Genomic DNA, 113368 nt, shown 5'->3' with positions numbered 1-113368 from the left:
TCCCACGCGACGGTCTGGAGCGAGGCGCTCTCGGGCAAATCGTACCGCCTGCAATACTCCAAGAACTTCGAGGAGTACGACAGCCAGGTGACATTCGCCGGCTACCGCTTCTCCGAGAAAAACTTTCTGACCATGACCGAGTACCTGGACGCGCGCTATTACGGGCTCAATGGTGAGCGCGGCGGGCGGGGCGATTACCGTGACAGCGATGAGCCCTGGCAGCCGATCGGGGGCAGCAAGGCGCTGTATACCGTAACGCTCAACAAGCAGTTCCGTGACCTGGGCGCCACGGTCTATGCCAGTTACCACAAGCAGACCTACTGGGACCGGCCCGACACGCACCGCTGGAACCTGTCGTTGTCACGCTATTTCAATGTGGGCAGTGTCAAGAACATGAGCCTGTCCCTGAATATGTACCGCACCCGGGAGTACAGCTATCAGGACAACGGCCTGTCCGTGACCGTCAGCCTGCCGTTGGGGCGCACCGGCACCTTGTCGCTGGATGCGAACCGGGCAGCCGGCAGCAACGGTTTTGCCACGCGATACAGTGATCGCGTGGATGAGCGCAACAGCTACCAGCTCAGTGCCAGCGACACCTCGGCCAGCGGCTACCTGAGCCATATGGGGGATTACGCCGATGTCGACCTGAGCGCCAGCCGCCAGGAAGGCGGTTACAGCAGCCTCAGTGCCTCGGCCCGTGGCGGCGGCACCTTGACGGCCCAGGGAGGCGCCTTGCACCGCACCACGAGCACCGGCGGTACGCGCCTGATGATCGACACCGGTGGCGTGCCCGATGTACCGGTGCGCGGCTACGGTTCACCGACGCGCAGCAATGTCTTCGGCAAGGCGGTCATTTCCGACATCAGCAGCTACCAGCGCACGGCAGCCAGTGTCGATCTGGAGAGCCTGCCGGGCAATGTCGAAGCTACTCAATCCGTCACCCAACTGACGCTGACCGAAGGCGCTATCGGCTATCGCACGCTGGACGTGATTGCCGGTGAAAAAGCCATGGTGGTGTTGCGTCTGCCCGACGGCAGCGCGCCGCCCTTCGGCGCCACCGTGAAGAACCTCAAACAGCAAGACACCGGGATTGTGAACGACGGCGGCAACGTCTACTTGAGCGGCATTCGTGCCGGCGAGCGGATGGTGGTCAGTTGGGCCGGGCATGAGCGTTGCGAGCTCACGCTGCCGTCCACTCTGCCCGCGGACGGCTTGAGCGATGCCTTGCATCTGCACTGCCAGCGCGTCGCCACAGCACCGTCCTTGCCAGAGCCTGCCACGCTGAGCAGCCAGCAGCCCACCGAAACGGAGAACACATCCTCATGATGCCCGTCACACGCTTCACCCCTCAGGTTTTCACGTTGCTGGTTCTGGGTTGTATCCAGAGTGCCAACGCCGCGGTCGGCCTGGACCGCACCCGCGTGATTTTCGAAGGTGGCAAGGACGCCACCAGCGTGAACATCACCAACAACAATACCCGGTTGCCCTATCTGGCCCAGGGCTGGATCGAGGATGAGTCCGGCAAGAAAATCACCAGTCCCTTGATTGTGCTGCCGCCGGTTCAACGTCTGGAGGCCGGCAAGCAAAGCCAGGTGAAAGTGCAGGCGCTGCCGGCGGCCAAGTCGTTGCCCCAGGACCGGGAGACGGTCTACTACTTCAACTTGAGGGAGATTCCGCCGCGGAGTGATAAGTCCAACACCCTGCAGATTGCCCTGCAAACCCGCATCAAGCTGTTCTACCGGCCACAGGCGATCACGCCCAGTCAGCAGGATCTGGCCAACCCCTGGCAGGAGAAAATCACACTGACCCGGGAAGGCAGCCATTACCGGGTCAACAACCCCACGCCTTACTACGTGACGCTGGTGGACGCGCGCAGCAGCAAGGGCGGCAAGACCGTGCCGGGTTTCGTGCCGGTGATGGTGCCGCCCAAGGGCGCGCTGGCTTTGGGGGCTTCGGTCAAGGAACTCGGTACGGCGCCGGTGCTGGCCTACGTGAACGATTACGGTGGCCGTCCGCTGCTGGCGTTCACCTGTGCGGGCGACACCTGCACGGTCAGCGCGCAGGCCTTGTCGTCCAATGAGTAAGGGTTGCGGGAGAAGGTCATGAAGTCGCACTACGTGAAGGTCGTGGGTGGCCTGCTGTTGGCCCTGGCGGCGAGCGTGCAGGCCGAGGATGAAGAGGACATCGAAGGTCAGGTCGGCAAGTTGAATGTGCTGGGTTCCATGCATGAGTCCCCGTGCAGTCTGGAGATGGCTTCGCTGCATCAGACCGTTGACCTGGGCAGCGTGTCCACCAGCCAGTTGCAGCGCCCCGGTGACCAGGCCACCTCGAAGGCGTTTCAACTGCGCTTCACCGATTGCCTGCGCACCGCCGGCCGCGTCCGCAGCGAACGTTCGGGCAACCTGGTCTGGAGTGCCTACCAACCCGTGCTGTCGGTCGCGTTCAGCGCGCCGGCCGACGCCGATGACCCTCGACTGGTCAAGGTGCAGGGCATCACCGGAATGGGCCTGCGCCTGACCGATGCACTGGGACGGGATGTGCAACTGGGCGCGCGGGGCGAGCCGTTGTTTTTGCCCGTGGGGCGCAACACCCAGGTCTGGAAGGTCCAGCCCACGCGCACCGCCGCCCCCCTCACCAGCGGTGCATTCAGTGCCGTGGTGGATTTCAGGCTCAACTATGAGTAAGGGCAACACCATGTCTAAATCAACCGGCCTGCGGGCCATTCTGATCGCCGCAGGCGTCCTGTTGGGCGGCAGCCAGGCCGTGCAGGCTCAAACCAGCGTGACCATTCGCGCGGTGATCATCGCGCCGCCGCCCTGCGTCATCAACGGTGGCAGCACCCTGAATGTGCCGTTCGGCAATGACCTGCTGACATCCCGGGTGGACGGGGTCAATTACCGGCGTGGCGTGCCCTATACCGTCACCTGTGACTCGCCCTACAGCAACGCCTTGAAACTGGCGCTCCAGGGTACGGGCGCCGCGTTTGACAACCGGGTGCTCTCGACCCGCAAGGCGGACCTTGGGGTCAAGTTATTCGTCAACGGCGCCGACTGGCCACTCAATACGGCAGTGAATTTCACCTATCCCAATTTCCCCGTGGTGCAGGCCGTGCCGGTCAAGCGCGCGGGCAGCCGGCTGACCGGAGGCGCGTTCGACGCCACCGCGACCCTGGTGGTCGATTACCAATGAAGAGGACGGATCCATGACAGTCTTGCAGCCGCAAATGTGGCTCTTCGTGTGTGCGCTTGGCTTGAGTTGCGGCGTGTCGGCCAACCTGACGTTCAGCGGTACGCTGAATGAACCGCCACCCTGCACGATTGATGCGGGAAATGTGATCGAGGTCGATTTTGGCGATGTCGGCGTCAAGCGCGTCGATGGCGTGCGCTATCGCCGCAGCGTCGGTTACGCGATCAACTGTGGCGTCGACACCCTGCCGTGGGCGCTGAAGCTGAGCGTCAACGGCACGCCGGCGGCCTTTGACAACGCCGCAGTGCAGACCAGCGTGCCGGCCTTGGGCATTCGCGTGTTTCAGAATGACCAGCCGTTTTCACTGAATACGCCACTGGACATCAGCCTGTCGTCACCGCCGACGCTGGAAGTGGTCCCCGTTCAACAGCGCGGGGTCGTGTTGGCCCCCGCCAGCTTCAGCGCAGTGGCAACGCTGTTGGCTGAGTACCAGTAGGAGCCGAGTCGATGGGACATCTTATTCATGACGCCTGGCCGGTTTTCGTGGCGGCGCTGTTGCTGAGCTGTAGCTCGATCCTTGAGGTCCAGGCAGCGGACAACCTGAAGTTCAAAGGCAAGCTGGTGCGCGAAGCCTGCACGATCCGCCCGGGTGACGACGCCATCACGCTGGAGCTCTGGGACGTCACCAGCAAGCACCTCTATATCAACACGCGCTCCGTGGGCAAACCGTTCAAATTGCACCTGGAGGACTGTGACACCAGCATCGGCAATTCGGTGACCATCACCTTCGGCGGTGCTGAAAACCGCGAGCTGCCCGGCTTGCTCGCGCTGGACGGTGGAAGTGGGGCATCCGGTATCGGCGTGGGTATCGAGACCCCGGGCGATGAGCCGTTGCCCCTGAACGCCGTGAGCGACAAACAGCTACTGGTCGCTGGCAGCAACGTGATCGAGCTCAAGGCCTATGTAAAGGGCGAGCCGAGTGCCATTCGTGATCAAAGCATCGGGCATGGTGCGTACACGGCAACCTCGACCTTTACGCTGGACTATCCGTAGCCGTCTTGTTCGAGCCGAAACGGCTTCCTATCCAATCCACACTTTTCCGGGCGGTTTTCAGCGCCACTGTGTCCATGCGGCCTTTGCCCGCAGGGCGACGCCTGGGAGAGGAGCAACGAGAGATCAACATGAAACGACTGCGCGCAGCCTGTGTGCTTCTTGTCCTGACGGGGATCGCGTCGACCGCGCAAGCCGTCGATTGCCGTGTCAATGGCGGCCCCTGGCAAAATGGCAACCCCAACCTGTACGTCCCGGTTACCGTCACCCAGAGCGCAGATCGCACCCGGATCATGCTGGAAGGTGCACGGCTGGAATGTCGCTTTACCTACAGCGGCGGCCCGGCGTGGCATGAGGACTATTGGGTCAGCGGGAGTGCGGCGGGTACCGCCTGGACACCCGGCCCCAAGTTTGTCAGTGAGGGGACCGGTTTACGCATCAATGGGACGTTCCTGAATACCCCGGTGCCGTCGGGCAGAAACATCCTCACCGTGCCCAACAACGGAGTCTTTTACCCGGTCAATGTCACCCCCTACATTCTGGTGCGCAACTACCCGGCCAACCCCCTGGATATTCGCGTCGGGGATCACCTCGGCGTGCTGCGTCTCACCAGCTCGAACAACTATGACGGCACCCGACCGCAATTGACCGTCACCTACAGCGCTGCCAATAACTTCGTGGTCACCCCGTCGAGCTGCACCATCAACAATAACAACCCGATCGAGATCAACTTCGGCAACGTTCACCAGCGGTCCATCGGCAGCGATCCGCTGAGTACACCCATCGTGAGTAACCGCAGGCTCAGCTATTCCTGCCCGGACGGTGGGGTGAACACGCCGATCACCATCACCTACAAAGGCACACGTTCGTCGTTCGACTCGCGCCTGCTGATGATGACCAATGCCGATGTCGGCACTGCCCTTGTCAGGAACGGCGCGGCGGTGCCGGTCAATGGTTCGTTCCTGACCCGCATCACCAATAGCGTGGGTGCGGACGATGTGACGTTTTCGCTGGTGCGTCGAGCCGGTTCGCTGCCGGCGGCCGGGCCCGTCAGTGGCAGCGGGGTGCTGGTGATGGGCGTGCCGTGAGCGGTGCGTGAGAATGCGGTGTACCCAACGCGCCGCGTTCCCCTAGAATGCCGGTTCCACATCCTCTGGCGTTTGGGGCATTCATGCACATCTCTTCGGGTCGCTGGGTCTACGGTTTTCTGCTGACCCTGTTGACTGCGCTGCTCTGGGGCATCCTCCCGGTCAAACTCAAACAGGTGTTGCAGGTGATGGACCCGGTCACCGTGACCTGGTTTCGCCTGATCGTGGCCGGCAGTTGCCTGTTCGTGTACCTGGCCTTGGCCAGGCGCCTGCCCAGTCGCAAGGTGCTTGGCCCAAGGGGGGGCTGGCTGGTGGGGATGGCCGTGTGCGGGCTGGTGGGTAACTACGTGCTTTACCTGATCGGCCTGAAGATGCTCAGCCCCGGTACCGCGCAACTGGTGGTGCAGATGGGACCGATCTTCCTGATGATCGCCAGTGTGTTTGTGTTCAAGGAGCGTTTCAGCCTGGGGCAGGGGCTGGGCCTGGTGGTGCTGATCATCGGCTTCGGTCTGTTCTTCAACCAGCGGCTGGAAGAGTTGCTGACGTCCCTGGGCACCTACACCGCCGGCGTGCTGACCATTTTGCTTGCCACTACCATCTGGGTGTTCTACGCCCTCGGCCAGAAGCAATTGCTGACGGTGTGGAATTCGCTGCAAGTCATGATGGTGATCTACCTGTCGTGCGCCTTGCTGCTCACCCCCTGGGCCCATCCGCTGGAAGCGCTGGACCTGAGCCCGCTGCAAGGCTGGCTGTTGCTGGCCTGCTGCATGAATACCCTGGTGGCCTATGGTGCGTTTGCCGAAGCCTTGGCCCACTGGGAAGCCTCGCGGGTCAGTGCGACCCTGGCGCTCACCCCCCTGGTGACGTTTGTTGCGGTGGCCGTGGCGGCCTGGTTGTGGCCCGAGTATGTACAGGCCGAAGAGATCAACGCCCTGGGCTATGCCGGGGCGTTGGTGGTGGTGATGGGGTCCGCGAGCGTGGCCCTGGCGCCGTCGCTGATTGCCGGGCTCAAGGCCCGGCGGGTGCGGCTGGCTTCTTAAGCGCCGAGCATGTCTTGCGGGCGAACCCACTGGTCGAACTCGGCATCGGTGAGGTAGCCCAGGTCCAGCGCGGCTTTGCGCAGGGTCAGGCCCTCGGCATAGGCCTTCTTGGCGATCTCGGCGGATTTGTCATAGCCGATATGCGGGTTGAGCGCCGTGACCAGCATCAGCCCGCGCTCCAGATGCTCCGCCATTTGCACCGCGTCCGGCTCAAGCCCGGCCACGCAGTGTTCCTGGAAGTTGTTGCAACCGTCGGCCAGCAAACGGATGGATTCCAGCAGGTTGTGGATGATCACCGGTTTGTACACGTTCAACTGCAAGTGCCCCTGGCTGGCCGCGATGCCGATGGTCACGTCGTTGCCCAGCACCTGGCAGGCCAGCATCGACAAGGCCTCGCACTGGGTCGGGTTGACCTTGCCGGGCATGATCGAGCTGCCCGGTTCGTTGGCCGGCAACTTCACTTCCGCAAGCCCGGTGCGGGGGCCTGAGCCCAGCAAGCGCAGGTCGTTGGCGATTTTCATCAGCGCCACGGCCAGGGTTTTCAGCGCGCCGTGCAGGGACACCAGCGGTTCATGGCCCGAGAGCGCGGCAAATTTGTTCGGCGCCGTGACGAACGGCAAGCCCGACAACGCCGCCAGCTCAGAGGCAATCGCCTCGCCAAAACCATGGGGCGCATTGAGCCCGGTGCCGACCGCGGTACCGCCCTGGGCCAGCTCGCAGACGGCGGGCAGGGCGCTGCGCACGGCGCGCTCGGCGTAGTCGAGCTGGGCGATGAACGCCGAAAGTTCCTGGCCGAAGGTGATCGGCGTGGCGTCCATCATGTGGGTGCGCCCGGTCTTCACCAGCTTGATATGCCGCGCCGACACTTCCGCCAGGCCGCCCGAGAGGTTCTTGATGGCCGGCAGCAGTTGCTGGTTCACCGCCTGCACGGCGGCGATGCTCATGGCGGTGGGGAAGCAGTCGTTGGAGCTCTGGGAGCGATTGACGTGATCGTTGGGGTGCACCGGGCTTTTGCCACCACGTTTGTTGCCCGCCAACTCGTTGGCGCGGCCGGCGATCACTTCGTTGGCGTTCATGTTGCTCTGGGTGCCACTGCCGGTCTGCCAGACCACCAGCGGGAACTGGTCATCGTGTTGGCCGGCCAGCACTTCGTCGGCGGCCTGTTCGATCAGGCGGGCGATGTCGGCGGGCAGGTCGCCGTTGCGGTCGTTGACCCGGGCGGCGGCTTTCTTGATCAGGGCCAGGGCGTGCAGTACCGGCAGCGGCATGCGCTGCTCGCCGATGGCGAAGTTCACCAGTGAACGTTGGGTCTGAGCGCCCCAGTAAGCGTCATCCGGGACTTGAACGTCTCCCAGGCTGTCGGTTTCGATACGGCTCATCGGGCACACTCCTCAAGGTCTGTTTGCGCAGTTTAGGCCCTGATCGGCAGGGTGGGTTCCCTAAAAGACGTTTCATCGGTGAATCCAGGCCCGACAAGGCCCGGGGTTGAGCCACAAGGTTTTTTAGGCGCAGAATGGGCGCCCTTGGGGTCTTACCTCGCCTGCTAGAAAAGGAAACTCGATGACTCGTCTTCGTGCCATCTGTACCGCGGTTGCTCTGGTTTGCGCCAGCGGCCAGGTTCTTGCCGATACCGCCAGCCACAACGCCAGTGCCGAAGCCTTCCTTACCCTGGCCCACGCCGACAAGCTGGGTACCCCGGTGTACATGCAAGTGCAGCAAATGTTCGCCCAGCGTTTCGAACAGACCAAGGCGCCTGCCGCCAAGCAGTCCGTCCTGGACAGCTACCAGGCCAAGGCCAACGCCGCCCTGGACCAGGCCATCGGCTGGCCGAAGCTGAAACCGGACATGGTCAAGCTCTACACCGACAACTTCAGCGAATCCGAGCTCAAGGACCTGGTGGCGTTCTACCAGTCGCCGCTGGGCAAGAAAGTCCTGGAAAAAATGCCGCAACTCACCCAGCAGTCGGCCCAGATGACCCAGGCCAAGCTGGAAAGCGCGGTGCCGGTGGTGAACAAGCTGCTGGAAGACATGACCAACGAGCTGACGCCCAAGGCCGCTGCTCCGGCCAAGAAGAAGTAATCAGGAATGACCATGCAACAGCGTATCGAAACGGCCCTTGCCGCCCTGGGCACCGACCACTTGAGCGTGCTGGACGAAAGCCACATGCACAGTCGCGGGTTGCAGACCCACTTCAAGGCCGTGCTGGTCAGCCCGCAGTTCGAAGGGCTGAACCGCGTCAAGCGCCATCAGAAGGTCTACGCCACCCTGGGTGACCTGATGAGCGAGTTTCATGCGCTGGCGCTGCATACCTACACGCCTGATGAATGGGCAAAAATCGACGCAGCCCCGGCCTCGCCGACCTGCGCCGGCGGGCATGACTGATGACCGGGTGTTTCTGACACCGGGCATTTGTTAGAATCCGCAACGCGCCGCTTAGTCGGCGCGTTTTTTTTGCATCCGGTTCACCCTTTGCGAGGGTAGCCACCTGGAGAGAACACCCATGACTCAACCGATCGTCGTGGCGGCACTGTACAAGTTCGTTACCCTCGAAGATTACGTCGCCCTGCGCGAGCCATTGCTGCAGGCGATGGTCGACAACGACATCAAGGGCACCTTGCTGATCGCCGAAGAAGGCATCAACGGCACCGTTTCCGGCAGCCGCGAAGGCATCGATGGCCTGCTGGCCTGGTTGCGCAGTGACTCGCGCCTGGTCGATATCGATCACAAAGAGTCCTACTGCGACGAGCAGCCGTTCTACCGCACCAAGGTCAAGCTCAAGAAAGAGATCGTGACCCTGGGCGTCGAAGGCGTCGACCCGAACAAGAAAGTCGGTACCTACGTCGAGCCTCAGGACTGGAACGCGCTGATCAGCGACCCGGAAGTGCTGCTGATCGACACCCGCAACGACTACGAAGTGTCCATTGGTACCTTCGAAGGCGCGATCGACCCGAAAACCACCAGTTTTCGCGAATTTCCCGACTACATCAAAGCCAATTTCGACCCAGCCAGGCACAAGAAAGTCGCCATGTTCTGCACCGGCGGCATTCGTTGCGAGAAAGCCTCGAGCTACATGCTGGGTGAGGGTTTCGAAGAGGTCTACCACCTCAAGGGCGGCATCCTGAAGTACCTCGAAGAGGTGCCACAGGAAGAGACCAAGTGGCAGGGCGACTGCTTCGTGTTCGACAACCGTGTGACCGTTCGCCACGACCTGAGCGAAGGCGACTACGATCAGTGCCATGCCTGCCGTACGCCGGTGAGCGTTGAAGACCGCGCGTCCGAGCATTATGTGGCGGGCATCAGTTGTCCACATTGCTGGGATAAGCTGCCGGAGAAGACCCGCCGCAGCGCGATCGACCGGCAAAAACAGATCGAGCTGGCCAAGGCCCGCAACCTGCCGCACCCGATTGGCTACAACTACAAGCAATCACCTTCCGAGGCTTGAGCCCATGTCTGCCCGCCTGCTCTATGTGATGGACCCGATGTGTTCCTGGTGCTGGGGGTTTGCCCCGGTGGCCGAGGCGTTGGTGGAGCAGGCCCGGGCCGCCGGCGTGGAGTTGCACCTGGTGGTGGGTGGCTTGCGCACCGGCAGTGGCGCGGCGCTGGAGCCGGCGACGCGGCGCTATATTCTCGAGCACTGGCAGGCGGTCACGGACGCCACCGGCCAGCCGTTCAACCGCGAAGGGGCATTGCCCGACGGGTTTGTCTATGACACCGAGCCGGCGTGCCGCGCCATTGTGACCGCGCGCAGCCTGGCGCCGGACTGCGCCTGGAAACTGCTGGGGCTGATCCAGCGCGCGTTTTATGTCGAGGGGCGCGATGTGACCCACGCCAGCGTGTTGGTGGAACTGGCCGAACAGGCCGGTATCCCGCGCATCGAGTTCGCCGATCTGTTCGACCGTGCCGAGCAGCACGCGGCCACGGCGGCCGACTTCACCTGGGTGCAAGACCTGGGCATCGCCGGTTTCCCCACGTTGCTGGCCGAGCGCAAGGGTCAACTGGCCTTGCTCACCAACGGCTATCAGCCGCTGTCCGAGCTGTCGCCGTTGCTGGGCCGATGGCTGGAGCGAGCAACCTGTGCATGACCAGCCTGACACCCATGAGCCGTCCAAACGCACTGATCGCCTGACCTGGGCGGAAATTCGCCGCCTGGCCCTGCGGCACAAAAAGTCCCTGTGGATCGCCAACGGCGTTGCCGTGCTGGCGACCCTGTGCAGTGTGCCCATCCCCTTGCTGTTGCCTTTGCTGGTGGACGAAGTACTGCTGGGGCACGGGGACGCCGCGCTCAAGGTGATGAACCACGCGTTGCCCCTGGGGTGGCAGAAAGCCGCTGGTTACATTGGCCTGATGTTGCTGGTGACCCTGGCCCTGCGCTGTGCGGCGCTGGTGTTCAACGTGGTGCAGGCGCGGTTGTTCGCGGGCCTGGCCAAAGACATCGTGTACCGCCTGCGCGTGCGCCTGATCGAACGCCTCAAGCGCATTTCTCTCGGCGAATACGAAAGCCTGGGCGGCGGGACGGTCACCACCCACCTGGTCACCGACCTGGACACCCTGGACAAATTCGTCGGCGAAACCCTCAGCCGCTTTCTGGTGGCCATGCTGACGCTGGTGGGGACCTCGGCGATCCTGGTGTGGATGCATTGGCAACTGGCATTGCTGATCCTGCTGTTCAACCCGTTGGTGATCTACGCCACGGTGCAGTTGGGCAAGCGCGTCAAACACCTGAAAAAGCTGGAGAACGACAGCACCTCGCGGTTTACCCAGGCCCTGACCGAAACCCTGGATGCCATCCAGGAAGTGCGCGCCGGCAACCGCCAGGGTTTTTTCCTCGGGCGCCTGGGCCAGCGCGCTCAGGAAGTGCGGGATTACGCGATCAACTCCCAGTGGAAAAGCGATGCCTCAAGCCGGGCCAGCGGTTTGCTGTTCCAGTTCGGTATCGATATTTTCCGCGCGGCGGCGATGCTGACGGTGTTGTTTTCCGACCTGTCCATCGGCCAGATGCTCGCGGTGTTCAGCTACCTCTGGTTCATGATCAGCCCGGTGGAGCAGTTGCTGAACCTGCAATATGCCTACTACGCCGCCGGCGGCGCGCTGACGCGGATCAACGAGCTGCTGGCGCGGGCCGACGAGCCACAATACGCCGGTGGCGAGAACCCGTTTGCCGGGCGTGAAACCGTGGGTATCGAGGTGCGCGGCCTGGTTTTTGGCTATGGCGAAGATCGGGTGCTCGATCAGTTGAACCTGAGCATCGCCCCCGGTGAGAAGGTGGCAATCGTCGGCGCCAGCGGCGGCGGCAAAAGTACGTTGGTGCAGCTGCTGCTCGGGCTGTATACGCCCCAGGCCGGGACGATCCGCTTTGGCGGTGCCAGCCAGCAGGACATCGGCCTGGAGACCATTCGCGAAAACGTCGCGGTGGTGCTGCAACATCCGGCGCTGTTCAACGACACGGTACGGGCCAACCTGACCATGGGCCGCACGCGCAGTGATCAGGCCTGCTGGCAGGCACTGGAAATCGCGCAGCTGGATGCTACCGTCAAGGCACTGCCCATGGGGCTGGACAGTGTGGTGGGGCGTTCCGGGGTAAGGTTTTCCGGCGGCCAACGCCAGCGCCTGGCGATTGCGCGCATGGTGCTGGCCGAGCCGAAGGTGGTGATCCTCGACGAAGCCACCTCGGCGCTGGATGCCGCCACCGAGTACAACCTGCACCAGGCCCTGGCGCGGTTTCTGAGTGGCCGTACTACACTGATCATCGCCCACCGTTTGTCGGCGGTGAAGCAGGCGGACCGAGTATTGGTGTTTGACGGCGGTCACATTGCAGAGGATGGCGACCATCAGCAACTGATTGCCGATGGCGGGTTGTACGCCAAGTTGTATGGACACTTGCAACAAGTACGTTGATTTGGCCTAGGCTGAGCTATCGGAAGCGGATTTTCGCGTGCGTATCCAGCGGTGCATGTGCAAGGGACTTCATGAAGCAAAAGCGGACTCTCGGAACGCCTCGGCTGTTGGGCATTGTGTGGCCCTTTATCGCCGTCGTGCTGTTCCAGGCATTGTTGGGCTGCATCAGTCTCTACGTGCTTTCAGCGGTGCGCGGCTATGTGGCAGGCGAAAGTCTGTGGTCCAAGGGGCAGAAGGATGCCATCTATTACCTCACGCTCTACGCCGACAACCGCGACGAAGCCACGTACCTCAAGTATCAGCAAGCCATCGCCGTGCCCCAGGGCGGGCATGAACTGCGCATCGCTCTGGACCGCTCCACCCCCGACCTCAGCGCCGCACGCCTGGGCATTCTCAAGGGCGGCAACCACCCGGACGATGTCTCCAGCCTCATCTGGCTGTACCTCAACTTTCGTCATTTCAGTTACCTGGAAAAAGCCATCGAACTGTGGACGGTGGGTGATGGTTACCTCGTACAGTTGGATGATCTGGCCCGGGAGATGCACCAGTCGATCACCCGGGATCAGGTGAGTGCCAACGATGTGCGCCAATGGAAGGCCCATATCATTGCGATCAACGACGGCGTGACGCCGGCGGCCAAGGCTTTCAGCGATGCGCTGGGCGAAGGGTCACGGGTAATTCTGCGGCTGTTGCTGATCACCAACCTGGCCACGGCCCTGGGCCTGATCGTGCTGGCGCTGCTGCGCACCCACAAATTGCTGACCCAGCGCCATGCCTTTGCCGATGCCTTGCAGGAAGAAAAGGAGCGGGCGCAAATCACCCTGGAATCGATTGGCGACGGGGTGATCACCACCGACGTCGACGGTGCCATCACCTATATGAACCCGGCGGCGGAGGCGCTGACCCACTGGAATTCGGCCCAGGCCCAGGGCTTGCCCCTGGCGGCGCTGTTCAAGCTGCTGGACGACAATGCCCAGCCCGATGGCTTTACCTTGATCGAGCACATCGTCAAGGGGCAACTCAGTGGCGGCAGCGAGCATTCGAAACTGATCCAGCGCCTGGACGGCAGTACGGTCTCGGTCACCCTGGTGGGTGCGCCGATCCGCAGTGCCGGCAAGGTCAGCGGCGCGGTGCTGGTATTGCACGATATGACCCAGGAGCGCCAATACATCGCCAACCTGTCGTGGCAGGCGACCCACGATGCGTTGACCGGCCTGGCCAACCGTCGCGAGTTCGAGTTCCGCCTTGAGCAGGTGCTCAATCATGCCGCGCGTCAGGAAGGCGGGCGACACGCGCTGATGTTCCTCGACCTGGACCAGTTCAAGTTGGTGAATGACACCTGTGGTCATGCGGCGGGCGACGAGTTGCTGCGACATATCTGCGCGCTGCTGCAATCTGACCTGCGCGAAGGTGACACCCTGGCACGGCTGGGCGGTGACGAGTTCGGCATCCTGCTGGAGAACTGCCCGGCGCCGGTGGCGGAAAAAATCGCCGAAAGCCTGCGCCATACCGTGCAAAGCCTGCATTTCGTGTGGAAGGGCCGGCCGTTCATGACCACGGTCAGTATCGGCCTGGTGCATATCTCGCAGGCCCCGACCACCCTGGAAACCTCGCTGCGGGCTGCCGACATGGCTTGCTACATGGCCAAGGAAAAAGGCCGCAACCGCGTGCAGGTTTACCACGCTGATGACTCGGAGCTGTCTCTGCGCTTCGGCGAAATGGCCTGGGTGCAACGCCTGCACATGGCGCTGGAAGAGAACCGCTTCTGCCTGTACGCCCAGGAAATTTCACCCCTGGGCCATACCGACGGCGGCGACGGGCACATCGAGATTCTGTTGCGCCTGCATGACGAAGCCGGGCGAATCATCCTGCCCGACAGTTTTATCCCGGCTGCCGAGCGTTATGGCCTGATGACTTCGCTGGACCGTTGGGTGGTGGAAAACGTCTTCAAGATCATTAACCGTTGCATGACCGAGCGCCCGGGGCGCCCTATGGCCATGTGTGCGATTAATCTGTCAGGTATAACAATTGGCGATGATGACTTTCTCGGGTTCTTGCGTGAGAAATTTGAAACTTACACTGTTCCACCGGCGATGATCTGTTTTGAAATTACAGAAACCAGCGCTATTGCAAATTTGGGCAGTGCCATTCGTTTTATTAATGAACTCAAAGCGTTAGGTTGTCATTTTTCGCTGGATGACTTTTGTGCCGGAATGTCCTCATTCGCCTATCTCAAACATTTACCTGTAGACTTCCTGAAGATCGATGGAAGTTTCGTAAAGGATATGCTGGACGACCCGATTAACCGCGCGATGGTCGAAGTGATCAATCACATCGGCCATGTCATGGGTAAGCGCACAATTGCAGAGTTTGTTGAGACACCGCAGATCGAACAGGCGTTACTCGAAATTGGTGTGGATTACGCTCAGGGTTACCTGATTGAACGACCGCAATTGTTTACCTTTGATAGTTTGCAGTGTCGCCCCGTGCGGCCGCAGCCACTGTTATTCAAGGCGCCCGGCACATTCCGGTGAAACATTTACTGGTCTGTACAATCACACTAAAAAAGGAGCCCTACAGTGATCGACACATTCAACAGAACCGGCCCGCTTATGGAAGCCTCGAGTTACCCCGCCTGGGCGCAGCAATTGATCCAGGACTGTAGCGAGAGCAAGCGCCGAGTTGTCGAGCACGAACTGTACCAGCGCATGCGCGACAACGCGCTCAGCGCCAAGACCCTGCGTCACTACCTGATTGGTGGTTGGCCCGTGGTGGAACAGTTTGCCTTGTACATGGCACAGAACCTCACCAAGACCAAGTTTGCCCGCCATCCTGGGGAGGATATGGCGCGCCGGTGGCTGATGCGCAATATTCGTGTGGAACTCAACCACGCCGACTACTGGGTGAACTGGGCCGCTGCCCATGGCGTCAGCCTGGAAGACCTGCAGGCGCAGAACGTTCCGCCGGAGCTGCATGCCCTGAGCCACTGGTGCTGGCACACCAGCTCGGCGGATTCGCTGATCGTCGCTATCGCCGCCACCAACTACGCCATCGAGGGGGCCACTGGGGAGTGGTCCGCCGTGGTGTGTTCCACTGGCGTGTATGCGGCGGCCTTCCCCGAAGAGGAGCGCAAGCGTGCGATGAAGTGGCTGAAGATGCATGCCCAGTACGACGATGCCCACCCATGGGAAGCCCTGGAAATCATCTGCACCCTGGCCGGCATGAACCCGAGCAAGGCCTTGCAGACCGAGCTGCGCCAGGCGGTGTGCAAGAGCTACGACTACATGTACCTGTTCCTTGAAAGCTGCATGCGCCTTGAAAAAGAAAAAGCGCCGGTAGCCGTGCGTGAGCGCCAGGCACGGGTGGCCAGCGAGGCTTGATGTAATCTCCCTCTATGGCAAGGGGTTTTTGCTATAGAGGGGCTTGATGTGGCGAGCGGGTTCGTGGCAAGCCCGCTTGACACAACCGCCTTTACCTTCGGGGTTTACCCCGCCATCGCCAGCCGGTTACGCCCTTCGCGCTTGGCCACGTACAACGCACTGTCCGCACGGCGCAGCAGGCTCTCGGCCGACTCGGCGGCCAGCAAGGTCGAGCAGCCCAGGCTCACCGTCAATTCGATCCGTGTGCCGTCCGCCCAGTAATCCTTGGCCTGTGCCGCCTGGCGCAGACGTTCGCCGACCATCGCCGCCGCTTCCCGGCCGGTGTTGGACAGCAGGATCAGAAACTCTTCCCCGCCAAACCGAAACACCATGTCCACATTGCGCAACTGGCTTTTGATCGCACCGGCGACCGCACGCAGCACGTTATCGCCGGCGGCGTGACCGTGGGTGTCGTTGATGGTCTTGAAATGATCGATATCCAGCATCAGCAGGGACAGCGGACTCAGGTGCCGCCGTGCCATGTCGATTTCCCGTTGCAGGGTCTGGTCCATGGCGATGCGATTGCCGGTTTCGGTCAACGGGTCACGCAGGGCGCTGCGCGTGGCGGCGCGATAGAGCAGGGCATTGCGCATCGGGTAAAGCAGGGTCGCCAGCAGGGATTCCAACTGGCCGAGTTCTTCTTCCACCAGGCGTTGGTTACGGCGAAAGATCAGCTCACCCAGGTGCTCGCCTTCGTGGCTCAGGGTGTAGCTGACCGAGTGGTGGCCGCGATGGCCGAACTCCAGGCGTAAATCGCTGGCTTCATGGCGGTATTGCAAAGCATCCAGTGGCACCAGGCGCTGGATCTCGCGAAAGAACAACCCGAGGATTCGCTCCGGCTCCAGGCTGGTCTGCAATTGCAGGCCCAGTTGCTGGCGAAGCTGGGTCACATTCGTGGGGCGGCGGGGGAGGAGGGACGGCTGTCCGAAGCCCAGGCGTTGCAATTTGGCACTGTCGAAGTCAATTGCGTTGGTCTGGGTCGGTGTTTTCATAAGCTGACGGCCTCTAAGCACTTAACTGTCTTACAGGCTGGATGAGAGTGGCGAGTGCCAAGCGTCTTACTGTTCCGTCAGTTCCGTAAAACATTGGGAAACAGTTTAAACCCCTTTGCCAAAGGTTTATAACCCCTGGCCACCGCCGCACGTCTTGTCATCGCTTTACCTGCTTGAACAGGGTTAGAGCGAGATTCATGCCAAAAGATTTCAAACAAATAAAAAGTCTTATAAATCAAGCGACTGGTTTTATCGCTAAACCCAGTCGCTGAAGGCTGACGTCAGTTATTTGGCAAGTAAGACGGGTCTTACTGTTTTTGCGGGTCGAACTGCTTGTCGCGAATCAGCAACGCCGGGATCACTCCGCAGATGAAGTACGCGCCGCCCATCACCAAAAAGCCCATGCCGATCGAGCCGTGGGACGCGAGGAACCCGATGGCCGCCGGCGCCACTGCTGCACCGATACGGCCAATGTTGTAGGCACCGCCCACTGCCGAACCGCGAAACTTCGCTTCGAAGCTTTCGGTCATGTAAGTGGCGTTGACGCCATAGGGAATCCCATACAGGAAGCCGAACACCACCAGCATCCACAAGATGTTCTCGGGACTCTGGAACAGCACGATCACCGGCAGGAAGATCGCAGTGCCCAGGGCGCCGAATGCGAAGACGGCGCGACGGCCCAGGCGGTCCGCCGCCAGCCCTGCGAGGATCTTGCCGAAGATCATCGCCGCATAGGTGCCGACCATGTAGCTGGTCATCGACTTGAAGTTCATCCCCAGCTCGCTTTCAAGGTAGGACGGCATCCAGTTGTTCACGCCGTAGTAACCGAACTGCAGGAAGCCCGCCGTCAGGGCCCAGAGCAGGAACATGCGGCTGGCCTTCGGGTCGCTGAAGATCAGTTTGAACATGCCGTCGGGCTTTTTCTTCAGGGGCTGCGGGGCACCGTTGGCTTTCTCGCGTGCCCGTTCGGCCCGGGCGGTCAGCCAGGCCTGGGGTTCGGGAACCAGGCGTTGCATCAGTACGGCAAGGATCACCGGGATGATGGCCACGTAGAACAGCCAGCGCCAGCCGTGCTCGGGCAGGATCCAGCCGGCCAGCAGGGTGGCGACGATGTAACCCACCGACCAGCCGGCCTGCAGGGTACCCAGCACGGTGGTGCGGTAGCGGGTCGGCACGTATTCGGCCATCAGCGTATTGCACGCCACGTAGAGCGCGCCCAGGCCGAGGGAGGCGAAAAAGCGTGTGGCCGCAAACTGCCAATAGCTGTGGGTCAGGCCCAGCACGGCGGTACCGACGGAGAACAGCGTGATGCTCCACACCACGGTTTTCACACGGCCGAAGCGGTCGCAGGCCCAACCGCCGTAGATCCCCCCGATGGCCATGCCGGCCAGGGTGAAGCTGCCCAGGCTGCCGGCTTCGACGCTGCTCAGGCCGAACTCGGCCTTGAGGCTGCTGAGGCTATAGGACAACAGCATCAGGTCTGCGCCATCGATCAACAGGCCGAGGAAACAGAAAATGAAAACGACAATCCACAATTTGCTTTTTGCGGGCGACAACGCACCCGCCGATGCGGCGACTTCCATAGCGATACCTTTTTGTAGTTGTTGGGGCGCTGGGTAGGGGGGTTGCAATAGTTTTAGCGCTGCGCCGCACGAATCATGTTGCGGGCAATCACCAACTGCTGGATCTGTGTGGTGCCTTCATACAGGCGGAACAAGCGCACATCCCGGTAGAAGCGCTCGATGGCGTATTCGCTGATGTAGCCGGCGCCGCCGTGAATCTGTACGCAGCGGTCGGCAACGCGGCCGCACATTTCGGTGGCGAACATTTTCGAGCAAGAGGCTTCGGTGCCGATGTCCTGGCCTTCATCACGGCGGCGGGCGGCATCGAGCACCATGCAACGGGCGGCGTAGATTTCAGCCTTGCTGTCGGCGAGCATGGCCTGGATCAGCTGGAATTCGGCGATCGGCTGGCCGAACTGCTTGCGTTCGATGGCGTAGTTCAGGGCGTCGCTCAACATGCGTTCGGCGGCGCCGACGCTGACGGCGGCGATATGCAGGCGGCCTTTGTCGAGCACCTTCATGGCGGTCTTGAAACCCACGCCTTCGACGCCGCCGATCAACTGGCTGGCCGGCACGCGCACGTTGTCGAAGATCACATCGCTGGTGTGGGCGCCTTGCTGGCCCATCTTGTGGTCGCGTTTGCCCAGGGACAGGCCTGGCGTGTTGCGTTCGACGATAAACGCGCTGATTCCGCCGGAACCCTTGAGGGTGGCGTCGGTGCGCGCCATGACCGTGAAGATCCCGGCATGGGGCGCATTGGTGATGAAGCGCTTGGTGCCGTTGATCACGTAGTGGTCGCCGTCGCGCACGGCGGTGGTTTTCAGCGAGGCCGCATCGGAGCCGGAGTCCGGTTCGGTAAGGCAGAACGAGCTGAGCAATTCGCCACTGGCCAGCAGGGGCAGGTAGTGGGCTTTTTGCGCCTCGGTGCCATCCAGCAGAATGCCGATGGAGCCGATGCCATTGTTGGTGCCGAAGTAGGAGCGGAAGGCCGGGGAGGTGCGCCCCAGTTCAAAGGCGATGGTCACCTCTTCTTCCATGGTCAGCCCAAGGCCGCCATAGGCTTCGGGAAGGGTGAGGCCGAACAGGCCCATTTCCTTGAATTGGCTGACGATGTCCGCCGGGATTTCGTCGGTATCGGCGACTTCGTGTTCCCGCGGGATCAGCGCTTCGTTGACGAACTGCGCAATGGCGTCCACCAGGATGTGGAGCGTTTGTGCGTCTCGAATCATGTGCATTCCTCAGCGGCCCGCCCGGCGGGCCTGTTAGCGTCGATCTGCCGAGGCCATGCACCTGCCCGGTCAGCGGGTGGCGGCCTCGATGTTGTGAACCATGTGCTTGAGGCGCGGGCCGATGTCGTCTTCGAGTTTCTCCCGCGAGAGGTGAAAACTCGGTCCGCCACAGTTGAACGCCAGCAAGCCGTGTTGTGCGTGCCGCAGTGGTACGGCGATGGCGTTGACATCGCGGTGCCACTCACCGATCGACATGCAATAGCCGTAATCGGTGTAGTCCCGGAAGGCGCGTTCCAGCCCCTTGCGGATCGCCGGCCATTCCTCCAGATGACGCTGGCGGATATGGTCGAGGATGAAATCCCGCTCGTTTTCCGGCATCGCTGCCAGGCAGGCGCGGCCTGCTGAACTCAAGTGCAACGGCAACCGTGTACCGACCTGGCGGCGCATGGTCATGTTCGCCTCGCCCTGGACCACATCCAGGTACACCGCATCCAGACGGTCGCGGGTGGCCATTGCGACGGCGGCCTGGGCGTACCTGGCCATGGTCTCCATCAACGGATGAGCCACGGCGCGGATCGACAGGTTCGACAACATCGCGTAACCGAAGGCCATCACGCCCACATCCAACTGGTACCGGCCTGACTGCGGCAGGTGCTTGAGGTAACCCAGACGGGTCAGCGTGTGGGTCATGCGGGTGATCGTCGGTTTCGGCAGGCCGGTCTTGCGCGCCAGTTCCTGGTTGCCCAGCACGCTCTCGCTCGGCGTGAAACAGCGCAGCAGTTCCAGGCCACGGGACAAGGCGGTGACGAACTGGCGGTCCTTGTCTTCCTCCTCATCGTTATTCATCGGATCGATCATCACGTGCTCGAAGGCGGTGGTGTCGGCGGGCACTTCGGTGGTGTCCGGGCCCGGGTTTCGACGGCGCATGGTAATCCTCATTTTTTTATAAAATCAACAAAACAAAATAGTATTCCGCACTGCGAAACTAATCAACTTGTTGTTGCTTGATTCTTGGCTTGAATAAATCTCTTTAAAACAGCGAGTTATCCAGCGTTTCAGCAGGCTTTCTGGTTTTTACGTTTACACCCATGGGGCCGGTCCTTATGATTATCTTGAAATACGGAATGTTATTTCGCATAGCGAAACTAGCAATTCACCGACAAGAACAAGGCAGCAGGAGTGAATGTGACCAGCGTTGACCCATCCGTAGTGACCCTCGATGTCCAGGACAACGGCGTGGCCGTGGTCCGTATCCACCGGCCTGAAGTGAAAAACGCGCTGAATACCCAGGTACGTGAAGCCCTCGCCGAGCATTTCCGCGCATTGGCCCGCCGTCAGGATGTACGCGCCATCGTGTTGACCGGTGGCGAGCAGTTCTTCGTGGCCGGTGCGGATATCAAGGAGTTCGCCAGTGCGGGCGCCATCGATATGTACCGCCGTCACACCGAATACCTGTGGGAAGCCATCAGCCGCTGCCCCAAGCCGGTGATTGCCGCCGTCAATGGCTTCGCCCTCGGCGGAGGCTGCGAGCTGGCGATGCATTGCGACTTGATCGTGGCCGGCGAGTCGGCCCGCTTTGCCCAGCCGGAAGTAAAACTGGGCTTGATGCCCGGTGCAGGCGGCACCCAGCGTTTGATACGCGCCGTGGGTAAATTCCAGGCCATGCGCATCGCGCTGACCGGGTGCATGGTCAGCGCACCCGAAGCCTTGGCCATGGGAATGCTCAGTGAAATGGTCAGCGACGACCAGACATTGCCACGTGCCCTGGAACTGGCTGCGCAGATTGCCGCACTGCCGCCGCTGGCGGTGGAGCAGATCAAGGAAGTGATGCTGGGCGGGGCCGACCTGCCGCTGGACAGTGCGCTGATGCTCGAGCGCAAGGCCTTTCAGTTGCTGTTCGATTCCAGGGACCAGAAGGAGGGCGCTGCGGCGTTCTTCGAGAAACGCACGCCGCACTACCGGGGGGAATAAACATGACCGATACCCTAAATACGATGGGGCTGGTGGGCACGGGGGTGATGGGCGCGGGCATTGCGCAAATTGCCGCCCAGGCCGGTGTGGTGGTGCGCTTGTTCGACGCCCGCGACGGCGCTGCGCAAACCGCCCGGGACACCCTCGGCGGCACCTTTGCCAAGTTGGTGGGCAAGGGCAAGATCAACCAATCGGTGATGGACGCGGCGCTGGCCAACCTGCAGGTTGCCGAGGTCCTCGATGATTTGGGCGATTGCGATGTGATTGTCGAAGCCATCGTGGAAAACCTCGACGCCAAACGCAGCCTGTTGCAACAGCTGGAAGGCATCGTGAGCCCGGATTGCATTCTGGCGACCAATACCTCATCGCTGTCTGTCACCGCTATCGCCACCGGTTGCCGGCACCCTGAGCGCGTGGCCGGCCTGCACTTTTTCAACCCGGTACCGCTGATGCGCGTGGTGGAGGTGATCGACGGCCTGGCCACCGCGCCGGCGGTCGGTGATGCGTTATTGGCGCTGGTGGCGCGCATCGGCCATCGCGGTGTGCGGGCCAAGGACACGCCGGGTTTCATCGTCAACCACGCGGGCCGTGCCTATGGCACCGAAGCCCTGAAAATGCTCGAGGAGGGCATCGCCGAGCGGGGTGATATCGACCGCATCCTGCGCGACGGCGCCGGGTTTCGCATGGGGCCGTTCGAGTTGCTGGACCTTACCGGCCTTGACGTGTCCCACCCGGTAATGGAATCGATCTACAACCAGTTCTATCAGGACCCGCGCTACAGGCCGTCGACCCTGACCCGGCAGATGCTGGCGGGCGGGCGCCTCGGGCGCAAGACCGGGCAGGGCTTCTATCACTATGAAAACGGCCAGCTCATCAACGCGCCCCAACCCCAGGCCGTGCCCACGGTGCAACAACTGCCGCCGGTGTGGATCGCCACTGAAAACAGTGAAGATTACGAGCGCTTGAGTGCCCTGGTGATCGACCTGGGCGCCCACCTGGAACAGACCGCGCAACCGTCGCCCTCGGCGTTGTGCCTGTTGGCGCCTTATGGCCGCGATGCCACCAGCGCCTGCGTGCGTTTCGATACCGATCCCGCGCGCACCTTGTGCATCGACCTGCTGACCGACCTGTCACGCCACCGCACCTTGATGCAAACCCCGTTGACCTCGGCGACCCTGCGCGACGCGGCCCACGCCTTGTTGGCGGCAGACGGCGTGGGCGTCACGCTGATCGGCGACAGCGTGGGTTTCGTGGCCCAGCGTACGCTGGCGATGGTGGTCAACCTGGCCTGTGACATCGCCCAGCAGCGCATTGCCAGCGTCGAGGATATCGACCAGGCCGTGCAACTGGGCCTGGGTTATCCCAACGGGCCGTTGGCCTGGGGCGATGCCCTGGGCCCACGGCGCATTCTCACGATTTTGCAGCGCATGAGCGAACTCACCCACGACCCGCGTTATCGCCCCAGTCCCTGGTTGCGGCGGCGGGCGATGCTGGGGGTTTCCCTGCGCCATGAAGAGCCGGCAATCGGCTGATTTCCCAACCTCACAGGACAAGAACAATGGGTGCATTGACAGGTTTGCGGGTACTGGATTTAAGCCGTGTGTTGGCCGGTCCCTGGTGTGGCCAGGTGTTGGCCGACCTCGGCGCGGAAGTGGTCAAGATCGAGCGCCCTAAAAGCGGCGACGACACCCGTAGCTGGGGCCCTCCATGGATGAAGGCCGAGACCGGCGAATCGTCCGGCGAGGCTTCGTATTATCAGTCGACCAATCGCGGCAAATTATCCGTGGCCATCGACCTGGCCAGCCCCGAAGGCCAGGAATTGGTCCGCGCGCTGGCCGCCAGCTCGGATGTCTTGATCGAGAACTATAAAGCCGGCTCCCTGGCTCGCTACGGCCTGGACTACGCGACCCTGGCCGAGATCAATCCGCGTCTGGTGTATTGCTCCATCACCGGCTTCGGTCAGACTGGCCCGCGTGCCGAAGAGCCGGGTTACGACTTCATTATCCAGGGCATCGGCGGCCTGATGAGCATCACCGGCGAGCGCGATGATTTGCCGGGCGGCGGTCCGCAAAAAGTCGGCGTGGCGTTTTCCGACCTGATGACCGGCCTGTATTCCACCGTGGCGATCCAGGCTGCGCTGCTCAGCCGGGAGCGTACCGGCGTCGGTCAGCATATCGATATGGCGTTGCTGGATGTGCAGGTCGCGACCCTGGCCAACCAGAGCATGAACTATCTGGCCTCGGGCAAGGTGCCGCAGCGGTATGGCAATGCCCACGCCAACATCGTGCCTTACCAGGTGTTCCGCGCGGCCGACCGCGATTTCATCATCGCCTGCGGCAACGACAGTCAATTCATTGCGCTGTGCCAGAGCATCGGCCTGCCGCACTTGCCGGAAGACCCGCGCTTTCGGCGCAATGCCGACCGTGTGGCCCATCGCGAAGAAATCGTTGCGTTGCTGTCGGCGCACTTCCTGGAACGCAGTGCCGATGAATGGGTGGCATGCATTCACGCCTCGAAAGTGCCGGTGGGGGCAATCAACTCCATCGCTCAATCCCTGGAAGAGCCCCAGGTGATTGCGCGAAACCTGATGGTGAAAATCCCCCACCCGAAGAACCCGGATTTCGCCATGGTCGGCAGCCCGATCAAGATGTCCGGCACTCCGGTGGAATACGTGCGGCCCGCGCCCATGCTGGGGCAACACACCGACGCTATTCTCGGTGAGCGGTTGGGCTTGTCGCTGGAGCAACTGGCCCAACTCAAGGCGCGCGGGATCGTCGAGCAGCAGGGTTAGACCAGGGTACTGCGGTCGATCTGTTCGATGGCCGTGACCCCGGTAAGGGTCATGGCCACGCGCATTTCCTGGGCGAAGATCTCCAGCATGTTCTCCACACCGGCCTGGCCCTCGGCGGCCAGCGCGTAGACGGTCGCGCGTCCCAGCAGGCACGCCTTGGCACCGAGAGCGAGCATGCGCACCACGTCCAGCCCGGAACGGATGCCGGAGTCGACCAGCACCGTGAGGTCATCGCCCACCGCATCGGCAATCGGCGGCAAGGCTTTGGCGGTGGAGAGCACGCCGTCCAACTGGCGGCCGCCATGGTTGGAGACCACTATGCCGTCGGCGCCGAAACTCACGGCATCCTTGGCGTCCTGCGGATCGAGGATGCCTTTGATGATCATCGGGCCTTTCCAGAAGTCACGGATCCACTCCAGGTCTTTCCAACTGATGGACGGGTCGAAGTTGTTCGCCAACCAACCGACGTAATCCTCCAGGGTGGTGGCTTTGCCCAGGTACTTGGAGATGTTGCCCAGGTCATGGGGGCGACCGAGGATGCCGACGTTGAACGCCCAATCCGGCTTGGTGGTGGCTTGCAGGATGCGCCGCGACGCCGCAAAGGGGCCGGACATGCCCGAGTGTGCATCCCGGTAGCGCGCGCCGGGGGTGGGCATGTCGACGGTGAACACCAGCGTGGTCACGCCGGCGGCCTGCGCGCGCTCCAGGGCGTTGCGCATGAAGCCGCGATCCTTCAGCACGTAGAGCTGGAACCAGATCGATTGCGGGCTTTGCGACGCCACTTCTTCAATCGAACACACCGACACGGTCGACAGGCAGAACGGAATGCCCTTGGCCGCCGCCGCCTTGGCCGCCTGTACCTCACCACGCCGCGCATACATGCCGGTAAGGCCCACGGGACTGAGGATGATCGGCAGCGCCTGTTCCTGGCCGAACAGCGTGGTCTTCAGGCTGAGGCTGTCGACGTTGCGCAGGATGCGCTGGCGCAGGCTGATCTCCGAGAGGTCCGCGCTGTTGGCGCGCAAGGTGTGTTCGGCGTAGGCGCCGCCGTCGATGTAGTCGAACAGAAAACGCGGCAATTTGCGCCGGGCGGCTTCACGGTAGTCGGATGCGGACGAGATGATCATGAGCGTTGTCTCCACGGGTCAAGGTGGGCTCACGATAGGTAAAGTTGTGTCATGATAAAAACAACTTTTATCGCTACATCCAAGTCGTAAAAGGAATACGAATGAACCTGAGAACACTGCGTGCCTTTGTCGAAGTGGTGCGCCAGGGTGGTTTTTCCCAGGCGGCCGAGGTGGTCTCGCTCACCCAGTCCACGGTCAGCAAGGCGGTCAAGACCCTGGAAGACGAACTGGGCACGCCGTTGCTCAATCGTCTGGGCCATAAGAACGAACTTACCGCTGCCGGCGAAATTGCCTACCGTCGCGCACTGGTGCTGCTGGCCGAACGCACCGACCTGATTGCCGAGATCAACGACCTGCGTGGCCTCAAGCGCGGCCGGTTGCGCATCGGCCTGCCGCCGGTGGGGTGTGGCGTGTTGTTCGCGGCGATGTTCGCCACTTACCGCAGCCGCTATCCCGACATCGATATCGAACTCACCGAACACGGCAGCAAAAAACTGCGTGAATGCCTGGAAGCGGGGGAAGTCGACCTGGCGGCGCTGTTATTGCCGGTGGACGAAGGATTCGACTACCAGCCGGTGCGCAACGAACCGCTGATGGCGGTCTTGCCGGTGAGCCATCCGCTGGCGCGGCGCAAGCGCATCGATTTCCCCGGGTTGGCGGACACGCCGTTCATCTTGTTCGAGGCAGGCTTCGCGCTGAACGCCAAGATCCTCGCGGCCTGCGAACGCAAAGGCGTGACCCCGCGCGTGACGGCACGCAGCGGGCAGATCGACTTTATTGTCGACCTGGTATCGGCAGGGCTGGGCGTTGCGTTCTTGCCGCGCATGCTGGCGCACAAGCATCAGCACCCCGGCATTGCCTTGATCCCCCTGGACGAACCCCACACCGACTGGCACATCGCCCTGGCCTGGCGCGCCAGCGCCCACCTGCCACCCGCCGCCCGCGCCTGGCTGGATTTGGCCAAGGAAATGGCCAGCCCGCCGCAGGGGTAGGGACCGACCATCCGGATAATCCACCGAACGTTCAGGTTGCGCTTGACTTGTCCTTTTTAATCAGTAACATACGGCGCATTCCGCGATAGCTCAGTTGGTAGAGCAAATGACTGTTAATCATTGGGTCCCTGGTTCGAGTCCAGGTCGTGGAGCCAGATAGCGACATAAAGAGAAGCCTGCAGCGATGCAGGCTTTTTTTTGCCTTGGATTTTTCCAGGGGGATCTAAGGGCGCAGCGCAACGCCAACAATCTGCTGGGCTCGGTGATCAGTATTGCTGGGGCCGTAGCGGCCAAGGAGATTGGCAACACCAACCTGGTCGACGGCAGCCTTACCAAAATTGCTGCGCATGCGCTGTTGGGTGGGTTGAAGTCGATGGCCATGGGGGGAGACTTCCAGACCGGTGCCTTGGCTGGCGGCGCCAATGAAGCATTGGTGCAATACCTCGCGAAGCTGGCACTGCCAGACAACTACAACCCGAATCTGCCGGGTAATCAGCAGGCGCAGGTCAACCTGTTGGCGATGTCACAGCTAATGGGCGTATTGGCTGCCGTGGTGACAGGAGGCGATCCGGAAATTGCAGCGAACATCGCCGCAAACGCCACGCAGTACAACTACCTGAGCCATTCGGATTTGGAGCGGGCGTCCAAGGAGCTTTTAGGCTGCGGTAACGACACAAAATGTGCAGAAGATGGTTACACGAAATACCACGATCTGAGCGCGAAGCAGACGGTTGAGGCCTTTGTCGCCTGTGCGGATGACATAAACGCCTGTGCACGCATCTCGAAACTGGTCAACGATGCGGAGGTGGACTCGGCCAGATTCAAGGACATGGCCGCCAGTGCACCTCCTGCCGTTGCGAACATGCTTAATAGGCTGATTGCCGAAAATTATGGCTTTCAGAATGACTTGGCAGGCGTTACATCGGGTACAGTTACCGAGCTTTTGGCCTCCAAGTTTGGTATGTCTCCTGAGCGTGCTGCAGCGCTTGTCGTTGCAGTCAGATTGGGCGTTGCGGCGTTTAATGCGGCAAAAGGTGGTGGTACTACAGTTGACAGGAGTGGGCCAACTGTTGCACCGCCCTCAAACCGGGTTCCCCTGCGTCGCAAGCAGATGGTGATTTTGGCTACTTAAATCAACCTGGACCAAGTAAATCACCGGCCTTTTTTGATGCTCAAGCTTCAGCTAAGGGTTTTATTAATAATGGTAGGATTAACGCCGCAGACTTACAGAAATTGGTTCCGCCTGGCACGGCAGATCTATTCAAACCTTCAGCTACTATCACCGACGGTAGCAAGTTCCAGTACACATTGAATGGCCAGCGGGTCGAGATAAAGTGGCATGCTCCGGATGCGAACGCTGCCATAAATCATGTAGGTTCGAACTCGGGAGCTGGATGGACCGCGCAAATAAAAATAGGAAATAAATTGCTGGGTCAAGACGGCGTGCTTTACCGGAGGCCTTCGAATATAACGCATATACCCGTGGATTTCTAAGCATGAAAAATTTTGAATATTATGCGTCGCTGCCAGATTCCATGACCAAGGAGGGACTTGAAATGGCGTTTGCAGAATTGTTGAATGAGTTCGAACCTGAAAAAAACGGCGGCGAGGAGCTTATAAAGTCATTGGTGCAATTGAGTGAGCGACAGTGGCATACCTATAGTTTGTTAGACGATAGTCTCAGAGAGCGAATTGAACATTGCTTGTTGTCTTTATGGAATGGTCATGATCTGGAGCAGGCTGAAGAGGTTATTAGCATTATGGCGAGCTTAGGGCTTGAAGCGATCAATACTTTCCTGGCCTCTCGCTCGCCTAAAGACGTGTCACCGGAGGTGTTTAACGAGATATCACTCGCGTTATCCGAGTTTGGTGGCTCTGTATCAGACCCGTATATTGGTATGCGCTAATTAGCGGCGACATAGATGCGAATAATTGCCTGCCTTCCTAAGGATCATCAATGTTGAAATTCCTGATGCCCGTTATTGTTCTTTCATTCCTGACGGGCTGTACAAACCACTTAGCTATCAATCAAGAGGCCGTCAGCTCGTCCACTACGCCTATTGCACATTCATTCGAGCAAGCCATCCAGTTGGCTAGTGCAACGCCGTTGCCGGTTGATCGTGGTCTATTTCCAAAACGCTGGGAGATCGGCGCAACGGACCCTCGACTCGAGGTGGGTCAGGCGCCCGGTAACTACCGGGTGTTCGACTTCACTCTGCGCAAAGGCCAAACCTACGTCATCAACGTCATTTCGATGTGCAATAACATGTGTTTCGGGTTTTCGAAAACAATATTGAAGCCGCGCGTGGCGGTGGTTGATGGGCAGGGTAGTGTGGTTGCAGACCACCTCGCCGGGCGTAATCCGTTGGTGATCGAATGGTCCGGCGTTGCTCCGGCCGACGGCAGGTATTTTCTGATTGTGGCTGCGGATAATCAGTCGCCAGGCGCGACGGTATTGACCGTGAACGCCCCCGTACCTGGATATACCGGAATGGCAGTGCCGGTGGGTATGGCGAGTGCCCCGTTCGGCAAGGTCATAGCCTATGTGGAGTTTCCTGATGGCTGAGATTTTTTAAAGTAACGCCGCAATCGTCGTTTCAGCCTTAGACCCCGGCGCGTTTTATCTCCCACAACGAAGCCTCAGACCCGAAACGAGGCTACGAGCCGCGATAGTCGAGAAAACTGAAGCCCCGGTTCATTGCAAGCAGCGAGGGTGGAGTTCAAACACTCAACGGATTGTGCGTTCAATGTGTTGATTGCGACGATGTCTTCGTTGAGTAACTCGATCACTGATCGTTGCTGTTCGATAGCCGGTAGGCGACAGCCACGCGTAGTTGCTGTCGTACCTGAAAGCGGTGGCTAGGGTTGAATGAGCGCTCTGGTTTGCCTGGCGATTGCAAGGCACGAGGTCAGGCCCGGGGATTCGATGCCGAAGAGGTTGATCAACCCGGGGATGCCATGCTCCTGTTCACTGCTGATGAGGAAGTCGCGGGCCGGCTCGCCGGGTGCCGAGATTTTTGGGCGAATACCACTGTACCCCGGCTGCAAGCTGTTATCCGGCAGCCCGGGCCAGTAGCTGCGAATGGCTGAGTAGAAACTGTCCGCGCGGCCGGGGAGTACGTCATAACGCTCGGTTTCGACCCATTCGGTATCTGGACCGAAACGGGCTTGCCCACCCAGGTCCACCGTCATGTGTACACCGAGGCCGGCAGCTTCGGGCGCGGGATAGATGAGATGGGTGAAAGGCACGCGTTTGGAGCAACTGAAGTAACTGCCTTTGCACAGGTAGTCCTGAGGCACTGTTTGTTGCGGCAAGCCTTCCATACGCCTCGCCAAAGCCGGTGCCTGCAACCCGGCGGCATTGATCAGCAAGCGGCAGGACAGGGACATCGGCGCTGCGCCTCCAACATGCAAAAGGAAACCTGCGGCGGTCACTTCCGCACTGAGTAGCGGCGAGAAAAACGCGATGCTGGTTCCGGCTGCTTCGGCATCTCCCTGCAGTGCCAACATCAGTGCATGCGAGTCCACGATGCCGGTTGAGGGCGAATACAACGCGGCGACGCACTCAAGCTCCGGCTCAAGAGCCAGTGCCTGCTCGCGATTCAGCAGTTGCAAATCATCTACGCCATTGGCCAGCCCACGCTCGAGCAAAGCCTCAAGCTGACGAATTTGTTCTGCGTCTTTGGCGACGATCAGTTTTCCGGTCCTGCGTGTACTGACACCGTGGCTTTCGCAGTAGGCATACAGCGCATGCTTGCCCTCCACACACAATCGGGCTTTGAGGCTTCCCGGCGGGTAGTAGATACCCGCGTGGATGACTTCGGAGTTGCGCGAGCTTGTGCCGATACCAATGGCTTCCCCGGCTTCAATGACCAGCACCTCATGACCTGCCAGCGCCATTTCGCGTGCGACGGCAAGGCCGACCACTCCCGCACCTACGACAACGCATTCGATATCGACACTCACTGTTGCGACTCCTTTCAGTCGTTAGATGCCGCCGAGGCAGAGGTATTTGATTTCCAGGTAGTCTTCGATGCCGTACTTGGAGCCTTCACGCCCCAGCCCCGACGACTTCACGCCACCGAACGGTGCCGTTTCCGTAGAGATGATCCCGGTATTGATTCCGATAATGCCGTACTCAAGCGCTTCGGCCACACGGAACACGCGGGAAAGGTCCCGGGCGAAGAAATACGCGGCCAGACCAAACTCGGTATCGTTGGCTTGCGCAATCACATCCGCCTCGTCGCTGAAGCGGAACAACGGCGCCAATGGACCAAAGGTTTCTTCGCGGGCGACCAGGGCGTCCTTGGGGACATCCACCAGGATGGTCGGTTCGAAGTAAGTCCCGCCGAGCGCATGAGGTTGGCCACCCGTAATGACGCGCGCGCCTTTACTGAGGGCGTCGGCGATGTGCTCCTGAACTTTGAGCACGGCGTTCTCGTCGATCAGCGGCCCCGTGGTGATGCCTTCGTCAAGGCCATTGCCCAGACGCAGTGCGGCGACGGCTGCCTGCAATTTATCGGCGAATTCGTCGTAGACGCTGTCATGGATGTACAGGCGGTTGGCACAGACGCATGTCTGCCCGGCGTTGCGGTATTTGGAGGTCAGGGCACCGGCGACCGCTGCATCCAGGTCGGCGTCTGCGAACACGATAAAAGGTGAGTTGCCGCCGAGCTCAAGCGATACTTTTTTGATGTCTTTCGCGCATTCGGCCATCAATTGGCGGCCGATTTCCGTCGAGCCGGTGAACGACAGTTTGCGGATGGTCGGGTTACTGGTCAGTTCCGCGCCGATCTGCGCAGCGGAGCCGGTGACCACGCTGAGAACGCCTTCAGGAATACCGGCACGCGCAGCGAGTTCTGCCAGCGCAAGGGCTGAAAACGGCGTCTGGCTGGCCGGTTTGATCACCATGGTACAACCGGCAGCCAAGGCCGGCCCGACCTTGCGGGTAATCATCGCGCAGGGGAAGTTCCACGGTGTAATGGCCGCGGTCACTCCGATGGGTTGCTTGATGACCAGCAAGCGTTTGTCTGGCTGATGACCGGGAATGATGTCTCCGTAAACGCGCTTGCCCTCTTCGGCGAACCATTCGATGAAAGACGCCGCGTAGGCGATTTCTCCTTTCGCTTCAGCCAGCGGTTTGCCCTGTTCAAGCGTCATCAAGCGGGCGAGATCATCCTGGTTCGCCATGATCAACTCGAACCAGCGACGTAATACAGTCGAACGGTCCTTGGCCGTCAAGGCACGCCAGGCCGGCAAGGCTTTCTCGGCCGCCTCGATGGCACGCCGGGTTTCGTCGGCCCCCATTTTAGGCACGCTTCCCAGGATCTCGCCCGTTGCCGGGTTATTGACCTTGATGGTTTGCCCGTTGTCCGCTTCGCTCCAGACGCCGGCGATATAGGCTTGTTGGCGGAACAGACGGCTATCTCGCAAATTCATACAGAACTCCAGTTGATGAAGAGGGGAGGACGATGGCGGACGATTCAGACGTGCTGACCGCCGTTGACTTCGATTTCGGCACCATTGATGTAGGAAGCACCGTTGGTGCAGAGGAAATAAATGAGCGACGCCACTTCCTCGGGCTTGCCGAGTCGATGCATTGGAATATCGCGTTCGACGATGACTTCGGTGCCAGGGGAAAGAATGGATGTTTCAATCTCACCCGGCGCTATCGCATTGACCCTGATGCCATGCTGGCCATAGTCATAAGCCATTTCCCGAGTCAGGGCTGACAAGGCGGCTTTCGACGTCGCGTAAGCCACGCCTGCGAAGGGGTGCACCCTGGAACCGGCAATGGAGGTGACATTGATGATGGTGCCTTGCGCCGCTTTCAGTTCCGCAAACAGACCGCGGGCAAGCAATACGGTAGAGAACAGATTGACGTTGAACACCTGCATCCACGTCGCATAGTCGGTTTCCAGCACACCCAGTCGGCCGCCAGACGGTCCTTTCGGGCTGATACCCGCGTTATCGACAAGGGCGTGAAGTTTGCCGTCACCGAGCTTTTCCTTGATCAGTTCGATACCGGCTTCGAGGCTTCCAATATCTTCCAGGTCAAGGTGAACGTGATTTTCCTGACCGTCTGCCCACGGGCATTCAGCGCCCCAACTTTGGCGAGAGGCGGTGAATACCCGCCAGCCCGCCGCGTTGAAGTATTTGACGGTGGCATGCCCGATGCCTCGACTGGCACCCGTCAGCAGCAGCGTTTTTTTCTCGCTCATCAACAGACCCTCGATACGCAATAGTTTTGATGCTTGATGCATCATGTTTTTAAAAGCTGACGCTGTCAATTTATTCTTCTGCCTGCCGCGTCGTTCTGATGCATCCCTCCCGTTGGGTCCTCGAATGCCTCTCTTGTTCGCTGAGCGTGAGGAGGCTGGCACATATTATGCTGTGATTTTGAAGTATAAAACATGATGCATCATGATCGAAGGTGTGATTAAAATGAAACCGCGCAAACCCGAGCTCCAACTTCAAAACAACAAAAAAGCAGGTGAAGCCATGAAGACTGCCTCCCCTTATGTCCGCTTCCGAGGCGTGCAGAAGAGCTACGACGGCGAACAGTTGGTGGTAAAAAAACTCGACCTGGACATCCAGCGCGGTGAATTCCTCACGTTGCTTGGCCCCTCGGGGTCGGGAAAAACCACAAGCCTGATGATGCTGGCAGGTTTTGAAACGCCGACAGAGGGCGAGATTCTGCTCGACGGCCAACCACTGCACACGGTGGCGCCGCACAAGCGCGGGATTGGAATGGTTTTCCAGAATTACGCGCTATTCCCCCACATGACCGTTGCACGGAACCTGGCGTTTCCGCTGAAGGTGAGGCGCCTTGGCAACGCCGATATCGAACTGAAGGTCAAGCGTGCACTCGACATGGTCCAGCTAGGCCATTTGGCCGAACGCTATCCGGCCCAGCTTTCCGGTGGACAACAACAGCGGATCGCCCTGGCCCGTGCGTTGGTGTTCGAACCCAGCCTGGTGCTGATGGACGAACCTCTGGGCGCTCTGGACAAACAGTTGCGTGAGCAGATGCAGCTGGAGATCCGTCGTCTGCATCGACAGTTGGGTTTGACGGTGGTGTTCGTCACCCATGATCAGGCAGAGGCATTGACGCTGTCCGATCGGGTTGCGGTGTTCAACGATGGCGTCATCCAGCAAATCGATACGCCGAAAGCGCTGTACGAGCACCCCGGCAATTCTTTCGTCGCGCATTTCATCGGCGAAAACAACGCGCTGCCTGGCACCATCATTTCCGTCTCCGGAACGCAGTGCCGGGTTCGCCTGGCCGACGGCTCAGAAGTGGGCGCCCGCTCTGCTACGGGCTTGCCAGTGGGCGCCGCGACGTCGATCTCCATTCGGCCAGAGCGTGTGGGCCTCGACAAAACGTCTTCCAATAGCCTCCCCGGGCGCATCGAGGAACTGATTTATCTGGGCGATCACGTTCGGGTCAGGCTTAACGTCGCGGGCCAAAACGCATTCACCGCCAAAATCCCCATCGCCGAAATGCAGGACGATTGGTCTACCGGTATTTCGATCCCTGTCAGTTGGTTCAGTCACGACGCAAGTGCGCTTGATCCGTTGGTCGTTCATTAAAACATTGCCCAAAAACACTGCAGAGGAGCGTTTCCATGTTCAAGAAAATAGCAGCATTGGCACTGATGACAGGCGTTATGAGCCAGGTACAGGCTCAGCAACTGACAGTGGTGTCCTTCGGTGGGCTCAACAAGCAGGCCCAGGAGAAGGCGTTCTATCAGCCTTTTTCCAAAGCCAGCAAGACCGACATCGAAGCTGGCGAGTTCAATGGCGAAATGGCCAAGATCAAAGCCATGGTTGAAACCGGCCAGGTCGGTTGGGATGTCGTCGAAGTCGAGAGCCCTGAGTTGGTGCGCGGTTGCAGCGAAGGGCTCTTCGAACCGCTGGATTGGTCCAAAGTGGGTGACAAAAAACAGTTCGTGGATTCGGCGGTCAACGAGTGCGGCGCCGGGATTTTCATCTGGTCTACGGTGTTGGCCTACGATTCGAAAAAACTGGCAAAGGCCCCCACCGGTTGGGCGGACTTCTGGGACGTGAAAACTTACCCGGGAAAGCGTGCCTTGCGCAAAAGCGCGAAGTTCACGCTGGAAATCGCCCTGCTTGCCGATGGCGTCTCACCCGGCCAGCTCTACAACGTTTTGGGTACCCCGGAAGGGGTGGACCGCGCATTCAAGAAGCTGGACCAGATCAAGTCCAGCATTCAGTGGTGGGAGGCCGGTGCGCAGCCGATGCAATGGTTGGTTTCGGGTGATGTGGTGATGACGTCCGCCTACAACGGGCGAGTGACGGCTGCACAGAAAGAAGGCCATCCTTTCTCGATCGTGTGGAATGGCAGCCTCTACGATCTGGACAGTTGGGCCATCGTCAAGGGTTCGAAAAACAAGGCGTTGGCCGAGCAGTTTATTGCCTTCGCCAGCCGCCCTGAAAATCAGAAAGTGTTTGCCGAGACCATTCCCTATGGCCCTACAAACACGTCAGCCATCGCGCAGATTGATCCAAAGGTACGCCCTGATTTGCCAACGGCGCCGGAGAACCTCAAAGGTGCTCGCGGTGTGGACACGGAGTTCTGGATCGAGCACGGCGAAGAGTTGGAGCAACGATTCAACGCCTGGGCGGCGAATTAACCCGTATCTACCGGCTTCAGTTTTCCTGAAGCCGGTTCAGTCATATCTCTGGAGACCAGCATGTCAGAAGTCAGCCTGACGGCTATCGATCACTCAACTGAAAAGGCCTCCTCGCTCAAGCAGCGCTTGCTGCTTGCAGAAGGTGCGTACCGCAAGCGTTCAATGCTATTGATCGCCCCCTTGCTGCTGTTTCTACTGATCAGCTTCGTTTTTCCCATTGGCAATATTCTCTGGAGGAGCCTGGACAATCCGGAAGTCGGCAACGCACTGCCGAACACACTTGAGGCATTGCAAAACTGGGATGGAAAGGAGCGGCCGGAAGAAAAAGTCTATGTGGCCTTGGTCAATGATTTATCCGTCGCCAAAAACCAGGGGCAGATTCCGGGCTTGATCAAGCGATTGGGTTATGAGGATGGTCGCTTCCGGACACTGCTCTCATTGACGGTGCGCAAGCTGCCCGATCCCGGTGTTGAATCGGTGAGTCGCGTGTTGATTTCCCAATCGACGATGTGGGCGGCTCCCAGCACATGGCGCAGTATTCAACGGGCAGGGCGCCCGGTAACGGCCCTCTACTTGCTGGCGGCATTTGATCGTCAGGTCGACGCTGAAACCGGCGCTATCGTTGAGCTGCCCAAAGGGCAGGCGCTTTACCTGTCCGTGCTGCTGCGCACCTTGTGGATGGCCGGAATCGTCACGCTGCTTTGTGTGTTGTTGGGTTATCCGGTGGCGTATTGGCTGGCCAGACAGCCGAGCGGCCGCGCCAACCTGTTGCTGATCATGGTGCTGCTGCCGTTCTGGACCTCGTTGCTGGTACGAACTGCGGGCTGGATCGTGCTGTTGCAGAATGGTGGGTTGATCAACAATTCGCTGATCGGCCTCGGTTTGATTGAGCAACCCTTACAACTGGTATTCAACCGGGTCGGTGTTTACATCTCGATGACCCACATTCTGTTGCCGTTCGTCATTTTGCCGCTTTACGCGGTCATGAAAGGCATCTCGCCCAACTATGTCCGTGCTGCGATTTCACTGGGTGCGCATCCGTTCAGAGCGTTCTGGACGGTCTACGTGCCACAGACCTTTGCGGGGGTGACTGCCGGTGCGTTACTGGTGTTCATCATGGCCATCGGTTACTACATCACGCCTGCATTGCTGGGTGGTCCGGGCGATCAGATGCTCAGCTATTTCGTGGCCTTCTACACCAATACCACGATCAACTGGGGCATGGCGGCAGCCCTGGGCAGCCAGTTGCTGGTCATCGTTCTGTTGCTCTATTGGGTGTATTCACGCGTCACCCGTCCAGCCAACCCCGCCCAACGTGCATGAGGTGTTTAATGAACCATCATTCCACATGGATTGAGCGCCTCTGGGCGCCGGTCTTCAGCGTATTCAGTTTGGGCATGCTGATTTTTCTGGTGGTGCCGATCCTTGTGATCGTGCCCCTGTCATTCAATGAAGGCTCCTTCCTCAGCTATCCGTTGAGCGGGGTTTCTTTGCGCTGGTATCAGGAGTTTCTTGGCTCACAGGAGTGGATGCGCGCATTGCGCAACAGCCTGGTCATCGCGCCGGCGGCGACATTGCTGGCGACCGCGCTGGGAACACTGGCGGCGGTCGGGCTTTCGCGTGGGGAGTTTCGTGGCAAGGGATTGATCATGGCGATTTTAATATCGCCGATGATTGCGCCTGTGGTGATCATCGCAGTGGCACTGTATTTCTTTTTTGCCCGCCTGAATTTACTCAACAGTTACCTGGGATTGGTGCTGGCACATGCCGCGCTGGGTGTTCCGTTTGTGGTGATAACGGTTGTAGCGACGTTGCAGGGTTACGATCGCAACTTCTCACGCGCGGCCGCAAGCCTGGGCGCACCGCCGTTCATGACGTTTCGCAAGGTGATGCTGCCGCTGATCGCCCCCGGCGTGATCAGCGGCGCCTTGTTCGCATTCGCCACGTCCTTCGATGAGGTGGTGGTCACGCTGTTCCTGGCCAGCCCCGCACAACGCACCTTGCCGATGCAGATGTTCGGTGGGATTCGCGAGAACCTCAACCCGACGATTGCCGCCGCAGCGACCTTGATGGTGGCGGCTTCCGCAGTGCTTCTGCTGTTAATGGAGTGGTTGCGTCGACGCAATGAACGCCTGCGCACCAGTAGCGTTCTCTGACCCAATCAAGCAAGCGGACGATTCCGGCGTCGACCTTGCCGACGCCAAAATGTCGATGAACCCGTTCGGCGAAATCGCGGTGGCTTCCACCGCCCCACCAACAAGCCCTGAACCAAAGGGTCCGGTCTAACCGGTCCGCCTACAAAAAAGCCCGACCTGGTGGTCGGGCTTTTTAGCTTCTGTGTTAACCCTTGACCCATCGGCTAGTGTCATCCAGGGCCATCCCAAAGCGGTCCAGGAGCGACTGTACTTCGACTTCCGAAATGATAAGGGGAGGGCAGAAGGCAATCGCATCGCCCATGTTTCGGGTGATCATGCCGTGTTCCTGTGCGCGTCCAGCGAGGAAGCGGCCAAGCGTCCCGGTTGCCTCAAGAGGCGCCTTGGTGGCGCGATCGGCAACCAACTCGACGGCGGCAATCAAACCTGCGCCACGCACTTCACCCACTAACGGATGATCACTGAACTGCTGCAACCCGCGACGCAGCACTTCGCCCATGTGCGCTGCGCGGGCGACCAGGTCTTCTTCATCAATGATTTTCAGGTTTTCCAATGCAACCGCCGCCGCGACCGGGTGACCGCCGCCGGTAAAGCCATGACCCAGCGCGCCGAAGCTTTTGGTCTGATCGGCAATGCCTTCGTAAATCCGCTCATTGATCAGGATGGCTGAAATGGGTTGGTAGGACGAAGACAGCTGTTTGGACAAAATCATGATGTCCGGCTCAATGCCGTAGGTCTGGCTGCCGAACATCTGCCCGGTACGGCCAAAGCCGCAAATCACCTCGTCCGCAACAATCAGAATGTCGTGCTTGCGACACACCTTCTGGATCTTTTCCCAGTAAGTACGTGGCGGCACAATCACACCGCCCGCGCCCATCAGAGGCTCGCCGACAAAGGCGGCAATGGTATGTGCGCCTTCATGCACGATCAAAGCATCGAGTTCGGCGGCCAGGCGATCAGCAAATTGCTCTTCGGTTTCGCCCGGCAATGCGTTGCGATAATGATGCGGGTTGCCTGCATGCAGAAAACCGGGCAGTGGCACATCGAAGCCTCGTTGGTTGGCTGGCAGCCCAGTGAGGCTGGCGCTGGCCAATGTGATCCCGTGATAACCACCGATTCGGCTGATGAATTTTTTTCGAGCGGTCTTGCCTTGGGCATTGTTGAGGTACCAGACCAGCTTGATAACCGTGTCGTTGGCCTCGGACCCCGAGTTGGTGAAAAACACCTTGCTCATTGGCACAGGGGCCATGCTGATGAGTTTCTCCGCCAGCTGAATGCTGGGCGAATGAGATTTGTGCCCGAACAGGTGATAGAACGGCAACGTCGACATCTGCTTTTCGGCGGCGGCAACCAGACGTTTATTGCTGAACCCCAACGCCGCGCTCCACAGGCCCGCCATGGCTTCGATGTAAGGCTTGCCGTCTTCGTCAAAAACGAACACCCCTTCACCCCTTTCTATGATCAGAGGTCCGGCCTCCTGGTGGGCCCTGGCATTGGTGTAGGGGTGCAGGTGGTGGCGGATGTCTTTCTGGGCTAACTCAGAGCGTGTCTTGTTCATGGTCTTCTCGTGGGTTGGGGGGAATGACACATGAATCTTAATGCATGATGCATCATGTTGTGTAGCTGGTTTTTTTCTTGTAAAACCGCGATGATGCAGCCTGCTGTGGCCAGGATCTCCAAAACCTGCCCAATAGAGCCTTCCCTCACTCGGATCTGATATGAGCTATCCAATTGGCGAAATAAAACACGCGTATTTAGGCACCAGCGTTTATTCATCGCTGCGCGAAGCCTTGGTCAGCGGCAAGCTCAAGCCAGACGACAAACTTCGGATTCGGGATTTGGCCACCCAGTTGGGCACAAGCGTCACGCCTGTTCGCGACGCCATTTTGCAACTCGCCAAAGAGCAGGCGCTGGTCATGCGGACCCCAAAAGACATCCGGGTGCCCTCGTTGACTCGCAAGCAATACCTGGAAATTCGCTCGGTGCGCCTGGCCCTGGAGGGGCTTGCCGCGGAGTCGGCTGCGCAAATCGTCACGGATGAAGACTTGCAGCGGATCGAAGACAACATCCGCGCGAACCTTGATGCAATCCACAGGGAAGACATGGCCGAGGCCCTGAAGCTCAACCAGAGCTTTCATTTCTTTTTTGCTGAAATCGCTCAAATGCCGCTGTTGCGCGGGTTCCTCGACAGCCTGTGGATGCGCACCGGCCCGTTACTCGCACTCGCTTATGACCACTTCTCGGAGCGTGTCGCCATCGAGCATCACTGGGAAGTCTTGAATGCGTTGAAGAATCGAGACGGTGCTGCCGCCAGGCAGGCCATCTGCACGGACATCCTTGATGGCAACGAGATGATGCTTGAGTTTATCGACTCGCAAGCTTGATCCGCTGGAGCATGTTCTTGAGGCCAGCCTATCGAGCGCTGCTGAGCCTCCCGGGTGCGCCGGACTGAACGTTGACGAGAACCACTGACATCCCGACGCTATCCCGGTCGCCCAGGATGCGCTTGATCTGAGGCGCCTTGGCGCCAACTCGGCTCCACCCCCCGAACAACCTCACCCACCCAATCGACAAAAGCGCGAACGGTGGGTGAAAGATGACGGTTCTTGGGATAAATGACCGACAGCGGCACAGACGGCGCATGAAACTGCGTGAGGACCGGCACCAGTCTTCCGCTCAGCAAATGGTCGCGCACCATGTAGCTGCCCGGGCGTATCAGGCCTAGGCCAGGTTCGACGAGGGCGACGTCGACTACCTGGTGGTGGTCGACGCGCAACGTACCTTGCTGGGCAATCGCCAGTCACTCATCCAGGCCAACGGCGAACGGGCCCGCGCGACGGTTGAGTTGGTGCGGGCGTTGGGGGGCGGGTGGGAGGTGCCTGCGCTCTAAACGGTCACAGCGCGAGCGGCGCCGCCCGCCACCCCTCCAGCGTCCGCCACAACTTGCGCATGGTCGGGTTTTGATTGGCGATCGCGCAATACGAGCGAATCTCCAGGCGGGTGCTCCATTCTTCGCCCCCGGCGCGCACCAGCAGGCCGCGCTCCAGTTCATCCACCACGGCGCTTTGCGGTAGCCATGCCACGCCGTAGCCCTCGATGGCCATGCGCATCAGCAGCATGGCCATGTCGGCTTCGTAGCAGCGCTCCAGCAGGGCGGGGGCGGGGCCGTTCTTGATCACGATTTCGGCCACGCGCCCCAAAAAAGTGGTGGCGGTGTAGGCCAGGTGCGGCACCGGTTTGGCCGCGCTGCCGGGCAGGCGATAGAGGGGGCGGCCGCGTTTGTCCGGTGCGCACAGCGGGATGAATGCGTCGTGCCCCAAGGCCAGGCTGCCGAAGCGTTCCGGGTCGAGCAGGATCGGCGCCAGCGGGTGGTGGTAGACGATCATCAGGTCGCAGCTGCCTTCTTCGAGGGCGATCACGGCGTCATGAATGTTGGCGGCCACTACCCGCGCATTGAACTGTTCGGTCTGGCGCTGGAACTGCGCGAGCCATTTGGGCAGGAAGGTCATCGACAGGCTGTGGCCGGCGGTCACCTGGATCGAGCGCCCTGGCATGCGCTCGACTTCGCGCAGGCTGGCGCGCAAGCGCAGCAGGCCGGCGAGGGCGTCGCGGCTTTCGTTGCAGAAGGCGGTGCCGGCAGCAGTGAGTTGCACCGGGTAAGTGCCACGGTCCACCAGTTCGACGCCGACCCATTCTTCCAGCGAGCGAATGCGCCGTGACAACGCCGATTGGGTCACGCAGCGCACCTCGGCGGCGCGGGAGAAGTTCTTCCACTCGGCAATCGCCAAGAGGTCGTCCAGCCATTTGATCTGCATGCCTGTTCTCCAGCCTGTGAGCCCTGAGTGTATGTCGCCGCCGCCAGGCCCGGCGCGGGTTTTTGCAAACTATTCCAAAAGCGCATGGGGTTAGCCGGATTACTCATCATGGCATTCGCGGGCCGTCCCTAGAATTTGTGGCACACAACAAAAACCAGCTGAGGGCCGCACCTGTGAAGAAGAACAAACTCCCCCGTCGCATTGCAGCCGGCATCGCCCTGGGCGTGCTGGTGGGTTGGGCGTGTCACCAGTTTGCAGGTAGCGAGCAGGGCGCCAGGGAGCTGGCCGGGTATTTTTCGATGGTCACCGATATCTTCCTGCGCATGATCAAGATGATCATCGCGCCGCTGGTGTTCGCCACCCTGGTGGGCGGTATCGCGAGCATGGGCAGCTCGCGCTCGGTGGGACGCATCGGCCTGCGTGCGATGCTGTGGTTCGTCACCGCATCGCTGGTGTCGCTGATGCTCGGCATGGCGCTGGTCAACCTGTTTCAGCCGGGTGCCGGGCTGAACATGCAAGTGGTGCAGCACGCCACGGCGGTGCCGGTGAACACCGGCGATTTCAGTCTCAAGGCGTTTATCAGCCATGTGTTCCCGCGCAGCATCGCCGAAGCGATGGCCAATAACGAGATCCTGCAAATCGTGGTGTTCTCACTGTTTTTCGGCTTTGCCCTGGCCGGGGTGAAGCGCGCCGGTTACACGCGCATCACTGACACCGTGGACGAACTGGCCAAGGTGATGTTCAAGATCACCGACTACGTGATGGCCTTCGCGCCCATCGGCGTGTTCGCGGCGATTGCATCGGCGATCACCACCAATGGTCTGGGCCTGCTGGCCGACTACGCCAAGCTGATCGCCGAGTTCTACCTGGGCATCGCCTTGCTGTGGGGGCTGTTGTTCGCCGCCGGTTACCTGTTCCTCGGACGTTCGGTATTCACCTTGGGCAAGCTGATTCGCGAACCGATCCTGCTGGCGTTTTCCACCGCCAGCAGCGAGTCGGCCTACCCGAAAACCATGGAAGCCCTGGAGAAGTTCGGCGCGCCCAAGCGGGTCTCCAGTTTCGTGCTGCCGCTGGGGTATTCCTTCAACCTCGACGGCTCGATGATGTACCAGGCGTTCGCCATCCTGTTTATCGCCCAGGCTTACAACATCGACCTGAGCTTTACCCAGCAACTGCTGATTCTGCTGACGCTGATGATCACCAGCAAAGGCATGGCCGGCGTGGCGCGGGCCTCGGTCGTGGTGGTGGCGGCGACGCTGCCGATGTTCAATCTGCCGGAAGCGGGACTGCTGCTGATCATCGGCATCGACCAGTTCCTGGACATGGCGCGCACCGCCACCAACGTGGTGGGCAACAGCATCGCCACGGCGGTGGTGGCCAAATCCGAGGCCGAGGACGAACCCGCCGACCTGCCGCAAGGGGTGCGCACATGAGCCGCACTTCCCGACTGGGCATCGTCGGCGGGCTGGGTTCCCTGGCCGGTGGCGATCTGTTCTACAAACTGGTCAAGTCCCGCGCGGTGCTGGAAGACCAGGGGCGCTACCACTTCCTGTTCGAACAGCACCCGTTCAAGGACGTGTTGCTGCCCCTGGACCGCAACGCCAGCATGACTTCGCGCAAGTTCTATGTGTTCCAGGTGTGCAAGACCTTCGAAAACAGCGGCGTGGATGCCGTACTGCTGCCGTGTTTCGCCAGCCACACCTTTCGCGAGGAGATTCAGCAGGAACTGGGCATTCCGGTACTCGACATGATGCAGGCGCTGGTCAGCCACATCCGCGAGCATGTTGCGCCGGGCACATCCCTGGGCATCGTTGCCTCGGACTTCGTCCGCCACTGTGGGTTGTTCGAAGACAGCCTTGGGCAGGATTTCGAGCTGGTGTACCCGGACGCCGACGCCCAGGCCGCGCTGATGGAAGCCATGTATGGCGTCAACGGCATCAAGGACGGGCACCTGGAAGGCGTGCCGCTGGAGGCGGTATATCAGGCATGCCTGTCGTTGCAGGCCCAAGGCGCCACGTTGATCGTGCCGGGCATGACCGAGTTGTCACTGGTCTGCGTCGACCTGCAACGCCGGGGCGTCGGCGTGCTGGACATCAACCAGATCTATGCCGACTTCGCCACCCACGCCGACGGCCCGTCCCGGCGCCCGCCGTTCAAACTGGGCATCGTCGGCGGTGTAGGCCCGGCGGCCACCGTGGACTTCATGGGCAAAGTGGTCGCCCACACCCCGGCGGGCAAGGACCAGGACCATATCAAGATGGTGGTCGAGCAGAACCCGCAGATCCCTGATCGCACCGCCAATTTGCTGCACGACGACACCGACCCGACGCTGGCGCTGTACGCCACCTGCAAACGCCTGGAAAGCGCCGGCGCCCAGGCCATCGCAATTCCGTGCAACACCGCCCATGCGTTCGTCGAGCGGATCCAGACGCACCTGCGCGTGCCCATCGTCAACATGCTCAGCGAAACCGTGGAGTGGATCGTCCAGACCTACGGCAGCGGCCAGGCGGTCGGCTTGCTGGCCACTTCAGGAACCGTGCAAAGCCAGGTCTACCACCAGGCAGCGCGACGCTCGGGCCTGCAGATCATCACCCCGGGGCGGGATTACCAGGCCATGGTGATGGACGCGATCTACGGCGAACGCGGCATCAAGGCCGGCTTCACCGAAGGCCTGTGCCGCGAGCAATTGCTGCTGGCGGCCGAACACCTGTGCGAACTGGGCGCACGGGTGCTGATCCTGGGGTGTACCGAGTTGCCGCTGGTGCTGGCGCACAGTGAGGCGTACTCGATCAATGGCTATCAGGTAGCGCTGGTCGATCCCACCACGATTCTGGCGCGGCGGTGTGTGGGGTTGGCGCGGGGGAGTTTGGAGGGGGGAGCAGATTTTGCCGCTGGTCGATAAGCCAATGATTAACAGTCATTTGCTTCAACTGGCCAAACTCATCCAGATAAGCGATGTACTGTGCCAAATCGATTTCTCCGTCCATGAGAAACACAAAAGCCCGCTCGATTTCTCGTAGCGGGCCTCGGAAGGTGGGCACATGGTTACCCATATGCGTTGGGAAGGAATCTAGCGAAGAAAGCCTGCCAATGCCAGCTGCATTCAGAGAATCAGGTAGATCCTACAGGTCATCAGGAAACTGCTCAGCCAACCCCGCCTTCTCCAACACCTTGTCAATCCAAGTCTGCCGCACCGCTCCGCTGGCGATCTCGGCCTTGACCGCTTCTTCGTGCTCGGCATGTTGCGCGGCGCGGCGCAGGACTTCGGCGGCGTCGGCCTGGGAGAAGGCCACCAGGCCGTCTTCATCGCCCACCACCAGGTCGCCGGGGTGGATCAGCATGCCGCCGATGGACACCGGCACGTTCACTTCGCCGGGGCCGCTTTTGTAGGGGCCGGTGTGCACCACGGCGCGGGCGTAGCAGGGCGTGTGTTCAAAGCTGGCCACGTCACGAATCGCGCCGTCCACCACAAACCCCACGCAGCCGCGTTGCTGGGCGTAGAGCTTGACCAGTTCGCCGATCACCGCGTTGTTGGTGTCGCCCTGGCCGTCCACCACCAGCACGTGGCCGGGTTGCAGCAGGGTCATGGCTTTGTAGATCAGCAGATTGTCGCCGGGGCGGGTCTTCACGGTGATTGCGGTGCCCACCAGCTTGCCGGTGCGGTTGTAGCGCGTCAGGCCACGGGCGCCGATGTGTCGGCCGAGGTTGTCGCTGATATGCGGCGTGACCACGTGGGCGAACGCGTCCACCAGTTCGGCGGGCGCCAGCGGCGCGTTGGGCAGGATGCGGGAACCGGGCAGGGCCATGGAACATCTCCAGAGTTCGGGTAGCGAGGGCGATGGCCGGATCTTAGGCGCGATGAATGCGCAGTTTTAGCGATATTTTATGATGTGTTAGCATCGCTTTTTGTCATGAGTGGCCGCCGTGATCACCTTCAAGCAAATCGACGCGTTGTTCTGGATCGCCGAATTGGGCAGCTTCGAAGCGGCGGCCAACAAGCTGAATATGTCCCAGTCGGCTATTTCCAAGCGCATCCAGGAGCTGGAAGACACCTTCGAGGTGGAGATCTTCGACCGCAGCAAACGCAACGCCCGGCTCACCGAGAAGGGCGCCGAACTGCTCGACCATGCCAAGGACCTGCTCAAGCGCCGCGACCAATTGCTCGAACGGGTCAGCGCCCGGGAAGTGCTGGTGCGCAGGTTTCGCCTGGGCGTCACCGAACTGACTGCCCTGACCTGGTTGCCGGCGCTGGTGGACGCGTTGCGCCAGGCGTACCCCAAGGTGCAGATCGAACCCTCGGTGGAACTGAGCAGCGAGCTGTTTCGCAAGCTGGAAAATGATCAACTGGACCTGGTGATCGCGCCGGAGGTCTATCACGACCCGCGCTTTCTCGGCACCCCGTTGCACAGTGTGGAAAACGCCTGGATCTGCGCCCCCGGGCTGATCGCCGACGCCGACCCGGTCAGCCTGGAGACGCTGGCCCGCTACACCGTGCTGACCCAGGGCGCGCAGTCGGGCACCGGCCTGATCTACGAGCGCTGGCTGGCGGCGAACAACGTGCAACTGCCGCGCACGCTCACCAGCCACAACCTGTTGGTGCAGGTGGGCTTGGCGCTGTCGGGGATTGGCGTGAGTTACCTGCCCAAGGCCTGCCTGTCGCACTTGATCGAGCAGGGCGCGTTGCGTGCGCTGGTCACGGAGCCGGCATTGCCCAGCGTGCGCTATGTGGCGGTGCACCGCGCCGACCGCCAGTTCGGCCTGAACCAGGACGTGGTGCGCATGGCGCAGGCGCATTGTGATTTTTCCCGGTTGCTGTTCTAGGCGCTGTACCCAAAGCCTTGATACTCGGTGCTGCTGCATTGAAAACAGCCCCTAGAACTCGTCATCCCCCTGTGCGGCCTGCCGAGCCAGCGTAGCGAGCGTTTCGATCAACTCGCTGCGCCCATGCTTGAGGAACGCCAACTGGTAGTTGACGGGCGCCGGTGGCACCTCCAGCGCCACTTCCTGGAATTCGCCGCGCTCGATCTCGTCCACGAACAGGCTTCGCGGCAAGCAACTGATGCCCACCCCGGCGCGAATCAGCGCGAGCAAGGCAAACAGGCTGTTGCTGCCGTACACATGATTGAACTCCAGGCCCTGCTCGGCGAACAGTTGTTCGCAGCGCTGGGTGATGCCCGAGTCACGGCCCTGCACGATGATCGGCCACAACGCCAACTCCTTGAGCGACAGGGTGGTGCCCGCCGGAAACAGCCGGGGCGGCGCGAGCCAGGTAAACGCGATGGACTGCAACGGGATCGCGGCCATGGCGGCGGTCACGTAGTCCTGCGGGATCACCACCAGGTCGAGGTCGCCATCCAGCAGCTTGCGTTGCAGGCGCGCGGAGAGGTCCACGTCCGGGTGCAGTTCGATGTCCGGCAGGCGAGCCTTGGCGCGGGCGACGAAGTGGGTGAACCACGTGATGGTCACCAGCTCGGTCAGGCCCATGCGCACGGTGCGTCGGGCCTGGTGGGTGGCGCCGCGCAGGGCCTCCAGCTTGGCCAGGCTGTCGATCAAGCCTTCGCTGGCTTCCAGCAATTCTTCACCCTTGGCGCTCAGCCGGGCTTTCTGGCCGTGGGCTTCGAACAGCGGCAGGCACGCTTGTTTTTCCAGTTCCTGCAAGCGCTTGGTGGCCGCCGACTGGGTGATGAACAGGCGCGTGGCGGCGCGTTGCAGGGTGCCGAGTTTTTGCGTCCAGTAGAACGCTTCGATCTGTTTGACGTTGATCATGCCGGCCGTCCGTAGGTGTGTTGCAGGTCGCACTGCTCGACCATCAGCTCCACCACATGCCGATGGAACGGGCTGTAGCTGTCGGCCCGCGCCAACGCCACGTAAGGCGTGGAGGGCAGTTGCGGCTCGACCCTGAGTTTCACTAGCTGCCCGCTGGCCAAGTACGGTGCGGCGGTGGCGTCGGGCAGGTAGGTCACGCCCAGGCCAGACACCGTCAGGCCGATCAGCGCCGCCAGGCTGCTGCACGGGATGTACGCGTTGGGGCTGGCTTGATGGGTGGCCAGCCAGTGATCCACCAGCACGCCGGCGCCCGACAGCTTGCCCTGGGTCAGCAACGTGTGGCGGCTCAGGTCGGCCAGTGCCAGCGGCTGCCGGTGATCGAGCAGGCCGGGTGCGCAGAACCAGCTGTTATGGACCTCATCCAGCGCCACGCGGATCAGGCCGTTGGTGCTGAACGCGTCGGGCACCACGATCACATCGACCTGGCCAGCCATCAACAGCCCATGCAGGCGCACGCTGAGGTCGACTTCCGGCTCGATGCGCACCTTGGGGTAGTGGCTGGCAATTGACTGGATCAGGCGCGGCAGCCAGGTCAGGGCGCTCAGTTCAGTAAGGCCGATGCGCAGTTTGCGGCTCAGTACCTCGGGGCTGATCAGGCAGCTGTTGACGATGTCGCGCTGGAGCAGTACGGCGCGTGCCTGGGCCACCACCGGAGCGGCGAGGGGCGAGACTCGCGCGCCACGGCCAGTGCGATCGAACAGTGCAAAGCCCAGCCAGTGTTCCAGCTCCTGGATCTGCTGGGAGATGGCTGACTGCACTTGACCCAGGCGATTGGCGGCGCCGTCGAAGGTGCCGTGATCGACCACGGCGACCAGCGCTTCCAGTTGTTTGAAGGTGGGCACAGGCGATATTCCATCTGGTTTTGGAATGTTTTTAGTTCATGGAATATCGCTATGTCTACTGGAATTTCATCGGCACTATCCCGCTCACGGCCTCCTGCGGTGAGGTTTCTGCCTGGCGGGGCCGTCCATAATTCCAAGAAAACCGGTGAACCCATGAAAGCCGATTCCAAACCCGCCAGCCATTTTCGCTGGGTGGTCGCAGCGCTGTTTTTTCTCGCCTACATGGTGGCCGGCGCCGACCGCGCCAACATCGGCGTGGTGGTGCCGTTCATCAAGCAGGAATACCACCTGAGCAACACCGATATCGGCGCCCTGGCCAGTCTGTTCTACCTGACCTACGCCCTGGTGCAGATCCCTGCCGGCTACCTGTTCGGGCGTTTCGGCATTCGCAAATTGCTGACCGGATCGCTGGTGCTCACCTCCCTGGCCACCTTGCTCATCGGCTTTACCAGCAGCGTGCTGCAACTCAAATTCGCGCGGGCCTTGCTGGGTGCGGCGGAAGGGCCGATCAACATCGGCATCGTCTCGGTCATCAACCGCTGGTTCCCGGCGAGCGAGAAGGGCCTGGCCACGGGTATCTTCATGTCGGCGGCCAAGTTCGCGCCGGCCATCGTGCCGCCGCTGTGCGCCTATATCGTGCACCTGTATGGCTGGCGTGAGGTGTTCTACCTCTTCGCAGTGCCGGGGTTCTTCGTGGCGCTGCTGTGGTGGTGGCTGGTGAAGGACGACCCGGCCGACAGCCGCCATTGCTCGCCCAGCGAGTTGCAGCATATCCAGGGCGCCGATGCCCATGGCCATTCACTGATCCAGCCCGGGGTACGCATTCCGGCGTGGTTCGACCGGCTGATCCGCACCCGTCAGATGCCCTTGCTGGCCGACAACCAGAGCATCCTCGCCTCGTGGAACGTGTGGGCCTGCGCCATGGGGTACTTCCTGATGGTGGGCATCACGTATTCGATCATGACCTGGATCCCCACCTACCTGATTACCGTCAAGCAGTACCCCGTATTGAAGATGGGCATGGTCGCCGCAGCCCCGTGGGTCGGCGCGATCATCGGCAACCTGCTGGGCGGCTGGCTGTCGGACCGAGTGTTCGACCGCCGACGCAAACCGGCGATGCTGATCAGTTCGCTGGCCACGGTGCTGATGATGGTGGTGCTGCTCAATGCGCCGAACGATCCGTTGTTGCTGTCGGTGGTGTTCCTGCTGGCGGGCATTTTGCTGAACATCGGCTATTCCACGTTCCTGGTGTACCCCATGGGCCTGGCGACCAAGGACCGCGTGCCGTTCGCCGCGTCCATCGTCAACACCGGCGGCTCCCTGGGCGGCGCCTTCGCGCCGTTCGTGGTCGGGCTGCTGCTGGACAGTTTCAACTGGGACGCAGTGTTCGGCTTTCTGGGGGTGTGCTCGCTGATCACCTTCGCCATCTTGCTCACCATGGTCGAGCCGCGTCCTTCGACCCCAGCCAACCCTCAACCCTAGGAGCCCGGATGAACGCGTTCTCACCTGTCATGCAAGTCTGCCGCCTGGATTTCTGGATCAGTCCAGTATTCGACGAGCTGATCCACGGTAATCCCCAGCTGGCCTTGCAGGTATTGCCGCGCCAGGGCGACGACGCTCACACCCTGGCCGCGCTGAGCCAGGCCCATGCCTACCATGTGTCGGCGGCCAAGGATGAATTGCCCGCACAGTGGTACGTCAACCCGGCGCTGATCGAGCAGTGCCCACGCCTGCTCTGTGTGTCTTCAGGCGGTGCGGGTTTCGACACCGTGGATGTGGCCGCGTGCAGCCGCGCGGGGATTGTCGTGGTGAACCAGGCCGGGGCCAATGCCCATTCGGTGGCCGAACACACCTTTGGCCTGCTGCTGGCGGTGGTCAAGCGCATCGTCGAGTCCGACCGGAAGTTGCGCCATGCCACCGGGTTCAGCCGCGAAGACCTGATGGGCGAAGAAATCCACGGCCGCACCCTTGGCCTGGTCGGGCTGGGGGAGATCGGGCGTCGCGTGGCGCGTATCGCCGCCGGCTTCGGCCTGGAGGTATTGGCCTACGATCCTTACCTGCGTTCCGAACAGATACTGGCTCAGGGCGCCACGCCGGTGACCTTGCCGGAATTGTTGCGGCGTAGTGATTTCGTCTCACTGCACTGTCCATTGAACGCGAGCACCCGGCACTTGATGGGCGCCGAGCAGTTTGCGGCGATGAAAGCGGGGGCGGTGTTCCTGTCGACGGCCCGGGGCGGAATTCACGACGAGGAGGCCTTGTACCACGCCTTGAGTCGTGGCCATCTGAGTGGCGCCGGGCTGGACGTATGGGCCTGCGAGCCGCCAGCGCAGCAGGCACCGTTGTTGACCTTGCCCAATCTGGTCGCGACTTTTCATACCGCCGGGGTAACCCACGGTGGTCGGCGTAACGTGGCGCGTTCGTCGGCGGCGCAGATTGCCGCGATCCTGTGCGGCGAGCGTCCACCGCATCTGCTCAACCCCGAGGCCTGGGACTTGATGGTCGAACGCATGCGCAGCATGACAGGGGTGTGACAGTCATATTTTTAAAGTATCCAAACACCGTTATTTAGATATTTTTCATAGGTGGGCAGCGCTGGTAGTCTCTTAAAAAAACAAGAGAAGTGTCTGGTCATGTTCATACGCCTGCCCACCTCCATGAAACCTGCCAAAACGTTCGCCACCGTCTTGGGGTCCCTTGCCCTGATGGGCGCGCTGACCAGTTGTGCCAAGGTCGACGTGCACGGCGACGCCGCCGACAAGCACGAAGACGAAGCTCGCCAGGTGCTGCGCCTGGGCCACGATGCCGGGGCGTATCCGTTCCTGGTCTACGCCAACGCCGATCTCTACAACCCGCCCCGTACCCTCGAACGCGCGGTGATCATCGTGCACGGCGTGCAACGCGACGCCGACCAGTACTTCAAGACCGGTCGCACGTTGCTCGGCAACGCCCACCTTAAAAGCGCCACCACCTTGTTGCTGGCCCCCAACTTCCTCACCCCTCAGGATTCCGGCGTCAGCAATGACATGCCGCTGTGGCGCCGTGACAAATGGATGCATGGCATCGAATCCCAGTTCGGCCACAAGGGTATCCCGGCGTTCCAGGTGCTGGACGATGTGGTCAGCTACCTCTCCGACCGCCAGCGCTACCCGGCGCTGAAGGAAATCGTGATGGTCAGCCACTCGGCGGGCGCGCAGTTGATGCAGCGCTATGCGGTCATGAATGACCTCGACGGCGGCCTCAAGGCCCACGGGCTGAGCATTCGGTATGTGATCGCCAGTCCGTCGAGCTACGTGTATTTCGAAGAGAACCGCCTGCAGGACGGCGTGTTCAAGCCGGTGGTCACGGTGATGTGCCCCAGTTACAGCCGCTACCGCTATGGCGTCGACGGTGCGCCGGCGTACTTGCTCAACCAGCACTTGAACGACCGTCAGTTGTTTTCCCGCTATGCCATGCGGGACGTGACCTACCTGGTCGGTGCCCAGGACAACAATCCCACCAGCCGCGTGCTCGACACTTCCTGCGGGGCCAATTACCAGGGCGCGACACGCCTGGAGCGCCAGCTCAACTATGTGAGTTACGAGCGCTTTCTGTCGACCCAATGGCAAATCCCCATGAGCCATCCCCAACACACCCTCCCGGGCATCGGCCATAACGCGGCACGACTGCTCGGGGACAAGAACGTTGCACGGATGCTCTTCCCCTAAGTTTCGATAGCGCTACTCGCCCAACACTGCGTCTCGATAAAAACAATAAGAGAACTGTATGAGCATTCACTTTCCCTCCACCCGGGCGCCGCGCGCCTGGGGGCCAGGCGCGTTGACGCTGCTGGCCACCGCCCTGATCGCTGCCCATGCCCAGGCCGATACCTTGCCGTCGTCCGGCACGCTGTTCGACAACAGCCGCTCGGTGTTGCGCCCCACGGACAACGTGCAGCCGGCACCGCCCGGCAGCGTGCGCATCGAAAGCCCCAGCGATGAACCCGTGGCCAAGCCCAGCGGCTCGACCCTGCAATTGCAGGTCAAGCGCTTCGTGGTCAAAGGCAATCGCGAGCTGGGCGACACCCCGATCCAGTCGGCCCTGCAACCTTATGTGGGCAAGACCCTCGGCCTGGACGGCCTGCGCGAAGCCGCGGCGCAAGTCACCGCGTTGTACCGCGCGCGGGGTTATCTGGTGGCTCGGGCCTATCTGCCGGCCCAGGACATTCAGAACGGTCAGGTCACCGTTGCGGTGTCCGAAGGCATCATCGGTCAGGTCAGTGCCGTGCCGGATTCCAACGTGCGCCTGCGTCCCGGCGTGCAGCAGCAATTCGTCAACGCCTTGCCGTCGGGCACGATCATCCGCGAGCAGGATCTGGAGCGCGTGCTGCTGCGCCTGTCGGACATCACCGGGGTGTCGGTGCACGCCATCCTGCGGCCGTCCAAACAGCCCGGCGCCGCCGACATCGTGCTCAAGCTCAGTGAAATGACGGCCTGGACCGCCTGTGCCGCCATCGACAACTACGGCAACTATTACACCGGTTCCAACCGCCTCACCTCCAACATCAGCCTCAACGATGCGCTGGGGTTCGGTGAAAGCTTTACCGCCACTTCGCAGAACTCGTTCGAGGGCCTGGACATCAAGGGCGTTGGCTACCAGCAACCGCTGGGCGCCACCGGTATCTCCGTGGGCGCCAACTATGCCGAGCTCGATTACAGCATCGGCAAGAACCTCAAGGGCCTGGATGCCAGCGGCACCGCCGAGGTGTCCTCGGTATTCATCAACAGTGCGCTGCTGCGCTCGCGGGACAGCAACATCAGCCTCAACCTGGCCGAGGACCACCGGCGTTTCGAAGACTCGGCCGGCGGTTTCACCGTGAATAAATCGGCGGTGTTCCGCAGCGCCACGCTGTACGGCAACTGGCGCGATGACTGGCAGGGCAGCAACGCCTGGAGCCTGTCGTACGGCATCGGCGACCTGGACAAGAAAACCCCCGCCGATGCCGCGCTGGACGCACTGACCGCCGACGCGGCCGGGCGCTACAAGAAAGCCAACGCCAGTTTCAGCCGCCTGCAATACCTGGGCGGCGGCTTCTCGTTGTTCGGGTCGTTGACCGGGCAATGGGCCGACAAGAACCTCGACTCCTCGGAAAAACTCAGCCTCGGCGGCCCCAATGGGGTACGTGCCTACCCGGTGGGCGAAGTGGCCGGTGACGAAGGCGTGCTGGGCCGCCTGGAACTGCGCAAGTACCTGGGACGTTTCTCCGGGGCGATTGCCGAAGGCACGCTGTTCGCCGATGCGGGCAAGGTCACGGTCAACAAGAATCCCTGGGACAACAGCGAAAACACCCTCACGCGCTATGGCTATGGCGTGGGCCTGAATCTCTACCACCGTGACCTGGTGATGAACGCCAGCCTGGCGTTTTCCCCGGGCGAGAACCCGACCAGCGACGACCGCGCCGCCAAGCGCCTGTGGTTCTCGATCTCCGGTTCGCCCCAGGCGTTTGCCGGGTTGGCCAGCGACCTGGGTTCCAAGGGCGAAGACTTCGAAGTGCCCGAAACCGACACGGTGATCTACGGTTCGGTGGGCATCGTGCCCGAGTATGTCGACCGGCATGGCGCCACCCCGGCGTCACCCGCCGATCAAAGCCGCCTGGCCACCCCGAGCGGGCGCAACATGGCGAGCTTCTGGCGGGCCCGTGACAACGTCTCCGCCATCGGCGTGCACGGCGGTTACCCGTTGGCCGATGACTGGAAACTGCTGTGGCAGCTGGAATACGGCATCTCCATGAACTACACCGATGGCAAGGACGATTCGGTGGTCAAGTCCGCGTCCCCCAGCACCAAGCTGCGCAACACGGGTGCGGCGTTCAACCACGGTGACTACGGCACGCTGCTGTACGGCGTGTGGGACATGCCCATGAAAGAGGCCACCACACCGCTGGACCCGTTCAACGGCAAGACCAGCGCCGCGTACTTCAACATCATTGGTTCACCGGGCTTCAGCGCCGGCTTGTCCACCAACGTCAACGGCCCGCAAAGCTACAACGACACGGCGGTCAACGGCGATGCCGCGTTCAACCGGCGCCAGGCCGGCGTGGTGGAATACTGGACGCCGGAATGGAACGGCCTGCAACTCAAGCTGGCCTATTCGAACAACGGCATGAGCGCCGCCAGTGATGTGGACAAGGGCTACGTCTACGGCAGCAGCCTGGTCTACAACAATGGCGGCTTCATGGCGGTGTTCGCCACCGAGCGGCATATCAACTACTTCGGCATTGCCGACCTGGGCCGCAACGCGCGTGGCCTGGGCAGCAGCACCCACGTCACCGCCGGCACTTCGTCCGATGACTTCAGCCTGCGCTACGGCCTGGCCTATGATTTTGGCGCGACCAAGCTGTCGGTGATCGCCGATGACCTGTCGTACTCGGAGGACGGCGTGATCAACAACAGCACGACCACCAGCGACCTGTCCAAGTACCGGCGCCGCGCCTACCTGCTGGGCGCCTCCCACAAGATCGGCGCGCTGACCCTGAAGGCGTCGTACGGCAAGGCGTTGCCGGGCAAGTGCGAAATGATCCGCGCCACCGAAGTCGACTGTGACACCCACGGCATGGGTGCCACCCAGTACGCCGTCGGCGCCAACTACAAGCTCACGCGCAACATTGACCTGTTCACCCAGTATGTCCTGTTGAAAAACCAGTCCCTGGCCAACTACAACTTCGCCCTGACCGGCGTGTTTGCGGCCTCCGGCTATTCGCCGGGCGCGGGTACCACCATCAGTGCCATCGGCACTGGCATCAACTATTCGTTCTGAGGAGCAGGCCATGAGCAAACCCCAATCCAAGCCCGCCTTGCCTGTGCTCAAACCCTTGAGTTTTGCTGTGCTCTGCGCCCTGTACGGCCTCGCGCCCATGCCCGCGCAGGCCCTGGACAGCAACGCGTTGCCCACCAACGGCCAGGTGATCGCCGGCAGCGGCACCATCAGCAGCAACGGCAATGTGTTGACCGTGAACCAGGGCAGCGATCGCCTGATCGCCACCTGGGACACGTTCAATATCGGCAGCGGCGCCCAGGTGAATTTCCTGCAACCCGGCGCTTCGTCGGTGGCCCTCAACCGGGTGACCGGCAGCGACGGCTCGCAGATCCTCGGGCACTTGAACGCCAATGGTCAGGTGTTCCTGATCAACCCCCAGGGCGTGTTGTTCGGCGCAGGTTCCATGGTGGATGTGGGCGGGCTGGTGGCCAGTTCGCTGAACATTTCCAACAGTGATTTCATGGCCGGCAAGAACGTGTTCGCCGGGCAGGGCGGCGGTGCGGTGGTCAACCAGGGCACGATCAGCGCGCGGGACGGCGGCAGTGTCGCGTTGCTCGGCGGCCAGGTACGCAACGAAGGCACGGTGGTCGCACGGTTGGGTTCGGTGGTGCTCGGCGGCGGTGAAAAAATCACCCTCGATTTCACCGGCGACGGCCTGATCAATGTCGAGGTCAACGACCCGGCCATCGGCGCCAGCGTGATCAACCGTGGACTGCTCAGTGCCAATGGCGGCGCGGTGACCATGACCGCCCGCGACTCCCAGGCCATGCTCAGCAACGTGGTGAACAACGAAGGCGTGATCGAGGCCCGCAGCCTGCAACAGCGCAATGGCCGCATCATCCTTGATGGCGGCGACAGCGGCGTGGTGGTCAACAGCGGCGTGCTGGATGTGTCGGGCAAGCACAGCGGCGAGCGCGGCGGCAACGTCACCATGACCGGGCAGTACGTCGGCCTGTTCGACAGTGGCCGCATCGATGCCGACGGCGACTTGGGCGGTGGCACGGTGTTGATGGGCGGCGATTACCAGGGCCGCGGCAACCTGCACCAGGCCGACAGCACGTTCATGGGCAGCGATGCACGCATCAGCGCGAATGCCCTGAGCAGCGGCGACGGCGGCAAGGTCATCCTCTGGTCCAAAGACAGCACGCAGTTCTATGGCGGCATCAGCGTGCGCGGTGCCGGCGCCCAGGGCCGTGGCGGCCTGGTGGAAACCTCCGGGCATGCGCTGGATGTGGCGGGTATCGTCGATCTCGGCGCGGTGTCGGGGCAGGGCGGTTCCTGGTTGATCGACCCGTTCAATATCAACATCACCAACACCGCCAGCACCGGCACGTCCACCAGTTCGCCGTTCACGCCGAACGCCGGTGCCAGTTCCAACCTGAGTTCGGCGACGCTCAATGCGTCGTTGTCCGAAGGCGCGAATATCCTGGTGACCACCTCGTCGGGCGCCGGCACCTCTGGGGATATCAACGTGCTGTCCAACGTCAAGGGCGTGGGCAACGCGACCCTGACCTTGCAGGCGCACCGCAATATCGTGATGACCAACACCAGCATCAGCAATGGCACCGGCAAGACGCTGAACGTGTCGCTGGTGTCCAACTTCAACAACAGCGGCAACGGTTCCGTGGCCCTGAGCAACGCGAGCATCAGCACCAACGGCGGCAACCTGACCATCAGCGGCGCGGTGAATCCGGCGACCTCCTGGGCCAGCACCAACGTCAGCAATGGTGTGGGCATCTCGATGACCAACAACACGCGCATCAGCACCAGCGGCGGCGATATCACCTTGCGGGGCGCGACCTCGGCGAGCCTGGCCGCCGGGTCCACGGCCACGGCGATCAACATCAGCAACAGCACTTTGAATGCCGGCGGTGGCAACATCAGCATCACCGCCGTGCAGGCGAGTACCACCGGCACCGGCGATGCCTTCGTCCTCACCGGCGGCAGCAACCTGCTTACGACGGGCGTGGGCTCCATCACCGTGGACAGCACCAACCTGGGCAGCGGCAACGGCACGCGGATCTTCAGCACCAGCAACACCATCGCCGCCAGCGGCAGTGGCAATGTCACCTTGCGCGGCAGTGCGGTGTCGGGCAGCGGCGTGCTGGTGTGTTCGACCGCCGCCACTTCGGCGCAAACCCTGAGCGTGGGCAGCGGCACCCTTACCGTGCAGGGCACCGCCAATTCGGGACGGGGCGTGTTCCTCGCGGCGTCCACCACGGGCGCGGTCACCCTGAATGCGGGGGCCGGTGGCGATATGGTCATCGACGGTCGCAGCGCCGGTGACTCCGGCACGGTGGTCAACTCCACCGGTACCGCGTCGGTGATCAACCTCACCACCCAGGACGGCAACTTGTCGCTGAGCGGCACCTCGGGGCCGGCGTCGAGCGCGCCGGGCCTGGCCATTCGCAGTGGTGCGTCGGGGGCGGGCAACGGTGTGAATATCCTGTCCGGCAGCGGCGATATTCGCTTGCAGGGCACGGCCCAGGGTTCCGGCGCGGGGTTGTCGTTCAACGCCACCAACGCCCGGGGATTCAACAACGTGATGACCGGCGGCAGCGGCAACCTGACCGTCACCGCCCGCAGCGGCAGCGGTGCGGCGTTGAGTTTCGACAACGGCACCAACACCCTGCAAGTGGCCGACGGCACACTGCGCCTGGACCTGGACACGCCTTCCGGCAATTTCATCAACCAGAGCAACGGCACTGCCGCGATCACCGCCACGGGCAGCGGCGCGGTGTTGATCGACCGGGGTGGGCTGATCCACAGCAGCCTGCTCGATAGCGCCTCCGAGCCGACACGCCAATACCATCAGAGCCAGATGGTCGGGGATACCTGGCGCCAGCCGTTGCTGGGCGACTACCACCTCACGCCGCTGGGCAGCACCCTCGATCAAGTGAGTATCGACGTCGCCCAGGGAGCGGCGCGATGAGTGAGCCGGTGTTTTCCCTCGAAGCGTTCGAGTACCTGTGCTACACCCGCAACCACGAGGGCGGCGCTCGAGAGTTGTTACGCCTGTTGCAGCTGATCGACCGCAATTACGGCAAATTGTCCGAACAGTTTTCCTTGAGCGTGTCGCCGGCGATCACCCCGGGCGAGCTGGAAAGTCACGTGTTGACCCGTGTGACCTGCGCGATCACCGCGTTGTTTTCCGACCCGGGTTTCAGCATCAGTCCCGGCGGGTTCGGCCAGTTGATCAACCTGCAACGCTGGTTGTCCTCGCTGTTCGCCGCCAGTGCGTTCATCAACTGCGACCACATTTTGCGCTCGCTCAACCTGCTTGGCGCGGACGGCAGCGGCTACCGCCTTGCCGAACAGGACCTGGTGAAATTCTGCCTGCTGTACTCGCCCGAATCCCAGCTGCCGCTGGACGTGGACCTGCTGTGGGAACAGAACCCGACCCTGGCGGCGGCGCTGTTCATGGCGCTGATGTCGCCGCGTTTTCTCGGCACACCCGCTGCGCACTCCAAGCGCGAAACCTTGCTGGCGTGGCTGCCCGGACGCCTGGAACAACTGGACAGCCTGGACGCGCTGCCGCTGAACGTGCTGCACGACGTGTACATGCATTGCAGCTATGCCGATCTGCCGGAGCGGCACCGTATCAAGGCGTCGATCAATACGCTGATCGAACGCAAGCTGGCCAGTGTGGGCATCCAGAGCGTGCCGCCGACGGTGGTGCCGGCACGCGCCGCCGGGCAAAAGCCGTTGATGCTGGTGTTGCTGGAATGGTTTTCCGGCGGGCATTCGATCTATCGCACCCACTCGCTGACGTTGCAGGCGGCGCGGCGGGACTTTCAGGTGGTGGCGGTGGGTTACGGCGCCAATGTGGATGCCCTGGGCCGTGAAGTGTTCGATGAGTTCATCGAGCTGGCCGAGCCCGACGACCTGTTCGCCAGCCTGCGCCAGCTCACCGCGCTGGCGAGTGCGCGGCGCCCCGAGGTGTTCTACATGCCCAGCGTCGGCATGTTTCAGATCACGATGTTTGCCAGCAACCTGCGCTTTGCACCGTTGCAGGTGGCCGCGCTGGGGCACCCGGCGACGACGGCCTCACGGCATATCGATTGCGTCAGCGTCGAAGAGGATTTTGTCGGCGACCCCGACTGCTTTTCCGAACGTCTGTTGCAGTTGCCGGCCAATGGTCAGCCTTACCGGCCCTCGGCGATTCCCGTCGAGTTGCCCCGGTTGAGCCGCGAAGACGGCCCTTGGGTCAATGTCGCGGTGGCTGCCACCACCATGAAACTCAACCCCACCTTTTTGCGTGCCTGCCAGGCGATTGCCGTGCGGACGTTGCACCGCCACGGCAAGCGCGTGCGGTTTCACTTTTTGGTAGGGCAGGCCCAGGGGCTCTTGTTTCCGCAATTGGTGCGCCTGGTCGAACGCTACGTGGGCGATGCGACGGTATATCCCCATCAGCCGTATGCCGATTACATGGCCACGCTGAACCGCTGCGACCTGTTCCTCAGCCCGTTTCCGTTCGGCAACACCAACGGCATCATCGACGCTTTCACCGTGGGGCTGCCGGGTGTGTGCAAGACCGGCCCGCAGGTGTTCGAGCACATCGACGAAGGACTGTTCCGCCGCGTTGGCCTGCCGGACTGGACCATCGCCCGCACCCATGAGCAGTACGTGGAGGCGGCGGTGCGCCTGGCCGGCGACTATGCCGCGCGCAGCGGCTTGTACCGCCACCTGGAAACCCGCGATCCGCTGCACGTGTTGTTCAGCGGTACACCCGAGGCCTTGAGCGAAGCGCTGCTGGCGGAACTGGCGGTGATGCAACGCTGTATTTGAGCGCCGAGTACTGATAAACAAGGGGGCATTCCCTGTGTGTCGATACGCGGTGTCATCCCATGAAGCGCCATTTTGAAGATTTGCAGCTGGGCAGCATCGAGTTGTTCTGCCTGGCCGCCGAAGCCAGCAGTTTCACCGCCGCTGCCCAGACCGCCGGGGTGACGCCGGCAGCGGTGAGCCGCAGCGTCTCGCGCCTGGAAGAGCGCTTGGGTTCGCGTCTGTTTGTGCGCACTACCCGCAGCATCCGCCTGACCGACAGCGGCAGGACATTTTTCGAACAATGCCGTCAGGCGCTGACCCAACTGGTGGAGGCCCAACAGGAGGTGATGGGCGCCCAATCGGTACCGTCCGGCCTGCTGCGCATCAGTATTCCCACCACCTACGCGCACTATCGGCTGTTACCGCTGCTGCCCAGGTTCCGCGCGCTGTACCCGCAAGTCAGCGTGGATATCCATATCAGCAACCGCAATATCGACTTCGTCGCCGAAGGCTACGACTTGGCCATCCGCGTGCGCGCCCAGCCGGATTCCTCGCTGATCGCGCGCCTGCTGGAAGACGCCGAACTGGTGGTGGTCGCCACGCCGGCCTACCTGCAACGCGCCGGCATACCGCAGAGCCTGGACGACTTGGCTGCCCATGAATGCATCCAGTACGAATTGCCCAGCAATGGCCGGCGTATTCCCTGGCTGTTCCAGGTGGACGGCCAGGCGCGGGAGTTTGCCGGGGAGGCGGGGTACAGTTGTGCCGACGACGTGTTGGGTGGCGTGACCCTGGCCAGGCACGGTGCGGGCTTGTTCCAGACCTACAAGTTCATTGTCGAGCAGGAATTGGCCGATGGCAGCCTGGTGCCGGTGTTGCAGCCATTTGGCGGGCGTTCGCGGCCGTTTACCCTGTTATATCCCCACGGGCGTTATGTGCCGCATCGGGTGCGGGCGTTCGTGGATTTCCTGATGGCGTGCCGGGACGAGTGGGCGGCGTGAGCGACGCGGCAAGATCCCACGTCAGCAAGAGCTGGCTGATCGCGCCATCGATCACGGCGTAAGGCAAGTGGTCCCGTGCCAGGATCGAAACCCCTTGCAGGAAACTGTCGAACACCGCTGCCAGGGTTTCTGCGTGGGTGTGCGTCGGCAGTTGACCGGTATGCACGGCGCGTTCGATGCAGGCGACGATCCCGGCCCGGGTGCGTAGCCGCGACTGGGTCAAGGCATCCGCTACCCGCGCATTTTCCGGGCTGGGTGCGCTCATCACGCCGAGCGCCACCATGCAGCCTTTGGGGTGGCCGTCTTCGCATTGCATGCGCGCCGACTGGCGCAACGCGGTTTCGACGGCCTGGCGCGGCAACAGGGTTTCGTCCCACAGGCATTCGGTGACCTGGGCGTAGGTCGCGAGATAACGCTGCACGCATTCGTCGAACAGTGCCTCTTTGGAACCGAACGCTGCGTAAAAGCTCGGCGCGGAGATCCCGCCACCCAGTCCGGCCTTGAGTTGGGCGAGGGACGTGGCGTCGTAGCCGTGTTGCCAGAACAGGTGCATGGCTTGTTCAACGGCTTGTTCACGGTCGAATCTGCGAGGGCGGCCCATTTGTGCCATGGGAAGGACTCCGGTGGGGAAACGAGATAGATACTAGTCGATACATAAGTCGTTGACAACGCGGTGCGGCGACCTGCAACATTTGTATCGATCAGTATTTAAGTCCCTTCAAGGAGCCTCCCGTGACCCCTTCACTCAGTTTGTCCGCTGCTTCCGACCGCCTGCCCATCGGCGCTTTGCTCGCCCTGGCCATGACCGGTTTCATCTGCATCGTCACCGAAACCCTGCCGGCCGGCCTGTTGCCGTTGATCAGCGCCGGTCTCGATATTTCGCCGTCGATGGCCGGGCAGATGGTCACCGCTTATGCATTGGGGTCGGTGCTGGCGGTGATCCCCATGACCATCGCCACCCGGGGCTGGCGTCGGCGCAATGTGCTGTTGCTGACCATCGTCGGGTTTCTGCTGTTCAACTCGACCACGGCGCTGTCGTCCCATTACGGCGTGACCCTGGTGGCGCGCTTTTTCGCCGGCGTGGCGGCAGGGCTGGCCTGGAGCCTGCTGGCCGGTTATGCCCGGCGCATGGTCGCGCCCCATCAGCAGGGCAAGGCCCTGGCGCTGGCGATGGTCGGTACGCCGATTGCGCTGTCGCTGGGGGTGCCGCTGGGTACCTGGCTGGGCGGGCTGGTGGGCTGGCGCACGACGTTCGGCCTGATGTCAGCACTGACCCTGCTGCTGGTGGTGTGGGTGCTGGTGAAAGTCCCGGACTACCCGCCCCAGGCGGCGCACCAGCGTTTGTCCCTGGGCAAGGTGTTGACCACGCCGGGCGTGCGTCCGGTGCTGGCGGTGGTGATCAGCTGGATGCTGGCGCACAACATTCTGTACACCTATATCGCACCGTTCGTGGCACCGGCCGGGTTGGGCGACCGTGTGGATGCGGTGCTGCTGGTATTCGGCGTGGCGGCGTTGGCCGGGATCTGGCTGACCGCCCGGCTGGTCGAGCCGATGTTGCGCAACACGGTATTGGCGAGCCTGGTGGCCTTTGCCGCGATCAGCGTGGCGTTCGGTCTGCTGGGTGAGGTGCCCCAGGTGGTCTACCTCGGTGTGGCGGTGTGGGGCTTGAGCTTCGGTGGCGCGGCGACATTGCTGCAAACCGCATTGGCCGACGCGGCGGGCGAGGGCGCGGATGTGGCGCTGTCGTTGAATGTGGTGGCGTGGAACAGTGCGATTGCCGGCAGCGGTGTGGTGGGTGGTGTGCTGTTGCAGACCTGGGGTGTCGCTGCGTTTCCGTGGGCGATGGTGCTGCTGATCGGCGTGTCGTTCGTGATCGCCTGGAGCGCCCATGCCCATGGTTTCAAACCCGGCGCGCGGGCGGCGGGAAAACCTACGGCAGTCGGGCACTAATCTGACGAGTGACGGTCAATAATTCCCGCAATATCATTCACTTGGCTCCGTCAGCCGGAGCCTGCCGTCACTCTTTTCCTTCGAAGAATTCCTGCATGTACCTACGCAAAATCGCAGTCGGGCTGTCGGCCCTTGTGTTGCTCTCGGCCGGGGCCAGTGCCCGCAGCTTGCCGGACCTGTATTCCAGCCAGGAAAAACAACTGTCGTTCGACAGCTGCGCCGACCTGTTCCCGGGCGCCCGGCCTATCAACACGGCGACGGTCCCGGCCACCCTGAAGCCTTTGGCGTTGTGTTCTGACCACTTTGCCGTGCTCTATTCGCAAACCAGCAAGACCCCACTGGTGGTGGTCGAGCGGTTGAACGCCGCGCAGTTGCGTGACGCCAAGGGCGAGGAACGCACCAACCAGTTCTATCCGGACCCGCGCATTCCCAAGGCGGGCCGTGCAGAGCTGAGCGATTACCGCGGCCAGCACCCGGCCATGGACCGTGGCCATCAATCGCCGGCGGCCGACGCGCCGAATGCCAATGCCATGGCACAGTCGTTTGCGCTGTCGAACATGGTGCCGCAGGACCCCACCAACAATCGCAAGATCTGGAGCAAGGTCGAGGCGGACGTGCGCAAGTTCGCGGTCCGTGCCGGCGGCGATGTGTATGTGTTCACCGGCCCGCTGTTCGACCCGGGCTACGGCACCATTGGCGACAACAAGGTCTGGGTGCCGACCCGCCTGTTCAAGCTGGTCTACGATGCTTCGTCCAAACGCGCCTGGGCCTATGTGCTGCCCAACGCTGAAACCCGCATCGAAAAACCGATGGACTACGACACCTTCGTGAAGACCACCGGGCTCAAGCTGCTGGGCAATCTGCCGGTGTCGGGGTCGGTGGGACGGAGCTGATCGAGCGGCTCGCCCGCCAGCAAACCCTTGTCATGGGGTTTATACTCGCGTCCCTCTTCATGCAACCGAGATACCCCATGAGCACCTCCCTTCCTCTTGCCCCCGCGCGCAAGCCCGTCGCGCCGCTGGCGGCCTTTATCATTCTGGTGCTGGGCGCCCTGTTCCTGCAGAACAGCGTGGGTCCGCAACAGGTGTTGCTGCTGGTGGTCGGCGCAGCGCTGGGGCTGACGCTGTACCACGCGGCCTTCGGCTTCACTTCGGCCTGGCGGGTATTTATCAATGAGCGGCGGGGCGCCGGCCTGCGCGCGCAGATGGTGATGCTGGCGGTGGCGGTGCTGTTGTTTTTCCCGGCGCTGGGCGCAGGCACTCTGTTCGGGCAACCGGTGGTCGGGTTGGTGGCGCCCGCCGGCGTGTCGGTGGTGTTCGGCGCGTTTATCTTCGGCATCGGCATGCAACTGGGCGGCGGCTGTGCGTCGGGTACGCTGTTCACCGTCGGCGGCGGTAACGCGCGCATGCTGGTGACGCTGTTCTTCTTTATCTGCGGTTCGCTGATCGCCACCCATCACGTGGACTGGTGGTTTGCGCTGCCATCGTTCCCGGCGGTGTCCATCGTCAAGAGTTTCGGCGTGGGGCCCGCTCTGGGCCTGAGCCTGGTGGCCTTCGCGATCATCGCCCTGGTGACCGTGCACCTGGAAAAGGCCCGGCATGGCCAACTTGAAGCGGGCGTGACCAGCGAGCACACCGGGCTGCGCCGTTTTCTGCGCGGGCCCTGGCCGTTGGTGTGGGGCGCGGTGGGTCTGGCACTGCTGAACTACGCCACCCTGGCCCTGGCCGGACGGCCATGGGGCATCACCTCCGCGTTCGCGCTGTGGGGCGCCAAAGTGGCGAGCGGGTTGGGGGTGGATGTGGCCAGCTGGGCGTTCTGGCAAATGCCGGCGAATGCCAAGGCGCTGGCTGCGCCGGTGTGGCAAGACATCACCAGCGTGATGGACGTGGGCATCATTCTCGGTGCGTTGCTGGCCGCCGGCCTGGCCGGGCGTTTTGCACCGAGTCTGAAGATCCCCGCGCGCTCGCTGGTGGCTGCCGTGATCGGTGGCCTGCTGCTGGGTTACGGTTCGCGTCTGGCCTACGGCTGCAACATCGGTGCGTATTTCAGTGGCATCGCCTCGGGCAGCCTGCACGGTTGGGTGTGGCTGGTGGCGGCGTTCATCGGCAACAGCGTAGGTGTGCGCCTGCGACCGTTCTTCTTCGCGGGCGAGAAACCGCAGGTCGCACTGAGCGGTTGCTGAGTACGTGCCTGACCCTCGCCTGCGGCCAGTGCAGGCGAGGGCGGCGGGCCTGTCAGGCTTCGTCGACCACCGGGTTGACCAGTGTGCCGATGCCCTCGATGGACACTTCGACCACATCACCCGCCTTCAGGTACACCGGGGGCGTCTTGCCCAGAATGACCCCGGCCGGCGTGCCGCTGACGATTACGTCGCCGGCTTCCAGTGTCAGCGCCTCGCTGAGCGTCGAAATAATGGTCGCCACGTCGAACAGCATGTCGCGCGTGTTGGCCGATTGCACCACCTGGCCATTGACGCGGGTCTCCAGCAGCAACCCCTTGCCTCCCGGCGGCAACTCATCCGCCGTCACCAGATGCGGGCCGAAGGCGCCGGTGTCATCGAAGTTCTTGCCAACCGTCCACTGCGGCGTGAGGAACTGGTATTCACGCACCGAACCTTCGTTGAACAGCGCATACCCGGCAACATGGTCCAGCGCATCTTCTTTGCGTATGTAGCGACCGCCCCGCTTGAGCACCACCGCCATTTCACCTTCGTAGTCGAGGGTGTCGGACGCGCGTGGGCGAACCAGCGGTCGGTTGTGCGCCGTCAGGCTGGAGCTCCAGCGGGGGAATACCGTGGGGTAGCTGGGCTGTTCGTACTTCGCCTCTTTGGTGTGATCGGCGTAGTTCAGGCCCACGCAGATGATCTTGGGCGGGCGCGCCATCAGTGGCAGGTAAGCGTCCTCGGCGATCTCCACCAGCGCGCCGTTGGCCTCGGCGCCGTGGGTTTGCAGGTCGACGCCGCGTGCCAGCAGCGATTCAAGCGATTCATTGCCCAGAACCCGCACGCCGTCGGCGGTGACGACACCCAGGGTAGGCTGGCCTTGATGGAGGAAGCGAACGTAGCGCATGGCGATTTCTCTCGTTGGGTAGAAGAGGTGAGGCGGTGTGGAGCCAAAGCTAAAACGCAAAAAATATATGGTCAACTAAAAAATATATATTTTTTCAAATTCAATAGATTTTCCAGTCTGTGTATGATTCGTCCACGCTTGTGTAAAAAGGACTCGACCGTGATCGACGGACCCTCTGCCGAACCCGCTGAAAAACGCACGATGGCTTCCCAGCTCGAAGCCCGTGTTCGCCAGGACATCATCAATGGCCAACTGGCCCCGGGTGCGCGCCTGCGGCTCAAGGAGTTGGCCGAGCGCTATGAGGTCGGTGTGATTCCCCTGCGCGAAGCGCTGTCGCGCCTCGCCACCAGCGGTTTTGTCGCGGCGGCGGATCAGAAGGGGTTCAGCGTCGGGCGAATTTCCGCAGCGGAAATTGCCGACATCACGGCGGTCCGCCTGCATGTGGAGTGCAAAGCATTGGCCGATTCGATCCGTCAGGGCGATGTGGAGTGGGAAAGCCGTGTGCTGGCCGCGCACCACCGGCTCGATCGCCTGGCCATGGTCGAAGGCCCTGACCGCATGCTTACACCGGAATGGGAAAGTGCCCACGAGGTGTTTCACCAGGCGCTGATTTCCAGTTGCCCGTCGCCCACGCTCCTGCGCCTGTGTGCAGCCTTGCGCGACCAAACCGCACGCTATCGATTCCTGTCGTTGCACTACGAAGACAGCACCACGCGCAATGTCCCCCATGAACACCGGCAGTTGATGGACGCCGCCCTGGCCAAGGACATCGATACCGCCTGCGCGCTGCTGACCCGGCATTACCAGACCACCACCGAGTCGGTGCTCAAGCATGCGCTGCTGGTCCAGGCCTGACCCATAGGGGATCCGGATGATTCGAGAACTCAGAACCTTCGTCTGCGCCGCGCGACGGGGCACTTTTGCTGCCGCCGGGCAGCAAGTGGGCTTGACGCAATCGGCGGTCAGCTCGCAGATCAAGCACTTGGAAGAGGCGCTGGGGGTGAAGTTGTTCGACCGCACCGGCCGCTCCGCCACGCTCAATTCGGCAGGGCAGCGCGCGGTGCCGCTGGCGGAGGAGATCCTCGATATTTTCTCGCGCATGGGCGCGCCCGACAGCGCCAACGACTTCCACGGGTCGCTGCGCATCGGCGCCATCGGCAGCGTGCAGACCGGCATCCTGCCGAGCGCCCTGGTGGCGCTCAAACGCCAGGCCCCGTCGATCGAGGTGAGCCTGGTGCCCGGGGTGTCGCTCAACCTGCTCAGCCAGATCGATGCGGGTGAGCTGGACCTGGCGATCCTGATCAACCCGCCGTTCAACCTGCCCAAGGACCTCAACCTCGAAGTGATCGCCCGTGAGCCGTTTGTGCTGATCACCGCGAAGGACGTGGCGGGCGATGACCCCTTGCAGATCCTGCGCGAGCAGCCGTTCGTGCGTTACGACCGTGTTTCGTTCGGCGGGCGTCAGGTCACGCAGTTTCTCAAGGCGCACAAGCTCCAGCCGCGGCAGGCGCTGGAACTCGACGAACTGGACGCCATCGTCAAGATGGTGCGCAGCGGCCTTGGGGTGTCCCTGGTGCCCCTGGCGGGATTGTGGCTGGAACACGGCAGCGACGTGCGCGTGGTGCACCTGGACAAACTCACGTTTTTTCGCGAAATCGTGCTGCTGACCAAGTACAGCCAGCGCCATTCGCCGCTCTTCGCGCTGTTTCGCGGCTGCCTGGTCGGGGCGCTGAAGGCGGCGGAGTAAACCGCGAGCATCGAAAAAATCGACGCTCAGGGCGCAGGATATGCGCTTTATCCGCCGATGTTTCTGGTGAAGAATCAGGCTCTAATCATCAGAAACCGCAGGTAAACCGCCGTGAGCCTTTCGCCCTTTCACCTCGCAATTCCCGTGTATGACCTCGCCGCCGCTCGCCACTTCTATGGTGACGTGTTCGGCCTCTCGGAAGGCCGCTCCAGTGCACAGTGGGTCGACTTCGACTTTTACGGCCACCAGTTGGTGATCCACGAACACCCCAAGACCGACTCCCAGGCATCGGTGCATTCCAACCCGGTGGACGGCCATGCTGTGCCGGTGCCGCATTTCGGTGTCATCTTGCAGTGGGCGCAATGGGAAGCCTTGGCGGACCGTCTGCGCGCCCGCCAGACGCGCTTCGTGATCGAACCCTACATTCGCTTCCAGGGCCAGGTCGGCGAGCAGGCCACCATGTTCCTGTTCGACCCCTGCGGCAACGCCCTGGAATTCAAGGCGTTCAAGGACATGAGCCAGCTGTTCGCCAAATAAGCCTGGCCCTGCAACACGGATGTCCGAATACGTCCTGAAGCGGTCCGGCACCTGCCTGTTGCCCAACTGGCAGGATGCCTAGCATGGCTTGCATCACTCACCGTCATGCAAGCCAGAAAGGACCCATCATGAGCCGCAAAGCCCTTCTCGTCATCGATGCCCAGCATTCGTTTCGCCATTCCACCTATTGGTCCGAAACTGACCTGCCCGAGTACCTGGAAAAACAACAGGCCCTTATCGACGGGTGTGTTCAACAAGGCATTGCGGTGGTACAAGTTTTCCACGTGGAAGACCAGGGGCACTTTTCGATGGCATCGGGCAACGTCAGGGCATTGAGCGAATTGTCGATCAACCCCGACCTGATCATTTACAAGCATCATCACAGCGCCTTCGCCGGTACGCCGCTGGCTGCACGACTGAGGGAGATGGGCGTGGCGTCGCTGATCATCAGCGGCATCCGCACCGAACAGTGCTGTGAAACCACCACGCGGCAGGCTTTCGACAGCGGCTTCAATGTGGACTTTGTCAGCGAGGCGACCCTGACCTTTCCGATGACCCATGCACGTACGGGGCGTCTTCACACCCCGGCGGAAATCCGCGAACGTACCGAACTGGTGCTGGAAGGGCGTTTTGCGCGCATCGTCACCGTCGCCCAGGCCTTGGAGAACTGAAGGGTGAAACGTCCGGTGCTGTTCGTGCTGTTGCCGGAAGTGCTGATGCTGGACCTGGCCGGCCCCGCCGAAGTGCTGCGCCTGGCCACGCAGGTCGAGGACCCGGCTGCCGTCGAGTTCGACTTGCAGTACGTCAGCCCGGTGGCCTCGTTGCAGACCTCCATCGGTCTGCCGCTGAACGGCCTGGCGCCGCTGCCGTCATCATTGGCGCCGGGCACGCTGGTGGTGCTGGTGGGGTCCACGACGCAAATGCCCAGCGCGCGACGGCGGGCGTTCGATGCCGCCAACGATACGCTGGTGCAATGGCTGCAAAAGGTATTCGAGCCCTCGGGCGAGCGGCTGCTGTGCATTTGCGCGGCGGCCTTGAGCGCCGCCCGCGCCGGGTTGCTGGATGACCGTCTGTGCACCACGCATCACGCGCTGTGCGCGACCTTGCAAGCCACGGCGCCCCGCGCCCGGGTGCTGGAAAATCGCCTGTACGTCACGGACGGCCCGGTCAGTTGCAGCGCTGGCGTCACGGCGGGCATCGACCTGATGCTGCACCTGGTCGCCGAACTGTGCGGGCCACGGCTGGCCAGTGCGGTGGCGCGGGATATGGTGGTGTATATGCGGCGCAGCGGCGCCGACCCGCAACTGTCGCCGTGGATGACAGGGCGCAATCACTTGCACCCGGCGGTGCACCGCGTGCAGGACGCTGTCGCCGCGGCGCCTTGTGAGCCCTGGACCGTCACGCGCATGGCCGGTCTTGCGTTTACCAGCAGCCGGCATCTGGCGCGGCTGTTCCATGAACATGTCGGCACCAGCCCGCTCGACTACCTGCACCGGCTGCGCTTGAGCGTGGCCCGGGATTTGTTGGCGGCGTCATCGCTGGACATCGAGAGTGTGGCCGAGCGTTCAGGTTTCGGCTCGGCACGTCATTTGCGGCGGGTATGGGGCAAGTACGAAACGGGGACGCCTTCGGCAGTGCGCCTGAGCGTTTAGAGGGTGGTATCAGGGGCTGTGGCGGGGGCCTGTTCGGCTTGCTCCGCCAGCTTCAAGCGATCCGCCTTGCTGATGTATTTGTCCTTTTTCTGCGGGGCCAGTTTGGCGTTGGCCTTCTTGGCATGGGCCTTGAGCAACTGATTGATCTTTTTGCGGCGGTTCATGGGGGCTACCCGGCTGGTTGGTGGACGCATGATACCAGCTTGAAGGAGCCCGTTTCAGGGGTGCTTGGCAGCCGTCAGGAACCCGGTGATCAGCGCGATCGTCTGTTGCTGGATCACCGCCCGTGGCCGGGCGCTTTCACCGTCCGCGCAAATCATGCCATCGCCCGGCGAGCTCTCTTCGATCAACGCCACCGCACCGGGCTTGCACACGGCCATGAAGCTGAAATGGCTGGCATCGTTGATTTCGACGTATTGCGTGGAGGCTTTGGGCAACCGCCGGGCCAGGTCGGCGGACTCCAGTGCTGCCGGCAGATCCTCCGACGGTGCACCTGCGGCGATCACCAATACCGGCACCGCAATTGCCGCCAGGCTGGCGTCGGTCATGCCGCGCGACAGGCCCAGGTCCAGTGAGACCACGGCGGTGACGCGCGGGTCGCGCAGGTCGGCGGCCAGTTTGGCCTTGCCGGCGGGGGTGCCGGCAGGGTTCATCTGCTGGTACCCCCGGCAACCGGACAACGTCGGGTGCGCGCTGCAGTCCTTGGCGAACAGGTCGGGGTCGAAACGGGCCCCTGCGCTTTCCAGCACGGTCCAGCCGCCGAGGGAGTGCCCTGCCAGAGCGACGCGGTGTCTGTCGACTTCACCAAAGGGCTTCGACGCAGCGAGCACCGCATCGATGGCGCAGCTCAGGTCTTTGGGACGTTGCCAGAGCTGGGCTGCCGCCTGTGGGCTGCGGTCGCGGCTGGTGGTGCCCGGATGGTTGACCGCCGCCACGATGTAGCCCTGATGCGCCAAGGCACTGGCCAGCCACACCTGATTGCCCCAATTGCCGCCGTAGCCATGGGACAGCACCACCAGCGGGTGGGCGCCACTGGCCGGTGGCGCGTTGGGCACCGCCGGGGCGCCGACGAACACCACGGTGTCTCCGATCAGCTCGGGCACGGCGGAAGTGGCGGCGGGGTACCACACGCTCAATTCCAGTGGACGGACGTTTTGTGGGTCGGGCAGGGGGGCGGTCTGGAAGCCGATGGGCGTGTCGGTGGCGAAAGCGGGGGTAGCCAGGCTAGCGAACAGCAGTGCGGCGAGGGTTTTTTTCACGTTTATCGTCCTTGATGTGAGCGGCGCATCATGCCTTTAAATTCGAGGGATGAATAGCCGCGCGAGGACGCACCCGGGCCGTTGGTGCGGGTGCTTATGGCGCCGCGTATTCCTCATAGTTCAGGCTGATGCCATCGTCCTTGGGGTAGCTGACATACACCACCACCGTGTCGCTGCTCACCACCAGGGCGAAGGGCCATTTACCGTTGGCCTTGCGCATCTGCTCATACAGCGGCAGGAAAAATTCCTTGGTCTGACCGCGTGGGTCGTAGGGGGCTTCTCCGTGGAAGATCGGATAGCGACCGCCGTTGCACAACTCGATGCGGTCGAGCTGGAAGCCCTTTTTCTCCAGCAGCGTGCGAGTGGGATGCTGCCAGGTAGCGAGGTCGACGTCGTGGCAATCGTGAGCGGTGTCGCGGTACAGCGTTGTGTCTTGCAGGGCCGGGTAGGCGCAGGCCAGGCCCGGTAACAGCAGCAAAAACAGGGGCAGGAGGCGCGGCATGGCAGGCGGTCCAGAGGCAGAGGAGGCTGGATTCTAGACCGTTTTCGGGCTGGTTTGATTGGATTGGGTGATCAATGCTTCACGTTTTCGCCACGCCCACCCGCCACTGCGCCGGCGGCAACAGCCCGTTGACCAGGTAGTTGCCCACGATCCGCGACTTGTACACGCGCGGGTTGTGGTTCGCCAGGGTGCGCGCGTTGCGCCAGAGCCGGTCCAGCGCCTTGTTGCTGGCGGTGGCGCTGGCGCCCAGGGCGTCGAACAGCGCGGTGGTGGCGGCGAGGGTGGCGTCCACCACCGGGTTCACCGCCAGGCACACTTCGAGTTCGGCCAGCGCCACCTGTGGATCATCGTCGCGCAGCGGTTGCCCATGGGCGATCACGTATTGCGCCGTGTGTTCCAGGCGCTGCGCCGCTTGCTGGGCGATGGCCTGGGCGGCGTAGGCCTGGCTGGCGACTTCACCGATGACTTGCAGCAGTTGCACATCGTGGGCGGCGGTGTCGGCGTTGCCGGTGGTGAAGGTGCGGGCGCGCTGGCTGAGTTCTTCGGCGCCGCTCAGTGCCGCGCGGCGGGCGATGCCGGCGAGGGTGCTGAGGTGGTAGAGCTGGAAGAACGATTGCCCATGGCCAAAGCGCTGCTGGGTGGGTCGCACGTCGTCGTCCACCGGGGCGTTATCGAAGATGCAGGTGCCGCTGGCGGTGAGGCGTTGGCCGAAGCCATTCCAGTCATCGACGATCTGCACGCCGGGGGCCTTGAGGTCGACCACGACCGTGTAGATCGTGCCGTCTTCGCCCGTAGCGATGGTGTTGATCAGGTCACTGTAAAGCGCACCGGTGGTGTAGAACTTTCTGCCGCTGATGCGCAAGGTGCCCTCGGCGTCGCGGTGCAGGCGGGTTTCGAAATCGCCTCGGGTCTGGTTGCCCACCTCGGTGCTGCCGGGGGAGAGCAGGGCACCCTGGCCGAGTCGGTCCAGCCAGCGGGCGCGCCAGTCGAGGTCCTTGGCGCTGAGCACGTCTTCACAAAAACCGAAGTGCCCGCGCAGGGCCTGGGTGATGTTGGAGTCGGCGGCCGACAGCTCGGTGAGCAGGGCGAACAGCTCGACCAGCGTTGCGTCCTGGCCGCCGTAACGCTGCGGCAGGCGCCAGCGCGGCAGGCCCAGGGCGTTCAGTTGCCGGATCACTTCGGCCAGGCTGGCGCGTGTCTGATCCGCCTCGGCGGCTTGTGCGAGTATCTGCGCAAACAGTGGTCGAAACGGCGCAGCCAGTTGTTCGTAGCGGGCAGTGGGCGGGGCGCCCCAGATATTCAACGCGGGAATCGACATGCAATGGACCTTGCAGAAAAGGGTTCAGGTGCTGGGGTCCAGTGGTCTGGTGACGTCACCCTAACGCAGTGCCCGCCAAGTTTTTAATACGAAAAATAGCTAGCGACCTGTGGGACTGTTCTATCGATAGTGCGCAACAGTATTAAACCCCGACCTGTTATTGCGATAGCTTCTACGGCGAACGACCAGACTGCACGCCCACGGATGGTTGAACCTGACCTTCAACCCTGTGGGATTTTTTATGCTCAACCGTCGAACACTGCTGTGCTTGCTGGGCCTTGCTTCCTTGACTCTGTCGGGCCCTTCCGCCCTGGCTGCAGAAACTCCCACGCTCACGGTGGGGGACCAGTTCTTCTCCAACCGCATCGTGCTGGAGCTCTCCGGCGAACTCAAAGACCTGCCGTACAAGATCGACTTCAAGCGTTTCAATACCGGCTCGCCGGTGGCTGCTGCCGTGGCCAGCGGTGCGCTGGACGTGGGCATCGTCGGCGATACCCCGGTGATCAGCCTGGCCGCCAACGGTGCGCCGGTGAAAGTGGTGGCCAGTACCCAGACCAGCCTGAATGGCGTGGGCATCGTGGCGCGCAAGGGTATCCACTCGGTGGCCGACCTCAAAGGCAAGACGGTTGCGATCTGGAACGGTTCGTGGAGCCAGCAACTGGCGTACAAGGCACTGGATGAGGCCGGCATCCCGCGCAACAGCGTGCACTTCAAATACCTGTTGCCGGCCGAGGCCAGCCTGGCGCTGACCCAGGGCGATATCGACGCCTTCGGCACCTGGGAACCCTACGTGTCGTTGCAGGAAAAAGAAGGCAGCACCCTGATCCGCAATGCCAAAGGCTTGATGAGCGCGCCGACCTACATCGTCGCGTACGAACCGGCCCTGGCGCAGAAAGGCGCGATCATCAAAGACTTCGTCGCGCGCCTGACCCGCGCTCGGGAGTGGAGCAACAACCACGTCGATGAGTACGCCGAAGCCTGGTCCAAGGCCAACCAATCCGCCCCGGAAATTGCCAAAGTGTGGTTCAAGCGCGACGCGATCAAGGTGCTGCCGATCTCGCCGACAATCGTCAGCGAAGCCCAGGCCACGGCGGACTTTTTGGTGGATGCGCAGATGCTCAAGCAGCGGTACGACGTGGCACCGTTGTTTGATCGGGCGCTTTGAGCACTGGAATGAACAAAAGGGAAACACGCGTTAATAGATCGGTCGGCTACCTGTGTTGAGGCTGCGCTAGGGTTTTTTTCTTCCGGGCCTTTTCGAAGGAAAAAATCCAATGGTATTGTCGAGAGGTAGCCAGTAGGCTACAAACGAATCTGTGACTAATTTGATAGGCAGGACGCCTGAATTTGATACGTGGCTCGACGGCATGAAGGATGTCTGCGGGAAAACAGCCGTGCTTTTTCGGCTGGATCGAGCCGAAGAAAACAATTTTGGAGATTGCCGGCCGGTAGGCGACGGTCTGAGTGAAATGCGTGTTTTTGTCGGACCCGGCTACAGAATCTATTTTGTGCGTACGGGTGTTTCTGCCTACTTGATGCTGTGGGGCAGTGACAAAACCGACCAGAAGAGAGGAATCACACGGGCAAAAGAGATCCTCAATGCCCTGAGAGGTCAATGAAATGAGTGAGTCGAAATTCAATCCCGAGGACATGCCGATCCTCGCCCTTGATACGTCTGGCACAAGTGTCTACGAAGCTTCACGCTTCCTCGACAGTCCGGAGATCATCAGTGCTTACCTTGCGCAGAGCATGAAGTCCCAGGACCCGCAGGTACTGATGAAGGCGCTTGCCGAGGTTGCCAAGGCCCAGGGCGTGAACAAAGTGGCCGAGGCGGCGGGCGTCAATCGGGAAAGTCTTTATAAAACCCTGAAGGGTGGTTCAAAAACCCGCTATGAGACTGTACAGAAACTGATGCTGGCTTTGGGGGTGGAGCTGACGGTGCAACCGCTCAAGCGACCACAATCGACAAAGTAACCAAGCCGAATGGGTGAGCTGGCTTGTCGGGCCGCCGCATCGCTGCGAAGACTGTGGCACTGCTAAAACAGATGCCACCTGACCCACCGCTTTCGCAGCCTCGCCGGGGCTCGACACAGGTGATTGGCTGTGGTTGGAAAAACGCTGCCAGCAGGGCCATCGCGCCGATCACTTACTCACCAACAATAGAGCTCCAATGTGGGAGCTGGCTTGCCTGCGAAGACGGCAGCATGGCCAACACAGATGCCACCTGACCCACCGCTTTCGCAGCCTCGCCGGGGCTCGACAGCTCCCGCATTTGATCAACAGCGTTGTCGAAGACGCTAGCGCACCAGGCAAGGCTGTTTGTTGTTGAAGCGCCACCCAGGAATCAGGAACTGCATCGCGACGCTGTCATCCCGCGCACCCAGGCCCATGCCTTTGTACAGTTCGTGAGCCTTGGCCACGGCGTCCATGTCGATGTCCACGCCGAGGCCCGGCTTGCTCGGCACCTTCACGTAGCCTCCTTCGATTTTCAGCGGCTCCCGGGTCAGGCGCTGGCCGTCCTGCCAGATCCAGTGGGTGTCGATGGCGGTGATATCGCCCGGCGCGGCGGCCGCCACCTGGGTGAACATCGCTAGGGATATATCGAAGTGGTTGTTGGAGTGCGAGCCCCAGGTCAGGCCCCAGTCGTTGCACATCTGCGCCACGCGCACCGAACCTTGCATCGTCCAGAAATGCGGGTCGGCCAAGGGGATATCCACGGATTGCAACTGGATCGCGTGACCCATTTCGCGCCAGTCGGTGGCGATCATATTGGTCGCCGTTTTGAGGCCGGTGGCCCGACGGAATTCAGCCATGACTTCGCGGCCCGAATAGCCGTTCTCCGCACCGCAAGGGTCTTCGGCGTAGGCCAGCACGCGGTGTTGATCACGGCACAGGCGGATGGCTTCCTTGAGCGACCAGGCGCCGTTCGGGTCAAGGGTGATGCGCGCCTCGGGGAAGCGTTCGGCCAGGGCGGTGACGGCTTCGATTTCTGCGTCGCCACTCAACACGCCGCCCTTGAGTTTGAAGTCGTTGAAGCCGTATCTGGCCTGGGCGGCCTCAGCCAGGCGCACTACCGCTTCGCTGGTCAGGGCTGTTTCGTGGCGCAGACGGAACCAGTCGTCCTCGGCATCGGCTTCGTTGCGGTAAGCCAGGTCGGTGGCAGTGCGGTCGCCCACATAGAACAGATAACCGAGCATTTTCACCGCGTCGCGCTGCTGCCCTTCGCCGAGCAGGGCTGCCACCGGGACTTCGAGGAATTGCCCCAGCAGGTCGAGCAGCGCGGCTTCCATCGCGGTCACCGCATGGATGGTGATGCGCAGATCGAAAGTTTGCAGGCCGCGACCGGCGGCGTCCCGTGAGGCAAAGGTCGTGCGCATCTGGTTGAGGATGCGCTGGTACTGGCCGATGGGTTGGCCGATCACCAGGCCACGGGCGTCTTCGAGGGTTTCGCGGATGCGCTCGCCGCCGGGCACTTCGCCCACGCCGGTGTGGCCGCTGCTGTCCTTGAGAATGACGATATTGCGCGTGAAGCAGGGGCCGTGGGCACCGCTCAGGTTCAGCAGCATGCTGTCGTGGCCGGCCACCGGAATGACCTGGAAGTGAGTGATAACGGGAGTGGTCATGGCAGGTTCCTAAATAGGCTCAAAGGGGTTTGCTGATGGCTGCGTCGGTCGGTACGGCGCTGGGCGGCGCCAACACGGCAGAGGGAGACGTCTTGGCGAAGAACACCAGGATCGCGGCGAGAATCGAAGTACCGGCCAGACCGTAAAGCCCGCCCTGGATCGAACCGGTGGTCTGCTCCAGAAAGCCGAAGGTGGTCGGCGCGACGAAGCCGCCCAGGTTGCCGATGGAATTGATCAGCGCGATCACCGCTGCGGCGATGCGCACATCCAGGTAGCCCTGGGGAATCGGCCAGAACAGTGACGAGGCCGACTTGAAACCGATGGCCGCAAAGCAGATCGCGACAAACGCGAAGATCGGCCCACCGGTGGTGGACATGAACATGCCGGCGGCGGCAATCAGCAGTGCGGCGGCGACCCAGGCCTGCTGGAACTTGAACTTGCCTGACAGCGAGGCGAAGGCGTACATGGCGATGATCGAAATCAGCCAGGGGATCGAGTTGAAGAACCCGACCTGCACATCGCTGAGCTCGCCCATCTTCTTGATGATGCTCGGCAGCCAGAAGGTCGCGGCGTAGATCGTCAGCTGGATGCAGAAGTACAGCACGCAAAACAGCAGAATCTGGCGGTCCTTGAGCAGCTTGCCCAGGCTCGGCTTGACGGTGTTCAGGGCTTCGCGGTCGCGTTGTTCCTGGTCGATGGCGGCCACCAGCGCGTCCTGTTCTTCGCGGGTCATCCAGTGGGCGTCGTGGGGTTTGGAGTCCAGCCAGAACCACACGAAGAAGCCCAGCGCGACCGAGGCCAGCCCCTCGATGGCGAACATCCATTGCCAGCCGTGGAACCCGAACCCTTCGATCTGCAACAGTGCCCCCGACAACGGGCCGGAAATCAGCGAGGCCACGGCCGAGCCGCTGAGGAAGATGGCGATGGCCTTGCCGCGTTCGACGCCAGGCAGCCAGCGGGTGAAGTAATAGATCACGCCGGGAAAGAAACCGGCTTCGGCCACGCCCAGCAGGAAGCGCAGGATGTAGAACTGGGTTTCGTTCTGGATGAACGCCATCAACGTGGCGACGATGCCCCAGGTGAACATGATGCGGGTCAGCCAGATACGTGCGCCGACCTTTTGCAGCAGCATGTTGGAGGGCACTTCGAACAGGGCATACCCGATGAAGAACAGCCCGGCACCCAGGCCATAGGCGGCGGCACCGATACCCAGGTCGTGCTCCATGTGCGTACGCACGAAGCCGATGTTGACCCGGTCGATGTAGTTGAGGATGAACATGATCACGAACAGTGGGAGCACATGGCTCTTCACTTTGCTCACGGCGTGCGCGAGGACCGAATCACTGTGCGAGGCGACAGATGCATGGCTTGAAGTGTTCACAATCGAAAAACTCCCCCTGATTATTTTTATGCGGGTGGTGTGTGTCTTGTTGATAGACATCATACAAGTTGTTTTTTGAGCTTCGCAATCTGTAGCGGTGTGTTTTTGTTCTTCTAAGGCGGGTTATGAATGGGGTGTTTTGGTTATTTGTCCAGTTTTGTTGGGTTTGTAGCGGTTAAATGCGCCATGGCAGGTGTGAAGTACTCAGGGGGGAAGGGGTTGCAGCCGCTCGTCGGTCAATCGGATTTCAGATTGGTTGTCATACAAGTTGGCGGCCTTTTACATCAACCTCCCGCCGATTCCCGATGGGGTGTTAAGCTCCCGCCAGCCAACCCCGTGGACCCGTCACGATGCCCGTCGATCACACACCCTTCGTCCGTAAACGTTCCAGCAACCTGGCCCAGGGCGTACTCGAGACGCTGACCCAGCGCATCTTGCTGGGGCAACTCAAGCCTGGTGAAAAGCTGCCGTCGGAATCCACCATCGTGCTGGAGCATGGCGTGAGCCGTACGGTGGTGCGTGAAGCGCTGTCCAAGCTGCAGGCCTCGGGGCTGGTGGAGACGCGTCACGGCATCGGCACCTTTGTGCTGGCGCCGCAGGCCCAGCAGGGCTTGCGCCTGCATGTGGACACGGTCGCCAGCGTGCGCAACATGCTCGAATTGCGCCTGGGCCTTGAGGTGCAGGCGGTTGCGCTGGCCGCCTTGCGCCGCAGCGATGAGCAACTGGCGCAGATGCGCGAAGCGCTGGACGATTACCAGGCCTCGCTGGCGAACAACGACAACTGTGTGGAGGAGGACAAACGCTTTCACCAGTTGATCGCCGAGGCCACCGGCAACACGTTCTTCACCGAGATCATGCTGCACCTGGGCAATGCCATGATCCCGCGCACCCAGGTCAAGGGAGCCGAACGCGGCGGCGCCGACTTCGCCAAACTGGGGCAACTGGCGAACCTGGAACATGAAGCGATCTTCAACGCGATCAAACGCCAGGACCCTGACGCGGCGCGTGCGGCGATGGTGCTGCACTTGACCAACAGCCGGGACCGGTTCTCGGGAGAATAAGGTTGTGGGTGACCCTGCTGGCGAAGCCCACTCTTGGATGCGATAAGGAAACACCGTTGAACGAACACACTTTGTCCATGCGTCTGGAGCGCGTCGCCGCGCATGTACCGGTGGGCGCGCGGCTGGCCGATATCGGGTCGGACCACGCCTATCTGCCGGTGGCGCTGATGCGTCGCGGCGCGATTGCGGCGGCGGTGGCGGGAGAGGTGGCGCGTACGCCTTTTCACGCGGCCCGGCGCACCGTGCACGACAATGCTCTGGATCAACACATTACCGTGCGCTTGGCCGATGGTCTGGCGGCCATCGAACCGGGCGACGGCATCACCGCCATCAGCCTGTGCGGCATGGGCGGCGAGACCATTCGCGATATTCTCGACAGTGGCGCGGCCCACCTGAGTGGCGCGGAACGCCTGATCCTGCAACCCAATGGCGGCGAACAACCGCTGCGCCAATGGCTGATGGACAACGGCTACCGCATCCTGGAAGAAGAGTTGCTGCGGGAAAACCGCTTCTATTATGAAATCATCGTCGCCGAACGTTCGGGGCCGGTGAGCTACAGCGCCGAAGAACTCTACTTTGGCCCGCTGCAACTACAGGCCCGCACGCCGGAATTCCTGGCCAAGTGGCAACGCCTGCTGCGCCTGGCACACAAAACCCTGGCCGGCCTTGAACAGGCCCGGCAGGCGGTGCCGGATCAGCGGCGCGAGGTTCTTGCACGTCAGGTGCAATGGATGACAGAACTGCTGAAGTGAGCGGGCCTGCGGCTTTTCCTTTTCGAGCCCCGGATATGCTCCAATAGCCGCACTTTCTCGCTCGCCCAGGAATTCCCCATGGCAGACGCCACCGACCACGCTTTCTACGACCGTGCAGACGCTCACATCGAACTGTCGAACGAACAACTTGCAGCCCACGAAAACCTCGGCCAGGTCAGCGCCTCGATGACCTTCGGCGCCACACGGTTCAGCGCCTGGGCCAGTGCGCGCAGTTTCAAGTCCGGCGCCGAAATGGCCGATGCGCGGGAAGCGCTGCTCAAGTATTTCTGCGATCAGTACCGGCTCATGCTGGAAGACAATCTGGACGATCACATCAATAATTTCAGCCGGTATCGGCAGGGCCAATAGGCGGCCACGGCAGGGCGGGTTGGCATGGCTCGCTCCCTCGGCGTCCCCATCGGTTACAGGCCCGCCCGCAGTGCTGAGTGCTTTTGCCCCAATTTCGTGCACGCAGTGTGCGGGCATGTGCGCCACACCGCCTGTTCTCGTCCCTCATCTGAACGGCCCGTATCTTGCTTGAGCCAGCGTAATCAATGACATGGCATTTTGCCGTCAGTCATTACAAGGTTTCGCTCACCGCCTGCGTTGTGTGGGTGGTTTTGGGGAGTGGTCGGACATGCACAGTCTCTTGTCACCCGGTATTCGCCTGCTTGGACGCTTCGGTTTCGCGCGCAAGTTTCAGGTGCTGTTTTTCCTGTTCATGCTGCCGCTGGCCGGTAGCCTGTGGATGATCGGCCAGGACTATCGCGACAAACTTTCGGTGATTTCCAACGAACAGTCCGGCGTGCGCCAATTGCTGGCGTTGGATGCGCTGGACGGCCAGCTCACGGCCCAGCGCAACCTGGCGGCCCGCTGGAAGGCGCTGGACATCCTGCATGCGCCCACACCGGCGGCCAAGGCGGCGATGGACAAGGTAGACGCCAACAGCCCAATCATCGGGCAAAACCTGCAAGCCCTGGGCGAGGCACTGAAAAACCACCACGCCAGCGCCGATACCTTGACGCGCTTCGAAGCGTTGCAGGCGACCGTCAAGGGCATGGACTCCCAGTCGCTGCGCACGGTGGGTTGGTGGCCGGATGGCTACGATCGCTTCACTTCGGCGCTGACCGCGATGCAAACCTTGCGTGAACAGATTGCCCTGGATGCCGGCCTGATCCTCGATCCATGGCTGGAAACCTACCTGCTGATGCAGATTTCCACCCAGCACACGCCGGACCTGATCGAGCGGATCGGGCGTATGGCCAGTGTGGGCGAGTCGTCCATCGCGTCGGGGCAGTTCACCTTGCAGAGCCGTTTGCAGATGCGCGACCTGCGTGGCCGCATTGGCGATGCGCGGGATCAATTGGTCAAGGCCGCCGCTTCGCTCAAGGCCAAGCAATACCCCGGCATGGAGCCATGGACCGCGCAGTACGACAACAGCCTTCAAGTGCTGGATAACGAACTCAAGGTGCTCGACGACGGCGTGTTCGGCGGCACCATCAAGCTCGACACCGCCGGCTTCGACCGCAGTGTCGATGCCATGCTCGACAGCCTGGGTGCATTGCGCAACCAGTCGCTGACTTCGCTGGATGCGCGCCTGGGCTATTACCGCGACCGTTCGTTGCAGCAATTCGTGCCGGTGGCGGCCACCTTCAGCCTGTTGGCGTTGGCGGCGTTGTACCTGTTCATGTGCCTGCAAGCTTCGATTCGCCGCAGTGCCAGCGGCATTACCACCCTGGCCGAGTCGTTGCGCGACGGCAACCTGTGCGTGGAAGTGGCGGTGGAGGGGCGTGACGAACTGGCGGCGATCAGCACGGCCCTGAACGTCGCGGTGGTACAACTGCGCACCAGCCTGCTGGGGGTCAATCACGAGACCGAGCAATTGGGCTCGGCCGTGCTCACGCTCAACTCCCAGTCGGGCAGCACCCTGACCGAAGTGGAAGACCAGCAGCAACAGATCAGCCAGATCGCCGCTGCCGCCACCCAATTGGCGGCCACCTCCATGGGCGTCGCGAAGAGTTGCGAGCAGGCTTCGGGCAGTGCCCAGCACACCCGGCGGATTGCCGAAGACAGCAGTCGCGACAGCCAGCGCACCACGGCGAGTATCCAGCAACTCAACCAGCGTCTGACCGACACCGCCGACGCGCTGGAACAGGTGAACCAGCAGGGGCAGCAGATTCAGTCGGTGGTCGACACCATTCGCGGCATTGCCGAGCAAACCAACCTGCTGGCGCTGAACGCTGCCATCGAAGCCGCGCGTGCTGGCGAGCAGGGGCGTGGTTTTGCGGTGGTGGCCGATGAAGTGCGCAGCCTGTCGCAACGCACCCAGGCGTCGACCGCGCAGATCGCCGGCACCGTCGACAGCCTGCGCGCCACGGTGAGCCAGGCGGTCAACCTGATGGGCGCGGCGTGCGAACAGGCCCTGACCGATGCGCAGTCCGTCACCGGCCTCGGCACCCGCCTCGGCGAAATCGCCGGCGCCGTGCAGAACGTCACCGACACCCTGGCGCAGATCGCCACCGCCGTGGAAGAACAAGCCGCGACGGCGGACGAAGTCAGCGGCAACATCCAGCAAGTGGACCAGGCCGCCGGCCGCCTGCTCGACGGCGCCCGCGCGGTGAACCGCGCCGCCGACACCCTGAGCCAGGGCAGCCGCGCACTGAGCGACAACACCGCACGGTTCCGGTTGGGTTGAGCGCAGCCGCCCCAACGGGAACACTGCGGTGTATCAGATAGACCGGGGTAGTCGAATTCAGGGCCGCTTCGCGCCCCAGCGCGGGCGGTACGACGATTCGGCAAGCCCGCTCACCACAAAGAGGCCAGCCCAACCCGGTCATCTTGTTTTGGTGAACCTTCGGCAACTACAGGGCTCACTTGTTAAGCCGTCCTGTTCCCTGGCCGAAAGGAATCCGCATGACTTCAACCCCGCCGCTGCACGGTCCCGTCACACGCGAACTCAGCCTGCGGGCGGTCGTCACCGGTACGGTGCTCGGCATTCTGTTGACGCCTTCCAATGTGTACGCCGGGCTGAAGATCGGCTGGTCGTTCAACATGTCGATCATTGCTTTGTTGATCGGCTACGCACTCTGGCAAGGTCTGGCCAGGCGCTCCTCCGAGCAGGTGCCGTGGACGCTGCACGAAAGCAATATCAACCAGACCGTCGCCTCGGCGGCGGCGTCGATCATTTCCGGTGGGCTGGTGGCGCCGATCCCGGCTTATACCCTGCTGACGGGCAATCAGCTGGACGCCTTGCCGATGATCGCGTGGGTGTTCTCGGTGAGCTTTCTGGGGATCTGGATCGCCTGGTACCTGCGCCCGTCGCTGCTCAATGACAAGGCGCTGAAATTTCCCGAGGGCATGGCCACCCTGGAAACCCTGTTGCACATCTACAACCATGGCCGCGAAGCCGCGACGCGCTTGAAGGTGTTGCTGGGTGCGGCGCTGTTGTCCGGGTTGGTGAAGTGGCTGGACACTTTTATCTGGGCCATTCCACGCTGGTCGCCGAACGCACAGTGGGAGCGCCTGACGTTTACCGCCGACCCTTCGCTGTTGCTGGTGGGCTTCGGTGGGATCATCGGCATTCGGGTCGGCCTGACACTGTTGCTCGGTGCGGTACTCGCCTGGGGTGGGCTGGGGCCCTGGTTGTTGGCGCAGCAGCTGGTGACACTGCCTGCCGGCAGCAGTGGCCCGCAATTCGCCGCCTTGGTGGAATGGTTGCTGTGGCCGGGCGTGAGCCTGATGGTGTGTTCGACCCTGGCTTCGCTGGCGATTCGGTTGAGCCAGCTATACCGTTCAACCCAGTCCAGTGGCAGCTCGCCCTGGACCCTCCCCAAGCCCGGACCCGCTGCCGGTTTTGTGCTGTCGATCGGCCTGGTGGTTGGCCTGCAAGCGTTGTTGTTCGGCATCAACCTGTGGATGGCCTTGCTCACCATTCCGCTGGCAATCTGCCTCGCCGCCGTGGCTGCCCGGGTGGTGGGCGCCACGGGCATCCCGCCCATTGGTGCCATCGGGCAACTGTCCCAACTGAGCTTTGGCATCGTGGCCCCGGGGCAGGTGCCGATCAACCTGATGAGCGCCAACACCGCCGGCGGTTCGGCCGGGCAATGCACCGACCTGATGAACGACTTCAAGGTGGGCAAGGCGATTGGTGCGACGCCGCGCAAGCAGGTGATCGCGCAAATCCTCGGGATTTTCATCGGCAGTATCGTCGGCGTGTTCGCCTACCTCGCGCTGATCCCCGACCCGCAATCCATGCTGCTGACCGAGGAGTGGCCGGCGCCCGCCGTCGCCACCTGGAAGGCCGTGGCCCAGACCCTCAGTCATGGTCTGGATTCGCTCTCGTCCAGCATCCGTTGGGCCATCGCCATTGCCGGCCTGGTGGGGGTGTTGCTGGGTAGTCTGGACAGCACGCTGTCCGCCCGGCATGCCCGCTTCCTGCCCAGCGCCGCCGCATTGGGCCTGGCCTTTGTGTTGCCGGCGTCGGTGTCGTTGATGATGGCCCTGGGCGCCGTGTTCACCTGGCTGGTGAGCTGCCGCTGGGCGAGCCTCACCGAGCGTTTTGCGATCACCGCCGCCGCCGGGTTGATCGCCGGGGAAAGCATCACCGGCGTCGGGGCGTCGCTGTGGGCGATGGTGGGCTGAGGGCTTCAGGGAAACGCTTTGGCAATGAAGGCTTCCAGCGATGCCTCCTCCAGGATCTCGATGGAGAGGTGCCCGAAACGCTTGGGCAGCCAGATGATGCGCGAGCCCGATGGCGACTGCAGGTTCTCGCGGGTCAGCGGCACGCCGCTTTCATTTTCTGGCTGCACGCCTTCGGCGATCAGTTCGTCGTACGCCACCTCGATGTCCGGGGTGGTGTAGCAGTGGCGGTAGATCATGCCTTCGCCATGGCTGTCCAGCAGGGTTCTGAGGTTGCCGGCGATCGGCTGGACCAGCATGAAGCGCTCCTTGCCCATCAGCACCACGGCATAACGCACGTGAAAACCGTCGCGATCCCACACGAAGGTTTCGGAGATTCTGGCCTTGAAGATGCGCGCGTAATACGCGCAGGCGTCATCGAGGTTTTCGACCAGGATGTCGACGTGACTGAATTTCAGTTCCATGGGGACACTCTCAAGCTAAGGCGCGGCTCACCGTTATCCTTGGCTGGGGGAGGGAATGCAATACCGTTAAGCATCCGGACAGGTGTTTTACAACTGTTAACGGATTTGCGCAGGCTGGTCGCTATAGGCTGCGGGTTGTCCCTGCCGCCTTCTTGAGTGAGCCTGCCGCCATGCACCTGCATCCTGTTGTCGTCTCTGTGTTTGCGTTTGCCTTGGGGCTGCCGTGCCTGGCCCAAGCCGCAACACCCCTCCGACATGTCGCCATCTACCGGGGGCCGGCGGGCTGCGAGGACTGTTCCGAAAACGTGGCGAACGCGCTGCGCCGTTTGCACCCTGACTACCAGATCGATTTCGTCGGCGCAGACGAAGCGGTCGACATCACCCCACAAACCCTGGCCCGCTATGACCTCTACGTGCAACCCGGTGGCGGTCAGGACATTCCCGCTGCCCTCGACAGCCTGGGCGACGCGCGCATTGACGCCATCCGTGGGTATATCGCCCACGGCGGTCGCTACCTGGGGTTGTGCATGGGCGCCTACCTGGCGGACAACGACAACCTCGGTCTGATCCCCTACGACCTCGACGCCGAAGCCGGGCGTCCTGGTTTTGAAGTGTCCGGCATTGCCGATGCGGCCGTGCAGGTGACCTGGGACGGCAAGCCCGACCACGTCTTCTTCCAGGACGGCCCGTACTTCCCGAAAGCCAGCGCCGCCAAGCCTTACACGGTCATTGCCACCTACCGCAACGGAGACGTGGCGGCAGCGCGGTACACCTATGAAAAGGGCGTGGTGGTGCTGAGCGGCCCGCACCCGGAAGCCGGGCGCGAGTGGTTCGAGAATGCCGATATCCCGTTAAGCAAAATGCCTCGGGGGGATTTGTTCGGCTCGTTGATACGCAGTGTCGAGGCCGCACAACCCTAGTGCGGCGGGCTTGGACGCGCGCCAACGAAAACCCTGGCAGAGCCGACCGGTTTGCACCGTGTGCGGGTCAGCGCACCACATCCAGCGCTGTGATCTCATTCACATAGTGCGTCTGGCTCGACGTCGACTCCAGGGTCAGCGCCACACCCAGGTCTTCGATAAACACCCGCGAGGACCGGTAGTCGCCCTGTTCGCACGCGAGCTGGATCGCATCGCCTGTCAGCGACGCAAACACCTGACGGGCCGGAATGCGTTCGCCCACCGTGCAGGTCAGGGTCGTTTCGGTGGGTGTGTCGGTGGGCTTGGCCGGCACATACGCCATGTGCAGGCGCGCGCTCAGCGTCTGGCCCGGTGCCCAGGTGGTGGGCACCTTCAGCTCGGCTTCGCGGGTTTGCAGGACCTGGCCATCACCGATGCCGTTCATTTTCGATTTGAGCTGGACCAGGTCCGCGAGCATCAGGCGATCGACGTTGAAGGCGCTGCCATAGGCTTCATTCTTCACCAGCAAACCTCCTTCGGTCTTGAACGTGACCGTGATCGGCGCGTCCTTGCCATCGCCACTCTTGGACAGGTAGGTGTAGCTCAACGTCTTGAAGCGGGGCTGCAAGAGCGGCGCGTCAAGGCGCTGCAGCACGCTGGCCGGCACGGGCACCTCGCCGATGCTGGTTTCGGGCACGGTGCGCGGGTAATCGACCGGTGCAATATCCGGCCGCAATTGCGCCAGGATCCCGGCGTTGACGCCGCCCTGCACCGAACAACTGACCCGCGATTGCGTGCCTTGCTTGCCCTCCGGCTCCACGATCAGCACGCGCTCCACGTTACGCAGGCCAGGCGCCTTGCCTGGCATGGGTTTGATCGACTGCCAGCCGTTGCCCACCTTGAGCTCGCTGCGGGTGTATTGCCCGATGCCTTTTTGCAGTGCGCCGGGCTGGTCCATGAGCGGCGCGAGGCGCTGGGCGACCTCGTCGATGCCGCCGTCCACGATAAAGCCCCAGTAGTAAAACAATCCCAGGGCGCCAAGATCAGTCACCTCGTCGGTGTAGGACAACAGCTTCAACCCGGCAATGGACGGCGCGCTGACCGGCACGATATCGGCCTTGCGGTCGGCGCGGTTTTTCACGGCGATCCAGGTGAAGTTCTTTTCCTGCACCAATGGCGCATAGGCCAGCCAGGCATCGCGGTGGGTATTCAAACTGCTGAAGAAACTCGCGTCGCAGCGGGTGAAGGCTTTGAGGGTGTCGGTCAGCGCGGCATCGGCGGCGTGGGTGAGGGGCGGTGAGAACAGGGCAGCGGCGAAGACGAGGGCGGACACAGGCAACTTCATCGAGCGGGACTTCCGTATTGGAGCGGGAGGGGGGGCATTATCCAGGATTTTGGAGGCGGTGCTAAAGCCGCCGTCATCGCAGCGATGCGGCGACCCGACAAGCCAGCTCCCACAGAGGATTTGCAATGGCTGGAAAATCGCTGCCAGCAGGGCCATCGCGTCGGACGCTTTCTCACCAACAATGGAGAAATACTGTGGGAGCTGGCTTGCCTGCGAAGACGGCGGCATGGCCGACACAGATGTCGCCTGACCCACCGCCTTCGCAGCCTCGCCGGGGCTCGACACACAAGGGATTGGTAGTGGCTGGAAAAACTCCATCAGCAGGGCCATCGCGCCGGGCACTTTCTCCTCAACGACGGAGATCCCCTGTGGGAGCTGGCTTGCCTGCGAAAGCGTCGGCACAGCCAACACAGATGCCGTCTGACCCACCGCTTTCGCAGCCTCGCCAGGGCTCGACACACAGAGGTCTTGCAGTGGCTGAAAAAGCGCTGCCAATAGGGCCATCGTGCCGGACACTTTCTCACCAACAATACAGATCCAATGTGGGAGCGGGCTTGCTCGCGAAGACTGCGGCACAGCCGACACAGATGCTACCTGACCCACCGCCTTCGCAGCCTCGCCGGGGCTCGACAACTCCCACAGGGGATTGGCAGCGTTTTTCAGCTACTACCCATCTAGAAGTTATCCCCCCAGTTACACAGCTTGCTTTCCCCCAGCGGCACCAATGTGCCTTCGCTTTTGCCCACCAGCATGCGCTTGAGGGTCACCCCGCACTTGTAGCGGCCCGCCGCATCCAGTTCGTAGTCCATGCCCGGTTCAGGCACAAAACTGAACATGTTGTAGCAACGGTTTCCGATGTAATGAAACGCGATGGGCTGGCCCGCGGGGACGCTCAGTTCACTCATCACCGTGGCGTCCGAGTAGCGCTCCACGGGCGCCATGCCGAGCTTTTCGCCGTTACGGTCGGCGTAGCCGTCGCGCTTGGCCACCATCACCCCCGCGCCGGGCAGGCGGAAGTTGATGCAATCAGACTTGGGCACGCCTCGTACCATGCCGTCACTGATCACGCGCAAGCGCGCGGTTTCACCGCCGGTCGGCGAGGTGTAGGGGGTGGAAAACGAGCGCACATCGGTCAGGGCGCCGCAACCGCTGAGGGCGGCGAGGAGGGTGAGGGGGATAAGCGCGCCAAGCGGGCGCAATGGCTTGAGCATCAGGTCGATTCCATTCGCTGGGTGGGTGCCTTCAGGGGGTAGGACGTTACACTTTGCGATCGTCGCAAACGACCTTCAGCCATCCCGAATTGAGAGCAAGCAGTGTAAGACGGGCGCCAGTGTAAACAGGCTTGCCGTCAAGTACACGTATTCCGCAGTGATCACCGCCGAACGTCTGCCCGCATCGCGTGGTCAGAGCTTTGCTGATACGCTGCTAATAGCTCATTGCCAGCTCCCCGGAGCCCCCATGAAAACCCTACGCACCGCCTTCCCGGCAGCCTTTCCCCGTGGCCCTTCCCACGCGTCGGAAACCGCTTTGTCGGACATCGAATTCCTGCACCGCATCAGCCTGGATCTGATCGGCGAGCAAGACCTGGAAGCCCTCTACGGCAAGATCGTCGACGCCGCCGTGTCCATCACCGGCTCGCAGTTCGGCACCATGCAATTGCTGTGTCCCGAAGGGCATCCGTCCGGTCATGGCGGCGAGTTGCAATTGCTGTGCTCCCGTGGCTTGCCACCCGAGGCAGTCGGTTTCTGGCAATGGGTGAGCCCCATGGCCTACAGCAGTTGCACCATGGCCCTGCAACTCGGCCAACGCGCGATCATCCCCGACTTCGAGGAATGGCCCGACATCGCCGGCACCGAAGACCTGCAAGCCTTCCGCGACACCGGCATCCGCTCGGCCCAGACCACCCCGTTGCTGTCCCGCAATGGCCGCCTGCTCGGCATGATCTCTACCCACTGGAGCATGCCGCATCAGCCGACCGAGCGTGACCTGCGCCTGCTCGACATCCTCGCGCGCCAGGCCGCCGACCTACTGGAGCGCACCATCGCCGACGAAGCCCTGCGCGACGCGCAAACCCAACTGCGCGCCCTCAACGAAACCCTTGAGCAACGCGTGGCCGAACGCACCGCCATGCTGATGCAGGCCGAAGAAAAACTGCGCCAATCGCAAAAAATGGAAGCGGTCGGCCAACTCACCGGCGGCCTGGCCCACGACTTCAACAACCTGCTCGCCGGTATCTCCGGCGCGCTGGAACTGATGAACCGGCGCATCGCCCAGGGCCGCCTCAGCGACGTGGACAAATACATGGTCGCCGCCCAAGGTTCGGCCAAACGCGCCGCCGTGCTGACTCAGCGCCTGTTGGCGTTCTCCCGCCGCCAGACCCTCGAGCCCCGCGCGACCCACGTCAACACCCTGATGTACGGCATGGCCGAACTGATCCAGCGCACCGTCGGCCCCGGCATCCAGGTCGAAACCCTCGGCGCCGCGGATGCCTGGACCGCCTTCGTCGATGTCAGCCAACTGGAAAACGCGCTGCTCAACCTGTGCATCAATGCGCGCGACGCCATGCCCGAAGGTGGCCGTATCACCCTGCAAACCCGCAACCACTGGCTCGACTCCGCCGCTGCCCGCGCCCACGACCTCGCCGAAGGCCCCTACCTGTGCCTGAGCGTCACCGACACCGGCACCGGCATGTCACCCGACGTAATGGCCCACGCGTTCGAACCCTTCTTCACCACCAAACCCATCGGCCAAGGCACCGGCCTGGGCCTCTCGATGATCTACGGCTTCGCCCAACAATCCGGCGGCCAGGTGCACGTGCAGTCCACCCTCGGCGAAGGCACCTGCGTCACCCTCTACCTGCCACGCCATCACGGCGCCGCCCCCGCTGACGAGCTCGCACCGGGCCAAGTCGCGATGGACATCGCCCAACACGGCGAAACCGTGCTGCTGGTGGACGACGAATCCACCGTGCGCATGCTGCTCGCCGACGTACTGGGTGAACTGGGCTACACCGTGATCGAAGCCGCCGACAGCGCCGCCGGCCTGAAACTGCTGCGCTCGGATGTACACATTGACTTGCTGGTGACGGATGTAGGGCTGCCGGGCGGCATGAATGGTCGGCAGATGGCCGAGGCGGGGATGGAACTGAGGCCGGGGTTGAAGACGTTGTTTATTACGGGGTATGCGGAGAATGCGGTGATGGGGTATGGGCAGTTGGGCGAAGGGATGGGGGTGTTGACGAAGCCGTTTGCGGTGGAGGTTTTGGGGGGGAGGGTCAGGGAGTTGTTGGGGAGGTAAATGAGTGGCGTTAAAACAGTTTCATTGGGCTGAGAGGACTGACTACAGCGGGTAAGTCAGTCGTTATTCTCAGACCTCTTTTGTTGTGTAGAAGCTGGTTCCTCTCGTGGTGTTTTCAACTTTGGAGTATGAGATTTTACTGCCGGATTTATAACTGCTTGACACTTGCTCGGAAATATAAATACCACCGCTGCCATCGTCTGGCGTAATGCTGATATTCATCACTCCGATGATTCCTCCGGAATGCGACGGGGATATCGACGATACTGTGCCGGTGTATTTGGTAATAACAATCTTGTCTGGCATTTTTTAGTTCCTTTTGGTGTTGGGGTGATTTTTTGCGCCCAGGCCATTTAAAGACAGTCCTCTGCTCTTTGCTACTGTCAGAGTTCACAGGGTGATCTTCTGAATGGGTGCTTTTTTTGGCTCCAGTAATTGACGAAGCTGTTTGTGGTGGAGGTGTTAGGGGGAGTGTTAGGGAGTTGTTGGGGGGTAGGGGCTGAATGTTTGCTTTCGCCAGAAGCGTTTCTTCGATTTCAAAGGCAGGTATTCCCCGTAGTAGGATGCAGCTTTTTAAGCAAAAGTCGCCGCGTAATGAATCTTCAAGCGCTAGAACAGAGCAACGTCTTATCGATCACATTGGATCAGGCTCATCGATATTTCGAGATGGTTGTCAGTGTGGATGACGAGACCCAGTACAAGCTGATGGCATGGAACGCCGACGGTACTGAACTAGCCATCAGGCTGGGCGCTCTTCACGTTCAAAACGCCAGCATCCTTGGCGAACTTGAAGGGATAAACATTGTTGAGAACGTGCTACTTCTTGAAGGGGATTTTGGCGATATCGCTATCCAGGCCACTACAGTGTTGGTTGAAAGGCTGATGTGACTGTTTCTGAAGAGGTCACTTCTGGCCGATCGCGGCCTGATGTGTCGCAAGTATTTTGATATTGGATTGAACAGTCGTGATCACCGTTGGAATCCACCACCCAGTGAGGAGGTAGGGTTTCCGTCAAGCCATGTCGATGTGCCTATACCCAGCTTTAAACACATCAAGGCACTCAACCGACCGATCCTTTCGCTGCAAACCGCCAAGCCTTGGGGGCGAGCCCTGTCTCCCGCTTGAAAGCATTGCTGAAGGCGCTTTCGGATGTGTACCCCAGCGCCTGCGCAACCGTGCCGATATGCTCGTTGCCTTCACGTAGCGCGCGCTCAGCCAGCCGCATCCGCCAATGTGTGAGATACGCGATTGGCGTCATGCCTGCCACAGTGCGAAAGTGTTGTGCAAACGTCGTTCGTGACATGGCGCATGCGCGTGCCAGGTCTTCCAGGTGCCACGAGCGGGCAGGATCGCCGTGCATCAGTTGCAAGGCCGGTGCAAGACGGGCATTGCCAAGCACGGCCAGCCATCCCGCCAGCGGTGAACCGTTGGTTTCCAGGTGAGCGCGCAGGATCTGGATGAACAGCAGTTGAGCCAAGTGAGCGGATGCCAACTGCGCGCCTGGCTTTGGTGTTGACCGTTCCTGCACCAGTTGATCAAGCAGCCCGCGAAAAGAAGCTGCCTCAGGCGCCGCGGCAGGCACGTGAATCCACGGCGGCAGGACCTGTCTCAACAGCTTCCCACTGACAGGGTCGAGGAGTACGTGACCACCAATGTGTGCGAAATCGTCGCCTTCACCAATGGGCACGTGGGATTTACCCGGGCCCGAAAACACACTCATTGCATCGGTGGGTTCGACCCCCGGATCACTGGCGAGTACGAAAGCGCGTTTGGCGCTGAGTAGCCCCACATCACCCGTGCGGAACAACATCGGGCTTGCGTCGCCTTCGAGCGTGACCCAGCAACTGCCTTTGATGACCGCAAAGAATTTAATGTTGTCCGGAGCGGGAAAACGCAGCGCCCAGCGCCCGCCTGCGGTAAAACCGCCTGTCACCAGCGATTCGGCGCGGGCGAGTTTGAGGATGTCGGCAAAAGGATCGTTGTGCATTTCCGTACTATCGCGCAAGCCTGGCGTACGATCAAATATTCAGAATCCGGTAGCAGGCCGGTAGCCTTTCCTGACGATCAATCCGGTGAGGAAGGCAGGCATGAGTGAACACATTGTATTGGTAACCGGGGGCACAGGTTTTATAGCCCAGTACTGCATCATCACACTGCTGGAGAATGGGTTTAAGGTTCGTACTACCGTGCGCACTTTGGAGCGCGAAGCTGAAGTACGCAGGCATCTGAAACAACATGATGTCGACCCGGGGAGCGACCTGTCGTTTGTAGTCGCCGACTTGATGTCCGATGACGGTTGGAAAGAGGCCGTCGCCGGTTGTCGCTACGTGATTCACGGTGCATCGCCTACGCCGTCAGGCAACCAGGTGACTGAAGCGGACTGGGTCAACCCAGCCATTGAAGGTAACTTGCGTATACTGCGCGCCGCGAGCGAGGCGGGAGTCAAGCGTGTTGTCCTCACCTCGGCGTTCGGTGCGGTCGGCGTCGGCCATTCAGCTGACTACCGCCGCCCGTTTGATGAGAGCGACTGGAGTGATGTCAGCGGCGATGTCTGGGCGTATCAGAAATCAAAAACGCTGGCGGAACGCGCCGCCTGGGAATTCATCCAGAGTGCGCAAGGGCAAGGTCTTGAACTGGCGGCAATCAACCCGGTCGCGGTGCTGGGCCCGGTATTGGGCGCAACCTATTCTCACTCCACCCGGATCATCAAAGACATGCTGGAAGGACAGCCTGGCTGCCCGAACATCAACTCGTGTTTCGTGGATGTCAGGGATGTGGCCGAGTTGCATCTGCTGGCCATGACGCATCCGGCCGCTAACGGCGAACGTTTTCTTGCCAGTTCGGGCGACAGCTTGCCGATGGTGCAGGTCGCACGCACGCTGCGCGATCATCTGGGTGAGGCTGCCAGGCATGTTTCCACTCAGGAGTTGAGCGATGACGACATTCGTGCCGCTGCCAAAACGAATCCGATGATGCTGGGCATGGTCAAGCTGTTGGGCGTCGATATGAGCGTCACGGCCGCCAAGGCCATGACACTGTTAGGCTGGGCACCTCGCAGCCCGGAAGACGCCATCATTGCAACGGCCAGGAGTTTTATCGAACTCGGCTTGATTGAACATCGCTGAGGTGAGGTGTGCGGTAGTTTGATGGGTAGCAACCGTGCGCTTAGGGTCGAAAGCAGTCTGGTGTGAGGTGCTGCTTTTGGCCGATAGCCGTCTTCCACTCCGGTAATGGCGCGTCCTGTTCTACTGTCCGATGAAACCTCACGCCCTTTAGCTCAAGTGCATTTCGAACACTTTGGCAAGCCGAGTCAGCTTCTCGGTAGATCTGGCAGAGATAGCGAGAGGAGGCTCTTTGATCATGTAGAACAGATGATCGAGTGCAACACCTGCCTCGCCGTGCGCTATGTAGTCCAGAACGATCTCCGCCCCATTCTCAAGACCTGACTGTGCCAGTGGATGACCATCAGGCAAGGGGCCAAGCTGCGCATATTCAGCAGACATCAGTGTAGAGACCTCACCCAGCACTTCGAGGAGGTCTTCACGCAGATCGGGATTCAGCTGGTTCATTTCGCCTCTATCCATGTCGTCATATGCTCAGTTTGTACCACCATTTGCCGAAGAGTCGCAGCGCTGACTCCACGGCTGACAGCTTTCGACCCAAAGCGGACATTTGACAGAAAGTAAGCGGTAACGAATTTTTCACTGCGGCTCCAATTCTGACCATAAACAACTGCGCCCAATGCCGGCCATTAACGTACCGTAGTCATCAAAATTACTGGTACTCATCTCATCCTGGCTCGTCCACGTTGCTTCGCACTCTTCGCATACCCACAGCGAAATATTTGTGGAGCGCACCCGCATTGCTCGAACGTAACCTTGGCTGCACCTTTGGCACTCAATCAGCATACAAATAATCTCTGACAGGACTTCGGTGTAGTCCTAATCCTATCGGCTGCTTCTGGCCGAAAGCAGCCTCATGGCTCGATTTACCATGGCGGTCCCAACTACGGCTGCCCCCGCGATAAAGAACCAGATAACACCCACTCGACCTAGCCAAATCTCAATCGATCCGAAGGCAAGTCCAAAGATTGGTCCTTGCTCCGGCTTCTGTCGATTACATGAAGCAAAGCCGCCGAGTCGTAAAGGTGGCATGCGGCGATTTGACGGAAAACTGGTTAGTAACTTGGGCTGCTGATGCTCATCGTGAGCAGGGTGCTTCACGGTCGAGGAGTTTTGCAGTCAGAAGCACACCCAGTTCGCTCAACTGATGAATCGCCAGTGCAATGTCACGGTGTTTTCCGTTCAGATCTTCGGATAGGTCAAGCAGCAGCGTACTAACCGAGCTAAAGGTCTCGTAGCTATTGGTAATGAGAGCTTCGTTGCTAACGTCGGGAGCGACAGTGAAGAGCGTGGTCGAATCAGTAACCATCGTTAAGTTCCTTACCGGATGCCATCACCCCATCGCTACTAAACAAAAGGGCGGTAGCCGTACGCAGGTTAGTAGACCGGTGGAACCTAACAAAACCGGCGCGCCCGAGGGCGCCCTGCGCACAGCCACCATCAAGCGCAGACGGGTGCCGTCTGACGGATGATGCTCATGCACTTGTTAGGTTAAATCGTGGGCTACTAAACCCGATCACCGAACCATTCAGCGACCGCGCAACCTTAGATTCCGTCCTCCCGGCACACAAGCCGGCGGATTCTGGCGCAGGTGTAGGCAATGGAGCAAGGCGTTGCGAGGCTTTCGGATTTTGCCTTCAGGTGCTGCCCTCCCGCTTGAGGTTTTCGCGAGCAGCGGGCGCTTGCACAATGGCGCGTCAGTCTTCCCGAAAACCGACCCCTTCACCCCAAACCGGTCTACCATGCCACCCCGGCAGTGGTTTCACGCGCTACCGACTTTCCTCTTGCAAGGTATCGCCCATGTCCATCGATTCGATCACTCTCCCAAAAGGCGTTGGCCCTCACGCCAGCAAATTGCTTGACGCCATCACCGGTGCGGCGACCCCTGAGGACCTCAACCGCGCGGGTGGTAAAGCCGAAGGTTTTGTATTGGGGCTGGAGGCCACCAAGTCGATCAAAAGCCAAATCGCCGAGTCGCTGTATGTGGTTTACGATGACGCGGCGACTCACCGTGCCGGTGAGTTGAAAGGCTGATTTTCAGGATGAAATGCCCATGTTCAAAGCGCTCGTTGCTTCCCTGCTGTTGATTGCTCCGTTCTGTGCGTCTGCCGATACGTCGGTGGATGTCTCGAAGATTTACGGCAACATTCAGTTCGTCAACAGCTTCCCTGACTACAAGGTGAAGGTGGTGAACAGCTTCCCGGACCTTAAGGTGAAGCAGGTCGACAGTTTCCCTGACTCGGCCGGCAAGTGGAAAACAGTCAGCAGCTTCCCTGACTACAAGATCCAGATCGTCGATTCCTTTCCGGATTTCACGATCAAATACGTGGATTCGTTTCCCGGGGTCGATTGACGTCACTCGGCGTCAGGTGCGCGCTGATGGCAGCGCGCGCCTGTTGTCAGACCCGGTACTGCGCACGAATCTCCTCTACTGCCCGTTCCCCGATCACCACGCAAGGCGCCATGGTGTTGCCGCTGGTCACGTGGGGCATGATCGATGCGTCGGCAATTCGCAGGCCTTGCACGCCGTAGACCTGCAGGCGGCTGTCGACCACTGACATTGAGTCCCGACCCATTTTGGCGGTGCCGCATTGGTGCCAATAGGTGACGGCTGCGTTGCGTGCGTAGCGTTCCAGTGCCTGCGCGTTGACGTTGCCCGGCAGGCGTTCGCTTTTGACCAGGCCCTTGAACGCAGGCTGGGCGCCCAGTTCCTGCACGAACCGCAGGTTTTGCAGGGCGCTGCGCAGGTCGTCCGGGTGGGTGAGGGTGTTGGGTTGGATGATCGGTGCGTCGCTGGCGTTGGGCCCGGACAGGCTCACGTGGCCGCGACTCTGCGGGTGGGCGAGGCCGGCGAACATGGTCCAGCCGTGGGCCGGTACGCCCAGCGCGGCGTTCTCGGCGCTGGGCACCGGGAATTCCACCTGGCAGTGAAACATGTCGGGCAGGCGCAGCGCGCTGTCGCTGCTCCAGTACAGCGTGGCTTCCGAACCGCCGTGGCCCACGGGCTGGGGCGTGGCGTATTCGAAGATGGCGGCGAAGGACACATGGTCCTGGTGGTTGGCGCCCACGCCGGGCAGGTGCTGGATGACAGGAATGCCATGGCGTTGCAGCTCCCGCTCAGGGCCGATGCCCGACTGCATCAGCACTTTGGGGGTGTTGATGGCGCCCAGGGACAGGATCACTTCGTGGTCGGCGTAGTAGCGGTGAGGGTGTCCGTCGCGCAGGGTTTCGACCCCCACTACCCGGTGTGCCTTGAACAGCAACCGGCTCACCAGGGTCTCTGTCAGCACGGTGAGGTTGGGCCGTGGACGGACGTAGGCGCGATAGATGGAGTGGCGCTTGCCGTCCTTGATGATCAAGTCGTTGATGGCCGCGCCGCCACGGCCTTCCATCATCGGGCCGTTCGGGTTGTCGAAGGTCGGAATGCCGAGTGCGGCAGCGGCTTCAAGCATGGCGTGGGCGATGGGCTGGGGCGCGTCGGCAGGCTGGACGTGAACCGGGCCGCCGCTGCCACGGCGGGCTGCGTCGGGCTTGCCCTGGTAATGTTCGATGCGTTGATACAGCTTCAGTACGGAGGCGTAGTTCCAGGCCGAATCACCGCTCTCTGCGGCGAAGTCTTCCCAGTCGTTTTTATGCCCCCGGGCCCAGAGCATCACGTTGATGCTGGAACCGCCGCCGAGGCCGCGGCCCATGTTGAGCGGGATCTGGCGATGGTTGAGCTGCGGGTTGGGCGCGGCGCTGAAGTTCCAGTCGCGCTCACTGCCCAGATTCAAGGGCCAGTTGCCTGGCTGGGTCACGTTCGGGTGGTCGTCATCGCCTCCCGCCTCGATCAGCAGCACGCGTACTTCGGGGTTTTCCGCCAGGCGCGCCGCGACCACGGAGCCGGATGTACCGGCGCCGCACACAATGAAGTCGAAATGGTTGTCAGACATGAACCCGTTTCCATCCGCGAAGGGTGTGCAGGGCCGGGCACTTACTTTTCCGTGCGTCCTTGATAAGTGCCGGGCCCGTGGTGAGAATGCCGAACATTATTGGCTTTGCTTCACGGCCTCGATGATCACCTTGGCGACGTCTGCCGGGCGCGACTGTTGAGGCACGTGGCTGGCGGCAATTTCGCTGACGTGAGCGCCGATTTTTTTCGCGAAGGCACGCTGCAGGTCGGGTTGGATCATGCGGTCGTCGCGGGCCACCACGTACCACGAAGGTTTGCCTTTCCAGGCGGCGGCGCTGGTTTTGTCATCGAAGGCCGAGGCGCGGATCGGGCCCTGGGTGGCGGCCATCACGGCGGTCTGCTCCGCTGGCAGGTCCTGGGCGAAGCCTGTGGCCATGCCTTGCGGGGTCATGTAGAGGAAGCCGTTTTTATCGGCTGTAATGTCTTTGACGCCGGCCGGTGCCGGGTAGTCTTTGCCCAGGTCTTTGCTGGCCTGGCCCGCATCGGGGGCGAAGGCGGCCACGTAGACCAGGCTGCGAACTTTCTGATCGGTGCCGGCCTGGCTGATCACGGTGCCGCCCCAGGAATGCCCGACCAGCACCACGTTGCCGTCCTGGTTGTTGAGCACGCGTTGGGTGGCGGCCACATCGTCGGCCAGGGAGGTGAGCGGGTTTTGTACCACGGTGACTTTGATACCTTGGGTTTGCAGCAGCGGCACCACCTTGGCCCAGTCGGAACCGTCGGCGAAGGCGCCGTGCACGATCACTACCGAAGGTTGGGCGGCGTAGCTGGCGCCGGCGAACAGCGAGCCGGTCATGGCGAAGGCGAGGGCGATTGCTTTGGGCTTGAACATGGGAGTATCTCCTGTTGGGGGTGTGGCCAGTGTCGGCGTTGGAGGGCGACGCGGGTATCGGTCGTTTATCCGAGGATGGCTATTTAATGGGAACGCAGAGGTGTTATGAGCGACGGTGATTGCATCGAAATGGACGGCGCGATCCTGGCGTTGTCCATGGTCGGAGACCTGAGCATGGGCCAGCCGTTTGGCCAGTCGCGACGGACTGCGCGGCTGGTGCAGTGGCTGGCCCAGACCTGCCACGGCAACGATGAGCACGTTGAAATCGGCCGGCAGGTGGCGTTGTTGCGCTGGTCGGGGTGTACGGCCAATGCCGACGGTTTTACCGAATTGCTGGGCGATGATGTGCAGGGTCGCAACGCGATGCTTAGCCAGACCCTCGACGCGGCGGGTGTACGCGCGGTGAATCGGGCGAAGTCGTTGGCACAGGTGCATTGCGAGGTATCCGGCGACATCGCCCGAACCTTGGGCCTGCATCCCGGCGTGGAGCAGGGCCTGCGCAATGTGTTCGAGCAATTCGACGGCGGCGGCAGGCCGCTCGGCTTGTGTCACCCGCAGGTGCCGGAGGTGGTTTACCTGGTGGTGCTGGCCGGTGACCTGGAGATTCTGTCGCGGGTTCATGGCCTGGAGGTGGCCTTGCAATGGATCGCGAACCAGCGCGATCAACGTTACCCGGCCGCCCTGGCCAGCGAACTGGTGCGGCATGCCGGTGACTGGCTGGAGGCGTTGCGCGTGATGCCGCAAGAGCCTGTGTGCGGGCAGACTGCCGTGCCGTTGAGCCTGGTGGGCGATGTGATTGACCTCAAGCTGCCCTGGCTCGCCGGTTATTCGCGGCGCTCGGCCGAACTGGTACGCGCGGCGGCGGGGCTGTCCGGCATGTCGCAAGCCTCTGCCGACAACCTGAGCCAGGCGGCATTGATCCACGGTATCGGGCGCGCGGCGGTGCCCAATCGCATCTGGAACACCCCCGGTGCGCTGCTCGACGATGACCTGGAGCAAGCTCGCCTGGTGCCTTACTGGACGTCTCGCGTCTGCGGGCAGATCCCGGCGCTCGTAGTGCCCGGCCAATTGGCCGCCCATGCGTATGAGCGACTGGACGGCAGTGGTTACTTCCGCAGCCTCAGCGGCGATGCGCTGACGGACGAACATCGTTTGCTCAGCGCTACCCTGGCCTGGCAAGCGCTGCGTAGCGAGCGTCCCTGGCGCCCGGCGTTCAGTGAGGACGAGGCTATCGGCCTATTGCAGAGTGACGCGCAACAGGGCCGCTTCGACTTGCGTGCCTGCCAGGCGGTATTCGCTGCGGCGCGCGGGGAGCCGTCGATCAAAGCCTGCAAGGCCAACAATGGCCCGCTGACCGAGCGCGAAACCGAGATTTTGCAGCGCATCAGCAAGGGCGGCAGCAACAAGGAGGTGGCGCGCCAGCTCGGTATCAGCCCGAGCACGGTGCGCACCCATGTGGAAAGCGTATTTCGCAAACTGGAGTGCACCACGCGAGCGGCGGCCACCCTCAAGGCACTGACGCTGGGGTTGATTTGAACCGTACTGAAGCCACAGGAAGATCACATGACATTGACCGTCGAAAACCTGCTCAACCTGGCCATGACCAATTCCGTCAATGCCGCACTCGTCGAGCGCTTGCCTGATCTGCGGTTGGAGCAATGCTTTCTCACGGCAGGCTGCCTGTTCCAGGCGGTGTGGAATCATCAGGCGAATTGGCCTGTGGCTCAGGGCGTCAAGGATTACGACGTTTTTTACTTCGATACGGACCTGTCCTACGAGGCAGAAGATGCGGTGATCCGTGAGGCTGAGCGGTTGTTCCAGGACTTGGGCGTGAATGTGGAAGTGAAGAACCAGGCGCGGGTGCATCTCTGGTACGCCGAGCGGTTTGGACGGCCTTATCCGCAATTGCACACGGCTAAACAAGGGATTGATCGTTACTTGGTCGCGGGCACCTGCATCGGCCTGGAGATTGCCACGGGCGAGCTGTATGCGCCGTACGGGCTGGCCGATGTGGAGCAAGGCGTGCTGCGCATCAATCCGTTGCATCCGCAGCCTGAGCTGTTCAGGCAGAAAGCCCGCAGTTATCAGGCGCGCTGGCCTGGGTTGAGCATCATCGCACCCTGAATCACAGTGAACTTTTACCCGCGTCCTGCACGTCCAAACTTGAAATGCCCAGCCAAGGACCGACTATGACCTTCTTCATTTTCCTGCTCGCCTGCGCCGCTGCTGCCAGCACCGGTATCCTCTTCAAACCTGGTGCCTGGTACGAATCTCTGGTCAAACCCGGCTTCACCCCGCCCAATTGGTTGTTCCCGGTGGCGTGGACGATTATCTACCTGCTGCTCGCCTGGGCTGGTTACCGCCTCAGCCTGATCCCTGGTAGCCAAGTCGTGTTGGCGCTGTGGGCGGCGCAGATTGCGTTGAATACACTATGGACACCGGTGTTTTTCGGCGCCCATCGCATTCTCGCTGGCATGGTGATTCTGACTGTGTTGTGGCTGGTCGTGGCGGCGATGGTGGTGTTGGCGGTGCAGTTGGACCTGATTACCGGCTTGATCCTATTCCCGTACTTGGCGTGGCTGTGCGTGGCGGCGGCGCTGAACTTCTCGATCCTGCGCAATAACCGCTGATGGATATTAAAGCCTGGCCCGCCGCTTTCACCTTTGTATGGCGGCTTCGAGGGTTTGCCACCGGCGCTGAATGTTTGTCGGGGATTGTGACCCGCTCAAGGACGACACGCTGTTGATTGCTGAGCGATGGCGCGTGGGCGCAGACGCATCTCGTGCCGGAGGCGGCGCATGGGTTTATACATTTTCCGATGGCAGGCAGGGTGCTGTTATATAGTCAATAATGGATAACGCGGAGAATTAAACTATCTTGAAAATGCATTTTCTGATTTTTATGGGTTGAACAGTGTCCGGTAGTGTGGTGTCAAGACGCAGCGGGGCAGTAGGAGTTGTTAAGCAGTATGGTCGGGAAGTGGTGTTTATTATGTTGAATAAAGAACAGCGTGGCTATGTGAGAAATTTATTTTCTTCTTGTTCGTTGAACCGTGATTACCGTCAGGTGCAAGGGCACAATTTAAACTGGGGCAGGGATGCGTTGAGGAATATAGTGAATCCTGATGCGTTTGAGTCCGCCATTTTAGAAATTGTTTCTCAACGTTCCGGTCTGTATTTTTCGGAAGCTGGATTGATGAGAATTATCGGGAAGACATTGTTGGATTGTGAAGAGGTTTTGGACGCTGACGTGGAAGCAAGGGTCAAGGCGTTCGAAGAGAATTTAGATATTTGGGATATGAGAGAGTTTAAAATAATAAAAACCTATTATGGTGCGCTCATCAGTGATAGTGAAATCCCGTTTAATTTAGGACCGTTCACTGTTTATGATATTCCTCGACACATCGATTGCATTGAATTGGATAACCTGACAACGCCGGAGGCTCATTTCCCGAGAAATCATCAAAGACGCACAGTCATACAGTATGTGTTGACGGCCAGGGATGAAGAGAGGGCATTGCATGATGCCAATCTGGCTTTTAATGCACTGGATTTGGTAGTGGCGTTTCTTCTGGGTGAAGAATACAAGGATTACTCTTTAGGTGTACTAAGAATGCCTTGGGTCCCCTTTCAGCGGGCGCTAATCTCGCAGCAAGGAGGCACGTGGAGTCAAGATGAAATGGAGAGCACTTTCAATAAGAGTTTTGAAGTCGAGAGGTTGGAGAGTTACTGCGCAAAAGATGGCATTGAGGGAATTGATGGATTATTGAAAATCATGATATTTCCGAAGGGTAGCCTAGAGAAGAAAATCTCCAGAGCGATCGAGTGGGCAGGTGAGGCCAGTATTGAGGCAAACAGATCAAGTGCTTTTTTAAAGGCGGCGGTGGCTTTGGAGGTGCTGCTGAAATCGAATGAAGAAGGTGTCATAAATGCCTCTATCATGTCCAATATAGCGGAGCAGTGTGCTGTTCTAAACGGTAGGACAACCGAAGAGTGTTTGCGGGTTGAAAAAGACGTAAAGACTTTTTATGGGGTCCGCTCAAAAATTGTTCACAGCGGCTCTGCGTCGATATCGAAAAGGCAGTTGAGGGGGGCGCTGCACTTAGTGAAGCGCACAACTGTTAATCTAATATTGCTTAAAGGGCGCTTGGCTATCAACGATGCGACAAAGCTGCAAGAATACATGCGACGTAGTAAATATGCTTACTGTGATCTTCAGCAGGCTTAGGCGGATGTTATTGATGCTGTATTGGACAACATTCTGGAATACACGGCATTAGTGGGAGTTACGCAGATAGAGGCCGTATGAGTTCAAGGTCTACCGCGTCATGGCGGCCTGGATGATCTTGCGGTTTTTATCACTCTGGCGCTCGTCGTGGCTGAGCCTTCCGGGGTGAGCCGATCAAACCGTCCGCAACCGCAGGATCTGTGCCCCATCGAACGGATCCGTCAGGTAATGCGCCTGCACGCCGAACGTGTCTTGCAGCCGCTGCGGCGTCAGCACCTCCAGCGGTTTGCCCAGCGCCACCAATCGCCCGTGATCCAGCACCGCCAGGCGGTCACAGGTCAGCGCCTGGTTCAGATCATGCAGGGCAATCAACGTGGTGACGGGCAAGCCTTGCACACCCTTCAAAATGCCCAGCTGATGCTGGATGTCCAGGTGGTTGGTCGGCTCGTCCAGCAACAGAATCTGCGGGCGCTGCGCCAACGCTCGGGCGATGTGCACGCGTTGGCGTTCGCCGCCCGAGAGGCTGCGCCAGGCGCGATGGCTCAGGTGGGTGGCATCAACGTCGTGCAGGGCCTGGCGCACGATGCTGTCGTCCTCGGCGGACCACGGGCTCAGCGCCGATAACCATGGCGTGCGGCCCAGGGCCACGGCGTCGAACACGCGGATGGCGTCGTCGGTGTCGGCCTGTTGCTCGACTACGGCCAGTTGTTGGGCGATGGCACGACGGGACAAATCTCCGAGGCGCTGACCGCCCAACAAGACTTCGCCGGATGCCGGCGTACGCAGCCCGGCGAGCAGTTTGAGCAGGGTGGATTTGCCGGAGCCGTTCGGCCCGACGATGCCCAGGGTTTCACCCGGCCGGACCTCCAGCTGGATATCGCGCAGCAGCTCGGCCTCGCGTACTTTGAAACCCAGGCCACGGCAGCTCAGTACACTCATCGGGCATTTCTCCGGCCGATCAGGATCAGCGCAAACACCGGCGCGCCGACCAGTGCCGTCACCACGCCGACGGGAATCACCTGGCCCTTGATCAAGGTGCGCGACAGCACATCGGCCGCAATCAGAAACAACGCACCGCCAAGCGCGCTGGCCGGCAGCAGGCGTGAATGCCCGGTGCCGAGCAACAGGCGCGCGGCGTGTGGAATCACCAGACCGACGAAGCCGATGGAGCCGACAATCGACACCATCACTGCCGTCACCAGCGCCGCACAACCCACCAGCACAAACTGCACACGGCGCACCGGAATGCCGAGGGATGCCGCCGAGTCGCTGCCGAAGGTGAACGCGTCCAGCGCACGACGGTGCCACAGGCACACCGCCAACCCTGCAATCGCCACCGGCACCGCCAGCCATACCGAGGGCCAGCGTACCCCGCTGAGGTTGCCCAGCAGCCAGAACAGAATGCCCCGGGCTTGTTCGGAACTGGCGGATTTGGTGATCAGGAACGCGGTGAGCGCGTTGAACAATTGCGAGCCGGCGATGCCCGCGAGGATGATCTGGCCGGTGCCGCTGGCCGAACCGCTGGCGCGCGCCAGCAAGATCACCAGCGCAAACGCCGCCATGGCGCCGACAAATGCACCCGCCGACAACGACACCAGCCCGCCGCCCACGCCAATCAAGGCCACCAGCACCGCACCGGTGGATGCGCCGGCGCTGATGCCCAGCAGGTACGGGTCGGCCAACGGATTGCGCAGCAGCGATTGCAAAATCACCCCGCAGGTCGCCAGCCCGGCACCGCACGCGGCGGCGACCAGGGCACGGGTCAGGCGGTAGTTCCACACCACGCCCTCGTCGATGGGGTCGAGGACGTAGCCGGCGGCCCACAGTTTATTGGCCAGTACCTGAAACACGACGTCGGGCGAAATGGCGGTTTCGCCGATGGCCACGCCAGCCAGTACCGCGGCCAGCAGCAGGGCCAGGGCGAGTAGGGTGCGCATCATTTGGGCAAGTCGTAGCCGTCGATGGCCGTGGCCAGTTGTTCCAGCCCGTCGAACATGCGAATGCTGGCCTGCAGCGCCAGGGCATCGAGGATGATGATGCGGTTGTTTTTCACCGCGTCCATGTTGCGCGTGACCGGGTCGCTGCGCAGGAAGGCGAGTTTCTTTTCATGGTCGTCGGCGGGGTAGCGGCGGCGGTCCATGCGGGCGATCACGAGGAAGGTGGGGTTGGCCTTGGCGAGGGTTTCCCAGCCGACGGCGGGCCACTCTTCATCGGACTGCACCACGTTATGCAGACCGAGGGTCTGCAGCATGAATTGCGGAATGCCTTTGTGTCCGGCCACGTACGGGTCGCTGGCCATTTCCGAGCTGGAGAACCATACCAGCGCGCTGGCCTGCTTGAGGCCCTTGCTCTGCGCGGTGGCCACCGACTTGGCCAGGCGCGCCTTGAGCTCGTCGTTCAGTTGCTGGCCGCGATCCTGCACGTCGAAAATCTGCGCGAGCTGGCTGATGCTTTTATAGATAGTCTCGATGCGGAACGGCTCCAGGCGCGTGCCATCGGCGCCCACCAGGTTGTCCTTGCCTTCGCAGTCGGAGGGCAGCAGGTAGGTGGGGATCTTCAGCTCGTGGAATTGCTCGCGGGTACCGACCACGCCTTGCGGGCCTACCACCCATTCCAGCTCGGCGGCCACCAGTTGCGGGCGCTTGGCGATCACGGCCTCGAAGCTCGGTTCGTTGTTGGCCAGGCGCTCGATGCTGTCGTTCTGTGCCTTGAACTGCGGCAGCACATTGTTGAACCACAGCGAAGTGCCGACCACTTTATCGCCCACGCCCAGGGCGTAGAGCATTTCGGTGGCAGCCTGGCCGATGGTCACGCTGCGCGCGGGGGCCTGCTGGAAGGTGACGCGTGCGCCGCAGTTTTCCACGGTCAACGGGTACTGGGTGGGCGCGGCCTGGGCCAGGGCGCAGAAGCCGAGGCCGGCGAACAGGGCGGTGACACGTGGCAGCATGGGGGCAATCTCCGTTTGAACCGTACAGTGAGTTGGGGAGGTACGGTAATGGAAATACAGCCATGGACCGCCTGAAGGGCAGGGCAAGGATGTCCTTCCCGGACACCCCGCCGGTTAGTGATCGAGCTTGGGCCGGCAGGTCTCCTGACTCGTGCGTCATCACCACGCTTCGGCCTTCCCGGACAAGGTCCAGTGGCGCTCGGGAGCAGGCTCGGCAGCTACAGTTGCGGGGGCAGTTCCGATTGACGCGGGCGGGCCGCGCTTCGGATTCCCTATTAGTCCCGTTTGGGAACCGGCGCGGTATGGTAGTCGATTGGGCAGGCGATGGGGAACTTGGCCGCCCTTTGGTTCCTTAACTGACTGGCATTGGGGACAATGCCGGGTTATTTGCGATCCAGCCACACCGTCTGGGCGTTGCAGAACTCCCGCACGCCGAAGTGCGACAGCTCGCGGCCGAACCCGCTTTTCTTGATGCCGCCAAACGCCACCCGAGGGTCGGAGACGCTGAAGGCGTTGACGAAGATCCCGCCGGTTTCCAGCTGGTTGGCGATATGCCGGGCTTTGGCCGCATCGGTGGTGAAGATGCTGGCGGTCAGGCCGAATTCGCTGTCGTTGGCCAGGGCCACGGCGTGGTCGGCGTCGCGGGCGGTGATGATCGACGCTACCGGGCCGAACAGTTCCTGCTTGAACGAGGTCATCTGGTCGGTGACGTTGGCCAGCACCGTCGGCTCATAGTAGTTGCCGGCGCCGGGCACCTTGTTGCCGCCCAGCAGCAGGGTCGCGCCTTCCTCCAGAGTGGCCTGGACCTGGTCATGCAACTCGTCGCGCAGGTCGAAGCGGGCCATCGGGCCGATATAGGTGGTGGCCGAGGTCGGATCACCCATCACCAGTGCGCGGCTGGCTTCGAGGAACTTGGCGGTGAAGGCTTCGGCCACACTGGCTTCGATGATCAGGCGCTTGGCGGCGGCGCAGACCTGGCCGCTGTTCTGGAAGCGACCGATCAGCGCGGCCTGGACGGCGGCGTCGAGGTCGGCGTCGTTGAGCACGATGAACGGGTCGGAGCCGCCCAGTTCCAACACGCATTTTTTCAGCGCGGCACCGGCCTGGGAACCAATGGCGACACCGGCGCGCACGCTGCCGGTGAGGGTCACGGCGGCGATGCGTGGGTCGGCGATGGCCTTGGACACGCCGTCGTTGGCCACATTGATCACTTCGAACAGACCTTGCGCGAAGCCGGCTTTGCGGAACGCTTGCTGGATCAGGTAAGCGCTGCCCATCACATTCGGGGCGTGTTTGAGTACGTAGGTGTTGCCGGCGAGCATGGTCGGCACGGCGCCGCGCAGCACCTGCCAGACCGGGAAGTTCCACGGCATCACGGCGAGGACAGGGCCCAGCGGGCGGTATTCGATCTGGGCGCTGCCGTTGTCCACCAGGGTCGGTTCCGGTGCGAGCATGGCCGGACCGTGGGCGGCGTACCATTCGCCGAGCCCGGCGCATTTTTCGATTTCGGCACGGGCCTGGGCGATGGGTTTGCCCATTTCCAGGGTGATCATTTGCGCCATTTCTTCGGCTTGCTCGCGCAGCGCGGCGGCCAGGGCCAGCAACAGTTCGGCACGCTGACTGACCGGCTGGCGACGCCAGGTGCGGAAGGCGCTGGTGGCGCGGTCGAGAGCGGCGTCCAGTTGCGCTGCGGTTTCATAGGGGTAGCTGCCGACGGTTTCGCCGTTGGCGGGGTTGATCGAGAGAGCGTGGGTGGTTGCGTTCATGGCACCGTCCTGCTGAATGAGTAAGTGGGGCTCAGCCTACGGTGCTGGTTCTTTTCTGGAAACTGAATAATATTAAGCAATACATTCTCAAAGTGAGAATAAAGGTTCCCGCGAAGAGCGCGGGAGTGATCACTTCACGATGGGAGAACGCCGTGGACCTGGTGCAACTGGAAATCTTCAAGGCCGTCGCCGAGCAAGGCAGCATCAGTGCCGCCGCGCAATTGATTCATCGCGTGCCGTCGAACCTGACCACGCGCATCAAGCAACTGGAAGAAGACCTGGGCGTGGCCTTGTTTATCCGCGAGAAAAGCCGCTTGCGCCTGTCCCCGGCGGGATGGAATTTCCTTGGCTACGCGCGGCGCATTCTCGACCTGGTGCAGGAAGCGCGTGCGACGGTCGCCGGGGAAGAGCCCCAGGGGGCGTTTTCCCTCGGCTCGCTGGAAAGCACGGCAGCAGTGCGCATTCCGGGTTTGCTGGCGGCGTATAACCAGAAACACGCCAAGGTCGAGCTGGACCTGAGCACCGGACCGTCGGGCACCATGATCGAAGGCGTGCTCTCGGGGCGCCTGGCAGCGGCGTTCGTCGATGGGCCGGTGCTGCACGCCACGCTGGAAGGAGTGGCAGTGTTCGAGGAGGAGATGGTGGTGATCGCGCCGCTGCATCACGCGCCGATCACCCGGGGGCAGGATGTGGCGGGGGAGAGCATCTATACCTTTCGTTCGAACTGCTCGTACCGGCACCACTTCGAGCGCTGGTTTTCCCAGGATGGCGCGGTGCCGGGCAAGATCTTCGAGATGGAGTCGTACCACGGCATGCTCGCCTGCGTCAGTGCCGGGGCCGGCCTGGCGCTGATGCCGCGCAGCATGCTGGAAAGCATGCCGGGGTTCACGGCCGTCAGTGTGTGGCCGTTGAGCGACAGTTTCCGCATCCTGCATACCTGGTTGATCTGGCGGCGGGGCACGGTGTCGCAGAGTTTGAACAGTTTTGTGAAGTTGTTGGAGGAGCGCGGGTTAGTAACTGCCTAGATCCAATGTGGGAACGATCGGTCATCAAGACAGTTGCTCCCCCTTTTGATCGTTTTCAGCCGCCGAATTGCAGGGTGCCCATGGCCAGCTTCGCCATCAGTGCGGTCGCACCCAGCTGCACCAGCCAGAGTGCCAGGCCGCCTAGAAAGACCCCCAGCGCCACTTGCAGCACCAGGCTCTTCTGGCGCTTGGGTTGCGGCGCGCGTGGGGCGTAGTCATGCAGGTCGTCGCGGTCGGCACGCAGGTCCAGGTCGTCGTTTCTCATAGGGTTCTCACAGCAAAGGGGCGATCACGTTCAGTCTAGGGGCTGGATACGAAAAAGGGGAAGCCATCGGCTTCCCCTCTTGGTGCAGCGGCAGCAGGCTTACAGCACCTGAACGATTGCCTGTGTGACCGCACCAATGTTCGACTGGTTCAGCGCCGCCACGCAGATACGCCCGGTATCCAGCGCGTAGATGCCGAATTCGTTGCGCAGGCGGGTGACTTGCTCAACGGTCAGGCCGGAGTAGGAGAACATCCCGCGCTGACGACCGACGAAGCTGAAGTCGTGGCCCGGAGCGGCTTTGGCCAGATCGGCCACCATCTGCTCGCGCATGCCACGGATGCGCAGGCGCATCTCGGCCAGTTCGGCTTCCCACTGGGCGCGCAGCTCAGGGTTGTTCAACACGGCGGCCACGATGGCGGCGCCGTGGGTTGGCGGGTTGGAGTAGTTGGTGCGGATGACGCGCTTGACCTGGGACAGGATGCGCGCGCTTTCTTCCTTGGATTCGCTGACGATCGACAGCGCGCCCACGCGCTCGCCGTACAGCGAGAACGATTTGGAGAACGAGCTGGACACGAAGAAGGTCAGCCCCGACTCAGCGAACAGGCGCACCGCAGCGGCGTCTTCGTGGATGCCGTCGCCGAAGCCCTGGTAGGCCATGTCGAGGAACGGCACCAGGTTTTTGGCCTTGACCACGTCCAGCACGTTCTGCCAGTCGGCCGGGCTCAGGTCGACACCGGTCGGGTTGTGGCAGCAGGCGTGCAGCACCACGATGGACTGGGGCGGCAGGGCGTTGAGGTCTTCGAGCAGGCCGGCACGGTTCACGTCGTGGGTGGCGGCGTCGTAGTAGCGGTAGGTCTGCACCGGGAAGCCGGCTTTCTCGAACAGCGCCTGATGGTTTTCCCAGCTCGGGTCGCTGATGGCGACGACGGCGTTGGGCAGCAGTTGCTTGAGGAAGTCTGCGCCGATTTTCAGGGCGCCGGTGCCGCCGACCGCCTGGGCAGTGATGACACGGCCTGCGCTCAGCAGCGGCGACTCGGCGCCGAACAGCAGTTTTTGCACGGCCTGGTCGTATGCCACGATGCCGTCGATCGGCAAGTAGCCGCGTGCAGCGTGTTGGGCCACGCGAATGGCTTCTGCTTCGACAACGGCACGCAAGAGTGGAATCTTCCCCTCTTCGTTGCAGTAAACGCCCACGCCAAGGTTGACCTTGGTGGTTCGGGTGTCGGCGTTGAATGCTTCGTTGAGGCCCAGGATAGGATCGCGGGGTGCCATTTCGACAGCGGAGAACAGGCTCATTTTGCGGCGGCTCTTTGGGAGAGTGGAGGGACGTGTCGCGCTCCAGCCGAATGCACTAGAGCGGTGCACAAACGGGGAGCTAGTATAGAGGCCATCACTGCTCACGGCGACAGCCGAAACGGCTTTTCGGCCAAGTTTTTCCGTTTATTTGCCGACCGTTAGTCTTATTGCACGCTTGCTTGGGGCTGGCATGTAGGACGATTGCCTTGAAACCGGTCGCATTCGGCACCACTTCTCCAGCTATCATGGTTTTTTCCTGCAACCTGCGATGAGTATTCGCGGGTCGCTGAGCTTTTCGTCCCTGGCGGTTTTGAGTCTGGGGTGACTTCACGAGGTAGGTTATGTCGGATTTCCAGCTTGTCACCCGCTTTGAACCCGCCGGCGATCAACCGGAGGCCATTCGCCAGATGGTCGAAGGTATCGAGGCTGGCCTGGCGCACCAGACGCTGCTCGGGGTGACCGGCTCGGGCAAGACCTTCAGCATTGCCAACGTGATCGCGCAGATCAACCGCCCGACCCTGGTGCTGGCGCCGAACAAGACCCTGGCCGCGCAGTTGTACGGCGAGTTCAAGTCGTTCTTCCCGAACAACGCGGTGGAGTACTTCGTTTCCTATTACGACTACTACCAGCCCGAAGCCTACGTGCCGTCCTCCGATACTTTTATCGAGAAGGATGCGTCGATCAACGACCATATCGAACAGATGCGGCTGTCGGCGACCAAGGCGTTGCTGGAGCGCAAGGACGCCATCATTGTCACCACGGTGTCGTGCATCTATGGTCTGGGCAGCCCGGAAACCTATCTGAAGATGGTGTTGCACGTCGATCGCGGCGACAAACTCGACCAGCGCGAGCTGCTGCGCCGCCTGGCGAGTTTGCAGTACACCCGCAACGACATGGATTTCGCCCGCGCGACGTTCCGTGTGCGGGGCGATGTGATCGACATTTACCCGGCGGAGTCCGACCTGGAAGCGATTCGCATCGAACTGTTCGACGATGAAGTCGAGAGCCTGTCGGCGTTCGACCCGCTGACCGGCGAGGTGATCCGCAAACTGCCGCGTTTCACCTTCTACCCGAAAAGCCATTACGTGACGCCGCGCGAAACCTTGATGGGCGCCATCGAGGGGATCAAGGTGGAGTTGGCCGAGCGCCTGGATTACCTGCGGGCCAATAACAAGCTGGTGGAAGCCCAGCGCCTGGAACAGCGCACCCGGTTCGACCTGGAGATGATCCTGGAGCTGGGTTATTGCAACGGCATCGAAAACTACTCGCGCTACCTCTCGGGGCGCGAAGCCGGTGCGGCGCCGCCGACCTTGTATGACTACCTGCCCGACGATGCGCTGCTGGTGATCGACGAATCCCACGTCAGCGTGCCGCAGGTGGGCGCCATGTATAAGGGTGACCGTTCGCGTAAGGAAACATTGGTGGAATACGGCTTCCGCCTGCCTTCGGCCCTGGACAACCGGCCGATGCGCTTCGATGAATGGGAAAGCATCAGCCCGCAGACCATCTTTGTGTCGGCGACCCCAGGCAATTACGAGGCCGAGCATGCGGGACGTGTGATCGAGCAAGTGGTGCGACCCACCGGTCTGGTGGACCCGCAGGTGGAAATCCGCCCGGCGCTGACTCAAGTGGACGACCTGCTGTCGGAAATCAACAAGCGGGTGGCGGTAGAAGAGCGGGTGCTGGTCACCACGCTGACCAAGCGCATGGCCGAGGATTTGACCGATTACCTGGCCGATCACGGTGTGCGTGTGCGTTACCTGCACTCGGACATCGATACCGTGGAACGCGTGGAGATCATCCGCGACTTGCGCCTGGGGACCTTCGATGTGCTGGTGGGGATCAACCTGCTGCGTGAGGGTCTGGACATGCCGGAGGTGTCGCTGGTGGCGATTCTGGATGCGGACAAGGAGGGCTTCCTGCGCTCCGAGCGCTCGCTGATCCAGACCATTGGCCGTGCCGCGCGTAACCTCAACGGTCGGGCGATCCTCTACGCCGACCGCATCACCGGCTCCATGGAGCGGGCGATCGGCGAGACCGAACGTCGGCGCGACAAGCAGATTGCGTTCAACCTGGCCCATGGCATCACGCCCAAGGGCGTGTTCAAGGATGTGGCCGACATTATGGAAGGCGCCACCGTGCCGGGTTCACGCAGCAAGAAGCGCAAGGGCATGGCCAAGGCCGCGGAGGAAAGCGCCAAGTACGAAAACGAATTGCGCTCGCCGAGCGAGATCACCAAGCGCATCCGGCAGTTGGAAGAGAAGATGTACCAGTTGGCGCGGGACCTGGAGTTCGAGGCCGCGGCGCAGACCCGTGATGAGATTGGCAAGTTGCGCGAGCGATTGTTGGCTGTTTGATCTGCTGTGACTGGCCTGGCCTCATCGCAGGCAAGCCGGCTCCCACATTTTGACCGCGTTCACCGTTCGAGGTGGGAACTGCTTGCCTGCGTTAGGGGCGGCGCGGTCCATCAGAATCACCCAGGCTGGAGCCCAACCACCTGGGGCTGTTACCATTCGCCCCTTGTTTCAATTTTCAGATTCATCGCCCATTCGAGACCTGCCATGACCACCGTCCGCACGCGCATTGCGCCATCGCCTACTGGGGATCCCCACGTCGGTACTGCTTACATCGCCTTGTTCAACTATTGCTTTGCCAAGCAGCACGGCGGTGAATTCATCCTGCGGATCGAAGACACCGATCAATTGCGCTCCACCCGTGAGTCGGAGCAGCAGATTTTCGATGCCTTGCGTTGGTTGGGCATTACCTGGGCGGAAGGCCCGGACGTCGGTGGCCCGCACGGCCCGTATCGGCAGAGCGAGCGCAGCGATATCTACAAGCAATACACCCAGCAACTGGTCGACATGGGGCACGCGTTCCCATGCTTCTGTACCGCCGAAGAGCTGGACCAGATGCGTGCCGAGCAACAGGCCCGTGGCGAAACCCCGCGTTACGATGGCCGCGCGCTGCTGCTGTCCAAGGAAGAAGTCGCGCGCCGCCTGGCCGCCGGCGAACCCCATGTGATCCGCATGAAGGTGCCGAGCGAAGGCGTGTGCGTGGTGCCGGACATGCTGCGCGGTGACGTCGAGATCCCGTGGGACCGCATGGACATGCAAGTACTGATGAAGACCGACGGCTTGCCGACGTACTTCCTGGCCAACGTGGTCGACGACCACCTGATGGGCATCACCCACGTACTGCGTGGCGAAGAGTGGCTGCCGTCGGCGCCGAAGCTGATCAAGCTGTATGAGTACTTTGGTTGGGAGCAACCCAAGCTGTGCTATATGCCGCTGCTGCGTAATCCGGACAAGAGCAAGCTGTCCAAACGCAAGAACCCGACATCGGTAACCTTTTACGAGCGCATGGGTTTCATGCCCGAGGCGATGCTCAACTATCTCGGCCGCATGGGCTGGTCGATGCCGGACGAGCGCGAGAAGTTCTCGCTGCAGGAAATGGTCGACAACTTCGACCTGTCCCGCGTGTCCCTGGGCGGGCCGATCTTCGATATCGAGAAACTGTCGTGGCTCAACGGCCAGTGGCTGCGCGACCTGCCGGTGGACGAGTTCGCCAGCCGTGTGCAGCAGTGGGCGTTCAACCCCGCGTACATGATGAAGATCGCACCGCACGTGCAGGGCAGGGTGGAGACCTTCAGCCAGATCGCACCGCTGGCCGGGTTCTTTTTCGCCGGTGGCGTGAGCCCGGACGCCAAGTTGTTCGAGTCCAAGAAGCTCTCGGGTGACCAGGTACGCCAGTTGATGCAGTTGATCCTGTGGAAGCTCGAAAGCCTTCGCCAGTGGGAGAAGGATGCCATCACCGCGACGATCCAGGCGGTGGTCGAATCCCTCGAGTTGAAATTGCGCGATGCCATGCCGCTGATGTTTGCCGCGATCACCGGGCAGGCCAGTTCGGTGTCGGTGCTGGATGCGATGGAAATTCTCGGTCCGGACCTCACGCGCTTCCGTCTGCGCCAAGCCCTTGATTTGCTTGGCGGAGTTTCGAAGAAAGAAAACAAAGAGTGGGAAAAGCTGCTGGGCGCTATCGCTTAAGCAGGCGGTTGTAACGACGAAACCCCGGTTTTCCGGGGTTTCGCCGGTAAGTGATTGTTATCCCGGCAAAAAATTTTGAAAATTGTTGAAAATAAATTTGACACGTTTCCAAACCGCCATTAAGATTCGCCCCGTCCTCACCGATGAGGGGCTATAGCTCAGCTGGGAGAGCGCTTGCATGGCATGCAAGAGGTCAACGGTT

General features: G+C 61.6%; 105 protein-coding genes, 1 tRNA gene, 1 pseudogene and 1 riboswitch (1 of these 108 cut by a window edge). Of the genes and pseudogenes, 69 read left to right on the top strand and 38 right to left on the bottom strand.

Annotation, left to right across the window (positions count from 1 at the left end; translation table 11 throughout):
- From ACW9IN_RS11735 to ACW9IN_RS11700, 8 genes are all read left to right on the top strand, one after another.
- Window positions 1-1326, top strand: the 3' portion of a protein-coding gene (locus tag ACW9IN_RS11735; RefSeq protein ID WP_457366016.1) for an outer membrane usher protein. The gene continues 1281 nt to the left of window position 1, outside the view; only the last 1326 of its 2607 coding nucleotides appear in the window; its start codon lies off the left edge, out of view; the stop codon is at window positions 1324-1326.
- Window positions 1323-2084 carry a fimbria/pilus periplasmic chaperone gene (locus tag ACW9IN_RS11730; RefSeq protein ID WP_457366015.1) on the top strand — a complete coding sequence of 254 codons (762 nt, stop codon included), beginning with the start codon at window positions 1323-1325 and terminating at the stop codon, window positions 2082-2084. The genes ACW9IN_RS11735 and ACW9IN_RS11730 overlap by 4 nt, the downstream gene beginning before the upstream one ends.
- A gap of 18 nt (window positions 2085-2102) precedes the next feature.
- A complete protein-coding gene (locus ACW9IN_RS11725; RefSeq protein ID WP_457366014.1) occupies window positions 2103-2684 on the top strand; it encodes a fimbrial protein in 582 nt (193 codons plus the stop codon).
- 10 nt (window positions 2685-2694) lie between these two features.
- Complete coding sequence (locus tag ACW9IN_RS11720) at window positions 2695-3189, top strand: fimbrial protein (protein WP_457366013.1); 495 nt, start codon at window positions 2695-2697, stop codon at window positions 3187-3189.
- A 13-nt stretch (window positions 3190-3202) separates the two neighbouring features.
- Window positions 3203-3682, top strand: coding sequence for a fimbrial protein (locus ACW9IN_RS11715; protein ID WP_457366012.1), 480 nt, complete (start codon window positions 3203-3205; stop codon window positions 3680-3682).
- A gap of 11 nt (window positions 3683-3693) precedes the next feature.
- On the top strand, window positions 3694-4239 hold the full coding sequence (locus ACW9IN_RS11710; protein WP_457366011.1) for a fimbrial protein: 546 nt from the start codon (window positions 3694-3696) through the stop codon (window positions 4237-4239).
- A gap of 128 nt (window positions 4240-4367) precedes the next feature.
- Window positions 4368-5324: a fimbrial protein gene (locus ACW9IN_RS11705; protein WP_457366010.1), complete on the top strand. Its 957-nt coding sequence runs from the start codon at window positions 4368-4370 to the stop codon at window positions 5322-5324.
- An 83-nt stretch (window positions 5325-5407) separates the two neighbouring features.
- The gene (locus ACW9IN_RS11700; protein ID WP_457366009.1) at window positions 5408-6364 is read left to right on the top strand and encodes a DMT family transporter; all 957 of its coding nucleotides are present in this window, start codon (window positions 5408-5410) and stop codon (window positions 6362-6364) included.
- On the opposite strand, the gene ACW9IN_RS11695 is transcribed toward ACW9IN_RS11700, so the two are convergent.
- On the bottom strand, window positions 6361-7743 hold the full coding sequence (locus tag ACW9IN_RS11695; RefSeq protein WP_457366008.1) for a class II fumarate hydratase: 1383 nt from the start codon (window positions 7741-7743) through the stop codon (window positions 6361-6363). The two genes, ACW9IN_RS11700 and ACW9IN_RS11695, sit on opposite strands and share 4 nt — an antisense overlap.
- Window positions 7744-7924: 181 nt before the next feature.
- On the opposite strand from ACW9IN_RS11695, the gene ACW9IN_RS11690 reads away from it, so the two are divergent.
- The 7 genes from ACW9IN_RS11690 (at window position 7925) to ACW9IN_RS11660 (ending at window position 15639) form a co-directional block, all read left to right on the top strand.
- The gene (locus ACW9IN_RS11690; protein WP_457366007.1) at window positions 7925-8443 is read left to right on the top strand and encodes a DUF2059 domain-containing protein; all 519 of its coding nucleotides are present in this window, start codon (window positions 7925-7927) and stop codon (window positions 8441-8443) included.
- Between the two features lie 6 nt (window positions 8444-8449).
- Window positions 8450-8746 (top strand): BolA family protein, encoded by a 297-nt coding sequence (locus tag ACW9IN_RS11685; protein WP_185703844.1) that lies wholly within the window; start codon window positions 8450-8452, stop codon window positions 8744-8746.
- Between the two features lie 118 nt (window positions 8747-8864).
- The gene (gene trhO / locus ACW9IN_RS11680) at window positions 8865-9806 is read left to right on the top strand and encodes an oxygen-dependent tRNA uridine(34) hydroxylase TrhO (RefSeq protein WP_457366006.1); all 942 of its coding nucleotides are present in this window, start codon (window positions 8865-8867) and stop codon (window positions 9804-9806) included.
- A gap of 37 nt (window positions 9807-9843) precedes the next feature.
- A complete protein-coding gene (locus tag ACW9IN_RS11675; RefSeq protein WP_457366030.1) occupies window positions 9844-10446 on the top strand; it encodes a DsbA family protein in 603 nt (200 codons plus the stop codon).
- Window positions 10439-12259: an ABC transporter ATP-binding protein gene (locus ACW9IN_RS11670; protein WP_457366005.1), complete on the top strand. Its 1821-nt coding sequence runs from the start codon at window positions 10439-10441 to the stop codon at window positions 12257-12259. Before ACW9IN_RS11675 ends, ACW9IN_RS11670 begins: the two co-directional genes overlap by 8 nt.
- A 71-nt stretch (window positions 12260-12330) precedes the next feature.
- Window positions 12331-14793 carry an EAL domain-containing protein gene (locus tag ACW9IN_RS11665; RefSeq protein WP_457366004.1) on the top strand — a complete coding sequence of 821 codons (2463 nt, stop codon included), beginning with the start codon at window positions 12331-12333 and terminating at the stop codon, window positions 14791-14793.
- Between the two features lie 78 nt (window positions 14794-14871).
- Complete coding sequence (locus ACW9IN_RS11660; protein ID WP_457366029.1) at window positions 14872-15639, top strand: TenA family transcriptional regulator; 768 nt, start codon at window positions 14872-14874, stop codon at window positions 15637-15639.
- Window positions 15640-15743: 104 nt separating this feature from the next.
- Here ACW9IN_RS11660 and ACW9IN_RS11655 read toward each other — a convergent pair whose 3' ends face one another.
- From ACW9IN_RS11655 to ACW9IN_RS11640, 4 genes are all read right to left on the bottom strand, one after another.
- Complete coding sequence (locus ACW9IN_RS11655) at window positions 15744-16670, bottom strand: GGDEF domain-containing protein (protein ID WP_457366003.1); 927 nt, start codon at window positions 16668-16670, stop codon at window positions 15744-15746.
- 308 nt (window positions 16671-16978) lie between these two features.
- Complete coding sequence (locus ACW9IN_RS11650) at window positions 16979-18253, bottom strand: MFS transporter (RefSeq protein ID WP_457366002.1); 1275 nt, start codon at window positions 18251-18253, stop codon at window positions 16979-16981.
- 53 nt (window positions 18254-18306) lie between these two features.
- Window positions 18307-19461, bottom strand: a complete 1155-nt coding sequence (locus tag ACW9IN_RS11645; protein ID WP_457366001.1) for an acyl-CoA dehydrogenase family protein — start codon at window positions 19459-19461, stop codon at window positions 18307-18309.
- Window positions 19462-19530: 69 nt separating this feature from the next.
- Window positions 19531-20388 carry an IclR family transcriptional regulator gene (locus tag ACW9IN_RS11640; RefSeq protein ID WP_457366000.1) on the bottom strand — a complete coding sequence of 286 codons (858 nt, stop codon included), beginning with the start codon at window positions 20386-20388 and terminating at the stop codon, window positions 19531-19533.
- Between the two features lie 258 nt (window positions 20389-20646).
- Here ACW9IN_RS11640 and ACW9IN_RS11635 point away from each other — a divergent pair, with 258 nt between their 5' ends.
- From ACW9IN_RS11635 to ACW9IN_RS11625, 3 genes are read left to right on the top strand one after another with little or no spacing between them, the layout of a single operon-like run.
- Window positions 20647-21432, top strand: a complete 786-nt coding sequence (locus tag ACW9IN_RS11635; RefSeq protein ID WP_457365999.1) for an enoyl-CoA hydratase — start codon at window positions 20647-20649, stop codon at window positions 21430-21432.
- A 2-nt stretch (window positions 21433-21434) separates the two neighbouring features.
- The gene (locus ACW9IN_RS11630; RefSeq protein WP_457365998.1) at window positions 21435-22964 is read left to right on the top strand and encodes a 3-hydroxyacyl-CoA dehydrogenase; all 1530 of its coding nucleotides are present in this window, start codon (window positions 21435-21437) and stop codon (window positions 22962-22964) included.
- Between the two features lie 26 nt (window positions 22965-22990).
- Window positions 22991-24223 (top strand): CaiB/BaiF CoA transferase family protein, encoded by a 1233-nt coding sequence (locus tag ACW9IN_RS11625; RefSeq protein WP_457365997.1) that lies wholly within the window; start codon window positions 22991-22993, stop codon window positions 24221-24223.
- Here the strand turns inward: ACW9IN_RS11625 and lldD are convergent.
- Window positions 24220-25350: an FMN-dependent L-lactate dehydrogenase LldD gene (lldD, locus tag ACW9IN_RS11620; RefSeq protein WP_457365996.1), complete on the bottom strand. Its 1131-nt coding sequence runs from the start codon at window positions 25348-25350 to the stop codon at window positions 24220-24222. The genes ACW9IN_RS11625 and lldD overlap by 4 nt on opposite strands.
- A 101-nt stretch (window positions 25351-25451) precedes the next feature.
- Here lldD and ACW9IN_RS11615 point away from each other — a divergent pair, with 101 nt between their 5' ends.
- The 6 genes from ACW9IN_RS11615 to ACW9IN_RS11590 all read left to right on the top strand — a co-directional run bounded on the left by ACW9IN_RS11615 (window position 25452) and on the right by ACW9IN_RS11590 (window position 28908).
- Window positions 25452-26342, top strand: coding sequence for a LysR family transcriptional regulator (locus ACW9IN_RS11615; RefSeq protein WP_457365995.1), 891 nt, complete (start codon window positions 25452-25454; stop codon window positions 26340-26342).
- Window positions 26343-26421: 79 nt separating this feature from the next.
- Window positions 26422-26497, top strand: a tRNA-Asn gene (locus tag ACW9IN_RS11610).
- 29 nt (window positions 26498-26526) lie between these two features.
- Window positions 26527-27474 (top strand): DUF637 domain-containing protein, encoded by a 948-nt coding sequence (locus ACW9IN_RS11605; RefSeq protein WP_457365994.1) that lies wholly within the window; start codon window positions 26527-26529, stop codon window positions 27472-27474.
- A 101-nt stretch (window positions 27475-27575) separates the two neighbouring features.
- Window positions 27576-27836 carry a polymorphic toxin type 30 domain-containing protein gene (locus ACW9IN_RS11600; RefSeq protein WP_457365993.1) on the top strand — a complete coding sequence of 87 codons (261 nt, stop codon included), beginning with the start codon at window positions 27576-27578 and terminating at the stop codon, window positions 27834-27836.
- Window positions 27837-27838: 2 nt separating this feature from the next.
- The gene (locus tag ACW9IN_RS11595) at window positions 27839-28249 is read left to right on the top strand and encodes a hypothetical protein (RefSeq protein ID WP_457365992.1); all 411 of its coding nucleotides are present in this window, start codon (window positions 27839-27841) and stop codon (window positions 28247-28249) included.
- 50 nt (window positions 28250-28299) lie between these two features.
- Window positions 28300-28908, top strand: coding sequence for a hypothetical protein (locus ACW9IN_RS11590; RefSeq protein ID WP_457365991.1), 609 nt, complete (start codon window positions 28300-28302; stop codon window positions 28906-28908).
- 293 nt (window positions 28909-29201) lie between these two features.
- Here the strand turns inward: ACW9IN_RS11590 and ACW9IN_RS11585 are convergent, their stop codons facing one another.
- The 3 genes from ACW9IN_RS11585 to ACW9IN_RS11575 are packed head-to-tail and all read right to left on the bottom strand — an operon-like array spanning window position 29202 to window position 32563.
- Window positions 29202-30308, bottom strand: coding sequence for an NAD(P)/FAD-dependent oxidoreductase (locus ACW9IN_RS11585; RefSeq protein WP_457365990.1), 1107 nt, complete (start codon window positions 30306-30308; stop codon window positions 29202-29204).
- Window positions 30309-30329: 21 nt separating this feature from the next.
- Entirely contained in the window at window positions 30330-31781 is a 1452-nt protein-coding gene (gabD, locus tag ACW9IN_RS11580; RefSeq protein WP_457365989.1) for an NADP-dependent succinate-semialdehyde dehydrogenase, read from the bottom strand.
- Between the two features lie 44 nt (window positions 31782-31825).
- Window positions 31826-32563: an SDR family NAD(P)-dependent oxidoreductase gene (locus ACW9IN_RS11575; RefSeq protein ID WP_457366028.1), complete on the bottom strand. Its 738-nt coding sequence runs from the start codon at window positions 32561-32563 to the stop codon at window positions 31826-31828.
- Window positions 32564-32843: 280 nt separating this feature from the next.
- Here ACW9IN_RS11575 and ACW9IN_RS11570 point away from each other — a divergent pair, with 280 nt between their 5' ends.
- From ACW9IN_RS11570 to ACW9IN_RS11555, 4 genes are read left to right on the top strand one after another with little or no spacing between them, the layout of a single operon-like run.
- Window positions 32844-33935: an ABC transporter ATP-binding protein gene (locus ACW9IN_RS11570; protein WP_457366027.1), complete on the top strand. Its 1092-nt coding sequence runs from the start codon at window positions 32844-32846 to the stop codon at window positions 33933-33935.
- A gap of 35 nt (window positions 33936-33970) precedes the next feature.
- Entirely contained in the window at window positions 33971-34999 is a 1029-nt protein-coding gene (locus ACW9IN_RS11565; protein ID WP_457365988.1) for an ABC transporter substrate-binding protein, read from the top strand.
- 60 nt (window positions 35000-35059) lie between these two features.
- Complete coding sequence (locus ACW9IN_RS11560) at window positions 35060-36322, top strand: ABC transporter permease (RefSeq protein WP_457365987.1); 1263 nt, start codon at window positions 35060-35062, stop codon at window positions 36320-36322.
- Window positions 36319-37155 (top strand): ABC transporter permease, encoded by an 837-nt coding sequence (locus ACW9IN_RS11555; RefSeq protein ID WP_457366026.1) that lies wholly within the window; start codon window positions 36319-36321, stop codon window positions 37153-37155. The genes ACW9IN_RS11560 and ACW9IN_RS11555 overlap by 4 nt, the downstream gene beginning before the upstream one ends.
- A gap of 184 nt (window positions 37156-37339) precedes the next feature.
- Here the strand turns inward: ACW9IN_RS11555 and ACW9IN_RS11550 are convergent, their stop codons facing one another.
- Window positions 37340-38710 carry an aspartate aminotransferase family protein gene (locus ACW9IN_RS11550; protein WP_457365986.1) on the bottom strand — a complete coding sequence of 457 codons (1371 nt, stop codon included), beginning with the start codon at window positions 38708-38710 and terminating at the stop codon, window positions 37340-37342.
- A gap of 160 nt (window positions 38711-38870) precedes the next feature.
- Here ACW9IN_RS11550 and ACW9IN_RS11545 point away from each other — a divergent pair, with 160 nt between their 5' ends.
- The gene (locus ACW9IN_RS11545) at window positions 38871-39536 is read left to right on the top strand and encodes a GntR family transcriptional regulator (RefSeq protein ID WP_457365985.1); all 666 of its coding nucleotides are present in this window, start codon (window positions 38871-38873) and stop codon (window positions 39534-39536) included.
- Window positions 39537-39634: 98 nt separating this feature from the next.
- Here ACW9IN_RS11545 and ACW9IN_RS11540 read toward each other — a convergent pair whose 3' ends face one another.
- Both ACW9IN_RS11540 and ACW9IN_RS11535 read right to left on the bottom strand, forming a co-directional pair.
- Window positions 39635-39928: a LysR substrate-binding domain-containing protein gene (locus tag ACW9IN_RS11540; RefSeq protein ID WP_457365984.1), complete on the bottom strand. Its 294-nt coding sequence runs from the start codon at window positions 39926-39928 to the stop codon at window positions 39635-39637.
- Window positions 39929-40046: 118 nt separating this feature from the next.
- Window positions 40047-40967 carry a LysR substrate-binding domain-containing protein gene (locus tag ACW9IN_RS11535; RefSeq protein WP_457365983.1) on the bottom strand — a complete coding sequence of 307 codons (921 nt, stop codon included), beginning with the start codon at window positions 40965-40967 and terminating at the stop codon, window positions 40047-40049.
- A 173-nt stretch (window positions 40968-41140) separates the two neighbouring features.
- Between ACW9IN_RS11535 and ACW9IN_RS11530 the strand changes: the two genes are divergently transcribed.
- The gene (locus ACW9IN_RS11530; protein ID WP_457365982.1) at window positions 41141-42400 is read left to right on the top strand and encodes a dicarboxylate/amino acid:cation symporter; all 1260 of its coding nucleotides are present in this window, start codon (window positions 41141-41143) and stop codon (window positions 42398-42400) included.
- Window positions 42397-43869, top strand: a complete 1473-nt coding sequence (gene cuyB, locus ACW9IN_RS11525) for a cysteate racemase (protein WP_457365981.1) — start codon at window positions 42397-42399, stop codon at window positions 43867-43869. The genes ACW9IN_RS11530 and cuyB overlap by 4 nt, the downstream gene beginning before the upstream one ends.
- 220 nt (window positions 43870-44089) lie before the next feature.
- Here cuyB and ACW9IN_RS11520 read toward each other — a convergent pair whose 3' ends face one another.
- Complete coding sequence (locus tag ACW9IN_RS11520) at window positions 44090-44773, bottom strand: RraA family protein (protein WP_457365980.1); 684 nt, start codon at window positions 44771-44773, stop codon at window positions 44090-44092.
- Window positions 44774-44891: 118 nt separating this feature from the next.
- On the opposite strand from ACW9IN_RS11520, the gene ACW9IN_RS11515 reads away from it, so the two are divergent.
- Complete coding sequence (locus ACW9IN_RS11515) at window positions 44892-45788, top strand: LysR family transcriptional regulator (protein ID WP_457365979.1); 897 nt, start codon at window positions 44892-44894, stop codon at window positions 45786-45788.
- A gap of 51 nt (window positions 45789-45839) precedes the next feature.
- Here the strand turns inward: ACW9IN_RS11515 and ACW9IN_RS11510 are convergent, their stop codons facing one another.
- Together ACW9IN_RS11510 and ACW9IN_RS11505 are read right to left on the bottom strand one after the other, a co-directional pair.
- Window positions 45840-46733, bottom strand: coding sequence for a LysR family transcriptional regulator (locus ACW9IN_RS11510; RefSeq protein ID WP_457365978.1), 894 nt, complete (start codon window positions 46731-46733; stop codon window positions 45840-45842).
- Window positions 46730-47635 carry a LysR family transcriptional regulator gene (locus ACW9IN_RS11505; protein ID WP_457365977.1) on the bottom strand — a complete coding sequence of 302 codons (906 nt, stop codon included), beginning with the start codon at window positions 47633-47635 and terminating at the stop codon, window positions 46730-46732. Before ACW9IN_RS11505 ends, ACW9IN_RS11510 begins: the two co-directional genes overlap by 4 nt.
- A gap of 153 nt (window positions 47636-47788) precedes the next feature.
- On the opposite strand from ACW9IN_RS11505, the gene ACW9IN_RS11500 reads away from it, so the two are divergent.
- From ACW9IN_RS11500 to ACW9IN_RS11470, 7 genes are all read left to right on the top strand, one after another.
- A complete protein-coding gene (locus ACW9IN_RS11500; protein ID WP_457365976.1) occupies window positions 47789-49117 on the top strand; it encodes an MFS transporter in 1329 nt (442 codons plus the stop codon).
- A gap of 8 nt (window positions 49118-49125) precedes the next feature.
- A complete protein-coding gene (locus ACW9IN_RS11495) occupies window positions 49126-50169 on the top strand; it encodes a hydroxyacid dehydrogenase (protein ID WP_457365975.1) in 1044 nt (347 codons plus the stop codon).
- Window positions 50170-50268: 99 nt separating this feature from the next.
- Window positions 50269-51342, top strand: a complete 1074-nt coding sequence (locus ACW9IN_RS11490) for a hypothetical protein (RefSeq protein WP_457365974.1) — start codon at window positions 50269-50271, stop codon at window positions 51340-51342.
- Window positions 51343-51400: 58 nt separating this feature from the next.
- Window positions 51401-54430 (top strand): porin, encoded by a 3030-nt coding sequence (locus ACW9IN_RS11485; RefSeq protein ID WP_457365973.1) that lies wholly within the window; start codon window positions 51401-51403, stop codon window positions 54428-54430.
- A 10-nt stretch (window positions 54431-54440) separates the two neighbouring features.
- Window positions 54441-57362 carry a two-partner secretion domain-containing protein gene (locus ACW9IN_RS11480; RefSeq protein ID WP_457365972.1) on the top strand — a complete coding sequence of 974 codons (2922 nt, stop codon included), beginning with the start codon at window positions 54441-54443 and terminating at the stop codon, window positions 57360-57362.
- A complete protein-coding gene (locus ACW9IN_RS11475; protein WP_457365971.1) occupies window positions 57359-59218 on the top strand; it encodes a peptide transporter in 1860 nt (619 codons plus the stop codon). Before ACW9IN_RS11480 ends, ACW9IN_RS11475 begins: the two co-directional genes overlap by 4 nt.
- Window positions 59219-59277: 59 nt before the next feature.
- On the top strand, window positions 59278-60198 hold the full coding sequence (locus ACW9IN_RS11470; RefSeq protein WP_457365970.1) for a LysR substrate-binding domain-containing protein: 921 nt from the start codon (window positions 59278-59280) through the stop codon (window positions 60196-60198).
- Here ACW9IN_RS11470 and ACW9IN_RS11465 read toward each other — a convergent pair.
- Window positions 60104-60808 carry a TetR/AcrR family transcriptional regulator gene (locus tag ACW9IN_RS11465; protein ID WP_457365969.1) on the bottom strand — a complete coding sequence of 235 codons (705 nt, stop codon included), beginning with the start codon at window positions 60806-60808 and terminating at the stop codon, window positions 60104-60106. The genes ACW9IN_RS11470 and ACW9IN_RS11465 overlap by 95 nt on opposite strands.
- Before the next feature lie 122 nt (window positions 60809-60930).
- Here ACW9IN_RS11465 and ACW9IN_RS11460 point away from each other — a divergent pair, with 122 nt between their 5' ends.
- The 3 genes from ACW9IN_RS11460 to ACW9IN_RS11450 all read left to right on the top strand — a co-directional run bounded on the left by ACW9IN_RS11460 (window position 60931) and on the right by ACW9IN_RS11450 (window position 64330).
- Window positions 60931-62148 carry an MFS transporter gene (locus tag ACW9IN_RS11460; protein ID WP_457365968.1) on the top strand — a complete coding sequence of 406 codons (1218 nt, stop codon included), beginning with the start codon at window positions 60931-60933 and terminating at the stop codon, window positions 62146-62148.
- Between the two features lie 95 nt (window positions 62149-62243).
- Entirely contained in the window at window positions 62244-63041 is a 798-nt protein-coding gene (locus ACW9IN_RS11455; RefSeq protein ID WP_457365967.1) for a DNA/RNA non-specific endonuclease, read from the top strand.
- 77 nt (window positions 63042-63118) lie between these two features.
- Window positions 63119-64330 carry a YeeE/YedE family protein gene (locus tag ACW9IN_RS11450; protein ID WP_457365966.1) on the top strand — a complete coding sequence of 404 codons (1212 nt, stop codon included), beginning with the start codon at window positions 63119-63121 and terminating at the stop codon, window positions 64328-64330.
- Window positions 64331-64382: 52 nt separating this feature from the next.
- Here the strand turns inward: ACW9IN_RS11450 and ACW9IN_RS11445 are convergent, their stop codons facing one another.
- A complete protein-coding gene (locus tag ACW9IN_RS11445) occupies window positions 64383-65216 on the bottom strand; it encodes a fumarylacetoacetate hydrolase family protein (RefSeq protein ID WP_457365965.1) in 834 nt (277 codons plus the stop codon).
- 159 nt (window positions 65217-65375) lie between these two features.
- Between ACW9IN_RS11445 and ACW9IN_RS11440 the strand changes: the two genes are divergently transcribed.
- The 5 genes from ACW9IN_RS11440 to ACW9IN_RS11420 all read left to right on the top strand — a co-directional run bounded on the left by ACW9IN_RS11440 (window position 65376) and on the right by ACW9IN_RS11420 (window position 69152).
- Complete coding sequence (locus tag ACW9IN_RS11440) at window positions 65376-66071, top strand: GntR family transcriptional regulator (RefSeq protein ID WP_457365964.1); 696 nt, start codon at window positions 65376-65378, stop codon at window positions 66069-66071.
- Between the two features lie 16 nt (window positions 66072-66087).
- Window positions 66088-66963: a LysR family transcriptional regulator gene (locus ACW9IN_RS11435; RefSeq protein WP_457365963.1), complete on the top strand. Its 876-nt coding sequence runs from the start codon at window positions 66088-66090 to the stop codon at window positions 66961-66963.
- 111 nt (window positions 66964-67074) lie between these two features.
- Window positions 67075-67500, top strand: a complete 426-nt coding sequence (locus ACW9IN_RS11430) for a VOC family protein (protein ID WP_457365962.1) — start codon at window positions 67075-67077, stop codon at window positions 67498-67500.
- A 128-nt stretch (window positions 67501-67628) separates the two neighbouring features.
- The gene (locus tag ACW9IN_RS11425; protein WP_457365961.1) at window positions 67629-68171 is read left to right on the top strand and encodes a cysteine hydrolase family protein; all 543 of its coding nucleotides are present in this window, start codon (window positions 67629-67631) and stop codon (window positions 68169-68171) included.
- Between the two features lie 3 nt (window positions 68172-68174).
- Complete coding sequence (locus ACW9IN_RS11420; protein ID WP_457365960.1) at window positions 68175-69152, top strand: GlxA family transcriptional regulator; 978 nt, start codon at window positions 68175-68177, stop codon at window positions 69150-69152.
- Here ACW9IN_RS11420 and ACW9IN_RS11415 read toward each other — a convergent pair.
- The 4 genes from ACW9IN_RS11415 to ACW9IN_RS11400 form a co-directional block, all read right to left on the bottom strand.
- Window positions 69149-69316 carry a DUF2986 domain-containing protein gene (locus ACW9IN_RS11415; RefSeq protein ID WP_457365959.1) on the bottom strand — a complete coding sequence of 56 codons (168 nt, stop codon included), beginning with the start codon at window positions 69314-69316 and terminating at the stop codon, window positions 69149-69151. The two genes, ACW9IN_RS11420 and ACW9IN_RS11415, sit on opposite strands and share 4 nt — an antisense overlap.
- Window positions 69317-69370: 54 nt before the next feature.
- The gene (locus tag ACW9IN_RS11410; RefSeq protein WP_457365958.1) at window positions 69371-70411 is read right to left on the bottom strand and encodes an alpha/beta hydrolase family protein; all 1041 of its coding nucleotides are present in this window, start codon (window positions 70409-70411) and stop codon (window positions 69371-69373) included.
- A 94-nt stretch (window positions 70412-70505) separates the two neighbouring features.
- Window positions 70506-70913: a hypothetical protein gene (locus ACW9IN_RS11405; protein ID WP_457365957.1), complete on the bottom strand. Its 408-nt coding sequence runs from the start codon at window positions 70911-70913 to the stop codon at window positions 70506-70508.
- 79 nt (window positions 70914-70992) lie between these two features.
- Window positions 70993-72231: an acyl-CoA dehydrogenase family protein gene (locus tag ACW9IN_RS11400; RefSeq protein WP_457365956.1), complete on the bottom strand. Its 1239-nt coding sequence runs from the start codon at window positions 72229-72231 to the stop codon at window positions 70993-70995.
- Window positions 72232-72472: 241 nt separating this feature from the next.
- Here ACW9IN_RS11400 and ACW9IN_RS11395 point away from each other — a divergent pair, with 241 nt between their 5' ends.
- The 3 genes from ACW9IN_RS11395 (at window position 72473) to ACW9IN_RS11385 (ending at window position 74205) form a co-directional block, all read left to right on the top strand.
- Entirely contained in the window at window positions 72473-73396 is a 924-nt protein-coding gene (locus tag ACW9IN_RS11395; RefSeq protein WP_457365955.1) for an ABC transporter substrate-binding protein, read from the top strand.
- A 151-nt stretch (window positions 73397-73547) separates the two neighbouring features.
- Window positions 73548-73850, top strand: a complete 303-nt coding sequence (locus tag ACW9IN_RS11390) for a type II toxin-antitoxin system RelE/ParE family toxin (RefSeq protein WP_457365954.1) — start codon at window positions 73548-73550, stop codon at window positions 73848-73850.
- 1 nt (window position 73851) lies between these two features.
- Window positions 73852-74205, top strand: a complete 354-nt coding sequence (locus ACW9IN_RS11385; RefSeq protein WP_457365953.1) for an addiction module antidote protein — start codon at window positions 73852-73854, stop codon at window positions 74203-74205.
- A gap of 323 nt (window positions 74206-74528) precedes the next feature.
- Here the strand turns inward: ACW9IN_RS11385 and gudD are convergent, their stop codons facing one another.
- Window positions 74529-75854, bottom strand: a complete 1326-nt coding sequence (gene gudD / locus ACW9IN_RS11380; protein ID WP_457365952.1) for a glucarate dehydratase — start codon at window positions 75852-75854, stop codon at window positions 74529-74531.
- A 19-nt stretch (window positions 75855-75873) separates the two neighbouring features.
- Window positions 75874-77235, bottom strand: coding sequence for an MFS transporter (locus ACW9IN_RS11375; RefSeq protein WP_457365951.1), 1362 nt, complete (start codon window positions 77233-77235; stop codon window positions 75874-75876).
- Window positions 77236-77585: 350 nt separating this feature from the next.
- On the opposite strand from ACW9IN_RS11375, the gene ACW9IN_RS11370 reads away from it, so the two are divergent.
- The 5 genes from ACW9IN_RS11370 (at window position 77586) to ACW9IN_RS11350 (ending at window position 83689) form a co-directional block, all read left to right on the top strand.
- On the top strand, window positions 77586-78296 hold the full coding sequence (locus tag ACW9IN_RS11370) for a FadR/GntR family transcriptional regulator (protein ID WP_457365950.1): 711 nt from the start codon (window positions 77586-77588) through the stop codon (window positions 78294-78296).
- Window positions 78297-78352: 56 nt separating this feature from the next.
- A complete protein-coding gene (locus tag ACW9IN_RS11365; RefSeq protein ID WP_457365949.1) occupies window positions 78353-79048 on the top strand; it encodes a tRNA (adenine(22)-N(1))-methyltransferase in 696 nt (231 codons plus the stop codon).
- A gap of 78 nt (window positions 79049-79126) precedes the next feature.
- Window positions 79127-79417: a DUF3144 domain-containing protein gene (locus ACW9IN_RS11360; RefSeq protein WP_457365948.1), complete on the top strand. Its 291-nt coding sequence runs from the start codon at window positions 79127-79129 to the stop codon at window positions 79415-79417.
- 268 nt (window positions 79418-79685) lie between these two features.
- The gene (locus tag ACW9IN_RS11355; protein WP_457365947.1) at window positions 79686-81743 is read left to right on the top strand and encodes a methyl-accepting chemotaxis protein; all 2058 of its coding nucleotides are present in this window, start codon (window positions 79686-79688) and stop codon (window positions 81741-81743) included.
- Between the two features lie 218 nt (window positions 81744-81961).
- Entirely contained in the window at window positions 81962-83689 is a 1728-nt protein-coding gene (locus ACW9IN_RS11350) for an OPT family oligopeptide transporter (RefSeq protein ID WP_457365946.1), read from the top strand.
- 5 nt (window positions 83690-83694) lie between these two features.
- Here ACW9IN_RS11350 and ACW9IN_RS11345 read toward each other — a convergent pair whose 3' ends face one another.
- Window positions 83695-84150 carry a VOC family protein gene (locus ACW9IN_RS11345; RefSeq protein WP_457365945.1) on the bottom strand — a complete coding sequence of 152 codons (456 nt, stop codon included), beginning with the start codon at window positions 84148-84150 and terminating at the stop codon, window positions 83695-83697.
- A gap of 170 nt (window positions 84151-84320) precedes the next feature.
- On the opposite strand from ACW9IN_RS11345, the gene ACW9IN_RS11340 reads away from it, so the two are divergent.
- The gene (locus tag ACW9IN_RS11340) at window positions 84321-85070 is read left to right on the top strand and encodes a BPL-N domain-containing protein (protein ID WP_457365944.1); all 750 of its coding nucleotides are present in this window, start codon (window positions 84321-84323) and stop codon (window positions 85068-85070) included.
- Window positions 85071-85137: 67 nt separating this feature from the next.
- Here the strand turns inward: ACW9IN_RS11340 and ACW9IN_RS11335 are convergent, their stop codons facing one another.
- Together ACW9IN_RS11335 and ACW9IN_RS11330 are read right to left on the bottom strand one after the other, a co-directional pair.
- Window positions 85138-86394 (bottom strand): hypothetical protein, encoded by a 1257-nt coding sequence (locus tag ACW9IN_RS11335; protein WP_457365943.1) that lies wholly within the window; start codon window positions 86392-86394, stop codon window positions 85138-85140.
- 674 nt (window positions 86395-87068) lie between these two features.
- Window positions 87069-87605 carry a hypothetical protein gene (locus ACW9IN_RS11330; protein ID WP_457365942.1) on the bottom strand — a complete coding sequence of 179 codons (537 nt, stop codon included), beginning with the start codon at window positions 87603-87605 and terminating at the stop codon, window positions 87069-87071.
- A 247-nt stretch (window positions 87606-87852) separates the two neighbouring features.
- Between ACW9IN_RS11330 and ACW9IN_RS11325 the strand changes: the two genes are divergently transcribed.
- Window positions 87853-89691 carry an ATP-binding protein gene (locus tag ACW9IN_RS11325; RefSeq protein WP_457365941.1) on the top strand — a complete coding sequence of 613 codons (1839 nt, stop codon included), beginning with the start codon at window positions 87853-87855 and terminating at the stop codon, window positions 89689-89691.
- Window positions 89692-89760: 69 nt separating this feature from the next.
- Here the strand turns inward: ACW9IN_RS11325 and ACW9IN_RS11320 are convergent, their stop codons facing one another.
- Window positions 89761-89997: a hypothetical protein gene (locus ACW9IN_RS11320; protein WP_457365940.1), complete on the bottom strand. Its 237-nt coding sequence runs from the start codon at window positions 89995-89997 to the stop codon at window positions 89761-89763.
- 288 nt (window positions 89998-90285) lie between these two features.
- Between ACW9IN_RS11320 and ACW9IN_RS11315 the strand changes: the two genes are divergently transcribed.
- Window positions 90286-90579 (top strand): hypothetical protein, encoded by a 294-nt coding sequence (locus ACW9IN_RS11315; RefSeq protein WP_457365939.1) that lies wholly within the window; start codon window positions 90286-90288, stop codon window positions 90577-90579.
- A gap of 172 nt (window positions 90580-90751) precedes the next feature.
- Here the strand turns inward: ACW9IN_RS11315 and ACW9IN_RS11310 are convergent, their stop codons facing one another.
- The gene (locus ACW9IN_RS11310) at window positions 90752-91678 is read right to left on the bottom strand and encodes an AraC family transcriptional regulator (RefSeq protein ID WP_457365938.1); all 927 of its coding nucleotides are present in this window, start codon (window positions 91676-91678) and stop codon (window positions 90752-90754) included.
- Between the two features lie 100 nt (window positions 91679-91778).
- Between ACW9IN_RS11310 and ACW9IN_RS11305 the strand changes: the two genes are divergently transcribed.
- Window positions 91779-92816, top strand: coding sequence for an SDR family oxidoreductase (locus tag ACW9IN_RS11305; RefSeq protein WP_457365937.1), 1038 nt, complete (start codon window positions 91779-91781; stop codon window positions 92814-92816).
- Between the two features lie 147 nt (window positions 92817-92963).
- On the opposite strand, the gene ACW9IN_RS11300 is transcribed toward ACW9IN_RS11305, so the two are convergent.
- Window positions 92964-93260 (bottom strand): hypothetical protein, encoded by a 297-nt coding sequence (locus tag ACW9IN_RS11300; RefSeq protein WP_457365936.1) that lies wholly within the window; start codon window positions 93258-93260, stop codon window positions 92964-92966.
- A gap of 631 nt (window positions 93261-93891) precedes the next feature.
- On the bottom strand, window positions 93892-94122 hold the full coding sequence (locus ACW9IN_RS11295) for a DUF6124 family protein (protein ID WP_457365935.1): 231 nt from the start codon (window positions 94120-94122) through the stop codon (window positions 93892-93894).
- 491 nt (window positions 94123-94613) lie between these two features.
- Between ACW9IN_RS11295 and ACW9IN_RS11290 the strand changes: the two genes are divergently transcribed.
- Window positions 94614-94847 (top strand): hypothetical protein, encoded by a 234-nt coding sequence (locus tag ACW9IN_RS11290; RefSeq protein ID WP_457365934.1) that lies wholly within the window; start codon window positions 94614-94616, stop codon window positions 94845-94847.
- A 19-nt stretch (window positions 94848-94866) separates the two neighbouring features.
- The gene (locus tag ACW9IN_RS11285) at window positions 94867-95166 is read left to right on the top strand and encodes a hypothetical protein (protein ID WP_457365933.1); all 300 of its coding nucleotides are present in this window, start codon (window positions 94867-94869) and stop codon (window positions 95164-95166) included.
- Between the two features lie 46 nt (window positions 95167-95212).
- Here ACW9IN_RS11285 and ACW9IN_RS11280 read toward each other — a convergent pair whose 3' ends face one another.
- Together ACW9IN_RS11280 and ACW9IN_RS11275 are read right to left on the bottom strand one after the other, a co-directional pair.
- Window positions 95213-96745, bottom strand: coding sequence for a GMC family oxidoreductase (locus ACW9IN_RS11280; protein ID WP_457365932.1), 1533 nt, complete (start codon window positions 96743-96745; stop codon window positions 95213-95215).
- Between the two features lie 96 nt (window positions 96746-96841).
- Window positions 96842-97597: an alpha/beta hydrolase gene (locus ACW9IN_RS11275; RefSeq protein WP_457365931.1), complete on the bottom strand. Its 756-nt coding sequence runs from the start codon at window positions 97595-97597 to the stop codon at window positions 96842-96844.
- A gap of 105 nt (window positions 97598-97702) precedes the next feature.
- Between ACW9IN_RS11275 and ACW9IN_RS11270 the strand changes: the two genes are divergently transcribed.
- The 5 genes and pseudogenes from ACW9IN_RS11270 to ACW9IN_RS11250 all read left to right on the top strand — a co-directional run bounded on the left by ACW9IN_RS11270 (window position 97703) and on the right by ACW9IN_RS11250 (window position 101824).
- Window positions 97703-99133, top strand: a complete 1431-nt coding sequence (locus ACW9IN_RS11270) for an HD domain-containing phosphohydrolase (protein WP_457365930.1) — start codon at window positions 97703-97705, stop codon at window positions 99131-99133.
- Between the two features lie 27 nt (window positions 99134-99160).
- Complete coding sequence (locus ACW9IN_RS11265) at window positions 99161-99721, top strand: nucleotidyltransferase family protein (protein ID WP_457365929.1); 561 nt, start codon at window positions 99161-99163, stop codon at window positions 99719-99721.
- A 65-nt stretch (window positions 99722-99786) separates the two neighbouring features.
- The gene (gene tspO / locus ACW9IN_RS11260; protein WP_457365928.1) at window positions 99787-100227 is read left to right on the top strand and encodes a tryptophan-rich sensory protein TspO; all 441 of its coding nucleotides are present in this window, start codon (window positions 99787-99789) and stop codon (window positions 100225-100227) included.
- An 18-nt stretch (window positions 100228-100245) separates the two neighbouring features.
- Window positions 100246-100448: pseudogene (locus ACW9IN_RS11255) on the top strand (alpha/beta hydrolase); the annotation flags it as partial.
- A 140-nt stretch (window positions 100449-100588) separates the two neighbouring features.
- The gene (locus tag ACW9IN_RS11250) at window positions 100589-101824 is read left to right on the top strand and encodes a hypothetical protein (protein WP_457365927.1); all 1236 of its coding nucleotides are present in this window, start codon (window positions 100589-100591) and stop codon (window positions 101822-101824) included.
- 174 nt (window positions 101825-101998) lie between these two features.
- On the opposite strand, the gene ACW9IN_RS11245 is transcribed toward ACW9IN_RS11250, so the two are convergent.
- The 4 genes from ACW9IN_RS11245 to ACW9IN_RS11230 form a co-directional block, all read right to left on the bottom strand.
- A complete protein-coding gene (locus ACW9IN_RS11245) occupies window positions 101999-102763 on the bottom strand; it encodes an ABC transporter ATP-binding protein (RefSeq protein WP_457365926.1) in 765 nt (254 codons plus the stop codon).
- Window positions 102760-103764, bottom strand: a complete 1005-nt coding sequence (locus ACW9IN_RS11240; protein ID WP_457365925.1) for a FecCD family ABC transporter permease — start codon at window positions 103762-103764, stop codon at window positions 102760-102762. Before ACW9IN_RS11240 ends, ACW9IN_RS11245 begins: the two co-directional genes overlap by 4 nt.
- Entirely contained in the window at window positions 103761-104771 is a 1011-nt protein-coding gene (locus ACW9IN_RS11235) for an ABC transporter substrate-binding protein (RefSeq protein ID WP_457365924.1), read from the bottom strand. The genes ACW9IN_RS11240 and ACW9IN_RS11235 overlap by 4 nt, the downstream gene beginning before the upstream one ends.
- Window positions 104772-104888: 117 nt before the next feature.
- Window positions 104889-105083, bottom strand: a riboswitch (cobalamin riboswitch).
- Window positions 105084-105154: 71 nt separating this feature from the next.
- Window positions 105155-106537, bottom strand: coding sequence for an aldehyde dehydrogenase family protein (locus ACW9IN_RS11230; protein WP_457365923.1), 1383 nt, complete (start codon window positions 106535-106537; stop codon window positions 105155-105157).
- A 152-nt stretch (window positions 106538-106689) separates the two neighbouring features.
- Here ACW9IN_RS11230 and ptrR point away from each other — a divergent pair, with 152 nt between their 5' ends.
- Window positions 106690-107562 carry a putrescine utilization regulator PtrR gene (gene ptrR, locus ACW9IN_RS11225; RefSeq protein ID WP_457366025.1) on the top strand — a complete coding sequence of 291 codons (873 nt, stop codon included), beginning with the start codon at window positions 106690-106692 and terminating at the stop codon, window positions 107560-107562.
- A gap of 55 nt (window positions 107563-107617) precedes the next feature.
- Here ptrR and ACW9IN_RS11220 read toward each other — a convergent pair whose 3' ends face one another.
- Window positions 107618-107827, bottom strand: coding sequence for a hypothetical protein (locus ACW9IN_RS11220; protein ID WP_457365922.1), 210 nt, complete (start codon window positions 107825-107827; stop codon window positions 107618-107620).
- A gap of 99 nt (window positions 107828-107926) precedes the next feature.
- Window positions 107927-109123 carry an amino acid aminotransferase gene (locus ACW9IN_RS11215; protein ID WP_457365921.1) on the bottom strand — a complete coding sequence of 399 codons (1197 nt, stop codon included), beginning with the start codon at window positions 109121-109123 and terminating at the stop codon, window positions 107927-107929.
- A gap of 341 nt (window positions 109124-109464) precedes the next feature.
- Here ACW9IN_RS11215 and uvrB point away from each other — a divergent pair, with 341 nt between their 5' ends.
- Together uvrB and gltX are read left to right on the top strand one after the other, a co-directional pair.
- Window positions 109465-111480 carry an excinuclease ABC subunit UvrB gene (gene uvrB / locus ACW9IN_RS11210; RefSeq protein WP_457365920.1) on the top strand — a complete coding sequence of 672 codons (2016 nt, stop codon included), beginning with the start codon at window positions 109465-109467 and terminating at the stop codon, window positions 111478-111480.
- A 204-nt stretch (window positions 111481-111684) separates the two neighbouring features.
- Window positions 111685-113166 (top strand): glutamate--tRNA ligase, encoded by a 1482-nt coding sequence (gene gltX, locus ACW9IN_RS11205; RefSeq protein ID WP_457365919.1) that lies wholly within the window; start codon window positions 111685-111687, stop codon window positions 113164-113166.
- Window positions 113167-113368: the final 202 nt, after the last annotated feature.

The organism is Pseudomonas sp. SDO5271_S396, from assembly GCF_054071795.1.
This window is presented reverse-complemented; position numbering and strand designations above follow the sequence as displayed.

Coding starts and splice junctions, on each gene's coding strand:
- ACW9IN_RS11730 (WP_457366015.1), top strand. CDS start 1,323: ATGATGCCCGTCACACGCTTCACCCCTCAGGTTTTCACGTTGCTGGTT.
- ACW9IN_RS11725 (WP_457366014.1), top strand. CDS start 2,103: ATGAAGTCGCACTACGTGAAGGTCGTGGGTGGCCTGCTGTTGGCCCTG.
- ACW9IN_RS11720 (WP_457366013.1), top strand. CDS start 2,695: ATGTCTAAATCAACCGGCCTGCGGGCCATTCTGATCGCCGCAGGCGTC.
- ACW9IN_RS11715 (WP_457366012.1), top strand. CDS start 3,203: ATGACAGTCTTGCAGCCGCAAATGTGGCTCTTCGTGTGTGCGCTTGGC.
- ACW9IN_RS11710 (WP_457366011.1), top strand. CDS start 3,694: ATGGGACATCTTATTCATGACGCCTGGCCGGTTTTCGTGGCGGCGCTG.
- ACW9IN_RS11705 (WP_457366010.1), top strand. CDS start 4,368: ATGAAACGACTGCGCGCAGCCTGTGTGCTTCTTGTCCTGACGGGGATC.
- ACW9IN_RS11700 (WP_457366009.1), top strand. CDS start 5,408: ATGCACATCTCTTCGGGTCGCTGGGTCTACGGTTTTCTGCTGACCCTG.
- ACW9IN_RS11695 (WP_457366008.1), bottom strand. CDS start 7,743: ATGAGCCGTATCGAAACCGACAGCCTGGGAGACGTTCAAGTCCCGGAT.
- ACW9IN_RS11690 (WP_457366007.1), top strand. CDS start 7,925: ATGACTCGTCTTCGTGCCATCTGTACCGCGGTTGCTCTGGTTTGCGCC.
- ACW9IN_RS11685 (WP_185703844.1), top strand. CDS start 8,450: ATGACCATGCAACAGCGTATCGAAACGGCCCTTGCCGCCCTGGGCACC.
- trhO (WP_457366006.1), top strand. CDS start 8,865: ATGACTCAACCGATCGTCGTGGCGGCACTGTACAAGTTCGTTACCCTC.
- ACW9IN_RS11675 (WP_457366030.1), top strand. CDS start 9,844: ATGTGTTCCTGGTGCTGGGGGTTTGCCCCGGTGGCCGAGGCGTTGGTG.
- ACW9IN_RS11665 (WP_457366004.1), top strand. CDS start 12,331: ATGAAGCAAAAGCGGACTCTCGGAACGCCTCGGCTGTTGGGCATTGTG.
- ACW9IN_RS11660 (WP_457366029.1), top strand. CDS start 14,872: ATGGAAGCCTCGAGTTACCCCGCCTGGGCGCAGCAATTGATCCAGGAC.
- ACW9IN_RS11655 (WP_457366003.1), bottom strand. CDS start 16,670: ATGAAAACACCGACCCAGACCAACGCAATTGACTTCGACAGTGCCAAA.
- ACW9IN_RS11650 (WP_457366002.1), bottom strand. CDS start 18,253: ATGGAAGTCGCCGCATCGGCGGGTGCGTTGTCGCCCGCAAAAAGCAAA.
- ACW9IN_RS11645 (WP_457366001.1), bottom strand. CDS start 19,461: ATGATTCGAGACGCACAAACGCTCCACATCCTGGTGGACGCCATTGCG.
- ACW9IN_RS11640 (WP_457366000.1), bottom strand. CDS start 20,388: ATGCGCCGTCGAAACCCGGGCCCGGACACCACCGAAGTGCCCGCCGAC.
- ACW9IN_RS11630 (WP_457365998.1), top strand. CDS start 21,435: ATGACCGATACCCTAAATACGATGGGGCTGGTGGGCACGGGGGTGATG.
- ACW9IN_RS11625 (WP_457365997.1), top strand. CDS start 22,991: ATGGGTGCATTGACAGGTTTGCGGGTACTGGATTTAAGCCGTGTGTTG.
- lldD (WP_457365996.1), bottom strand. CDS start 25,350: ATGATCATCTCGTCCGCATCCGACTACCGTGAAGCCGCCCGGCGCAAA.
- ACW9IN_RS11615 (WP_457365995.1), top strand. CDS start 25,452: ATGAACCTGAGAACACTGCGTGCCTTTGTCGAAGTGGTGCGCCAGGGT.
- ACW9IN_RS11605 (WP_457365994.1), top strand. CDS start 26,527: ATGCAGGCTTTTTTTTGCCTTGGATTTTTCCAGGGGGATCTAAGGGCG.
- ACW9IN_RS11595 (WP_457365992.1), top strand. CDS start 27,839: ATGAAAAATTTTGAATATTATGCGTCGCTGCCAGATTCCATGACCAAG.
- ACW9IN_RS11590 (WP_457365991.1), top strand. CDS start 28,300: ATGTTGAAATTCCTGATGCCCGTTATTGTTCTTTCATTCCTGACGGGC.
- gabD (WP_457365989.1), bottom strand. CDS start 31,781: ATGAATTTGCGAGATAGCCGTCTGTTCCGCCAACAAGCCTATATCGCC.
- ACW9IN_RS11575 (WP_457366028.1), bottom strand. CDS start 32,563: ATGAGCGAGAAAAAAACGCTGCTGCTGACGGGTGCCAGTCGAGGCATC.
- ACW9IN_RS11570 (WP_457366027.1), top strand. CDS start 32,844: ATGAAGACTGCCTCCCCTTATGTCCGCTTCCGAGGCGTGCAGAAGAGC.
- ACW9IN_RS11565 (WP_457365988.1), top strand. CDS start 33,971: ATGTTCAAGAAAATAGCAGCATTGGCACTGATGACAGGCGTTATGAGC.
- ACW9IN_RS11560 (WP_457365987.1), top strand. CDS start 35,060: ATGTCAGAAGTCAGCCTGACGGCTATCGATCACTCAACTGAAAAGGCC.
- ACW9IN_RS11555 (WP_457366026.1), top strand. CDS start 36,319: ATGAGGTGTTTAATGAACCATCATTCCACATGGATTGAGCGCCTCTGG.
- ACW9IN_RS11550 (WP_457365986.1), bottom strand. CDS start 38,710: ATGAACAAGACACGCTCTGAGTTAGCCCAGAAAGACATCCGCCACCAC.
- ACW9IN_RS11545 (WP_457365985.1), top strand. CDS start 38,871: ATGAGCTATCCAATTGGCGAAATAAAACACGCGTATTTAGGCACCAGC.
- ACW9IN_RS11535 (WP_457365983.1), bottom strand. CDS start 40,967: ATGCAGATCAAATGGCTGGACGACCTCTTGGCGATTGCCGAGTGGAAG.
- cuyB (WP_457365981.1), top strand. CDS start 42,397: ATGAGCCGCACTTCCCGACTGGGCATCGTCGGCGGGCTGGGTTCCCTG.
- ACW9IN_RS11520 (WP_457365980.1), bottom strand. CDS start 44,773: ATGGCCCTGCCCGGTTCCCGCATCCTGCCCAACGCGCCGCTGGCGCCC.
- ACW9IN_RS11510 (WP_457365978.1), bottom strand. CDS start 46,733: ATGATCAACGTCAAACAGATCGAAGCGTTCTACTGGACGCAAAAACTC.
- ACW9IN_RS11500 (WP_457365976.1), top strand. CDS start 47,789: ATGAAAGCCGATTCCAAACCCGCCAGCCATTTTCGCTGGGTGGTCGCA.
- ACW9IN_RS11495 (WP_457365975.1), top strand. CDS start 49,126: ATGAACGCGTTCTCACCTGTCATGCAAGTCTGCCGCCTGGATTTCTGG.
- ACW9IN_RS11490 (WP_457365974.1), top strand. CDS start 50,269: ATGTTCATACGCCTGCCCACCTCCATGAAACCTGCCAAAACGTTCGCC.
- ACW9IN_RS11485 (WP_457365973.1), top strand. CDS start 51,401: ATGAGCATTCACTTTCCCTCCACCCGGGCGCCGCGCGCCTGGGGGCCA.
- ACW9IN_RS11480 (WP_457365972.1), top strand. CDS start 54,441: ATGAGCAAACCCCAATCCAAGCCCGCCTTGCCTGTGCTCAAACCCTTG.
- ACW9IN_RS11475 (WP_457365971.1), top strand. CDS start 57,359: ATGAGTGAGCCGGTGTTTTCCCTCGAAGCGTTCGAGTACCTGTGCTAC.
- ACW9IN_RS11470 (WP_457365970.1), top strand. CDS start 59,278: ATGAAGCGCCATTTTGAAGATTTGCAGCTGGGCAGCATCGAGTTGTTC.
- ACW9IN_RS11465 (WP_457365969.1), bottom strand. CDS start 60,808: ATGGCACAAATGGGCCGCCCTCGCAGATTCGACCGTGAACAAGCCGTT.
- ACW9IN_RS11455 (WP_457365967.1), top strand. CDS start 62,244: ATGTACCTACGCAAAATCGCAGTCGGGCTGTCGGCCCTTGTGTTGCTC.
- ACW9IN_RS11450 (WP_457365966.1), top strand. CDS start 63,119: ATGAGCACCTCCCTTCCTCTTGCCCCCGCGCGCAAGCCCGTCGCGCCG.
- ACW9IN_RS11445 (WP_457365965.1), bottom strand. CDS start 65,216: ATGCGCTACGTTCGCTTCCTCCATCAAGGCCAGCCTACCCTGGGTGTC.
- ACW9IN_RS11435 (WP_457365963.1), top strand. CDS start 66,088: ATGATTCGAGAACTCAGAACCTTCGTCTGCGCCGCGCGACGGGGCACT.
- ACW9IN_RS11425 (WP_457365961.1), top strand. CDS start 67,629: ATGAGCCGCAAAGCCCTTCTCGTCATCGATGCCCAGCATTCGTTTCGC.
- ACW9IN_RS11415 (WP_457365959.1), bottom strand. CDS start 69,316: ATGAACCGCCGCAAAAAGATCAATCAGTTGCTCAAGGCCCATGCCAAG.
- ACW9IN_RS11405 (WP_457365957.1), bottom strand. CDS start 70,913: ATGCCGCGCCTCCTGCCCCTGTTTTTGCTGCTGTTACCGGGCCTGGCC.
- ACW9IN_RS11400 (WP_457365956.1), bottom strand. CDS start 72,231: ATGTCGATTCCCGCGTTGAATATCTGGGGCGCCCCGCCCACTGCCCGC.
- ACW9IN_RS11395 (WP_457365955.1), top strand. CDS start 72,473: ATGCTCAACCGTCGAACACTGCTGTGCTTGCTGGGCCTTGCTTCCTTG.
- ACW9IN_RS11385 (WP_457365953.1), top strand. CDS start 73,852: ATGAGTGAGTCGAAATTCAATCCCGAGGACATGCCGATCCTCGCCCTT.
- gudD (WP_457365952.1), bottom strand. CDS start 75,854: ATGACCACTCCCGTTATCACTCACTTCCAGGTCATTCCGGTGGCCGGC.
- ACW9IN_RS11370 (WP_457365950.1), top strand. CDS start 77,586: ATGCCCGTCGATCACACACCCTTCGTCCGTAAACGTTCCAGCAACCTG.
- ACW9IN_RS11360 (WP_457365948.1), top strand. CDS start 79,127: ATGGCAGACGCCACCGACCACGCTTTCTACGACCGTGCAGACGCTCAC.
- ACW9IN_RS11355 (WP_457365947.1), top strand. CDS start 79,686: ATGCACAGTCTCTTGTCACCCGGTATTCGCCTGCTTGGACGCTTCGGT.
- ACW9IN_RS11350 (WP_457365946.1), top strand. CDS start 81,962: ATGACTTCAACCCCGCCGCTGCACGGTCCCGTCACACGCGAACTCAGC.
- ACW9IN_RS11345 (WP_457365945.1), bottom strand. CDS start 84,150: ATGGAACTGAAATTCAGTCACGTCGACATCCTGGTCGAAAACCTCGAT.
- ACW9IN_RS11340 (WP_457365944.1), top strand. CDS start 84,321: ATGCACCTGCATCCTGTTGTCGTCTCTGTGTTTGCGTTTGCCTTGGGG.
- ACW9IN_RS11335 (WP_457365943.1), bottom strand. CDS start 86,394: ATGAAGTTGCCTGTGTCCGCCCTCGTCTTCGCCGCTGCCCTGTTCTCA.
- ACW9IN_RS11330 (WP_457365942.1), bottom strand. CDS start 87,605: ATGCTCAAGCCATTGCGCCCGCTTGGCGCGCTTATCCCCCTCACCCTC.
- ACW9IN_RS11325 (WP_457365941.1), top strand. CDS start 87,853: ATGAAAACCCTACGCACCGCCTTCCCGGCAGCCTTTCCCCGTGGCCCT.
- ACW9IN_RS11320 (WP_457365940.1), bottom strand. CDS start 89,997: ATGCCAGACAAGATTGTTATTACCAAATACACCGGCACAGTATCGTCG.
- ACW9IN_RS11315 (WP_457365939.1), top strand. CDS start 90,286: ATGAATCTTCAAGCGCTAGAACAGAGCAACGTCTTATCGATCACATTG.
- ACW9IN_RS11310 (WP_457365938.1), bottom strand. CDS start 91,678: ATGCACAACGATCCTTTTGCCGACATCCTCAAACTCGCCCGCGCCGAA.
- ACW9IN_RS11305 (WP_457365937.1), top strand. CDS start 91,779: ATGAGTGAACACATTGTATTGGTAACCGGGGGCACAGGTTTTATAGCC.
- ACW9IN_RS11300 (WP_457365936.1), bottom strand. CDS start 93,260: ATGAACCAGCTGAATCCCGATCTGCGTGAAGACCTCCTCGAAGTGCTG.
- ACW9IN_RS11295 (WP_457365935.1), bottom strand. CDS start 94,122: ATGGTTACTGATTCGACCACGCTCTTCACTGTCGCTCCCGACGTTAGC.
- ACW9IN_RS11290 (WP_457365934.1), top strand. CDS start 94,614: ATGTCCATCGATTCGATCACTCTCCCAAAAGGCGTTGGCCCTCACGCC.
- ACW9IN_RS11285 (WP_457365933.1), top strand. CDS start 94,867: ATGTTCAAAGCGCTCGTTGCTTCCCTGCTGTTGATTGCTCCGTTCTGT.
- ACW9IN_RS11280 (WP_457365932.1), bottom strand. CDS start 96,745: ATGTCTGACAACCATTTCGACTTCATTGTGTGCGGCGCCGGTACATCC.
- ACW9IN_RS11275 (WP_457365931.1), bottom strand. CDS start 97,597: ATGTTCAAGCCCAAAGCAATCGCCCTCGCCTTCGCCATGACCGGCTCG.
- ACW9IN_RS11270 (WP_457365930.1), top strand. CDS start 97,703: ATGAGCGACGGTGATTGCATCGAAATGGACGGCGCGATCCTGGCGTTG.
- ACW9IN_RS11265 (WP_457365929.1), top strand. CDS start 99,161: ATGACATTGACCGTCGAAAACCTGCTCAACCTGGCCATGACCAATTCC.
- tspO (WP_457365928.1), top strand. CDS start 99,787: ATGACCTTCTTCATTTTCCTGCTCGCCTGCGCCGCTGCTGCCAGCACC.
- ACW9IN_RS11250 (WP_457365927.1), top strand. CDS start 100,589: ATGTTGAATAAAGAACAGCGTGGCTATGTGAGAAATTTATTTTCTTCT.
- ACW9IN_RS11245 (WP_457365926.1), bottom strand. CDS start 102,763: ATGAGTGTACTGAGCTGCCGTGGCCTGGGTTTCAAAGTACGCGAGGCC.
- ACW9IN_RS11240 (WP_457365925.1), bottom strand. CDS start 103,764: ATGATGCGCACCCTACTCGCCCTGGCCCTGCTGCTGGCCGCGGTACTG.
- ACW9IN_RS11235 (WP_457365924.1), bottom strand. CDS start 104,771: ATGCTGCCACGTGTCACCGCCCTGTTCGCCGGCCTCGGCTTCTGCGCC.
- ACW9IN_RS11230 (WP_457365923.1), bottom strand. CDS start 106,537: ATGAACGCAACCACCCACGCTCTCTCGATCAACCCCGCCAACGGCGAA.
- ACW9IN_RS11220 (WP_457365922.1), bottom strand. CDS start 107,827: ATGAGAAACGACGACCTGGACCTGCGTGCCGACCGCGACGACCTGCAT.
- ACW9IN_RS11215 (WP_457365921.1), bottom strand. CDS start 109,123: ATGAGCCTGTTCTCCGCTGTCGAAATGGCACCCCGCGATCCTATCCTG.
- uvrB (WP_457365920.1), top strand. CDS start 109,465: ATGTCGGATTTCCAGCTTGTCACCCGCTTTGAACCCGCCGGCGATCAA.
- gltX (WP_457365919.1), top strand. CDS start 111,685: ATGACCACCGTCCGCACGCGCATTGCGCCATCGCCTACTGGGGATCCC.